General features: G+C 59.0%; 117 protein-coding genes and 1 tRNA gene (1 of these 118 running past the window's edge). 52 read left to right on the top strand and 66 right to left on the bottom strand.

Going from position 1 to position 109,962, the window contains the following annotated elements; all coding sequences use genetic code 11:
• Positions 1-66 precede the first annotated feature (66 nt).
• Positions 67-741 carry a DNA methyltransferase gene (locus ACR1XV_RS04725; protein ID WP_480529196.1) on the top strand — a complete coding sequence of 225 codons (675 nt, stop codon included), beginning with the start codon at positions 67-69 and terminating at the stop codon, positions 739-741.
• A gap of 270 nt (positions 742-1,011) precedes the next feature.
• Positions 1,012-1,959: a toll/interleukin-1 receptor domain-containing protein gene (locus tag ACR1XV_RS04720; protein WP_480529195.1), complete on the top strand. Its 948-nt coding sequence runs from the start codon at positions 1,012-1,014 to the stop codon at positions 1,957-1,959.
• A gap of 201 nt (positions 1,960-2,160) precedes the next feature.
• Here ACR1XV_RS04720 and ACR1XV_RS04715 read toward each other — a convergent pair whose 3' ends face one another.
• On the bottom strand, positions 2,161-2,340 hold the full coding sequence (locus tag ACR1XV_RS04715) for a hypothetical protein (RefSeq protein ID WP_480529193.1): 180 nt from the start codon (positions 2,338-2,340) through the stop codon (positions 2,161-2,163).
• 522 nt (positions 2,341-2,862) lie between these two features.
• Between ACR1XV_RS04715 and ACR1XV_RS04710 the strand changes: the two genes are divergently transcribed.
• Together ACR1XV_RS04710 and ACR1XV_RS04705 are read left to right on the top strand one after the other, a co-directional pair.
• Positions 2,863-3,099: a hypothetical protein gene (locus tag ACR1XV_RS04710; protein ID WP_480529191.1), complete on the top strand. Its 237-nt coding sequence runs from the start codon at positions 2,863-2,865 to the stop codon at positions 3,097-3,099.
• A complete protein-coding gene (locus tag ACR1XV_RS04705; RefSeq protein ID WP_480529190.1) occupies positions 3,096-3,545 on the top strand; it encodes a hypothetical protein in 450 nt (149 codons plus the stop codon). The genes ACR1XV_RS04710 and ACR1XV_RS04705 overlap by 4 nt, the downstream gene beginning before the upstream one ends.
• A gap of 38 nt (positions 3,546-3,583) precedes the next feature.
• Here ACR1XV_RS04705 and ACR1XV_RS04700 read toward each other — a convergent pair whose 3' ends face one another.
• Genes ACR1XV_RS04700 through ACR1XV_RS04690 form a run of 3 tightly spaced genes read right to left on the bottom strand, consistent with a single transcriptional unit; the run spans position 3,584 to position 5,615 of the window.
• Positions 3,584-3,811 (bottom strand): hypothetical protein, encoded by a 228-nt coding sequence (locus ACR1XV_RS04700; RefSeq protein ID WP_480529189.1) that lies wholly within the window; start codon positions 3,809-3,811, stop codon positions 3,584-3,586.
• Positions 3,812-3,834: 23 nt separating this feature from the next.
• Positions 3,835-5,211, bottom strand: a complete 1,377-nt coding sequence (locus ACR1XV_RS04695; protein WP_480529187.1) for a relaxase/mobilization nuclease domain-containing protein — start codon at positions 5,209-5,211, stop codon at positions 3,835-3,837.
• Positions 5,208-5,615, bottom strand: a complete 408-nt coding sequence (locus ACR1XV_RS04690) for a hypothetical protein (RefSeq protein ID WP_480529186.1) — start codon at positions 5,613-5,615, stop codon at positions 5,208-5,210. The genes ACR1XV_RS04695 and ACR1XV_RS04690 overlap by 4 nt, the downstream gene beginning before the upstream one ends.
• Positions 5,616-5,852: 237 nt before the next feature.
• Here ACR1XV_RS04690 and ACR1XV_RS04685 point away from each other — a divergent pair, with 237 nt between their 5' ends.
• The gene (locus ACR1XV_RS04685; protein WP_480529185.1) at positions 5,853-7,253 is read left to right on the top strand and encodes a DUF6538 domain-containing protein; all 1,401 of its coding nucleotides are present in this window, start codon (positions 5,853-5,855) and stop codon (positions 7,251-7,253) included.
• Between the two features lie 32 nt (positions 7,254-7,285).
• Positions 7,286-8,560, top strand: a complete 1,275-nt coding sequence (locus ACR1XV_RS04680) for a hypothetical protein (protein ID WP_480529184.1) — start codon at positions 7,286-7,288, stop codon at positions 8,558-8,560.
• A gap of 219 nt (positions 8,561-8,779) precedes the next feature.
• Here ACR1XV_RS04680 and ACR1XV_RS04675 read toward each other — a convergent pair whose 3' ends face one another.
• The 3 genes from ACR1XV_RS04675 to ACR1XV_RS04665 all read right to left on the bottom strand — a co-directional run bounded on the left by ACR1XV_RS04675 (position 8,780) and on the right by ACR1XV_RS04665 (position 13,161).
• Positions 8,780-11,266 carry an alpha/beta fold hydrolase gene (locus ACR1XV_RS04675; protein ID WP_480529183.1) on the bottom strand — a complete coding sequence of 829 codons (2,487 nt, stop codon included), beginning with the start codon at positions 11,264-11,266 and terminating at the stop codon, positions 8,780-8,782.
• Positions 11,267-11,349: 83 nt separating this feature from the next.
• Positions 11,350-11,718 carry a hypothetical protein gene (locus ACR1XV_RS04670; RefSeq protein ID WP_480529182.1) on the bottom strand — a complete coding sequence of 123 codons (369 nt, stop codon included), beginning with the start codon at positions 11,716-11,718 and terminating at the stop codon, positions 11,350-11,352.
• Between the two features lie 573 nt (positions 11,719-12,291).
• Positions 12,292-13,161 (bottom strand): hypothetical protein, encoded by an 870-nt coding sequence (locus ACR1XV_RS04665; protein WP_480529180.1) that lies wholly within the window; start codon positions 13,159-13,161, stop codon positions 12,292-12,294.
• Positions 13,162-13,409: 248 nt separating this feature from the next.
• Between ACR1XV_RS04665 and ACR1XV_RS04660 the strand changes: the two genes are divergently transcribed.
• The 3 genes from ACR1XV_RS04660 (at position 13,410) to ACR1XV_RS04650 (ending at position 15,541) form a co-directional block, all read left to right on the top strand.
• Positions 13,410-13,985 (top strand): recombinase family protein, encoded by a 576-nt coding sequence (locus tag ACR1XV_RS04660; protein ID WP_480529179.1) that lies wholly within the window; start codon positions 13,410-13,412, stop codon positions 13,983-13,985.
• A complete protein-coding gene (locus tag ACR1XV_RS04655) occupies positions 13,978-14,397 on the top strand; it encodes a hypothetical protein (RefSeq protein WP_480529178.1) in 420 nt (139 codons plus the stop codon). Before ACR1XV_RS04660 ends, ACR1XV_RS04655 begins: the two co-directional genes overlap by 8 nt.
• Before the next feature lie 253 nt (positions 14,398-14,650).
• A complete protein-coding gene (locus tag ACR1XV_RS04650; RefSeq protein ID WP_480529177.1) occupies positions 14,651-15,541 on the top strand; it encodes a TIR domain-containing protein in 891 nt (296 codons plus the stop codon).
• Between the two features lie 427 nt (positions 15,542-15,968).
• Here the strand turns inward: ACR1XV_RS04650 and mepK are convergent, their stop codons facing one another.
• Positions 15,969-16,538, bottom strand: a complete 570-nt coding sequence (gene mepK / locus ACR1XV_RS04645; RefSeq protein ID WP_480529176.1) for a peptidoglycan L,D-endopeptidase MepK — start codon at positions 16,536-16,538, stop codon at positions 15,969-15,971.
• A gap of 347 nt (positions 16,539-16,885) precedes the next feature.
• On the opposite strand from mepK, the gene ACR1XV_RS04640 reads away from it, so the two are divergent.
• From ACR1XV_RS04640 to ACR1XV_RS04625, 4 genes are read left to right on the top strand one after another with little or no spacing between them, the layout of a single operon-like run.
• Positions 16,886-18,481: a L,D-transpeptidase family protein gene (locus tag ACR1XV_RS04640; protein WP_480529175.1), complete on the top strand. Its 1,596-nt coding sequence runs from the start codon at positions 16,886-16,888 to the stop codon at positions 18,479-18,481.
• Between the two features lie 36 nt (positions 18,482-18,517).
• Positions 18,518-19,609 carry a UDP-3-O-(3-hydroxymyristoyl)glucosamine N-acyltransferase gene (gene lpxD, locus ACR1XV_RS04635; RefSeq protein WP_480529174.1) on the top strand — a complete coding sequence of 364 codons (1,092 nt, stop codon included), beginning with the start codon at positions 18,518-18,520 and terminating at the stop codon, positions 19,607-19,609.
• Between the two features lie 32 nt (positions 19,610-19,641).
• Positions 19,642-19,899 carry an acyl carrier protein gene (locus ACR1XV_RS04630; protein WP_480529173.1) on the top strand — a complete coding sequence of 86 codons (258 nt, stop codon included), beginning with the start codon at positions 19,642-19,644 and terminating at the stop codon, positions 19,897-19,899.
• A gap of 9 nt (positions 19,900-19,908) precedes the next feature.
• Entirely contained in the window at positions 19,909-21,117 is a 1,209-nt protein-coding gene (locus ACR1XV_RS04625) for a beta-ketoacyl-[acyl-carrier-protein] synthase family protein (protein WP_480529172.1), read from the top strand.
• A gap of 56 nt (positions 21,118-21,173) precedes the next feature.
• Here ACR1XV_RS04625 and ACR1XV_RS04620 read toward each other — a convergent pair whose 3' ends face one another.
• Positions 21,174-21,755: an invasion associated locus B family protein gene (locus tag ACR1XV_RS04620; protein WP_480529171.1), complete on the bottom strand. Its 582-nt coding sequence runs from the start codon at positions 21,753-21,755 to the stop codon at positions 21,174-21,176.
• Between the two features lie 449 nt (positions 21,756-22,204).
• Here ACR1XV_RS04620 and ACR1XV_RS04615 point away from each other — a divergent pair, with 449 nt between their 5' ends.
• Entirely contained in the window at positions 22,205-23,752 is a 1,548-nt protein-coding gene (locus tag ACR1XV_RS04615; RefSeq protein ID WP_480529170.1) for a helicase HerA-like domain-containing protein, read from the top strand.
• Positions 23,753-23,789: 37 nt separating this feature from the next.
• Here the strand turns inward: ACR1XV_RS04615 and ACR1XV_RS04610 are convergent, their stop codons facing one another.
• The 7 genes from ACR1XV_RS04610 to ACR1XV_RS04580 all read right to left on the bottom strand — a co-directional run bounded on the left by ACR1XV_RS04610 (position 23,790) and on the right by ACR1XV_RS04580 (position 29,953).
• On the bottom strand, positions 23,790-24,002 hold the full coding sequence (locus ACR1XV_RS04610) for a hypothetical protein (RefSeq protein ID WP_480529169.1): 213 nt from the start codon (positions 24,000-24,002) through the stop codon (positions 23,790-23,792).
• A gap of 230 nt (positions 24,003-24,232) precedes the next feature.
• Positions 24,233-25,546 carry a branched-chain amino acid ABC transporter permease gene (locus tag ACR1XV_RS04605; protein ID WP_480529168.1) on the bottom strand — a complete coding sequence of 438 codons (1,314 nt, stop codon included), beginning with the start codon at positions 25,544-25,546 and terminating at the stop codon, positions 24,233-24,235.
• A complete protein-coding gene (locus ACR1XV_RS04600) occupies positions 25,543-26,553 on the bottom strand; it encodes a branched-chain amino acid ABC transporter permease (RefSeq protein ID WP_480529166.1) in 1,011 nt (336 codons plus the stop codon). The genes ACR1XV_RS04605 and ACR1XV_RS04600 overlap by 4 nt, the downstream gene beginning before the upstream one ends.
• Entirely contained in the window at positions 26,553-27,026 is a 474-nt protein-coding gene (locus ACR1XV_RS04595) for a hypothetical protein (RefSeq protein ID WP_480529165.1), read from the bottom strand. The genes ACR1XV_RS04600 and ACR1XV_RS04595 overlap by 1 nt, the downstream gene beginning before the upstream one ends.
• A gap of 2 nt (positions 27,027-27,028) precedes the next feature.
• Positions 27,029-27,859: an ABC transporter ATP-binding protein gene (locus ACR1XV_RS04590; RefSeq protein ID WP_480529163.1), complete on the bottom strand. Its 831-nt coding sequence runs from the start codon at positions 27,857-27,859 to the stop codon at positions 27,029-27,031.
• Positions 27,856-28,644 carry an ABC transporter ATP-binding protein gene (locus ACR1XV_RS04585; RefSeq protein WP_480529162.1) on the bottom strand — a complete coding sequence of 263 codons (789 nt, stop codon included), beginning with the start codon at positions 28,642-28,644 and terminating at the stop codon, positions 27,856-27,858. The genes ACR1XV_RS04590 and ACR1XV_RS04585 overlap by 4 nt, the downstream gene beginning before the upstream one ends.
• A 127-nt stretch (positions 28,645-28,771) precedes the next feature.
• Positions 28,772-29,953 (bottom strand): ABC transporter substrate-binding protein, encoded by a 1,182-nt coding sequence (locus ACR1XV_RS04580; protein WP_480529161.1) that lies wholly within the window; start codon positions 29,951-29,953, stop codon positions 28,772-28,774.
• Between the two features lie 172 nt (positions 29,954-30,125).
• Here ACR1XV_RS04580 and ACR1XV_RS04575 point away from each other — a divergent pair, with 172 nt between their 5' ends.
• Positions 30,126-31,220: a PQQ-dependent sugar dehydrogenase gene (locus tag ACR1XV_RS04575; protein WP_480529160.1), complete on the top strand. Its 1,095-nt coding sequence runs from the start codon at positions 30,126-30,128 to the stop codon at positions 31,218-31,220.
• Here ACR1XV_RS04575 and ACR1XV_RS04570 read toward each other — a convergent pair.
• Positions 31,217-32,221 (bottom strand): GlxA family transcriptional regulator, encoded by a 1,005-nt coding sequence (locus ACR1XV_RS04570; protein WP_480529159.1) that lies wholly within the window; start codon positions 32,219-32,221, stop codon positions 31,217-31,219. The two genes, ACR1XV_RS04575 and ACR1XV_RS04570, sit on opposite strands and share 4 nt — an antisense overlap.
• A 169-nt stretch (positions 32,222-32,390) precedes the next feature.
• Here ACR1XV_RS04570 and ACR1XV_RS04565 point away from each other — a divergent pair, with 169 nt between their 5' ends.
• Positions 32,391-33,761, top strand: coding sequence for a class II 3-deoxy-7-phosphoheptulonate synthase (locus ACR1XV_RS04565; RefSeq protein WP_480529158.1), 1,371 nt, complete (start codon positions 32,391-32,393; stop codon positions 33,759-33,761).
• Between the two features lie 55 nt (positions 33,762-33,816).
• Here ACR1XV_RS04565 and ACR1XV_RS04560 read toward each other — a convergent pair whose 3' ends face one another.
• Positions 33,817-34,437: a PAS domain-containing protein gene (locus ACR1XV_RS04560; RefSeq protein WP_480529157.1), complete on the bottom strand. Its 621-nt coding sequence runs from the start codon at positions 34,435-34,437 to the stop codon at positions 33,817-33,819.
• A gap of 286 nt (positions 34,438-34,723) precedes the next feature.
• Here ACR1XV_RS04560 and ACR1XV_RS04555 point away from each other — a divergent pair, with 286 nt between their 5' ends.
• The 10 genes from ACR1XV_RS04555 (at position 34,724) to phoB (ending at position 44,193) form a co-directional block, all read left to right on the top strand.
• On the top strand, positions 34,724-35,614 hold the full coding sequence (locus ACR1XV_RS04555) for a YicC/YloC family endoribonuclease (protein WP_480529156.1): 891 nt from the start codon (positions 34,724-34,726) through the stop codon (positions 35,612-35,614).
• 16 nt (positions 35,615-35,630) lie between these two features.
• Positions 35,631-36,272 (top strand): guanylate kinase, encoded by a 642-nt coding sequence (gene gmk / locus ACR1XV_RS04550; protein WP_480529155.1) that lies wholly within the window; start codon positions 35,631-35,633, stop codon positions 36,270-36,272.
• Positions 36,269-36,790 (top strand): gamma carbonic anhydrase family protein, encoded by a 522-nt coding sequence (locus ACR1XV_RS04545; RefSeq protein WP_480529154.1) that lies wholly within the window; start codon positions 36,269-36,271, stop codon positions 36,788-36,790. Before gmk ends, ACR1XV_RS04545 begins: the two co-directional genes overlap by 4 nt.
• Positions 36,791-36,796: 6 nt before the next feature.
• Positions 36,797-37,828 carry a sensor histidine kinase gene (locus ACR1XV_RS04540; RefSeq protein WP_480529153.1) on the top strand — a complete coding sequence of 344 codons (1,032 nt, stop codon included), beginning with the start codon at positions 36,797-36,799 and terminating at the stop codon, positions 37,826-37,828.
• A 178-nt stretch (positions 37,829-38,006) separates the two neighbouring features.
• Positions 38,007-39,047, top strand: coding sequence for a substrate-binding domain-containing protein (locus ACR1XV_RS04535; protein WP_480529152.1), 1,041 nt, complete (start codon positions 38,007-38,009; stop codon positions 39,045-39,047).
• Between the two features lie 84 nt (positions 39,048-39,131).
• Complete coding sequence (gene pstC / locus ACR1XV_RS04530; RefSeq protein ID WP_480529151.1) at positions 39,132-40,604, top strand: phosphate ABC transporter permease subunit PstC; 1,473 nt, start codon at positions 39,132-39,134, stop codon at positions 40,602-40,604.
• Complete coding sequence (gene pstA / locus ACR1XV_RS04525; RefSeq protein WP_480529150.1) at positions 40,601-41,962, top strand: phosphate ABC transporter permease PstA; 1,362 nt, start codon at positions 40,601-40,603, stop codon at positions 41,960-41,962. The genes pstC and pstA overlap by 4 nt, the downstream gene beginning before the upstream one ends.
• A 12-nt stretch (positions 41,963-41,974) precedes the next feature.
• Complete coding sequence (gene pstB / locus ACR1XV_RS04520) at positions 41,975-42,772, top strand: phosphate ABC transporter ATP-binding protein PstB (protein ID WP_480529149.1); 798 nt, start codon at positions 41,975-41,977, stop codon at positions 42,770-42,772.
• A 16-nt stretch (positions 42,773-42,788) separates the two neighbouring features.
• On the top strand, positions 42,789-43,490 hold the full coding sequence (phoU, locus tag ACR1XV_RS04515) for a phosphate signaling complex protein PhoU (protein WP_480529148.1): 702 nt from the start codon (positions 42,789-42,791) through the stop codon (positions 43,488-43,490).
• A 13-nt stretch (positions 43,491-43,503) separates the two neighbouring features.
• Entirely contained in the window at positions 43,504-44,193 is a 690-nt protein-coding gene (gene phoB, locus ACR1XV_RS04510) for a phosphate regulon transcriptional regulator PhoB (protein WP_480529147.1), read from the top strand.
• Between the two features lie 5 nt (positions 44,194-44,198).
• Here the strand turns inward: phoB and ACR1XV_RS04505 are convergent, their stop codons facing one another.
• On the bottom strand, positions 44,199-45,110 hold the full coding sequence (locus tag ACR1XV_RS04505) for a LysR family transcriptional regulator (RefSeq protein ID WP_480529145.1): 912 nt from the start codon (positions 45,108-45,110) through the stop codon (positions 44,199-44,201).
• A 97-nt stretch (positions 45,111-45,207) separates the two neighbouring features.
• Here ACR1XV_RS04505 and ACR1XV_RS04500 point away from each other — a divergent pair, with 97 nt between their 5' ends.
• Together ACR1XV_RS04500 and ACR1XV_RS04495 are read left to right on the top strand one after the other, a co-directional pair.
• Positions 45,208-46,437 (top strand): acyl-CoA dehydrogenase, encoded by a 1,230-nt coding sequence (locus ACR1XV_RS04500; RefSeq protein ID WP_480529144.1) that lies wholly within the window; start codon positions 45,208-45,210, stop codon positions 46,435-46,437.
• Positions 46,438-46,560: 123 nt separating this feature from the next.
• Positions 46,561-47,328 carry an SDR family oxidoreductase gene (locus ACR1XV_RS04495; protein WP_480529143.1) on the top strand — a complete coding sequence of 256 codons (768 nt, stop codon included), beginning with the start codon at positions 46,561-46,563 and terminating at the stop codon, positions 47,326-47,328.
• Here the strand turns inward: ACR1XV_RS04495 and ACR1XV_RS04490 are convergent.
• From ACR1XV_RS04490 to ACR1XV_RS04475, 4 genes are read right to left on the bottom strand one after another with little or no spacing between them, the layout of a single operon-like run.
• Positions 47,325-48,191 (bottom strand): acyl-CoA thioesterase, encoded by an 867-nt coding sequence (locus ACR1XV_RS04490; protein WP_480529142.1) that lies wholly within the window; start codon positions 48,189-48,191, stop codon positions 47,325-47,327. The two genes, ACR1XV_RS04495 and ACR1XV_RS04490, sit on opposite strands and share 4 nt — an antisense overlap.
• Before the next feature lie 26 nt (positions 48,192-48,217).
• On the bottom strand, positions 48,218-49,435 hold the full coding sequence (locus tag ACR1XV_RS04485; RefSeq protein WP_480529141.1) for a serine hydrolase domain-containing protein: 1,218 nt from the start codon (positions 49,433-49,435) through the stop codon (positions 48,218-48,220).
• Between the two features lie 37 nt (positions 49,436-49,472).
• Positions 49,473-50,507, bottom strand: coding sequence for a phosphotransferase family protein (locus ACR1XV_RS04480; protein ID WP_480529139.1), 1,035 nt, complete (start codon positions 50,505-50,507; stop codon positions 49,473-49,475).
• A gap of 12 nt (positions 50,508-50,519) precedes the next feature.
• Positions 50,520-51,338 carry an SDR family NAD(P)-dependent oxidoreductase gene (locus ACR1XV_RS04475; RefSeq protein ID WP_480529138.1) on the bottom strand — a complete coding sequence of 273 codons (819 nt, stop codon included), beginning with the start codon at positions 51,336-51,338 and terminating at the stop codon, positions 50,520-50,522.
• Positions 51,339-51,467: 129 nt separating this feature from the next.
• On the opposite strand from ACR1XV_RS04475, the gene ACR1XV_RS04470 reads away from it, so the two are divergent.
• The 3 genes from ACR1XV_RS04470 (at position 51,468) to ACR1XV_RS04460 (ending at position 53,798) form a co-directional block, all read left to right on the top strand.
• Positions 51,468-52,469 (top strand): NADPH:quinone oxidoreductase family protein, encoded by a 1,002-nt coding sequence (locus ACR1XV_RS04470; protein ID WP_480529137.1) that lies wholly within the window; start codon positions 51,468-51,470, stop codon positions 52,467-52,469.
• 130 nt (positions 52,470-52,599) lie between these two features.
• Positions 52,600-53,049 carry a type II 3-dehydroquinate dehydratase gene (gene aroQ / locus ACR1XV_RS04465; protein WP_480529136.1) on the top strand — a complete coding sequence of 150 codons (450 nt, stop codon included), beginning with the start codon at positions 52,600-52,602 and terminating at the stop codon, positions 53,047-53,049.
• On the top strand, positions 53,046-53,798 hold the full coding sequence (locus ACR1XV_RS04460; protein ID WP_480529135.1) for an autoinducer binding domain-containing protein: 753 nt from the start codon (positions 53,046-53,048) through the stop codon (positions 53,796-53,798). The genes aroQ and ACR1XV_RS04460 overlap by 4 nt, the downstream gene beginning before the upstream one ends.
• Positions 53,799-54,169: 371 nt before the next feature.
• Here ACR1XV_RS04460 and tsf read toward each other — a convergent pair whose 3' ends face one another.
• The 5 genes from tsf to ACR1XV_RS04435 all read right to left on the bottom strand — a co-directional run bounded on the left by tsf (position 54,170) and on the right by ACR1XV_RS04435 (position 57,974).
• Positions 54,170-55,045, bottom strand: coding sequence for a translation elongation factor Ts (gene tsf, locus ACR1XV_RS04455; protein ID WP_480529134.1), 876 nt, complete (start codon positions 55,043-55,045; stop codon positions 54,170-54,172).
• 76 nt (positions 55,046-55,121) lie between these two features.
• Positions 55,122-55,922, bottom strand: a complete 801-nt coding sequence (gene rpsB / locus ACR1XV_RS04450) for a 30S ribosomal protein S2 (protein ID WP_480529133.1) — start codon at positions 55,920-55,922, stop codon at positions 55,122-55,124.
• 167 nt (positions 55,923-56,089) lie between these two features.
• Positions 56,090-56,965: a lyso-ornithine lipid O-acyltransferase gene (gene olsA / locus ACR1XV_RS04445; RefSeq protein WP_480529132.1), complete on the bottom strand. Its 876-nt coding sequence runs from the start codon at positions 56,963-56,965 to the stop codon at positions 56,090-56,092.
• Positions 56,931-57,686: an L-ornithine N(alpha)-acyltransferase gene (gene olsB / locus ACR1XV_RS04440; protein WP_480529130.1), complete on the bottom strand. Its 756-nt coding sequence runs from the start codon at positions 57,684-57,686 to the stop codon at positions 56,931-56,933. The genes olsA and olsB overlap by 35 nt, the downstream gene beginning before the upstream one ends.
• 105 nt (positions 57,687-57,791) lie before the next feature.
• Positions 57,792-57,974 carry a DUF3553 domain-containing protein gene (locus ACR1XV_RS04435; RefSeq protein WP_010440107.1) on the bottom strand — a complete coding sequence of 61 codons (183 nt, stop codon included), beginning with the start codon at positions 57,972-57,974 and terminating at the stop codon, positions 57,792-57,794.
• A gap of 42 nt (positions 57,975-58,016) precedes the next feature.
• Between ACR1XV_RS04435 and ACR1XV_RS04430 the strand changes: the two genes are divergently transcribed.
• On the top strand, positions 58,017-58,613 hold the full coding sequence (locus tag ACR1XV_RS04430) for a histidine phosphotransferase family protein (RefSeq protein WP_480529128.1): 597 nt from the start codon (positions 58,017-58,019) through the stop codon (positions 58,611-58,613).
• Here the strand turns inward: ACR1XV_RS04430 and ACR1XV_RS04425 are convergent.
• The 10 genes from ACR1XV_RS04425 to ACR1XV_RS04380 all read right to left on the bottom strand — a co-directional run bounded on the left by ACR1XV_RS04425 (position 58,610) and on the right by ACR1XV_RS04380 (position 66,541).
• Positions 58,610-59,872: a glutamate-5-semialdehyde dehydrogenase gene (locus ACR1XV_RS04425; RefSeq protein WP_480529126.1), complete on the bottom strand. Its 1,263-nt coding sequence runs from the start codon at positions 59,870-59,872 to the stop codon at positions 58,610-58,612. The two genes, ACR1XV_RS04430 and ACR1XV_RS04425, sit on opposite strands and share 4 nt — an antisense overlap.
• 39 nt (positions 59,873-59,911) lie before the next feature.
• Entirely contained in the window at positions 59,912-61,018 is a 1,107-nt protein-coding gene (gene proB, locus ACR1XV_RS04420) for a glutamate 5-kinase (protein ID WP_480529125.1), read from the bottom strand.
• Positions 61,006-62,040 (bottom strand): GTPase ObgE, encoded by a 1,035-nt coding sequence (obgE, locus tag ACR1XV_RS04415; RefSeq protein ID WP_480529123.1) that lies wholly within the window; start codon positions 62,038-62,040, stop codon positions 61,006-61,008. Before obgE ends, proB begins: the two co-directional genes overlap by 13 nt.
• A gap of 38 nt (positions 62,041-62,078) precedes the next feature.
• Positions 62,079-62,615: a GNAT family N-acetyltransferase gene (locus ACR1XV_RS04410; protein ID WP_480529121.1), complete on the bottom strand. Its 537-nt coding sequence runs from the start codon at positions 62,613-62,615 to the stop codon at positions 62,079-62,081.
• Positions 62,612-63,220, bottom strand: a complete 609-nt coding sequence (locus ACR1XV_RS04405) for a LysE family translocator (RefSeq protein WP_480529119.1) — start codon at positions 63,218-63,220, stop codon at positions 62,612-62,614. The genes ACR1XV_RS04410 and ACR1XV_RS04405 overlap by 4 nt, the downstream gene beginning before the upstream one ends.
• Positions 63,217-63,717 carry a GNAT family N-acetyltransferase gene (locus tag ACR1XV_RS04400; RefSeq protein ID WP_480529118.1) on the bottom strand — a complete coding sequence of 167 codons (501 nt, stop codon included), beginning with the start codon at positions 63,715-63,717 and terminating at the stop codon, positions 63,217-63,219. Before ACR1XV_RS04400 ends, ACR1XV_RS04405 begins: the two co-directional genes overlap by 4 nt.
• Before the next feature lie 84 nt (positions 63,718-63,801).
• Positions 63,802-64,071: a 50S ribosomal protein L27 gene (rpmA, locus tag ACR1XV_RS04395; RefSeq protein WP_039535512.1), complete on the bottom strand. Its 270-nt coding sequence runs from the start codon at positions 64,069-64,071 to the stop codon at positions 63,802-63,804.
• A gap of 11 nt (positions 64,072-64,082) precedes the next feature.
• Positions 64,083-64,694, bottom strand: a complete 612-nt coding sequence (locus ACR1XV_RS04390) for a 50S ribosomal protein L21 (protein WP_480529117.1) — start codon at positions 64,692-64,694, stop codon at positions 64,083-64,085.
• Between the two features lie 207 nt (positions 64,695-64,901).
• Entirely contained in the window at positions 64,902-65,708 is an 807-nt protein-coding gene (locus ACR1XV_RS04385; protein WP_480529115.1) for a DUF2059 domain-containing protein, read from the bottom strand.
• Positions 65,708-66,541, bottom strand: a complete 834-nt coding sequence (locus tag ACR1XV_RS04380; protein WP_480529113.1) for a DUF2059 domain-containing protein — start codon at positions 66,539-66,541, stop codon at positions 65,708-65,710. The genes ACR1XV_RS04385 and ACR1XV_RS04380 overlap by 1 nt, the downstream gene beginning before the upstream one ends.
• Positions 66,542-66,665: 124 nt before the next feature.
• Here ACR1XV_RS04380 and ACR1XV_RS04375 point away from each other — a divergent pair.
• The 10 genes from ACR1XV_RS04375 (at position 66,666) to ACR1XV_RS04330 (ending at position 76,309) form a co-directional block, all read left to right on the top strand.
• Positions 66,666-66,755 (top strand) — tRNA-Ser (locus ACR1XV_RS04375).
• 119 nt (positions 66,756-66,874) lie between these two features.
• Positions 66,875-67,717, top strand: coding sequence for a class I SAM-dependent methyltransferase (locus ACR1XV_RS04370; RefSeq protein ID WP_480529111.1), 843 nt, complete (start codon positions 66,875-66,877; stop codon positions 67,715-67,717).
• Positions 67,718-67,954: 237 nt separating this feature from the next.
• Positions 67,955-68,476: a hypothetical protein gene (locus ACR1XV_RS04365; RefSeq protein ID WP_480529109.1), complete on the top strand. Its 522-nt coding sequence runs from the start codon at positions 67,955-67,957 to the stop codon at positions 68,474-68,476.
• A gap of 175 nt (positions 68,477-68,651) precedes the next feature.
• Positions 68,652-69,680 carry a zinc-binding dehydrogenase gene (locus tag ACR1XV_RS04360; protein WP_480529107.1) on the top strand — a complete coding sequence of 343 codons (1,029 nt, stop codon included), beginning with the start codon at positions 68,652-68,654 and terminating at the stop codon, positions 69,678-69,680.
• Between the two features lie 42 nt (positions 69,681-69,722).
• Complete coding sequence (locus ACR1XV_RS04355; RefSeq protein WP_480529105.1) at positions 69,723-70,598, top strand: branched-chain amino acid ABC transporter permease; 876 nt, start codon at positions 69,723-69,725, stop codon at positions 70,596-70,598.
• A gap of 5 nt (positions 70,599-70,603) precedes the next feature.
• Positions 70,604-71,701, top strand: a complete 1,098-nt coding sequence (locus ACR1XV_RS04350) for a branched-chain amino acid ABC transporter permease (protein WP_480529103.1) — start codon at positions 70,604-70,606, stop codon at positions 71,699-71,701.
• Positions 71,698-72,462, top strand: coding sequence for an ABC transporter ATP-binding protein (locus tag ACR1XV_RS04345; protein ID WP_480529102.1), 765 nt, complete (start codon positions 71,698-71,700; stop codon positions 72,460-72,462). Before ACR1XV_RS04350 ends, ACR1XV_RS04345 begins: the two co-directional genes overlap by 4 nt.
• Positions 72,459-73,232, top strand: a complete 774-nt coding sequence (locus tag ACR1XV_RS04340; protein ID WP_480529100.1) for an ABC transporter ATP-binding protein — start codon at positions 72,459-72,461, stop codon at positions 73,230-73,232. Before ACR1XV_RS04345 ends, ACR1XV_RS04340 begins: the two co-directional genes overlap by 4 nt.
• 5 nt (positions 73,233-73,237) lie before the next feature.
• The gene (locus ACR1XV_RS04335) at positions 73,238-75,118 is read left to right on the top strand and encodes an AMP-dependent synthetase/ligase (protein WP_480529098.1); all 1,881 of its coding nucleotides are present in this window, start codon (positions 73,238-73,240) and stop codon (positions 75,116-75,118) included.
• Between the two features lie 30 nt (positions 75,119-75,148).
• Complete coding sequence (locus ACR1XV_RS04330; protein WP_480529097.1) at positions 75,149-76,309, top strand: ABC transporter substrate-binding protein; 1,161 nt, start codon at positions 75,149-75,151, stop codon at positions 76,307-76,309.
• Between the two features lie 61 nt (positions 76,310-76,370).
• On the opposite strand, the gene rpsI is transcribed toward ACR1XV_RS04330, so the two are convergent.
• The 4 genes from rpsI to ACR1XV_RS04310 form a co-directional block, all read right to left on the bottom strand.
• On the bottom strand, positions 76,371-76,856 hold the full coding sequence (gene rpsI, locus ACR1XV_RS04325) for a 30S ribosomal protein S9 (protein ID WP_039535473.1): 486 nt from the start codon (positions 76,854-76,856) through the stop codon (positions 76,371-76,373).
• A gap of 6 nt (positions 76,857-76,862) precedes the next feature.
• A complete protein-coding gene (gene rplM, locus ACR1XV_RS04320) occupies positions 76,863-77,321 on the bottom strand; it encodes a 50S ribosomal protein L13 (protein ID WP_480529095.1) in 459 nt (152 codons plus the stop codon).
• 147 nt (positions 77,322-77,468) lie between these two features.
• Complete coding sequence (locus ACR1XV_RS04315; protein WP_480529093.1) at positions 77,469-77,996, bottom strand: GNAT family N-acetyltransferase; 528 nt, start codon at positions 77,994-77,996, stop codon at positions 77,469-77,471.
• A gap of 12 nt (positions 77,997-78,008) precedes the next feature.
• Positions 78,009-79,412, bottom strand: a complete 1,404-nt coding sequence (locus ACR1XV_RS04310) for an aminotransferase-like domain-containing protein (RefSeq protein ID WP_480529091.1) — start codon at positions 79,410-79,412, stop codon at positions 78,009-78,011.
• 99 nt (positions 79,413-79,511) lie between these two features.
• On the opposite strand from ACR1XV_RS04310, the gene ACR1XV_RS04305 reads away from it, so the two are divergent.
• The gene (locus ACR1XV_RS04305) at positions 79,512-79,739 is read left to right on the top strand and encodes a DUF1127 domain-containing protein (protein WP_480529089.1); all 228 of its coding nucleotides are present in this window, start codon (positions 79,512-79,514) and stop codon (positions 79,737-79,739) included.
• Positions 79,740-79,799: 60 nt separating this feature from the next.
• Here the strand turns inward: ACR1XV_RS04305 and ACR1XV_RS04300 are convergent, their stop codons facing one another.
• Positions 79,800-80,243 carry a PaaI family thioesterase gene (locus ACR1XV_RS04300; RefSeq protein ID WP_480529087.1) on the bottom strand — a complete coding sequence of 148 codons (444 nt, stop codon included), beginning with the start codon at positions 80,241-80,243 and terminating at the stop codon, positions 79,800-79,802.
• Positions 80,244-80,301: 58 nt separating this feature from the next.
• Between ACR1XV_RS04300 and ACR1XV_RS04295 the strand changes: the two genes are divergently transcribed.
• The 4 genes from ACR1XV_RS04295 to gluQRS all read left to right on the top strand — a co-directional run bounded on the left by ACR1XV_RS04295 (position 80,302) and on the right by gluQRS (position 84,173).
• Positions 80,302-81,087, top strand: a complete 786-nt coding sequence (locus ACR1XV_RS04295; RefSeq protein WP_480529086.1) for an enoyl-CoA hydratase — start codon at positions 80,302-80,304, stop codon at positions 81,085-81,087.
• A gap of 251 nt (positions 81,088-81,338) precedes the next feature.
• Complete coding sequence (gene trmFO, locus ACR1XV_RS04290) at positions 81,339-82,679, top strand: methylenetetrahydrofolate--tRNA-(uracil(54)-C(5))-methyltransferase (FADH(2)-oxidizing) TrmFO (protein WP_480529084.1); 1,341 nt, start codon at positions 81,339-81,341, stop codon at positions 82,677-82,679.
• Positions 82,680-82,716: 37 nt separating this feature from the next.
• Positions 82,717-83,331: a class I SAM-dependent DNA methyltransferase gene (locus ACR1XV_RS04285; RefSeq protein ID WP_480529082.1), complete on the top strand. Its 615-nt coding sequence runs from the start codon at positions 82,717-82,719 to the stop codon at positions 83,329-83,331.
• Positions 83,328-84,173: a tRNA glutamyl-Q(34) synthetase GluQRS gene (gene gluQRS / locus ACR1XV_RS04280; RefSeq protein WP_480529080.1), complete on the top strand. Its 846-nt coding sequence runs from the start codon at positions 83,328-83,330 to the stop codon at positions 84,171-84,173. The genes ACR1XV_RS04285 and gluQRS overlap by 4 nt, the downstream gene beginning before the upstream one ends.
• A gap of 62 nt (positions 84,174-84,235) precedes the next feature.
• Here the strand turns inward: gluQRS and hisI are convergent, their stop codons facing one another.
• Complete coding sequence (gene hisI / locus ACR1XV_RS04275) at positions 84,236-84,625, bottom strand: phosphoribosyl-AMP cyclohydrolase (RefSeq protein ID WP_480529078.1); 390 nt, start codon at positions 84,623-84,625, stop codon at positions 84,236-84,238.
• Between the two features lie 48 nt (positions 84,626-84,673).
• On the opposite strand from hisI, the gene ACR1XV_RS04270 reads away from it, so the two are divergent.
• Positions 84,674-85,126: an iron-sulfur cluster assembly scaffold protein gene (locus ACR1XV_RS04270; RefSeq protein ID WP_480529077.1), complete on the top strand. Its 453-nt coding sequence runs from the start codon at positions 84,674-84,676 to the stop codon at positions 85,124-85,126.
• A gap of 59 nt (positions 85,127-85,185) precedes the next feature.
• A complete protein-coding gene (locus ACR1XV_RS04265; protein ID WP_480529075.1) occupies positions 85,186-85,824 on the top strand; it encodes a MarC family protein in 639 nt (212 codons plus the stop codon).
• A gap of 184 nt (positions 85,825-86,008) precedes the next feature.
• On the opposite strand, the gene ACR1XV_RS04260 is transcribed toward ACR1XV_RS04265, so the two are convergent.
• From ACR1XV_RS04260 to sciP, 5 genes are all read right to left on the bottom strand, one after another.
• Positions 86,009-86,131 carry a hypothetical protein gene (locus ACR1XV_RS04260; protein WP_480529074.1) on the bottom strand — a complete coding sequence of 41 codons (123 nt, stop codon included), beginning with the start codon at positions 86,129-86,131 and terminating at the stop codon, positions 86,009-86,011.
• Positions 86,132-86,242: 111 nt separating this feature from the next.
• The gene (gene recG / locus ACR1XV_RS04255) at positions 86,243-88,333 is read right to left on the bottom strand and encodes an ATP-dependent DNA helicase RecG (RefSeq protein ID WP_480529072.1); all 2,091 of its coding nucleotides are present in this window, start codon (positions 88,331-88,333) and stop codon (positions 86,243-86,245) included.
• Entirely contained in the window at positions 88,330-90,582 is a 2,253-nt protein-coding gene (gene ligA / locus ACR1XV_RS04250) for an NAD-dependent DNA ligase LigA (protein WP_480529071.1), read from the bottom strand. The genes recG and ligA overlap by 4 nt, the downstream gene beginning before the upstream one ends.
• Before the next feature lie 125 nt (positions 90,583-90,707).
• The gene (gene ctrA / locus ACR1XV_RS04245; protein WP_480529069.1) at positions 90,708-91,424 is read right to left on the bottom strand and encodes a response regulator transcription factor CtrA; all 717 of its coding nucleotides are present in this window, start codon (positions 91,422-91,424) and stop codon (positions 90,708-90,710) included.
• 84 nt (positions 91,425-91,508) lie between these two features.
• Positions 91,509-91,802: a CtrA inhibitor SciP gene (sciP, locus tag ACR1XV_RS04240; RefSeq protein WP_480529067.1), complete on the bottom strand. Its 294-nt coding sequence runs from the start codon at positions 91,800-91,802 to the stop codon at positions 91,509-91,511.
• A gap of 129 nt (positions 91,803-91,931) precedes the next feature.
• Between sciP and mnmA the strand changes: the two genes are divergently transcribed.
• A complete protein-coding gene (gene mnmA, locus ACR1XV_RS04235) occupies positions 91,932-93,077 on the top strand; it encodes a tRNA 2-thiouridine(34) synthase MnmA (RefSeq protein ID WP_480529065.1) in 1,146 nt (381 codons plus the stop codon).
• Here mnmA and ACR1XV_RS04230 read toward each other — a convergent pair.
• From ACR1XV_RS04230 to ACR1XV_RS04150, 17 genes are all read right to left on the bottom strand, one after another.
• Positions 93,074-93,655, bottom strand: coding sequence for a cadmium resistance transporter (locus ACR1XV_RS04230; RefSeq protein ID WP_480529064.1), 582 nt, complete (start codon positions 93,653-93,655; stop codon positions 93,074-93,076). The genes mnmA and ACR1XV_RS04230 overlap by 4 nt on opposite strands.
• On the bottom strand, positions 93,655-94,812 hold the full coding sequence (gene lpxB, locus ACR1XV_RS04225; protein WP_480529062.1) for a lipid-A-disaccharide synthase: 1,158 nt from the start codon (positions 94,810-94,812) through the stop codon (positions 93,655-93,657). The genes ACR1XV_RS04230 and lpxB overlap by 1 nt, the downstream gene beginning before the upstream one ends.
• A complete protein-coding gene (locus ACR1XV_RS04220) occupies positions 94,812-95,606 on the bottom strand; it encodes an LpxI family protein (RefSeq protein WP_480529060.1) in 795 nt (264 codons plus the stop codon). Before ACR1XV_RS04220 ends, lpxB begins: the two co-directional genes overlap by 1 nt.
• Before the next feature lie 3 nt (positions 95,607-95,609).
• Positions 95,610-96,395 (bottom strand): acyl-ACP--UDP-N-acetylglucosamine O-acyltransferase, encoded by a 786-nt coding sequence (gene lpxA, locus ACR1XV_RS04215; protein WP_480529058.1) that lies wholly within the window; start codon positions 96,393-96,395, stop codon positions 95,610-95,612.
• The gene (fabZ, locus tag ACR1XV_RS04210; RefSeq protein ID WP_480529056.1) at positions 96,392-96,865 is read right to left on the bottom strand and encodes a 3-hydroxyacyl-ACP dehydratase FabZ; all 474 of its coding nucleotides are present in this window, start codon (positions 96,863-96,865) and stop codon (positions 96,392-96,394) included. The genes lpxA and fabZ overlap by 4 nt, the downstream gene beginning before the upstream one ends.
• A 72-nt stretch (positions 96,866-96,937) precedes the next feature.
• Positions 96,938-97,519, bottom strand: coding sequence for an OmpH/Skp family outer membrane protein (locus tag ACR1XV_RS04205; protein ID WP_480529055.1), 582 nt, complete (start codon positions 97,517-97,519; stop codon positions 96,938-96,940).
• 6 nt (positions 97,520-97,525) lie between these two features.
• Positions 97,526-99,886 (bottom strand): outer membrane protein assembly factor BamA, encoded by a 2,361-nt coding sequence (gene bamA, locus ACR1XV_RS04200; protein ID WP_480529053.1) that lies wholly within the window; start codon positions 99,884-99,886, stop codon positions 97,526-97,528.
• Between the two features lie 128 nt (positions 99,887-100,014).
• Positions 100,015-100,143 carry a hypothetical protein gene (locus ACR1XV_RS04195; protein ID WP_480529052.1) on the bottom strand — a complete coding sequence of 43 codons (129 nt, stop codon included), beginning with the start codon at positions 100,141-100,143 and terminating at the stop codon, positions 100,015-100,017.
• A 90-nt stretch (positions 100,144-100,233) separates the two neighbouring features.
• On the bottom strand, positions 100,234-101,586 hold the full coding sequence (rseP, locus tag ACR1XV_RS04190) for an RIP metalloprotease RseP (RefSeq protein WP_480529051.1): 1,353 nt from the start codon (positions 101,584-101,586) through the stop codon (positions 100,234-100,236).
• A gap of 6 nt (positions 101,587-101,592) precedes the next feature.
• Entirely contained in the window at positions 101,593-102,765 is a 1,173-nt protein-coding gene (dxr, locus tag ACR1XV_RS04185) for a 1-deoxy-D-xylulose-5-phosphate reductoisomerase (RefSeq protein ID WP_480529050.1), read from the bottom strand.
• Positions 102,765-103,547 (bottom strand): phosphatidate cytidylyltransferase, encoded by a 783-nt coding sequence (locus ACR1XV_RS04180; RefSeq protein WP_480529049.1) that lies wholly within the window; start codon positions 103,545-103,547, stop codon positions 102,765-102,767. Before ACR1XV_RS04180 ends, dxr begins: the two co-directional genes overlap by 1 nt.
• A complete protein-coding gene (locus tag ACR1XV_RS04175) occupies positions 103,544-104,275 on the bottom strand; it encodes an isoprenyl transferase (protein WP_480529048.1) in 732 nt (243 codons plus the stop codon). Before ACR1XV_RS04175 ends, ACR1XV_RS04180 begins: the two co-directional genes overlap by 4 nt.
• A 9-nt stretch (positions 104,276-104,284) precedes the next feature.
• Positions 104,285-104,848 (bottom strand): ribosome recycling factor, encoded by a 564-nt coding sequence (frr, locus tag ACR1XV_RS04170; protein ID WP_480529047.1) that lies wholly within the window; start codon positions 104,846-104,848, stop codon positions 104,285-104,287.
• Between the two features lie 185 nt (positions 104,849-105,033).
• On the bottom strand, positions 105,034-106,029 hold the full coding sequence (acuI, locus tag ACR1XV_RS04165; RefSeq protein ID WP_480529046.1) for an acryloyl-CoA reductase: 996 nt from the start codon (positions 106,027-106,029) through the stop codon (positions 105,034-105,036).
• A 30-nt stretch (positions 106,030-106,059) separates the two neighbouring features.
• The gene (locus ACR1XV_RS04160) at positions 106,060-107,154 is read right to left on the bottom strand and encodes a dimethylsulfoniopropionate demethylase (protein ID WP_480529045.1); all 1,095 of its coding nucleotides are present in this window, start codon (positions 107,152-107,154) and stop codon (positions 106,060-106,062) included.
• A gap of 93 nt (positions 107,155-107,247) precedes the next feature.
• The gene (locus tag ACR1XV_RS04155) at positions 107,248-107,952 is read right to left on the bottom strand and encodes a DUF1326 domain-containing protein (protein ID WP_480529043.1); all 705 of its coding nucleotides are present in this window, start codon (positions 107,950-107,952) and stop codon (positions 107,248-107,250) included.
• A 4-nt stretch (positions 107,953-107,956) separates the two neighbouring features.
• Positions 107,957-108,766: a DUF2182 domain-containing protein gene (locus ACR1XV_RS04150; RefSeq protein WP_480529042.1), complete on the bottom strand. Its 810-nt coding sequence runs from the start codon at positions 108,764-108,766 to the stop codon at positions 107,957-107,959.
• A gap of 71 nt (positions 108,767-108,837) precedes the next feature.
• On the opposite strand from ACR1XV_RS04150, the gene ACR1XV_RS04145 reads away from it, so the two are divergent.
• Both ACR1XV_RS04145 and ACR1XV_RS04140 read left to right on the top strand, forming a co-directional pair.
• Positions 108,838-109,569 (top strand): FadR/GntR family transcriptional regulator, encoded by a 732-nt coding sequence (locus ACR1XV_RS04145; RefSeq protein WP_480529041.1) that lies wholly within the window; start codon positions 108,838-108,840, stop codon positions 109,567-109,569.
• A gap of 142 nt (positions 109,570-109,711) precedes the next feature.
• Positions 109,712-109,962: the beginning of a TenA family protein gene (locus ACR1XV_RS04140; protein ID WP_480529040.1), read on the top strand. Its footprint extends 400 nt past the window's final position; the window shows 251 of its 651 coding nt (coding positions 1-251); the start codon lies at positions 109,712-109,714; its stop codon lies beyond the right edge, outside the window.

Raw genomic sequence — 109,962 nt, 5'->3', positions numbered from 1 at the left:
CCCCCTCTCTCTTCGCCAGAGCGGCAGATCGTTTGCATGCGCAACCGATAAAAGGAGTAAAAAAGGATGCAGTTTGAAAATGAAATTATTTGCGGCAATGCCACGGAAGTATTGAAAAGCGTCCCGAATGGGTCGATTGATTTGGTGGTTACAGACCCGCCATACGGCGTGAACTACCGCGACCGCACAGGCCGAACGGTAAGAAACGACAATGAATTAGGCCAAGTGTTGCCAGTGTTTGACGAAGCTTTTCGCGCCCTAAAATCTCACAGTTTTTGCATTTCGTTCTATGGCTGGAACAAAGCCGATGTGTTTCTGACAGCTTGGAAAAATCCAGGTTTTTCTGTGGTCGGGCATATCGTTTGGACAAAAAATTATGCCTCGCGCACAGGCGTTTTGAAATATCATCACGAACAGGCTTATGTGCTGGCTAAGGGCAGGCCTCAGCGCCCCGCACAGCCTATCGCCGATGTTCTACCTTGGACAGCCACAGGCAACCGCGTGCACCCCACCGAAAAGGCGGTTCAGTCGCTAAAGCCCCTCATCCAGTGTTTTTCCAAGCCTGGCGATCTGATTTGTGACCCGTTTTCCGGTTCTGGCAGCACATGCGTTGCCGCTGCTCTTGCTGGGCGGAACTATTGCGGGATTGAGCTTGAAGAGAAGTATTGCGCCCATGCGCGTCAGCGTCTCGCTGGTGTGAGCCGATATATTCAAAGCCGTATTGATAAACGCGCCGCCTGACAATCACGCACCGAAATACACTCCGCCGCCTTGGTCTAGGCGGCGGGGTGTAACGCGTGCAAGAGACGAACAATAGCAAAAAATCGCGGCTGACCCTTGGTCAGCCGCGAGAGAACCATGTTCTCTTTGTGTTCCGATGTCACCATGATATATTGCGAGTCTTTAGGGTTCTATGCACAGCATGTAGAGAAGGATGGGCACGCCGCAGCCTTGAGCTAGCACTTGCAGAGCATAGAGAACCAATTGGCAAGAAAGGTGAAAAGAAGACCAGTGAAGGCATTTATCTCATATTCGCATCGTGACAATCACGCCTTAGAACGCCTCCATGTTCACCTTGCCTCGCTCAAGCGTGAGGGGCGTATTCAGGCATGGTATGATCGTGACATTCTGGCCGGGGATGAACTTGACGCCGAGATCACTGAACAACTCGAAAGCTGCGAGCTTTTTCTGCTTTTGGTCAGCCCTGATTTTCTCGCCTCGGACTACTGCGTCGAAACCGAAATGAACCGTGCGCTAGAGCGTCATGACGCGCGCGAGGCCCGCGTCGTGCCGATCATTGTCGAACCTTGCGATTGGACGACATCGCGGCTCCGTTCCCTTAAGGCATTGCCGCGCGACGGCAAGCCGGTCAGTGATTGGACGAATGAAAACACCGCCTATCTGAACGTCATTCAGGAGTTGCGGCGCATTCTAGACCACGAGCCGCCTGCGCCACCACCGGATGCTGTCGCCATTACTGATGATGGACAATCCGATACCACCAAGTCGGAGCGGAGATACCGCATCAAGCGAGAGTTCGATGACATCGACAAGGCCGAATACCGCGAAGAGGCTTTTGGCGCGATTAAGCTTTACTTCCAAAATGCTATCCGAGAGTTGGACGCTGTAGAAGGCCTGAGGGGGCGCTTTACTGACTATTCCGATACGTCATTTGGTTGCGTGATCGTAAATCGTGGCCTCGGACACGGGACCGCCCATCTAACTGTTCATGGCGGGCGCGGCAAACATCACTTTGGCGACATCTATTATTCGTTCTCCGAAGATGCAGCAGATAACACCGCCAATGGCTGGTTCAATGTCGAGGCCGACGAGTATGAGTTGCACCTCAAAGGCTCAATGGGCCTATCTCATAACAACGACCGCAGCATGAAACCGGAGGCAGCCGCCGAAGCGCTGTGGTCAGAAGTGCTTCAACAAGCGGGGATCAGCTATGACTGATACCGTCAGATTTCGCTGCAACAATTGCGGGCATCGTTTCAAAACAGGAGTATTGACCGAGGCTGAAGCCCGCGAGGCACGCCGCCGTGACGAGCCGACCTCTGCCGTTCACTGCCCGGAATGCAATCGAACAGACATTCGGCGCGGTTGGGAATAGAATTTCAACAATTTGCGGCCAGCCTGACAGGCTGACCGCGTGAGTTAGAGCGTCGGCATACGCGCCGCCAGCTCATCTTCGATATTGCGCATACTCTGAAGAGCATCTTGGCGCTGCTGGCTTCCGCGCGGAGCGGCGGCGAAGGCATTGAAGGCTTCGCTCAGAAGTCCGTGCAATTCTGCCGTGCTGCGGGATGCCGCTTCAAATCGTGAGACGAGTTTCATAACCATCCTCCTTTGTTTCAAGGAGGCCCCGAACCGTTCAGGGCCTTTCGGCGCCACGCACACCATCATTGGCCAATGAAGGCGCTGATGGGTCGGGGAACGACTTGGAGCGCTGGAGCGATACGAATGAAGCGCGGATGTTTAGATTTTGATGGGATCACCGCGAAGGCGATATTGTTGCGGCTTGATCGCAGCAGACTTTAGATGAATTTGCCTCACCGCGCATAATGCCAGCGTCGCTTTGCTCCAGATGCGGATTTTAGAAGGTGAGCGTCGAACAGCACGCTTTGGCGAGCGCGGCTAGGTCAGGTCCGGCCGCTTACTTCACGGCTGTCTGCCCCTTTCGCATCGAAGTGACTTGCACCGATTGCCCCTAAATCCCTGGCCGAATGCGGCTCAGCATTCAATGTCCTGCCCGCTCCACCTGGCTTCGCCAGCCGAGTTGAACATGAATCCTGATCCTTTGCCTTCGCCCCATAGGAAGGGCGTTAGCAAGCCAACTTAGAAGCAAAGGAGAAAAACATGGCACGCGAAAACACGATCCAAAACATGAACTTAAACGCGCCCGACTATCTGGCGTGGCACGTCACGCAGAAGGGCGAAAAATCCTACTGGAACAAAGTCGGAGCCGCTTGGCAGCACAAAGACGAACGAGGCTACACGCTCCAGTTAGAGACCTGCCCGATCAATGGCCGCATCGTCCTTCGTCTGCCACTGGAAGATGCCCTCGAGACATCAAACGACGCGGGGCGTTCATGAGCGCCCCCATCGACCCTAAGGAGTACCGCGTCGATCCTTCACGCCTTGCTTCTGGAACATGGTGCCATACGCGAAACCGACAGATCGGAGAAGGCGATATCGCGGCGTCCTACAGTGCCGACAAAATCGCCCAAGGAAAGATCAGGAAACCCTTTTCTTGGAATAATGGCCTCTGGGTCTGCACAGGAACTCACTATCAGAGCAACGGCAAATCTGCCGAAGCCTATCATCTCGTGCAGGAGCGCTTCTTTGACGGCGAGCCTACAACGTATAGCGAAGTCGCAATGCTGCCGTACGAACAACGTATTAAAACCGAGGGCTTTTATCACGGCATGCGTGTTCGTCATGGCAAGCAGGACTGCGTTCTTGTCGGCCCGAAAGCACTCTTTCTGCCGAAGAAGGATAGTGAAATGCTCAAACAAGCCGATCTATTCGACGCGCTCTAGGAGAAAACGCCGCTGAATCATGCGGCGCTTTCTTTGATCTAGACTGGTCCGTTGTCATCATCATCATACCAATCATCGCGGTACGCCGATGGCTTGAATTTCGGCACAAGTACATCGGGTTTTTTCAAGCGTGCATGAGCCAGCCTGATTGTGAGGCGGAGGGTGTCTTCCGCCTTCAACCTGAAATGCTCGCGCAGATCATTGAGAAGATGAGCGTGTTTCTCATCTAAGTTCAGCATGAAGGTTTGTCGTAGTTCTTGTCGCATTGGCGACCTCCTTATCGTTTGGGTTAAATCTCTCGGCCTCGATCATCGCCGCGCCCTCGGGTGCGTTCGCGCTGCCGTTCGCGTTGTCGCTGGCGCTGACGATCTGATCCAAGACGCTGGCGCTCGCGCATCTTCGTCTTGGCTTGCTCTTCGCTCTGGTTGCGTTTTGCGAGGCTCGGGATATCGCCTCGCTTCATGGCGACGTAGGCCGCAATCTCCTTGCGGATTTGCATGATTTCCTGAGCGCGGGTCTCGCGCATCTTTCGAACAGCGTCTTGCAGGCGCTGGCGCTCATCAAGCTGACGCGCCACAAGTGCATCTTTCTCGGCGCGGTCACGCTGCCATGAACGCAGCGCCTCCATTTCGTTCTGATCCTTGATCTTGGAAAACTTGCCCGTGATGCGGCTCCAAATGCCGCTGAATCCTTTCGGCAGACGTGCCGCACGCGTCAGTTGTTCGCGCTTTTCTCGCTCGGAAATACGTGAATACTCAGCGTTGCGTTCTTCACCGTGACGGGCCTTCATTTGCTGGCGCTTATGCTCAATAGCAGGCGAGGCGCGTTTGTAGCCGTCATCGACCTCCCGAATGTAGGTCTTGAGCTTATCGGTCATGCGGCTGGCGATATGCGTCTTTGTCTTTTGCACGGATGGCAGAAAATCGGCATCGGGGATGCGCTCACGAACATCCTTCGCCTTGACGCCAGACCAGCGTGACAGCGAGAATGTTTCGCCGCGCACATCGACTGCGACAACACCGCGCCGATCACCTTTTGCAAGAAAGAAGCCTTTTTCTTCGAGAGCAGCCTTCAGAGCATCGGTGCCGTCAGAGTTCTTCCAGCACTCCTGAATGGCGGCCTTGATCAGCTTCGGGTCTTGCTTGGAGCGCTGCGCCTGCTGCCATTCGCTCCGCGAGTAGTTCAGCGGATCGCGCATGGAACGGTCGATCATGCCTTTCGGCATGTCCCAGCCATGTTCAAGGTATAGATCGCGCGATACGTCCATAAGCTTCTGCTTGTAGAAACTCATGTTCTTCGCTCGCATCTCATCGGTGTCGATGCGGCTCCAGACGGCGTGTGCGTGTCGCCGTCCGTCCTTCTCATGGAAAACCAGGGCACGGGCGTGATCGTCCAGTTCGAGCTTACGCTCGATTTGACCGATAGCCCGCTCGAAATCTTCGCGGCTGACTTGTGCGCCTTCGGGCGGATTCAGACTCATGGAGAATAGGTGTTTTTTGCACTTGGTTTGACCTGCAATGGCATCCAGCTCTTCGAAGGCCTCGTTCAGATCATCGCTAACGAAACCACGCATATCGTGAAGCTCGACATGCTCATTATCGCGCATCGAAAGCAGATAGCTTGCGAGTTGACGTGCATTGCCGCGTTCTTTGGCTTTGAGGATCATGGCACGCCTCCATCCTTGAGGGCATCCATCAACGCATCGCGCATGTCTTTAACAGCGCGGCAGGCATCTTGAATCTCGGCTTCGGTTTCGGGGGTGACGGGCAGAGCGCCCATGTTCACCGCCTTGGCAAGCTGGTTCAGGTTCTGCGAAAGGCGGCTTTTTCCAAGCTCACCCAAGGCACGGCCAACAGCTTGTCCATCGCGGGCAGGTGTTTTGCTGCGGCGCACACCAGTTCGCGCCTCATCGAAGAGCACAGCCTTGATATACGCGCCAAGAGGCTCGCCCGCTGCCATGTTTTTGAGCGCGGTCTTTTCCTCGAAGCTAAGACGCAGCGAGAAGGGGGCATCCCGTTTCTTGGGGGAGGCGGCTGCTACCGCATTGAAATCACGTTCCGAAATGCTCATCACCGCACCCCGGATCGTTGTCCTGAGTTACGGTGTTGGAGTTTTCAATTGCGCGGAGATGGCGCTCCCACTCTTCAAGAACGTCGAACAGAGAGTTCGAACATTCTCCTACAGAGCGCGCCATACAGTCCAAAAAAAAGTACGTGCTAACAATGCCTTACTTGGTTATTGCGCTCCGATTGGTGACACATTAGGTGACACATGTCGAAGAACTGGTTCAGATTTGGCTGTATAAGAATGACGATTCAACATGTGCAATGGCGTAACGGCACCGCCTTCTATCGCCGCAGAATCCCAGCAGACGTGCAGTCGTATTATGGCGGAAAACCCTACTGCATCGAGTCGCTTAAAACCAAAGACCCGGCAGAGGCCGGTAGGAAGGCTCAGCAGACAACCATAAGGCTGAACAGGGAATGGAGCCTTTTAAGGTCCAGTGACCCCGATGAGATAGCGTTACGTGAACAGGGGATGGCTATTCTTCGGAAATACGATCTGAAGCCGGGGCAGGCCGCCGAATACGCAAAGCATGACCTTGAACCAGACGCATTTGTCGATGAACTTCTGCAAGAGTCTCGTGACCAAGACGGACAATCGCGTCACGGGATTATTCCAGAACGGCTTCGGCCTGACTTAAAAAAAGCCGCAGAACTATTCCATGCTGACCCTGCTGAACTTCAAGATTTAACTACACCTTACTTCTCAGAAGTTAAGGATAAACATTTGTATTTTAAGCCAAAAAAGAAAGACGATAAACAATTCGACTTGGCGGTCGCTAAGTTCATGGAGATCAACGGGGATTTGCCAATAAGCCAGTACCGCAAGGAACACGGCAACGCCTTCGTTGAAGAACTGCATGAGACAGTTAAGCCTGCAACAATCAAACGCTATCTCGCTCAGGTCAGGCCCATTTTTTCTACAGCCATTAATGACCTAGAAATTGATATGAAGAACCCGTTGTCAATGATCACAATCCCTGAAACGGATGACGATGATTTTGAACCTAAGAAGCTTCCTTTTTCGCTTGAGGAACTATGGGCTATTCAGCAGCGGTGTATGGAAGTTGATGATGAATTCCGCTGGGTGATTGCCGCCCTCAGCAATACTGGTGCGCGTTTGTCCGAAGTGGCCGGACTTCACCGGGACGAAGTATTTCTTGATGGAGACGTGCCATACATCCACATCAATTTCAGCAGCTTGCGCCGAATTAAGAACCCGAATTCAGTACGCACTGTGCCATTGGTGGGGATTTCGCTGTGGGCAGTGAAACGGGCCTATGAAGCTTCATCAGATAGTGAATATCTGTTCCCGACCGTGGCTAGAGGCGGAAGCTATGACAGCAAGACAACTTCAAATAGCCTGAATAAGTGGCTGACAAACCAGAATCTTAGGGGCCGAAAGCAAAGTCTCCATAGTTTGAGGCATTCCATGCGAGACCGCCTCAGAAATTCTTATTGCCCGCCCGATGTCGCTTACCGTATTGGCGGCTGGAAGATGGGTGGTGTCGGAGAAGACTACGGACTAGGGCATCATCAGTCCGTTCTGCACGAAGCTATGCTTAAGGTGCTGCGAACAGAGGCTGAATCTGGAAAGGAAATGCCGCCCCTAGTCACAGAAATTCCAGCTAACTCGGTCGAATAGCGACCAATAATACAAGTGGGCACTCCGAGGTCATGGAAACTACCAAGCCAGAATTTACCCCCGAAGAATTAAGGGCAGCTAAAATGGCTACTTTGATGACGTTTCCATATACCGCTGAAGCAGATACCGCAGTAGATGCTCTGTTTGACCAAACGGTAGCCTTTCAAAAGGCGCAGAGTACAAGGCGTAGGGGGCTAAGAGCAGAAACCGCCATGACTTTGAAGGCTACAATCGGGGCATTGCTCGGGGATTTGCTGGAAGCAACCCTGAATACCGAGTCGAGTGGCTACTGTTATCGCGGAAGCGACAAAACCAAACTAAAGGAAACGCTGGCTTCTAGCAGGCATTATGAGAAGCTGAAATCTGATTGGCCTCAAATGGGGCTGTTGGATGTCGTGAATGGGTTCCAAGGCACTGACGACTTCGATGGTGAGATTTATCGTCCGACCTCAAAGCACAAGCGCCCTGCGACAAGATTAAGGGCAACGCCTTTACTACTGAAGCAGCTTGAGGGCTACGGCATCACTCCGCAATCTGTCTCACAACACTTCAGAAGTGAGCAGTCTCCAAGCGATCCGGTTGTTCTAAAAGCCGCAAACATTAGAGGTTTAACCCGAGGCAAGGTACTTACCAAATACGAGAAGTCGGCAACCTACGCCGCGATTGAAGCGGACGTGATTGAAATCAACAACTTTCTTAGTGAATGGCGATACAGCTTTGGAATGCCTCCGGTACTGTACCGCGTGTTCAACGAAGGAACCACGGAAGGTTACCAATGGGATTTCGGCGGAAGGTTTTACGGGCCGGGTTCCTCGTACATTAACTGGAAATCAGATGATCGGAAAAGCATTCAGATCGGTGGCGAAGCAACGGTGGAAATTGACATCAAATCTTGCCAACTGACCATACTGCACGGGCTGTTCGGCCTCTACTATGAGGTCGGAGTGGACCTGTATCAGATCGACGGGGAAGACAGGGAAGAAGTAAAACAGCTTATCATTGAAATTGTCGGAAAGGGCAGGGTGGGACGCCTCAAGGGTCCGCTAGTCAAAAAGGTTCTGGATAGATTCCCATTTTTGAATGAATTGGAGGCTAGAGGGCTGAATACACTGCGGCTTCAGGCCATTGACTCTGCAATCATGAATGAGACCCTTCTTACTCTGAAGCGGCAATTCGGTATTCCAGCGCTTCCGGTTCATGACTGCATTATTGTCCGGGTGGGGGATACTGATACTGCAATGAGCATCTTTGGTGACGTGTTCTGTAGCCACATAGGCATAAGGCCAACATTCAAGGTTGAGCGATAAAGGGCTAGCAAGGGAAGCTGTCTAGACTATTGGGGTTATCACCCATGCAATACGAGTTAGTGCCCTAAGTGATACCTAATGACCTAACTTATGCATTACTATGAACGCTAAGGATTTCCTTCTCTTTGAGGCCGACCAGTGAAACATGTTTGACCGTATGACGAGCCTCATTATTGTGGAATATCTAAGCTGAATAGTTCACTTGAGGCGTATCAATAGTCACTCGCCAACCACCTGCTCTATCCACTCAAGGCGGGTTTTAACGTCCCGCATGGCAAGGGCCAGAGTGCCAGGGTTGTGATCAAACAACGCGCGATCATCAAACTCGCCAATGGCAATCTGACCAATGACACCTCTCTCCGTAAATTCTGGGTAGTTCATGACCAGTTGGTCATCAAACGGTGTCAATGATGAGAGCGGATCGCCAGGACTGCTGAAAGACAAGACTTCACCGCCGCGCTCGCCGAAAAGTGCTCCGACTGTCAAATCAGAAACAGATCGAAATGCAGCGTCGAACACAACCGCATCCCGGCCGGTAGCTGAGTGGGCAATATTAGCGAGCCTACCGCCCAATGAATGACCGACAAATGTCACGTCGTCGTATTGATTGGAAACTAGATATGCGAGTTCTCGAACACGCTCCAACATAGGTGTCGGAAATTGAGCAACGCTACTAAGATTGTCCGTAATCCAGTCTTGCCACTGATCCGTTCCTCGAAATGAAAGTACGTGCTCGCCGTTGGGACCGACAAAAAGTTTCGCACCAAGGTCACCGAAGCCAACGAAATCCTCGTCCCACCTTCTCAATTGTCGCCAACCTCTAGGGAGCGAAGCACCTTCCTGTGCAGAACTATCGTAGGCGAGCCACGCGAGCATTGCATAGTCTGCATGTGTCGCAATGTTTCGGATAGCTCCCAGGTTGTGTTGGTAATCGCTTAGAATTTCATTTGCTAATTGCCGCCGAACCTCTGAGAGAGACGAAGTTGGCTCTTCCTGAGAAACCCGTATTGGAAGCGAAGAATTGCTTTGGGGCGGTCTTACTCTTGCTGAATCAGAATTTGTCGTAGTTTCCACAATATGTTGCTGTTGAACCGATATTCTCTGAACGGCGGCTTGCATTTCCAATAGCCTGGACCGTATGGCAGTAAGCTGTGCCATCAAACTCTGAGTATTGTTAGGGCCGACCCCAGCACCGCCTCTCAACCAAGGCATAGCTACGCTTAAGGAAGATCGCTCTCTTCCAATTGGATCACCTTCCCTAACTTTAAATCCCCGTGACACCAGCGAAGAGGCTGCCACAAGCCGCTCAGCGAGTTCGGTGTTGGAAACACATCTCGAAAGGCGTTCGTGGGTTACACCGTGCTCACCCGCTATTTCGGCAGACAGATGTAACAATCCTGAAGCGAAATCAGTCTCCGATGAATGACCGATGAAATGAGATCGGAGCGATGCGCGACTAAAGTACTCAACTGTGATTGAAGCAGTTTTCGATCTGTCGCACATCAAGTTGCTCACAATCTCAAGATCAGCGTCGTTTTGTGCAAAAAACAAAAGTATATGCTCGTTTTCAGCCTTGGTCGAAGCCGGGTTTCTTAGCACATCAAAGAAGTGAGAAAAACAAGAACTGCATGAAGGTGAAATCAGCGATATCGACGATTCTTCGTCGGTCGAAATGCTCAACGCAGGAATATCCAAAAGCGTGTCGATTTTTTGTACCAGATGATAGCTCGTATTGGCATCGGTGTCGCCAACGCCGTTCTGAATGGTGATTGATTTCTCCCTCGCAAACTCCAGTACATCAGGGAAGATGTCCTCCCATGCATCTTTGGAAAACAGATGCGGTTGACCGGGAACCAGCTTCATCTCGACTGAGCCGTTCGTTGCCTTCAACGCTTCGGCCATCTGCAAGCTTTGGGTTACTGGCACCCTGGAGTCCTTCGTACCGTGTACTAACAACACAGGGGCAGAAATGCTTGAAGCGACACCAATTGGCGAACGTGCAGTTATCTCAGGCGAACATACACTTCGAACGTATTCTGGAATGCCGCTGTTTGTGGTCTGCGCGGCCCAGGACTCAAGCTCAATGGGCGGAAAGAAAGATACAACGTACCGAGGTCGTTCTGACTTTGCAGCAGAAAGCAACGCCACTTGGCCACCCTGAGAATATCCGAGCATGCCAATACGATTAGCGTCAATTTCGGGATGTTCGGCCAGCCAATCCAACACAGCCACAATGTCATCTGATTGCTCTAGGCCACAGTCATCAACGCCATCTGACTGCCCCCAACCCCGCAATGAAATGGTTAAGGCTGCGATGCCGCTGGCAGTGAATAGTCGAGCGGTATAGTTCACCTCGCGTGCGCTTCCACCCCAGCCATGAAGAATGATAGCGGCTGGAAACGCGCGGCCATTCCCTAAGGGGCGATGCAAGAAACCTTCGAGTTCGATACCATTATCAACAGCAATGCGGTGTGCGGTAACGCCATTGACCGAGAGATTGATACACTCTGAAAGAGCCGTATCGACGCTCAAAGCCGCATGGTTGCCTTCACCCAGGAAACTGGATTGATACTCCGAAAGAGCCCCGCGTGTCGCGGAGCCAAGAAGTCCATCGACCGGGCCTGGATCAAATCCCAGCTGCGACAGCGAATGCTGGACGCAGGCGACGAATTCGTCTGACTTTGCGTAGGAAGTGTCGGTCGCCATCAAGCTAATCAGCGACGCAACCGATACAAGGCCGAGTCTCCTTGCGACCCGCCAGAAACCTTTAAAAGCAGACTGCACAGTGCTCACTCGATAGAGGCTGGATAACGTTCGCCTTTGTCATTAATTGAAACGATCTGATTACCATTCTTCACGATCAGATCGCAACGCGCTCCGTAATCTGCCGACACAATGCAAATCTCGCTATCGTCAGTGATTTGGTAGGTATACGGATAGACTTTGCCGCCAACATGAAACTCATAGCTATCATCAATTCCAAGGACAGACTTGCCGCCACCTTCATAAGATATTGTCTTACCTGCAACGAGTTCAATCAACTCAGTTTGTGAAAAGCGCGTGTCTCCTGGTTCAGTTTGCCAACCCCCGGCCAGCAACGTAGTTGGAACCGTGGAAATAATTCCTGACACCGAAAAAACGGTTGCTGCAACAATCACTCTCAAACACATCTAAATTCCCCCAAAAGCAAGATCGCCGAACCAGCATAGATTTCTATGTAATCGAAGCAACAATTTAGTTCGTAGCGGAGGTTTGTGAGCCTGCATTACATAGCTGGCGCACTTTGGGTCTTCAAATACAGCCATAGGCTCATGAGTACGCGGCATTTTTGTAAAGCCGGTCAGAGAGTTGGAAAGCTAGTACCATCCCGGCAACTACGACATCACCGAGCGCCGTTTCTTTCTGTTTAGGTGGCGGATGGGCCGTTTTCAGAGAATTGCAAAGTCTGATTTCTGCGCATTCCCGCCTTCTGATATGACCAGTGTTACGAACGCGGCGAACGACAGCTCTGTGGCCGATGCAGCTTCAGGTCATGACCGGCCGGAAAAAAGAACAATAATAATAACAACAGTAAACCCCCAGTTTTTTTGAAGTCAGTTCTAGAAACCCCCGCCCCCTATTCTGCCAGACAAAAGAATCTAAAAAGACTTTAGAATGCAGCCCATGAGGCTGTTTGGGTGTAGTGTAACATACACAACCAACGTTGATGTTAGCAGCGGTGATGCAACAATCTACCAATGCTCAAGTATCGTAATTGACGTGAATAACGAGGGTAGGGCAGTCAATATCATCCCTACAATGTAGAAACTGAAAACAAAAAACCGAGACTTTGGTGCCGAGTATTCGAGCCCTTTGTGTTCAATGTAAAAAACGTCTTTGGCCCGTTTTGCCACTTCAGCATACATAGCAAGTAGTAACGCCCGGTCTACTCTACGACCAGAGTACATTACTTCAATCACCTCTTCGGTTAAAAGGTATCCGCTTCCGGTCCAGAAACGTGAACCAAGGCGTTCAACTCCCGCGTCTGAAGCATCTATGCCAGCCCCGTCTTGCTCAATCTCTAAGAACATTTCTTCTATCAACCTATGCAGATCGCCGCTTACATTTCCGGGAAAGCCTGTGTTGGCTCCTGAAAACATAGAAGACCGTTCTTCGCCTTTTAGGTTATCGAAATACATTCCGATGATATTGTCGAAACTTCCAATGACTAAGTTACGTGTGCCTATACTTTCCATAGACAAGATGTAGTCTTCCACAGATGGGTACTTTCGAATCTGTCTAGGCACGACAACGCTGTAAAGAGCAACTCCCAGACCAAAAATCAGTAGACCAAAATACAGAAAATACAGGTTTCTTGAATACAAGTATGACCAATAGTCCGAGGTGTCTTCTTCTAGGCGCGTCGGTATGCTTGTCTCAAAGAAACTTGATAGCTCTGAATTGAAGATGATTAAGTAGCCAATAACCGGCATCAGAATAGTCAGCCGTGCAACTTTGGAGTTCCCAATGTTCGACAAAGCGGACCAGTTTGTCGCCGTGCCGAGTTTGTAGTGAAAGACTTCGATCGGTCGAACAAGCCAATGTGTCAAAAAATTATTCAAATCTAGACCTTAAGTGCGGAAGAATCTGATCAATCTCAATGATTTTCATAGACACACCAAGCATGACAGCACAAGGCTCTGCTTACGTAAATTCGTGCACCACTCCTCTGGTTTTTGATCAGGTCTCAATAGGGCTTGCCCATGTGGTGCAATCAAGCTGGTTCGAAACAATGTGCCAATAGAATTGATATTGACATTTTGAGACGCTCGTATCACTACGTCCTTAACTCTAGTGAGAAAGGCGAGACATGCTGATTGGCTATGCAAGAACATCGACTTTGGATCAGAAAGCAGGGTTCGAAACCCAACTTGAAGAACTAGCAGCCCAAGGTTGTGAAAAAGTTTTTAAAGAGCAAGTCTCTTCAGTCGATGTAACTGCCCGAGAACAGCTTGGTCAGGCCCTAGAGTTCATACGGGAAGGGGATACACTGGTTGTCACCAAACTTGATCGCTTGGCCCGTTCAGTTACCCATCTGCTGTCCATCCTGAATGAACTTGAAGGAAAAGGTGCGGCACTGAAGATCGTGAACCTCGGTATTGATACCTCAACGCCAACAGGCAGGCTGATGCTGACCGTTCTTGGTGGCATTGCTGAGTTCGAGCGTGGGATCATGTTGGAGCGTCAGAGGGAAGGTATCGCTAAGGCCAAGGCCAAAGGTAAATACAAAGGACGCAAGCCAACGGCACGGGCAAAGACAGATGACGTTTTGAAACTGCGTTCAGAGGGGATCGGTCCCTCGGAAATCGCCCATCGCCTCGGAATAGGAAGGGCGTCGGTCTATCGGATCATAAGTGACCAAGAGGACATTTCAGCAGATGGATAAAGATCACTGGGACAAGGCGGAAGTTATTGGCAAAATCACTGGTGCGGTGCTGATCCCTGTGGTGGTGGGGGTGACAGTAGCTGTTTTGAATGCACAGTCGAATACTCGTGCAACGGCAACACAAATGACACAGATCGCAGTCGGCATTTTGGCGGACAATCCAAGGGATGACCCATCTTCCAATGGCCCTTTGAGAGATTGGGCGATTTCTGTTCTTCAGAGACCCGGAAAAATTGTTCCAATTAGCGCAGCTGCGGCAGATCAGCTAAAGACTGTACCAATCGGGCGTAGTTTCGGTATTGCAACAGTTATCGGGCATGGTGAAATGTTCGTCGATCCTGATCGAACGTATTTTGGCGGAGTACAAACGTCGCCAGTTTCAAATGCACAAAGTCCACTTTCAGACCACTAGTTACACCAATGGAGGGTGGTCATTCGACGCGCCGCATATAGGAGACATTAGTAACAAGTGGAGACTGGAGGGTTTTCCGGGTTCAGTGATGATGTAAGTCACTCTTGGTTTAAGCGCGGGTTCATCGCTGTGGCGCGGTTTATGAAATTGCACCAGAATTGCAGGTCTCTTCGAAGTCGACTTGATGCATTGACTATTCGGTGTGGGATCAACAATGTCGCGCCGAAGTCAGTACAATAGAAAGGAAATTCACTTGGCGAGGAGAACCCGAACTCAGCCCCTGCGTCAAAATGCTGATCTATCCATTGAACAAATGGAGTTGGCAATTCCTCGGTTGATGAAACGCGTCGAAATGTTGAGGAGTTTTCAGCCTGAAACTCTTGAATCGACTGCCGATGCTACGAATGAAAAAAATCGCTTGAGCGCTTCCATAGATGACGCGTTGGTAAGGACCTTCGGAGCCGACACAGTTGAGTATAAACGTTATCAGAGAGCGGCAATCTTCAGTTGGCCTGTACGAATTGGCCACCCAACACCGCTGCGTGAAATTGTCGAAAAACTGGCTTCCCAAAGAACGCAGTCTATTACGCTTTTGGAGTCTGCCATCGCTTCATTGGAGGAACAGGTAGACGAAGTAGGTCTTGAAGTAGGTTTTCCAGATTCGTCATCTGAGGCTCCAAATCAGCATAATCTCGGCGATTCCCGAAAGATATTCATCGTACACGGACACGACGTTGCAGCACGAGAAACGGTCGCCCGCTTCCTAGAGAAATGCGGCTTTGAGCCAATCGTATTGCATGAACAACCCAATCTTGGGCGAACAATAATCGAGAAATTTGAAGTCAATGCCGACGTAGGTTTCGCTGTAGTCTTGATGAGTCCAGATGATCAGCTACCCGACCAAAATGGTGGAACTATCTTTCGAACAAGACAAAATGTCATTCTGGAATTGGGCTACTTTATTGGCCGTCTTGGGCGTGACCGGGTCGCCGCGCTAAAGTGTGGTGACCTTGAGTTGCCTTCGGACATACTGGGTGTGGTTTGGACAGAGCTCGATGCGAATGGCGCATGGAAGCAGGCATTGGCTAAAGAACTTGAGGCCGCAGACTACGAGATTGACTGGAACCAAGTTATGAGGAGTTAGCTTGTTCATTAACTCAATCATGTTTCCTGAGCCCTAGCTTTAGACCGCCGTACGGCAGGGTCAAAGGTTCAAAACTCACTTGAAGACCTTGTGGACAAGCAACACTGACCCATGCCGTCTATTTGAATACATTCCAGTGTTAAAAGGCGGATGATTGGCTTTGAAGCCCTTCATTTGCATAATTTAGACATAGACTGGTGTTTCACCGGTTTGAAAGCTCATGATGGGGACACAAAGAGTGACACATGTGATTTTTGCGTTGACGTAAGTATCTGTAAAATAATAGAAATACGAAATGAAAATTGGTAGAAAATCCTCTCAGGTGCGCCATTTCCCCACACCCGAACACGTTCAATCGAGACAAAACAAAACCCCCGTCAGAGGCCTGAGGGGGTTAATAAACTCAACAGAACGAAAAGGGTATTACTTAGCCGCGCCAGGTGCGGATGTCTCCGCAGTCCATGTGAACGAAGTTCGACCGGTAATACTGCCCGACACCCCCAGCGCGGCAGGACATCGCGGCCTTGGCCATCTGCGAGACCGAGCGGGATGACAGACGCAGGTCGGCAGCCTGACCCTTCATATGCAGGGAATTCTTGGCGACCCCACGCGATCTGGACCGCAGCATCGCGTTTGTCTTGGGCGAGCGATAGCCCGAAAGCAGCATATAAGGTTCACTGACATCCAGCATGTTGTGCGAGGCGGCCATGATGTCGATGGTGCGCAGGTCCATGGTTTTGACCTGATCATTGCGCCAATCGCGCATGAAGTAGTTCACTTCCTTGACAGCATCTTTGATGTATTTGCCATCGACCCAGTACACCATGTCGATACGCTCGCCCGTGCGGCCTGAATACATGCGAATGCGGCGAATATCACCGCCACCGCGAAGAAACCCTGCTGCGTTGGAATAAGTCGGTGCTGCAACGACGGTCGTTGCTGCGAATGCGCCCAATAGGGCACGCCGGGTCATGCCCGATGCACTGCTCTTGGTCATTTTCTGTCTCGTCCCGTACTGTTCCTGCCTGCACACGATGTTACGCGCGCCGTATTAATTTTTTCCCATCCCAGATGCCGGTTTTATGGCACAGTCGGAATCAACAGCCAAGAATTCTTTGGTCGCAGCCAAAACAAGGGGGAAATTTCGGCAGTTTTTTGCGCAACTGATGCAAGTATGCTTGCATTTGGTGCAGTTAGGCCGCCGCCGATGCAAACACGCACCACGGACAGAAAGATGCGCTTTGGTGATGTATTTGTGAATGGACAACCGACTGGTAGCCAAACATTATCGACAGACGCGTTCGAGCGGTGCGCGTCAAGTTATTGAATAACCAAGGTCATATCATGTCGTTTGTTTCCCGGTCCCGCGCTCTGCTGATTGCCCTTCTGGCGACGTCCTCCACTTTTGCTCAGGCGGGCACGACCGGCACCGCTTTTCAGATGGCGGTTGCCGAGACGACGGCCTCGACCCCTGCGCTGGCGGAGTTCTACCGTGACAGCGGCTTCGATCCGGTCTGGGTGGGTGAGACTCCGGAACATGAGGCTCGACGCGCCGCGTTGATCAGGGCGTTGTCGACCACCGACCTGCACGGCTTGCCCGCCGCGCGGTACGATGTGCAGGCCCTGCTGACGCAGATGCAAGAGGCCCGCACAACCCGCGATCTGGGTATGGTCGAGGCTCAGATGAGCCGCATCTTCGTCAAATACGCCCGCGATGTGCAATCGGGCACCGTCACGCCGTCGCAGATTGATGACGGGTTGGTGCGGAAGGTCGAGCGGCGCTCGGCCAGCGAGCATCTGGAGCGTCTCACGGCGTCAGAGGGGGCAGGCTATTTCCATGTCCTGATGCCACAAACACGGCAGTACCGAGCATTGATGAAGCAAAAACGTGTGCTCGAAGACCTGATCGCTCAGGGTGGCTGGGGCGCAACCGTTCCCGTGGCCAAGCTGGAACGGGGAGATACAGGCCAGAATGTCATCAAGCTGCGGAACCGGTTGGTCGCTATGGGGTATCTCAAGCCCACAGCAAGCCCGGCCTACGACGATGCGCTGATCGCGGCGGTTCAAGCGTTCCAGACAGCGCATGGGCTGGAGCCCGACGGCGTTGCAGGCAAGGGCACGATTACCGAGGTCAATCGCCCCGCGTCAGACCGACTGAAGGCTGTTCTTGTAGCGCTTGAGCGCGAACGCTGGCTGCCCGAAGAACGGGGTGAGCGTCACATTCTGGTGAATCAGGCCGATTTCTCGGCCAAGATTGTCGATGACGGGTTGGTGACGTTTGAGACCCGCGCCGTGATTGGCAAGAACACCCATGATCGCCGTAGCCCCGAATTCTCGGACGAGATGGAGCATATGGTGATCAATCCCAGCTGGTATGTGCCACGCTCGATCATCACCAAGGAATATCTGCCGCAGTTACAGTCCAACCCTAATGCAGTTGGTCATATCCAGATCACCGACCGCAGCGGACGTCAGGTGAATCGCGGGGCCGTGGATTTCACTCAGTTCACCGCGCGGAACTTCCCGTTTTCGATGCGCCAGCCGCCGAGTCAGAGCAACGCTCTGGGGTTGGTGAAGTTCATGTTCCCCAACAAGTACAACATCTATCTGCATGATACACCTCAGAAATCCCTGTTCGCGCGTGAGGTGCGGGCGTTCTCGCATGGTTGTATCCGTCTGGCACAACCGTTCGAGTTTGCCTATGCGCTGCTGGCCAAGCAGGAGGAAGACCCCAAGGCGTTTTTCCATCGCGTGCTGAACACCGGGAAAGAGACTACCGTGAAGCTGGACAAGAAAGTGCCGGTGCATTTGATCTATCGCACCGCCTATATCGGCCCCAAGGGTGAGGTTCAGTACCGCCGCGACGTCTATAACCGTGACGCCAAGATTTGGGAGGCGTTGCAAAAGGCAGGGGTGGTCCTGCCGGACGTTCAGGGGTAATCACGGGGGCAAGTCCTGCCACCAAGGAAGCCCGACATGCAATTCACCGTTGAGCAAATCGCCGAAGCCATCGGGGCCGAGGCCGCCGGTCAAACCGGCCTGACCATCCTGCGCGCCGCCGAGCCCGGAGATGCCGGGCCGACCGATCTGGCGATGGCGATGTCTCCGAAATATGCCGAAGCACTGGCCAGCGGGGCTGCGCGGGCAGCGGTTCTGTGGGACGGGGCCGATTGGCAAGCGCTGGGGCTTGAGGCCGCCATTTTCGTGCAACGTCCACGGATGGCGATGGCGGGGATCACTGCGATGCTGGACCGGGGGCAGGGGATTGAGCCCGGTGTTCACCCCTCGGCTGTCGTTGACCCGACCGCCGAGATCGGTGCGGACGTTTCCATCGGCCCGCTGGCAGTCATCGGTGCCCGGGCCCGGATCGGGGCGCGTTCGGTGATTGGAGCGCATTGCGTGGTCGGCATGGACGTGGTGCTGGGCGAAAACGCCCTTCTGCGGGAAATGGTCAGCATCGGTGCGCGGGCACAGATCGGAGATCGCTTTACCGCCCAGCCCGGCGCTCGTATCGGCGGCGACGGGTTCAGCTATGTAACACCCGAGGTTTCCGGCGCAGAAAACGCCCGCAAGACGCTGGGTGATCAGGGCGATGCCAAGGCGCAAAGCTGGCTGCGCATCCACTCTCTGGGTGCGGTTGAGATCGGTGATGACGTTGAGGTCGGATCGAACTGTACCGTCGACAATGGCACGATCCGCAATACGGTGATCGGCAGCGGATCCAAGCTGGATAACCTTGTGCATGTGGGCCACAATACCCGTGTCGGGCACGACTGCCTGCTGTGCGGGCTGACCGGCGTGTCCGGGTCGGTCGAGATTGGCAATAACGTGGTTCTGGGTGGGCAGACCGGTGTGGTCGATAACATCTTCATCGGTGACGGGGTGATTTCCGGCGGCGGCACCAAGATTCTGTCAAATGTGCCCGCGGGTCGCGTGATCATGGGCTATCCCGGCGTCAAGATGGAAAGCCATACCGAGATATATAAATCGCAACGCCGTCTGCCCCGCATGGCCCGTGACGTCGAGGCGCTGAAAAAGGCTGTTTTCAAACAGTCCCCGAACGATTAAATCATCCCCAACGCGAAAATCAGGGGATCGACATGAGCATCAGCGACCGCGTCATTGCAATCATTGCCGAGCAGGCCGTGCTGGAGCCTTCGGATGTGACGCCCGACAGCACGCTCGAAGATCTGGGCATCGACAGTCTGGGTCTGGTCGAGAGCATCTTTGCCATCGAAGAAGAGTTCGACATCACGGTGCCCTTCAACGCCAACGAACCGACGGCCAGCGATTTCGACATCACCAATGTCGCCGCGATCATCGCGGGTATCGAAAAGCTTGTGGCGGAAAAGGTCTGACACCGGGCCATGAAACGCGTTGTCATCACGGGTGCGGGCACCATCAACTCGCTGGGTCATTCGGTGCCCGACACGCTGGAGGCGATGCGCGAGGGCCGTTGCGGGATTTCCGATCTGGAGTTTCGGGATGTCGACCGCCTGTCGATCAAGATCGGCGGTCAGGTGCGCGGATTCGAGGCCGAGGGCCGGTTCAACCGTCAGCAGATGACGCTGTACGACCGGTTCACCCAATTCACTCTGACCGCAGCGAAAGAAGCCGTCGAACAGTCGGGTATCGTGCTTTCGGGCGATACGGCCGCCCGCTCGGGCGTCGTTCTGGGCACAGCGGGTGGAGGCGTGTCGACCTGGGACGACAACTATCGCTCAGTCTATGAGGACGGCAAAAACCGCGTGCATCCGTTTGTCGTGCCAAAGCTGATGAACAACGCGGCGGCCAGCCATGTCTCGATGGAGCACAATCTCAAGGGCCCCAGCTTTACGGTATCGACCGCATGTGCCTCATCCAACCATGCAATGGCGCAGGCGTTCCAACTGGTGCGTAGCGGGGCCGCGCCTGCGATGGTCACCGGTGGTTCGGAATCCATGCTGTGCTTCGGCGGTGTCAAGGCGTGGGAAGGGCTGCGGGTCATGTCGAAGGACGCCTGCCGCCCGTTCAGCGCCAACCGCAATGGCATGGTGCAAGGCGAAGGTGCCGGTATCTTCGTCTTCGAAGAATACGAACACGCCCGCGCGCGCGGTGCCGATATCCTGTGCGAGGTTGTGGGCTTTGCCATGTCATCGGATGCCGCAGATATCGTGATGCCCAGCAAGCAGGGGGCATCCCGCGCGATGGCCGGCGCTTTGAAGGACGCCCGACTGAATGCCAGCGATGTGGGCTATATCAACGCGCACGGGACCGGCACGGCGGCCAATGACAAGACAGAGTGCGCCGCCGTTGCGGATGTCTTTGGCCCTCATGCGGATGAGCTGATGATCTCGTCCACCAAGTCGATGCACGGTCATCTGATCGGCGGCACCGGCGCGGTCGAACTGCTGGCCTGCATCATGGCCCTGCGTGACGGGGTGATCGCGCCCACCATCGGCTATGAAGAACCCGACCCCGAATGCGCGCTGGACGTTGTGCCCAACACGGCGCGCGAGGCCAAGGTGGACGTGGTGCTGAGCAACGCGTTTGCCTTTGGCGGCCTCAACGCGGTGCTGGCGTTGAAGCGGGTCTGAAAACAACAAAGCCGTCGGGCGAACGCGGCGGCTTTGGTCTTCTAGCGTCTGCTATCTTAGTTCACGGAAACCTTGAGCCCGTCAAACGCCGAGGTGAAACCGCTCAGCGACATTTCCATGTTCAGAATCTGATCGGGCACACGTGCCGGCACAATCGACATAACCGCCTTCGAGCCCGATTTCATCGCATCGATATCCCCTTGCGTCAGCCCCAGTTGCGCGACGCAACCAACGGGAACACAGTGGTGATAGTTATAAAGCTTGCGCGGCGCACCATCGACCGAAACGGCAAGCTGCGCCTGCAGCAGCGTTTCCAGCGGAACCACCACATTGGCCCAGGCCACGGCTGCGCCACCTTCCGGCAACTTGCCAATGGATATCTCGGCAATCGGATCGCCCTGCTGGTTGTTCAGAATCTGAACCATCGCGCAGGGGTCTTCATCTCCGTTGGACTTGATGCACGAGATGTTCCAGTCACCGGTTTCTTCCTTGATGTACTGCTCGCCAACGCGCGGGCCTGCCTGGCCCAAATCCAGACCGTTTTCGGCCTCGGTTGTCTGTTCGGCCTCTTGCGCATAAACGGCGCCGCACAGGGCTGCGGCTGCCACCATGGTGAGGGGGACAAGTTTCCTGATCATGAATGCCTCATCTTGCTGATCCAGCTTTTTGTTCCCTCTATCATCGCAAATCGACGGTGTCAGGGTCAAACAGGTTATCAGGTGGGAAATTGAACGAAATTCCGCCCAATCAGGCGGTAGAGGCTACCGCCATCCCCAATAAGCAAAGGGAGCCGGTGGAGCGGCTCCCTTCGTGAATTTTTTCTCCCCGTCGGACTGGCCGACTTAGTTATGCGCAGACGTTACGAAAGGGGAACCCGGGGGTCAACTCCTAACCGGCAGAAAGTGATCCACAGAGTCCGGTTTTTCGCCATAATCCTAAAAAGAGCCGTGCCCGAAGGCACGGCCAGTCAACAGGGAGGAAGTTTGCCCCTTCCGGCTGTACCGAAAAGAGACGAGATTTAGTCTCGCAGGCAAAGGTTAACTTTGTATGCTGGCAGCAGATCGGTAGAATTTGGGACAGGTTTTCAATGGACAACAAGATATTCATCGGCGGCGGTGGGCAAGATTATGGCGAGCCGCAGGGGCTGTCGCTGAAATACGCGAACCGCCATGGTCTGATCGCCGGCGCGACCGGCACCGGCAAAACCGTGACCCTGCAGATACTGGCCGAGGGGTTTTCGCAGGCCGGTGTTCCGGTCTTTCTGTCCGATGTCAAAGGTGATCTGTCCGGGCTTGCGGCGTCAGGCAGCGTCGATCACAAGCTGCATCAGGCGTTTCAGGACCGGGCGAGCCGGATCGGGTTCGATACATTCTCTTACGCGGCGTGCCCGGTGACTTTCTGGGACCTCTTCGGCGAACAGGGCCATCCCGTGCGCACCACAGTGACCGAGATGGGGCCGCTGCTGCTGTCGCGTCTTCTGGAACTCAGCGAGGCGCAGGAAGGTATCCTGAACATCGCCTTCCGCGTGGCCGATGAAGAGGGGATGCCGCTGCTGGACCTCAAGGACCTGCAAGCGCTGCTGGTCTGGATCGGCGAGAACCGGGCGCAGCTGTCGCTGCGCTATGGTAATGTCTCGACCGCCTCGATCGGCGCGATTCAGCGGCGCTTGCTGGTGTTGGAGAATCAGGGCGGCACGAACCTGTTCGGCGAACCGGCGTTGGAACTATCGGACCTGATGCGGACCGATGAGGCCGGGCAGGGGATGGTAAACATCCTTGCCTCGGACAAACTGATGGGTGCGCCACGCCTTTACGCAACCTTCCTGCTGTGGCTGCTAAGCGAGTTGTTCGAGGAACTGCCCGAAGTCGGCGATCCCGAAAAACCCAAGCTGGTTTTCTTCTTCGACGAGGCGCATCTGCTGTTCGAGGACGCCCCCAAGGTGCTGGTGGACAAGGTCGAACAGGTGGCGCGGCTGATCCGGTCGAAAGGGGTTGGCGTTTACTTCATTACCCAGAATCCGGCCGATATTCCCGAAGATATCCTCGGGCAGTTGGGCAATCGCGTGCAACACGCCCTGCGCGCCTTCACCGCGCGCGACCGCAAGAACCTGCGCATGGCCGCCGAGACCTATCGTGAAAACCCCAGCTTTGACACCGAAACCGTCATCCGTGAGGTCGGCGTGGGTGAGGCGGTTACGTCGATGCTGCAGAAAAAGGGGGTGCCGGGCATGGTCGAGCGGACGTTGATCCGACCGCCTGGCTCTCAGCTGGGGCCGATCACGGACGCGCAGCGGCAATCGGTGATGGATGCATCGGCGATGCAGACCAAATACGGCACTCGGGTGGATCGGAAGTCGGCCTTCGAGATCCTGCAGGCGCGAGCCGACGTAGCTGCGCAGGCCGCAGCCGAGGCTGAATCGGACGACATGCTGGAACAGCAAAGCCCGATGGAACGCGAATACGCCTCGGCTCGTAGATATTCAGGCCGCCGCGTCGGACGTTCATCGTCCCGTGTGACACGCAAGAAGGATACCTTTGCCACCGCGATGAGCGAGGCGGTGATCAAAGAGCTCAAAGGTACAACCGGCCGCCGCATCGTGCGCGGCATTCTGGGTGGCCTGTTCCGCAACCGCTAAGCTGGTTGTTGGCACCCTTCAAAGGGTGCCATAGCAATCAGCGTTTCAGGCGGCGCTGGCCTTCCTGGCGGCAGTAATTGTCAGCCTCAGGCACAGACATCTTGGTCGCCGGGAAGTCGATTGCACGATCCCAGGTCACCCGGTCCTGCCGGTAAAGCTGGCAGGTCACGACGCCCTTGGGTGTCTGGACCTTGACCGGAGTGGTCTCAAGGTCCTCGGGCGACGGGATACACGCGGTCAGCGTGGCCACAAGCGGGACTGCGACTGCAAAAAATCTGAGTGGTTTCTTCATTGCGATTACGATGCTCTCATCCTGATAAACTGGCAGATCGTTAAAACGCCGTGCCAGGATTCGATCGTATCGAGGCACGGTTGCGATGTGGTGAATCGCGGTACCCGGGGTTTAGACCGTTCCGAGTTGCCCGACAATAAACCGCGCCGATTTCCGGCGCGGCAGGGGAATTTTTCCGGGATTTCGACCTATTTTTCGGGGATCAGCCCCCTTGGGCTGAATCTGAGAACAATCAGCAGAATCAGGCCCATCGTGAACAGCCGCATATGGGCCGCACTGTCGATCAGATGCGTCTTGAGTGCGCTCCCATCGGGCATTCCGGCGGTGATCAGGTTCATCAGCCACAGGCCGATGGGTTCGACCTGAACCCACAGGAACCAGATCAGGAACGCGCCCAGAACGGCTCCGAAATTATTGCCCGATCCGCCAACGATCACCATCACCCAGACGAGGAAGGTAAAGCGTAGCGGGTTATAAGTGCCCGGCGTCAGCTGACCGTCCAGTGTGGTCATCATCGCACCCGCGATGCCACAGATGGCGGATCCCAGAACGAAGATTTGCAGGTGGCGTCGGGTGACGTCCTTGCCCATCGCCTCGGCCGCGACCTCATTGTCTCGAATGGCGCGCATCATGCGGCCCCATGGGCTTTTCAGCGCCATCTGCGCCATCCACAGCAGCAGAAGCAGCACAATCACGAATAGCAGCGAATAGCCCAGCTTGACCGACAGCGTCGAGGCCGTGACTGGATCAAGCCCGAACCAATCGGCCCGCGCGATGAACGAGGGGTCCTGTTGCAGCTCGACTTCATAGCCGACCACAGGCGACGGGCGGGGAATGCCGTAGACATTCTTGACCCCTCGGGCCAGCCAGTCCTCGTTCTTCATGATGGCGATGATAATCTCGGCGATGCCCAGCGTCGCAATCGCCAGATAGTCTGAACGCAGGCCCAAGGCGGTCTTGCCGATCAGCCACGCAGCCCCTGCAGCCAGCAGCCCTCCGGCGGGCCAGGCCAACAAAACCGGCAGGTTCAGGCCTCCGATATTGCCCGCCACGGCGGGATCGATTTCCTCGATCGCGGCGATGCTGGGGTCAAAGATCGTGCGGTAGACAAAGAACCCGACGACAAGGATACCGATGATCGCCAGCGTCTGCACACGCCCTTTGGGCATCTTCTGCGCTACCATCACCGCAGCCACAACCGTGGCCGCCCCCAGCAGCAGGGCAAGCGCGACGCCAAAGCCACCCGCCGACCACGCTCCGGGCGTTGGCGGGGTTGAAACCAGCACAACCGCCAGTCCGCCCAGCGCGACAAAGCCCATGACACCGACGTTGAACAGCCCCGCAAAGCCCCATTGCAGGTTCACCCCAATCGACATGATGGCCGAGATCAGCCCCATGTTCAGGATCAGGATCGCGGCGTTCCAGCTTTGGGTGAAACCGGTCAGCAGGATCAGACCACCAACGACGACAAATAGCAGCGTATTCTTGAGGGGCTCAGTCATGTCGCTCTCCCGTTGAACAGACCGGTGGGTTTGAACAGAAGAACAATCAGCAGGATCACGAAGCTGACGGCGAATTTATAGTCGGTCGACAGGAACTGCACCAATCCGGAAGGTTCAAGGCTTTCGGGTGCCAGATAGGTCAGCACTTTTTTCCAGGCATAGGTGATAGTGACCTCTGAGAAAGCGATGATGAACCCTCCTGCAATCGCCCCCAGCGGGCTACCGATGCCGCCCACGATTGCCGAGGCAAAGATCGGCAGCAGCAGCTGGAAATAGACGAAAGGTTTGAAGCTTTTGTCGAGGCCGTACAGCACGCCCGCCGTGGTCGCCAGCGCAGCAACGATGATCCATGTGATCATCACCACACGCTCGGGGTTAATGCCGGACAACAGCGCCAGATCCTCGTTATCCGAATAGGCGCGCATCGATTTGCCGGTGCGCGTTTTGTTCAGAAACCAGAACAGCAGCGCCACCGCGACGACGGCCACGATCACGGTAATGCCCTGAGAGGTCTTGATCGCCAGCCCCTCGCGCAGCCCGGTCATCGCCTTGAAATCCCGTGCCGAGACGATGAACCGCGCACCGTCCGAAAAGCGCTGGTCATCCGGTCCGATGATGAACCTAACAATGCCGTTCATGATGAACATCACGCCCATTGACACGATCACCAGAATGACCGGTTTTGCCTTCTGTTCACGGTAGAACCTGTAAACCAGCCGGTCGGTGATCAGCACCAGAACGATACAGCCCAGAATGGCAAAGGGCAGGGCCAGCAGGGCGGTCGGCAGCGGCCCGAAGCTGACGCCTGCCGCCTGCAGGCCCCACGTGACCAGTACGGCAATCATCGCGCCAAAGGCCATCGTATCGCCATGGGCAAAGTTCGAGAACCGCAGGATGCCATAGATCAGCGTCACCCCCAGAGCGCCCAGCGCCAACTGGCTGCCATAGGCGATTGCGGGAACAAGGACGAAGTTGGAGAGCGCCACAAGGGCGTTGAGGAAGTCCATTAGTTTACCGCCTCGCAGGAACCGTAGTGGGTAGATACACCAAATGTCGCTGACAAATGCTCGGAATAAGCAATTTCATTTGAAATTAAATCAATTGACGCCATCGCAACAGAGTCGCCAAACCCCGGCAAGACGATCGTCACTTGATCGCCAATTTTGGTACCTGTTGCATCACTATGCCTTTTCGCTTCGATCCAGCTACCTTTTTGCAACGAGTAAGCTGGCCCGTCGTTGGCATCAACATTTCCGCCTACTTTGCCGAGCGCTATTTCGACCTGTTTCTCAGTCTCCGCACATCTGCCTCTGCCACAAACCTCAGACATCGAACACTTGAGTACTTTCCCGCCTTGGGCGAGGATTCTGGTCGCTGTTTCAGATAGCTTTTGGTCCGCAGCCAGTGTTGGAGTTCCGAAAACCAGAAGTGCGGAAAGGAAGGTCGGCACCGAGTGCCGAGGAGAAATTACTCTTTTCATTCTCACCCCCCCAAGAAACTCTTACGCACTTCGGGATCAGCCAGCAGTTCCTTGCCCGTGCCGGTATAGGCATTCCGCCCCTGAACCAGCACATATCCCTTATCCGCGATCTCCAGCGCCTGACGGGCGTTTTGTTCGACCATCAGGATCGGCAGCCCGGTACGCGAAACCTCGATGATCCGGTCGAACAGCTCATCCATCACAATGGGCGAGACCCCGGCGGTCGGTTCGTCCAGCATCAGCACCTTCGGCTGAGTCATCAGCGCGCGGCCCACGGCGACCTGTTGGCGTTGGCCGCCAGACAACTCTCCGGCGGCTTGGTTGCGCTTGTCGCGCAGGATGGGGAACAGGTCATAGACCTGCTCCATCGTCTGGCTGATATCATCACGGCGGATGAAAGCGCCCATCTCAAGGTTCTCTTCCACCGTCATTGAGGTGAAGATGTTCGAGGTTTGCGGCACAAACCCCATCCCCCGCACCACGCGATCCTGCGGGGTGAGCGCGGTGATGTCTTCGCCATCCAGCCGCACCGCGCCCGCGCGCACGTCGAGCATCCCGAACACGGCCTTCATCGCGGTCGATTTGCCCGCGCCGTTGGGGCCAACGATTACGGCGATCTCACCCTTATCAACGGCGATAGTGCAATCGTGCAGAATGTCGGGACCCTTGCCGTAGCCACCGGTCATCGTATCGCCGATCAGGAAAGGGCCGCCGCCAACATAGTGGGTTTCGCCACTGGTGCGATGGGCCGGGGTCATGGTGCCCATGCCCTTTGGATTGGTGATCGAGGCGTCCTTGTTGCCCTTGTCGTCCTGGTAGGGGTTATCGCTCATGCGTCCGCCTCCAGCTTGTCTTTGTTCTTCAGGCCGGTGCCTAGATAAGCCTCAATCACGTGCTCGTTCGCCTTGATCTCATCCAGAGTGCCCTCGGCCAGAACCTTGCCCTCGGCCATACAGATGACCGGATCACAGATCTTGCCGATGAAATCCATGTCATGCTCGATGACGACGAAGGTATAGCCGCGTTCCTTGTTCAGGCGCAGGATCGTGTCGGCGATGGTCATCAAAAGGGTCCGGTTCACGCCCGCGCCGACCTCGTCCAGAAATACGATCTTGGCATCGACCATCATGGTGCGACCAAGCTCCAGCAGTTTCTTCTGCCCGCCCGAGACCTGACCGGCCTTGTGATCGGCCAGATGTTCGATGGTCAGGAATTCCAGCACCTCGTCGGCCTTGGCCTTCAGCGCGCGTTCTTCATCGGCGATGCGCTTACGCCCGAACCATGTGTTCCACAGCGTTTCACCCGATTGCGCACCGGGTACCATCATCAGGTTTTCGCGGCAGGACATCGAGGAAAATTCATGCGCGATCTGGAAAGTGCGCAGCAGGCCCTTGTGAAACAGCTCATGCGGGGGCAGGCCGGTGATATCCTCACCATCCATGAAGACGCGGCCGGACGTCGGTGGCAAAACGCCTGCGATCACATTGAACAGAGTGGTTTTTCCGGCCCCGTTCGGTCCGATCAGACCGGTGATCGAGCCCTTTTGGATTTCCAGCGATGCCCCGTCCACCGCATGAAACCCGCCGAAATGCTTGTGCACGTCTTCGACGACGATCATCTTTTCCCCTAGCCGCCGTTTTCCGGCGTTCTTGTCCCATCCCTGTATGAAGGGTGCGGCCTTCTCTCATTGAAACAGCCCGGACACAAGGCCCGGGCTGTTTGGACTTATGACGTCTTACCCCAGATCAACGGAAGTTGACGGTCTTGTTCTCGCCATCGGTGACTTCGATCTCGCGATACGAGCCAGCGCTTTCACCGGGGCCGATCAGCTCAACACCGGACGCGCCGACATAGTCGATGTCCTGACCTGCAGCGAGCAGTTCCAGACCTTTAGCCAGTTCACCGGGATAGATTTTTTCGCCCGGAGCGTTGGCAACGTCCATGATCTTGGCGCCATACTCTGCCGGGCTGGTCGAACCTGCAGCCTGCATGGCCAGCATGAACAGAGCAGCGGCGTCATACGACTCGGGCGAGTAGGGCGACGAACCGTCGAAACCCGCAGCTTCGGCCATCGCAAAGTACTTTTCAGCACCTTCACCACCCGATCCGGCGATCTGACCGAAAGAGCCGTTCAGGTCGGGGCCCACATTGTTGGGCAGCGAGTCACCGATCATGCCGCCGGGCAGACCGAACGTGTCAAACGCACCGCTGTCCAGCGCTGACTGGATGATGCCCAGACCACCCTGATCCAGATAGCCCGCAACAACCAGAATGTCGCCACCGGCCGAGGCCAGCGCACCAACTTCAGCCGAATAGTCGGCCTTGCCGTCTTCGTGCGCAGCAACGATGGTCACTTCACCGCCCGCAGCTTCAAACGAGGACTGGATCGCGTCCGCCAGACCCTTGCCATAGTCGTTGTTGGTATAGGTCAGCGCGATCGAGCTGATGCCACGATCATTCAGGATGTCTGCCATCACCTGACCTTCACGCGCATCCGACGGGGCGGTGCGGAAGAACAGGCCGTTATCTTCCATGGTCGACAGACCGGGCGAGGTGGCCGACGGAGAAATCATCACCATGCCATTCGGGATCGCGACGTTCTGCAGAATCGCGCCAGTCACGCCCGAGCAGTCACCGCCGATGATACCGGCAACGCCGTCAGCGATCATGCGCTCACCGTTCGAGGTGGCCAGACCGTTGTCGATGCAGCCCGTGTCGGCGCGCGTTCCGGTGACGGTTGCGCCATCCAGCAGCTTGCCGGATTCGGTGACCTCGGCCATCGCCATCTCGGCACCCGAACCCATCGCTGGCGCCAGCGATTCAATCGGGCCGGTGAAGCCGAACAGCACGCCCAGTTTCACATCTTCGGCCATTGCGGTGCCCGCCAGCAAGGCAGTGGCTGCAGTAGCAGTCAGCAGCTTTTTCATATGGTTACTCCCTGTTTATTGTATGAACGTCTTCGTTCTGAGCATGACCCTAGGCAAGCTGTTCGGAAAAGAAAAGTCCTAACGCAAACGTGTCTTTGTGCGATGCAATTCTATTTGTTCTGATAGGGTTGGCCCGTTGTGGGCGACCATGAGCCCAGGCGGGAGGTCCGACATGCTCAGAACACTGGCGATTCTCATTGTGTCATTCTGGTCCGCGGCGGCCATGGCGAATGTGTTGCAGACATCTGCCGGACCGGTGCGTGTGACGCAGATGGTCAGCGGATTGGACACTCCATGGGCGGTCGGCGTATTGCCGGATGGCAGCTTTGTCGTAACTGAACGTGACGGCACGCTTTTGCTTGTCGACGACAGCGGGGCCAAGAGGATCAAGGGCACGCCCAAAGTTCAGGCCAACGGGCAGGGCGGATTGCTGGATGTCACCATTGCGCGGGATTTTCGGCAAAGCCGAGAGATTTTCCTGACCTTCGCAAAACCGCAAAGCGGCGGTGCGGGAACAGCCGTCGCCGTGGCGCGCCTGGCCCAAGGCGCGGACCGCCTGAGCGATCTGCGTGTGATATTCGAGGCGGTTCCAGGTGGTTCAACCGGGCGGCACTTTGGCTCGCGCGTGGTGGAGGCCGATGATGGAACGCTGTTTGTCACGATCGGCGACCGGGGTGATCGGCCCTCGGCTCAGGATCGGTCGAATCACATGGGAACAGTCATCCGGATCAACCGGGACGGCTCGGTTCCGGGGGATAACCCGTTTGTCGGCGACGCGGCCATCCGGCCGGAAATCTGGTCCTATGGCCACCGCAACCCGCAGGGCGCGGGGCTTGACCTGCAGGGGCGGCTCTGGGTGTCGGAACACGGGGCCCGTGGCGGCGATGAGGTCAATCTGATCAAGCCCGGCGCGAATTATGGCTGGCCGGTGATTTCCTATGGCACGCATTATTCAGGCCAGAAGATCGGCGAGGGCACCTCGAAACCCGGCATGGAGCAGCCGGCGCATTATTGGGACCCATCCATCGCACCTTCGGGGCTGATGGTCTATTCAGGCAGGCTTTGGCCCCAGTGGAAGGGTGATGTCTTCGTCGGCTCTCTGAAATTCGACTACATCGCCCGGCTGGCCGGATCGCCGCTGCGTGAAGCCGAACAGATCAAGGCCCCCGAGACCGAACGCGTCCGTGACATCGTGGAAGCCCGGGACGGGTCGATCTGGTTCATCTCGGTCGGGCAGGGAGCGGTTTACAGGATGACGCCCGGCTAAACCGACAGCCGCCCGCCTTGCGCCCCACGCTCGCGATAGGGCGTGGTGTTGTAATGCGCCCGGTAGCATTTCGAGAAATGGCTGGGCGACGCAAAACCGCAGGCCAGTGCTACGTTGATGACACTCATGTCGGTCTGCATTAGCAGGTTGCGCGCCTTGTGGAGGCGCAGCTCCATGTAGTAGCGCTTGGGCGAGCGGCTCAGGTAGCGGCGGAACAGGCGTTCCAACTGCCGGGTCGACATGCCCACATCCTTCGCCAGAACCGATGGCGAGATCGGTTCCTCGATGTTTTTCTCCATCATCAGAATGACCTGGCTCAGCTTGGGGTGCCGGACTCCGATACGGGTGGGTGTCGACAGGCGCTGCGTGTCTTGATCGGTGCGGATTGAGGAATAGATCATCTGATCTGCGACCGCATTGGCCAGGTCCTCGCCATAGTCATCGGCGATCAGCTTGAGCATCAAGTCGATGGACGAGGTGCCGCCGGCCGTCGTCATCCGGTTCCCGTCCACCTGGAACACGGACTTCGTCAGTTCGACCGTATCGAACTCTTCGGCGAAACTGTCTGAATTCTCCCAGTGAATCGTAGCGCGCTTGCCCTCAAGCAATCCGGCCTTGGCGAGAGTATAGGCGGCGGTGCACAGGCCACCGATCTTAAGACCCTTGCGGGCCTCGCGCCGCAGCCAGTTCAGCACCCGTTTCGTGGTCGCGGCCTGAACGTCGACACCGCCACAGATCATGATGACCTCGTCGCGCTGCAACTCGGACAGATCCGCATCCAGCTTGAACGTGGTTCCCGCCGAGCAATGCACCACCTCGCCACCTTCACCCGCCAACGTCCACGTATATAGATCGCGGTTGGCCATGCGGTTGGCGATACGCAGGCTGTCCAGCGCCGAGGCGAAAGACAGCAGCGAGAACTTATCCAGCAAGACAAATACGAAGTTATTCGGCTTGGCTGTGTCGTTTTCCACTGTGACAACTTGGCGTTGCTCTTGCATTGTGAATTGTCCTTGATTCGGTGCTTGCCGGGTGTTCTGCGGCAGCAGACTTGCCCGTCAACATGCTCAAAGCTTGTTTGCGGCGTCAAGAGGCGCAAATGGGATATGGTCTCTCATCATTGCTTTTTGTATAGAGACCCCCTGAAATACCTCAGCGGAGATTCAAGCTATGACCGAGTGGCAAAAAACGAACTGGCGCAACAAGCCCCGGGTTCAGATGCCAGACTATACCGACGCGGCCGCATTGGCCAAAGTCGAGGCGCAGCTTTCACAGTATCCCCCGCTGGTTTTTGCGGGCGAAGCGCGCCGGCTCAAGCAGCATCTAGGGGCCGCTGGTCGTGGCGAGGCGTTCCTGCTGCAAGGCGGCGATTGCGCCGAGAGCTTTGAGCAATTCAGCGCCGATGCGATCCGCGACACGTTCAAGGTGATGCTGCAGATGGCGATGGTTCTGACCTTTGGTGCCAAGGTGCCCGTGGTCAAAGTTGGCCGCATGGCAGGCCAATTCGCCAAACCGCGCAGCGCCCCGACCGAGGTGATTGATGGCGTGGAACTGCCCAGCTATCGCGGTGACATCATCAATGAGTTGGCCTTCACGCCCGAGGCGCGCATTCCCAACCCGGGCAAGATGCTGCAGGCCTATACTCAGGCCGCCGCGACGCTGAACCTGCTGCGCGCATTCTCGACCGGTGGTTTTGCGGATATGAGCCAGGTGCATTCCTGGACGCTGGGCTTTGCGGGCGGCCAGGATGTCCGGAAATACTCGGAAATCGCTGACCGCATTCAGGACACGATCGATTTCATGCGGGCCGCCGGGATCACGGCGGATACTACGCATGAGTTCTCGACCGTCGAGTTCTACACCAGTCACGAAAGCCTTTTGCTGGAATACGAAGAGGCGCTGACCCGACTGGATTCGACCTCGGGCAACTGGCTGGCCGGTTCCGGGCACATGATCTGGATCGGCGACCGGACCCGTCAACCCGACGGTGCGCATGTGGAATTCGCGCGCGGCGTTCTGAACCCGATCGGCATGAAATGTGGCCCGACCACCAGCGCCGAGGACCTCAAGGTTCTGATGTCCAAACTGAACCCCGACAACGAAGAGGGTCGCATGACCCTGATCGCGCGGTTCGGTGCAGGCAAAGCGGCAGAGCATCTGCCGCGTCTGATCAAAGCGGTCAAGGAAGAGGGTGCCAAAGTGACATGGGTCTGCGACCCGATGCATGGCAACACGATCAAATCGGCCACCGGCTATAAGACCCGGCCCTTTGATTCCGTGCTGCGCGAGGTGCGCGACTTCTTTGGCGTGCATCAGGCCGAAGGTACCATTCCCGGCGGCGTACATTTCGAGATGACCGGTCTTGACGTGACCGAATGCACCGGCGGCGTGCGGGCGGTGACGGAAGAGGACCTGTCAGACCGCTACCATACCGCGTGCGACCCGCGCCTGAACGCCTCGCAGGCGTTGGAACTGGCGTTCCTTGTTGCAGAAGAACTCACCAATCTGCGCAACGACCGGAGCAAACGCGCCGCAAGCTGATCTTCGGCGTTTGTAAAGTTAAGGAAACGGCGGGTCTATGGCCCGCCGTTTTTCTTTAATCGTCGCGTGATGACACTAACCTTAGATGGGGCGAGGGGCCCGTGAACTCGCTCGGGCTTTCGGCGAACCCCGCAACCTCTTGCCGGGCGGGTTTCGGCGGTTGCTGCAGGTCTGACACCTCGCGCACCCGCTGGTCGGTTATGGCGAACCGGCGCGGCGTGGCACCGATCGTGCCATCGCTGACCATCACACCCAGAACCCGGCTGACATCCCCAAGATCGCTTTTCAGCGGCAGCAGGATCATGCGGGCCTGCAGATTGGCACGCCCCAGCTTACCTTTCGAGGTCAGCCCAAGCTCGGCCACGGCGGGGGCGGTCAGGACCCGGTCCAGCAGCGATTTGATCTCGTCCCGTGCATTCGGGTTGAAAAAGGCGGTGACGGGCATCCCGCGCACTTCCATCCCGGCCAGCTTGTTCAGATGGCTTCCCGCCAGCCGAAACCGCGCCAGCCCGGGCGCGATGCGTTCAAGGATGAAGGTATATTCCAGCACATTTTCCAAACCGCGCGGATCAACCTGCGACCGCAGGGGCACGCCTTCGCCGGTCAGAAGCGCGGTCCAATAGGCTTCGGCCTGACGGATTGGGGACAGGCTGCGCCCGCTGTCAAATCGGTCCATTGCGACGATCTTTCCAAATTCTGAGCCAGAGCCAGTCCCGAAAAAACTTTTCATATCATCACCCTACCGTCAATCGGCCGCGATTTTCCTAAAATGCCGTCTAATGGGCAAATCCGAAATCCGCCAGCGTTTCCGACTGTTAAATTGGCATGGGTTAATACAATTTTGGAGCAATTCTTTAACGAATGGTTAACTTCCGAGAATTCTCCGGACAATGAGCAAGGTCTTGCCCCCCGCCGCCCAATGGCATTAGGTGCGGCGAGCGGTTTTGACGGAAAGGGCAGGCATGATCAGATCCATGACCGGTTTCGCCTCAGGCAAGGGGGCGTTTGGCCCTCATAGCTGGAGCTGGGAACTGCGCAGCGTGAACGGCAAGGGGCTGGATATGCGCCTGCGCGTGCCGGACTGGCTGACCGGGCTTGAGGCCGGTCTGCGGGGCGATCTGTCGAAACAGGTCAGCCGGGGCAACGTCACCCTGTCGCTGCGACTGAGCCGGGAAGAGAGCACCGCAGACATCAAGCTGAATGCATCCGCGATGGAGGCCGCTCTGGATGCGCTGGCCCAGACCGAGGCGATGGCGGGCAAACGCGGCATCGAACTGAAGGGATCAAGCGCCAGCGATCTACTGACGCTGAAGGGTATGCTTGAGGCGGGCAGCGAAGACGACGATCCCGCGCCATTGGTCGCGCAGCTGAAGTCCGAATTCGGCGGTCTGCTGGCCGCGTTCCTCGACATGCGAAAGACCGAAGGTCAGGCGCTGGCCGGGATTCTGGCTGGCCAACTGGATCAGATTGCACAACTGACCAAGACCGCGGCCGATCTGGCCGAGCAGCGGCGGGATGAGATGGCGCAGACGCTCAGGGACAATCTGGCGCGCGTGGTGGACAATGCGCAGGGTGTGGATGCCGATCGCGTCGCGCAGGAACTGGCCATGATCGCGGTCAAGGCCGACATCACCGAAGAAATTGACCGGCTGGCCGCGCATGTCACCGCCGCGCGGGCGCTGCTGGATCAGGACGGGCCGGTCGGGCGCAAGCTGGATTTCCTGATGCAGGAGTTCAACCGCGAGGCCAATACGCTGTGTTCGAAATCGCAGAATGCCGAGCTGACGGCTGTCGGGCTGGAACTGAAGGCGGTGATCGATCAGATGCGTGAACAAGTTCAGAACGTCGAATAGGAACGGGGGCAAACACATGGCAGATCGCCGGGGTCTATTAATCATCCTGTCCTCGCCCTCGGGTGCGGGTAAGTCCACGCTGGCGCGCCGGTTGATGCAGTGGGACAACGATCTGGAGTTCTCGATCTCGGCCACCACCCGTGCACCGCGCCCGGGCGAGGAACATGGGCGCGAGTATTACTTTCTGTCCGAGGACGCGTTCAAACAGAAGGTCGCCGACGGTCAGATGCTGGAACACGCCCACGTTTTCGGCAACTTCTACGGCTCACCCGCCGAGCCGGTGCGCGAGTCGATCGACAAGGGCCGTGACGTGCTGTTCGACGTGGACTGGCAGGGGGAAGTGCAGATCCGAAACTCGGATTTGGGCAAGCACGCACTGTCGATCTTCATCCTGCCGCCTTCAATCCCCGAACTGCGGCGCAGGCTGGAAAACCGGGGGCAGGACAGCGAAGATGTGATTGCCAAGCGGATGCTGAAAAGCTGGGACGAGATCAGCCACTGGGGCTATTACGATTATGTTTTGATCAACGACGATCTGGATGCCACCGAGGAAAAGCTGAAAACCATCGTCGCCGCCGAACGGATGCGCCGCATCCAGCAGCCGCGTCTGCAAAACCACATCCGCGCGCTGCAAACGGAATTTGAGGGGCAGTCATGACCATCTACGCTTTGGGAGAGTACGAACCGCAGATACATGCCGAAGCCTGGGTCGCGCCCGATGCCAATCTGATCGGAAAGGTCGTGCTGGAACAGAGCGCCTCGGTTTGGTTCGGCACGACGATCCGCGCGGATCATGAAGAGGTACGTATCGGAACGGGCAGCAATGTGCAGGAACATTGCGTGATGCATGTCGACCCGGGATATCCGCTGAACATCGGGGTGAATTGCTCGGTCGGTCACAAGGCTATGCTGCATGGGTGCACCATCGGTGACAACTCGCTGATCGGGATGGGAGCCATCGTTTTAAACGGGGCCCGGATCGGTCGGAACTGTCTAATCGGGGCAGGGGCGTTGATTACGGAAGGGAAAGAAATTCCCGATAATTCGCTGGTCATGGGTCAGCCCGGCAAGGTGGTGCGGCAACTGGACGAGGCGGCGGCCAAGCGGCTGACGCAGACCGCGCTGCACTATCAGAACCATATTCACACATTCCGTGAAAAGCTGCGGTCGGTCTGAGACCCGATGTCTGATCTGCCCCTATCAGAGTTGGTCGCGGCGGTGCCGATGCCCGCCTTGCTGATCGACCGGTCCGAACGAATCGTGGCCGCAAATCCCGAGGCCCACACGCTGCTGGGGGCGGCTATCGAAGGCCGGCACTTCGCTACGATCCTGCGGCAGCCTCAGGTCATCGACGCCATCGAAAAAAGCCTGCGCGCTGAAAGCCCCGGCTCGGCCCGGCATCTGTCGAACGACGGCGCACAGGATACCTGGTTCGAGGTTCAGTGCCGATACATGAGCAGCACCCACACCGTTCTTGCGGTGTTCCAGGATGTCACGCATCTGGAGCAGGCCGGGCAGATGCGCCGCGACTTTGTCGCCAATGTCAGCCATGAGCTGCGCACGCCGCTGACCGCGCTGATGGGTTTCATCGAAACTCTGCGCGGCCCGGCCCGCGACGACACCGCCGCGCGCGAGCGGTTCCTGCAGATCATGGCGGACGAGGCCAACCGGATGAACCGACTGGTCGGCGATCTTCTGTCGCTGAACCGGGTCGAAAGCGAAGAGCGGGTCAGGCCAAAAGAACCCATTGAACTGACGGGCCTGCTGCAGTCGACGCTGAACTCTCTTAGGCCGCTGGCCGATGACGCTGGGGTGGAACTTGCGCTCGACGTCCCGGACGAGCCGGTGCAGATGGTCGGCGACAGCGATCAGCTACGCCAGGTCTTTACCAACCTTATCGAGAACGCGATCAAATATGGAGGCAGCGGTGGGCGGGTCGACGCCATCGTGGCCTTGTCCGAAAGGGACGCAGCCATGCGGGGCCCCGCCGTTCGGATCAGGATCGTCGATCAGGGCCCCGGCATCGACGCCAAGCATCTGCCCAGACTGACGGAGCGGTTCTATCGCGCCGACAGCCACCGCTCGCGCGAGTTGGGCGGAACTGGATTGGGGTTGGCCATCGTCAAGCATATCGTGAACCGCCATCGGGGCCGCTTGCGGGTCGAAAGCGAGCAGGGGCAGGGCGCGACCTTCACCGTGATCCTGCCGCGCTGAACCCGATGTCGAGCCGCCCCATAGTGTGACGCACGGTCAAGTTAAGAGTTTCTGAGAAATTCGTGAGTTGTCATGAAACTGTTACACAGTTGTCACAAAAGACTTACGCGCGACTCATAGGGGTGCGCCCAGGATCACCATGGGGGTGATCAACGCAAATTCTCTCAAGGAGACTGAGATGTCCTTTGTAAAACTGTCGGCCTCTGCGCTTGCAATCGCTGCCGTATCCGCAACCGCAGCCGCCGCGCGCGATCAGGTGCAGGTCGCTGGTTCTTCGACCGTTCTGCCGTATGCTTCGATTGTGGCCGAAGCCTTCGGTGAAAACTTTGACTTCCCGACTCCGGTCGTGGAATCGGGCGGCTCGTCGGCTGGCCTCAAGCGTTTCTGTGAAGGTGTTGGCGAAAACACCATCGACGTGGCCAACGCGTCGCGCAAGATTCGTGAAAAAGAGATCAAAGCCTGTGCCGATGCCGGTGTGACCGACATCATCGAAGTCCAGATCGGCTATGACGGCATCGTCTTTGCATCGGACATCAACGGCAACTCGTTCGCATTCACACCGGAAGACTGGTACAAGGCCCTTTCCGCGCAGATCGTCGTGGACGGTGAACTGGTCGACAACCCGAACAAAACCTGGGCCGACGTGAACCCCGCGTTCCCGGCGCAGCCCATTGCCGCCTTCATCCCGGGCACCAAACACGGCACCCGCGAAGTGTTCGAAGACAGGGTGATCCTTGCCGGGTGTGAACACCTGGGCGATTTCGACGTCTACAAAGCCGCCAACGGCGACGACAAGAAAGCGGCCGAGAAGGCCTGTATCGCCCTGCGTACCGACGGCGTTTCGGTCGACATCGACGGCGACTACACCGAAACTCTGGCCCGCATCGACAGCAACAAGGACGGCATCGGCGTCTTTGGTCTGGCCTTCTACGAGAACAACACCGACAAGCTGCAGGTCGCGACCATGTCGGACGTCGTTCCGTCGACCGAGTCGATTGCAACCGGCGAATACCCGGTTTCGCGCCCGCTGTTCTTCTACGTCAAGAAAGCGCATATCGGCGTGATCCCCGGCCTGAAAGAATATGCCGAGTTCTTCGTCGCAGATGAGATCGCAGGCCCCGATGGCCCGCTGGCCGAATACGGTCTGGTCTCGGATCCTGAGCTGGTCAAGGTTCAGGAAGCTGTTGCGAACGAAACCGTTCTGGGCGGCGGCTCCTAAACACCCTTGCTTGCGGAACCGGGGCGGTCTATGCGCGCCCCGGTTCTTTTTGACTCTGTCATCGCCATCCCAAATGGGGCCCTCATGTCATTATCCTGGCTTCTGCTCATCCTGCTTGCCTTGGCAGGGATTGGTTATTTCACCGGACGGTCGCGGGCGCTGGCCAGTGCCGGAGGGGATGCGCGCGATCTGCACTCGCTGCCGTCATACTATGGCTACAATGTCGCGCTGACCGCGCTGGTTCCCGCGCTTGCCGTGCTGATCATCTGGCTGCTGGCGCAACCGATGATCGTGAACAGCACCGTGTCGGGGATGATCCCGGATCAGGCCATTGCCGAAGGATCGGATCGCGGGCTGGTGCTGAGCGAGGTGCGCCGCGTGGCCGATGGGCTTGACGGTGCTGTCGCTGCAGGTGCCCTGACCGAGGCTCAGGCACGTAATGCCGAGGCCGACATCGAGGTGCTGACCCAACAGTTGAAAGATGCCGGTCAGGTTCTGACGCAAGATATCACCACGCCCATCCTGCTGGCGGCGCAAAAATACCGCAGCATGTCGGCAACAGGCACAGTCGCCATGCAAGTGCTGGTGCTGCTGGTGGCGCTGATCGGGGCTGCGTTCGCCTATGTGCGGACGCACAAGGAATTCCGCGCCCGCAATGTGGTCGAGCAGGGCGTTCTGGCGCTGCTGCTACTGGCGGCGTCAATTGCCATTCTGACCACCATCGGCATCGTCCTGTCGATGTTCTTTGAAACACTGAACTTTTTCCAGCTGCATTCGTGGAAAGATTTCTTCTTCGGCAGCACCTGGGCCCCGAACTTTCGCGGTGGGTCGGAGCTGTCGATCCTGCCGTTGCTGTGGGGCACGCTTTACATCTCGCTGATCGCGCTGCTGGTGGCGGTGCCGATTGGCCTGTTCGCCGCGATCTACCTGTCGGAATATGCCTCGGGCGCGACCCGCTCGCTTGCCAAACCGCTGCTGGAGATTCTGGCCGGCATTCCGACCATCGTTTACGGTCTGTTTGCCCTGCTAACGGTCGGCCCCGCGCTGGTGTCGCTGTTTGGTGACGGCGGAGCGCTGGGACTGGGCTGGATGGCCAGCTCGAACGCAGTACTGACCGCCGGTCTGGTGATGGGGATCATGCTGATCCCGTTTGTCTCGTCCCTGTCGGATGACATCATCAACGCGGTGCCGCAGTCGATGCGTGATGGTTCGCTTGGGTTGGGGGCGACGCATTCGGAAACCGTGCGTCAGGTGGTGCTGCCGGCGGCGCTGCCCGGCATCGTGGGGGCGATCCTGCTGGCCGCCAGCCGCGCCATCGGCGAGACGATGATCGTCGTCATGGCCGCCGGAGCGATTGCCAAATTCTCGGGCAACCCGTTCGAGGCGATGACCACCATCACCACGCGGATCGTCAGCCAGTTGACCGGCGATACCGACTTTGCCAGCCCCGAGACTCTGGTCGCCTTTGCGCTGGGTCTGACCCTGTTCGTCATCACGCTGGGGCTGAACATCTTCGCCCTTTATATCGTACGCAAATACCGGGAGCAGTACGAATGACCGATACGTCTCAAACCCCCGGCGCTGCTCCGGTCGCGAAACCCAAAAGCGGGTCGCTGTTCGAAAAGGACGCACGCACCAAACGGCGCAACGCGGCGGAAAGCCGGTTCAAAATGTACGGCATCGCCGCCATCGGCGTCGGGCTCGTGATGCTGCTGGTGCTTGTGACCAATATCGTCAGCTCGGGTCTGGGCGCGTTCCAGCAAACCTATCTTGAACTCAATGTCGAGCTGAAGGCCGACAAGCTGGACAAGAAGGGAAACCGGAACATCGAGGACATCAAGAAGGTGTCGACCTTCGGATATTCCCCTCTGGTTGCCGCCGCGCTTGAAGCCGAGGTGGCCGAGCTTGGTATCCAGACCGATCTGACACCCAAGGAAATGGGCGGCATCCTGTCCAAGGCCGCGATGGCCAAGCTGCGGAACTATGTCATCGCCAACCCCGACCAGATCGGCCAGACCGTCAGCTTCCGGTTCCTGACGAACAGCCGCGTCGACGGCTACATCAAGGGCCGCGTCACGCGCGAGTCGATCGCCAATGACAAGAGCATCTCGGTCGCGCAACTGGATTTCGTGGATCAACTGCGCGAAGCCGGCGTTCTGTACAAAGCCTTCAATCCCGATTTCATATTCGGCGCCGACGCCTCGGATCAACGCCCCGAGGCAGCGGGGATCGGAGTATCCATGCTGGGCTCGCTGTTCATGATGCTGGTGGTTCTGGCGCTGGCGCTTCCGATTGGCGTGGCCGCATCGATCTATCTCGAGGAATTCGCGCCGCAGAACCGGCTGACCGACATCATCGAGGTGAATATCTCGAACCTGGCCGCCGTGCCGTCCATCGTGTTCGGTATTCTGGGCCTTGCCGTCTTCATCAACTACATGCACCTGCCGACCTCGGCCCCGCTGGTGGGCGGTCTGGTGCTGACGCTGATGACGCTGCCGACGATCATCATCTCGACCCGCGCCTCGCTGAAAGCGGTTCCGCCGTCGATCCGGGATGCCGCACTTGGGGTAGGGGCCTCGAAAATGCAGGCGGTGTTTCACCATGTTCTGCCGCTGGCCGCGCCCGGCATCCTGACCGGCACCATCATCGGACTGGCGCAGGCGCTTGGCGAAACTGCGCCGCTGCTGCTGATCGGGATGGTGGGCTTTATCGCCTCGAACCCGCCGGAGGGGATCGTGGCGGGGTTCCTGTCGCCGAACTCGGCCATGCCCGCGCAGATCTACGAATGGTCCAAGCGCGCCGACCCAGCCTTTTACGAACGCGCATGGGGAGGGATCATCATCCTGTTGATCTTCCTCGTGACAATGAACACCATCGCGGTCATCCTGCGCCGCCGCTTTGAACGCCGCTGGTAAATGGGGGCACCTATGAACGATATGACACGATTGGGGAAAGCCGTGGACTCCAAAGACATCAAGATCGCCGCGAAGAACGTACAGGTCCACTACGGCGACACGCACGCCATCAAGGACGTGGATGTCGAGATCGAAGACAAGACCGTCACCGCCTTCATCGGCCCGTCGGGCTGCGGCAAGTCCACCTTTCTGCGCTGCCTGAACCGGATGAACGACACGATCGATATCTGCCGGGTGACCGGAGATATCCTGCTGGATGGCGAAGATATCTATGACAAGCGCGTCGACCCCGTTCAGTTGCGCGCCAAGGTCGGCATGGTGTTCCAGAAGCCGAACCCGTTCCCCAAGTCGATCTATGATAACGTGGCTTACGGCCCGCGCATCCACGGCCTTGCCAAGAACAAGGCCGAGCTGGACGAGATCGTCGAGAAATCCCTGCGTCGCGGCGCGATCTGGGATGAGGTCAAGGACCGGCTCGATGCCCCCGGCACCGGCCTGTCGGGCGGCCAGCAGCAGCGTCTGTGTATCGCCCGTGCCGTGGCGACACAGCCCGAGGTCCTGCTGATGGACGAGCCATGCTCGGCGCTGGACCCGATTGCAACCGCGCAGGTCGAAGAACTGATCGACGAACTGCGCCGGCGCTATTCGGTGGTGATCGTGACGCACTCGATGCAGCAGGCGGCGCGGGTCAGCCAGAAGACCGCCTTCTTCCATCTGGGCAATCTGGTCGAGTTCGGAGAAACCGGCCAGATCTTCACCAACCCCGAAGACCCCCGGACCGAAAGTTACATTACCGGTCGTATCGGCTGAGCACAGGACTACTGCCATGAGCGAACAACATATTGCATCCGCCTTCGACCGCGATCTCGAAGCCATTCAGGCTCATATCATGAAGATGGGCGGGCTGGTCGAAGCCGCCATCATGGGCGCAGCCCGGTCACTGGAAACCCGCGACGAGGAACTGGCCAAGGAGGTCCGGCAGGGCGACAAGGCCATCGACGCGCTGGAAGAGCTGATCGACGAAGAAACCGCGCGCCTGATAGCGCTGCGGGCGCCCACCGCAGGTGACCTGCGTCTGGTGCTGTCGGTGCTGAAAGTGGCGACCAACCTGGAACGGATCGGCGATTATTCCAAGAACATCGCCAAGCGAACCACTGTTCTGGTCAACGCGGGCGAAATCAACGGCAGCGCCGCCGCCCTGCGCCGGATGGCGCGCGAGGTTGAACTGATGCTGCGCGACGCGCTGGACGCCTATATTCAACGCGACGCCGAACTGGCCAGCGACGTGATCGAGCGCGACCTTGAGGTCGACCAGATGTATAACGGGCTGTTCCGCGAGTTCCTGACCTTCATGGCCGAAGATCCGCGCAACATCTCATCCTGTATGCACCTGCATTTCATCGCGAAGAACATCGAACGCATGGGCGACCATGTCACGGCGATTGCCGAACAGGTGGTCTATCTGGTCACGGGCGAGCGCCCCGCTGAGGCCCGGCCCAAGGCCGACAACACCTCGCAAACGATTTAGGAGCTTGCGCGCCATGTCCGCCGATCAGCCGACCGTTCTGGTGGTCGAAGATGAACTGGCCCAACGCGAGGTGCTGTCCTACAACCTCGAGGCCGAGGGCTTTCGCGTCATCAAGGCCGCTAATGGCGACGAAGGGTTGCTGCTGGTGGAAGAAGACCGGCCCGACATCATCGTTCTGGACTGGATGATGCCCAATCTCAGCGGGATCGAGGTCTGCCGCCGCCTGAAAACCCGCCCCGACACGCGCGCGATTCCGATCATCATGCTGTCTGCGCGATCAGAAGAGGTCGACAAGGTGCGCGGGCTCGAGACCGGTGCGGATGACTATGTGATCAAGCCCTATTCGGTCGTCGAACTGATGGCGCGTGTGCGTACTCAGCTGCGGCGGGTCCGTCCGGCGACGGTGGGTATTCGGCTGGAATTCGACGACATCATCCTCGATTCCGAAACCCACAAGGTCAGCCGCGATAATAAACCCCTGAAACTGGGCCCGACCGAGTTCCGGCTGCTCAGCACGTTCATGGAAAAGCCCGGCCGGGTCTGGAGCCGCGAGCAACTGCTGGACCGCGTCTGGGGCCGCGACATCTATGTCGACACACGCACCGTCGATGTTCATATCGGCCGGTTGCGCAAGGCGTTGACCCAACATGGCGGCGCTGACCCGGTGCGGACCGTGCGCGGGGCCGGATACGCGTTGGGCTGATCTCATCAGCGGGGCAGGGTCTCTTCTACCTGCGCTTGCGAGGCCAGCCAGTGCCGGAACTGCCGCAGCGACGCATCCTGCGACTTGTCGCGCGGCCAGACCAGATAATAGGCCCCTAGGGTTTCGACCGCATCCGGAAAGGCCGCGACCAGCTTGCCGGTGGCCAGGTCCTGTTCGACCAGATAATTCGGCAGCAGCGCCACGCCCAACCCATGCAGCGCGGCTTGGTTGATGGTGGTGAACTGATCATGAATCGTGCCGGGCAGGGGGTGCGGGTGATCCACGCCCATCTGCCGGAACCAGTCCTGCCAGGCGCGTGGGCGCGTCTGAATGTGCAGCAGCGGCAGCCTGAGCAGATCCCGCGGCGACGCCGGTGCGCCCTGCGGCAGAAGATCAGGCGCGCAGACCGGCAGCATCCGCTCGACCCGCAGCAGCAGGCGATCGGTACCCGGCCAGTCCGGTTCGCCGAAATGCAGCGCCGCATCAAAGGGTTCCGTCGCAAAGTTGAAATGCCTCAGGCGTGTCGTCATATTGATCGTGATATCGGGATGTCCGCGCGCAAAGTCGGGCAGCCGCGGCACCAGCCAGCGCATCCCGAACGTCGGCAAGATGGCTAGGTTCAGCGTACCACCAACGGGCGAGACATGCAGCTTCAGCGCCGCCTGTGCGATCTGCGACAGTGCCGGCCGGATTTCCCGCACATAATCCTGCCCGGCTTTGGTCAAGGACAGCCGCTTGCGATCCCGGCTGACAAGTTCGGCGTCCAGATGAGCTTCGAGCGTTTGCAACTGCCGGCTCACCGCGCTTTGCGTCAGGGCCATCTCATCCGCTACTGCCGAGGCCGATCCCAACCGATCCAGCGCCTCGAGTGCTCTGAGCGCTGAGATGGGGGGCAGGACGGGGTTACGGCTGTTCATGTATGCGTTTTAGTCATGCAAATGTGCAAATGTCTCGCTGTTTTTTGCGGATATCTCAGGCTATGATGCGAAAAACCCACTCTGACGGAGACACATGATGAACGCCCCCGATACAAAACCCGTCCTCCGAGCCAAAGATGCCCCCGAGCTTGGCGCATTTGCATGGGATGACCCGTTTCGTCTGAACGATCAGTTGGAAGAAGATGAACGCCTGATCGCCGACAGCGCCCGAGCCTATGCGCAGGAAAAGCTGCAGCCGCGCGTGACGCAGTCCTTTCAGAACGAAGAAACCGACCCCGAAATCTTCCGCGAAATGGGCGAGATGGGCTTGCTGGGCACGACGATCCCGGAAGAATACGGCGGGATCGGCGCGGGATACGTGTCATACGGTCTTGTCGCGCGCGAGGTTGAGCGGGTGGATTCGGGATACCGGTCGATGATGTCGGTGCAAAGCTCGCTGGTGATGTACCCGATCTATGCCTATGGCAGCGAAGACCAGCGCCGCAAATACCTGCCGAAACTTGCCAGTGGCGAGTGGATCGGCTGCTTTGGCCTGACCGAGGCGGATGCCGGATCGGACCCGGCGGCGATGAAAACCCGGGCCGAAAAGATCGACGGCGGCTATCGTCTGACGGGTAGCAAGATGTGGATATCGAACGCGCCGATCGCGGATGTTTTCGTCGTCTGGGCCAAGTCGGATGCGCATGACGGCAAGATCCGCGGGTTCGTCCTCGACAAAAACACCAAGGGCCTGAGCGCGCCAAAGATCGAGAACAAGCTGAGCCTGCGGACCTCGATCACCGGTGAAATCGTGATGGACGGGGTCGAGATCGGCGAGGACGCCTTGCTGCCGCATGTGCAGGGTCTGAAGGGGCCATTCGGCTGTCTGAACCGCGCGCGTTATGGCATCAGCTGGGGTGTGATGGGCGCGGCCGAGTGCTGCTGGCACGCCGCGCGTCAATATGGGCTGGACCGCAAACAGTTCAATCGGCCGCTGGCCCAGACGCAGTTGTTTCAGCGCAAGCTGGCCGAGATGCAGACCGAGATCGCTCTGGGCCTGCAAGCCAGCCTGAGGGTCGGCCGTCTGATGGATCAGGCCGAAGCCGCGCCCGAGATGATCTCGATCATCAAACGCAACAACTGCGGCAAGGCGCTGGATCTTTCGCGGATGGCGCGCGACATGCACGGTGGCAACGGCATCTCGCTGGAATTCCAGGTTGTGCGCCACATGATCAATCTGGAGACGGTCAACACTTATGAGGGCACTCATGACGTTCACGCGCTGATCCTGGGGCGGGCGCAGACCGGGTTGCAGGCATTCTTTTGAGAGCGCTAGCCGATGGCATAATGAGGATTATGTTAAATCAATAATACAGAAGACCGGCGCGGAGCCAACACGCGCTGGTTTTTCAACATCTTACGACATGACCCGCATCCAAAGGACAAAGATATGCACCTGCGCGATAAGATCGTTGTCATCACCGGTGCGGCGCAAGGCATCGGCAAAGGTCTTGCAGAACGGTTTGCGCACGAATGCGCGCTGGTCATCTGTGCGGACATTGATTTCGACGGTGCCCAAGAGGTCGCTCAGGAAATCGGCGGCCATACTGTAGAATGTGATGTTTCGCGTGAAGAGGACACCCGCCAACTGATCGAGACGGTTGAGGAACGGTTCGGCCCCATCGACCTGTTCTGTGCCAATGCAGGCATCTTGACGTTGGGCGGATTTGAGGTCGTTGACGAGGAATGGGAGCGCATCTGGCGGATCAATGTCATGTCCCATGTCTGGACCGCCCGGCATCTGATGCCGCGCATGGTGTCACGCGGTGGCGGGTACTTTCTGATAACGGCCTCTGCGGCCGGGTTGCTCAATCAACCGGGCGCGGCCCCGTATGGCGTGACCAAACACGCTGCTGTCGGGTTTGCTGAATGGTTGGCGCTGACATATGGCAGTCATGGCATCAAAATCTCGGTTCTGTGCCCACAGGCCGTGCGGTCCGAGATGATGCGCGGGCACGAGGACTCGGTGGCCGCCATCGACGGGATGCTTGAACCCGAGGATGTCGCACAGGCCTGTGTCGAGGCGCTGGCCAAGGAACATTTTCTGATCCTGCCACACCCTCAGGTCCTGGACTACATGCGGTTGAAATCAACGGATTATGACCGCTGGATCGACGGAATGCAGAAACTAAATCAGAGATTTATCCAAGACACCTAACGCGGCTTTCGTCGCCGCAACAAGCCTTCCTGCGCCACAGACGCAACCAGTGCGCCGTCCTGCGCGTAGATCGAGCCGCGATTGAAACTGCGCCCCTGCCCTGTCCACGGCGCCTCCATCGAATAGAGGTGCCAGTTCTGGAACTGCACCGGTCCGTGAAACCAGATCGCGTGATCCAGACTGGCACCATCGATCTCGCCGGTAAACCAGCTTAGCCCATGCGGGCGCATCCCGGATCCCAGAAGGCTCATATCCGAGGCATAGGCCAACAGCAGATGCTGAGTTATCGCATCAGCCTGCGCAGCGGCCCCCATTCGGAACCAGATATGGTTCCTGTCATCCGCTCTGGCTGGCTCAAACAGGTCCAGAGGCGCAACGTCGCGCACCTCAATGGGGCGTTCGCGCAGCAGTTCCGTTCTCAGCTTGTCGGGCACCCGGGTCAGATATCGCTGCCGCAGTTCGTCGCGTGAGGGGTGCTGTTCCGGCGGCTCAACTTCGGGCATCGGATGCTGATGATCCCAGCCGTCATCCTGCGTGTGAAACGAGGCCGACAGATTCAGGATTTGCTTCCCGTGTTGGATCGCAACCACACGGCGGGTCGTGAAGGACCCTCCATCCCGGGCGCGATCCACTTGATAAATAACGGGAATCGAGGGGTCCCCGGGGCGGATGAAATAGGCGTGTAGCGAGTGGCACAAGCGATCTGCGACGGTTCGGTACGCCGCCGCAAGGGCCTGCGCGATCACGTGACCGCCGAAAATCCGGGTCGGCGTCTCGCCGCCCGTGCCGGTTCCGCGAAACAGATCGACCTCAAGCGGTTCGATATCCAACAGGTCAAGTAGTACCCGTTCAGCGTCGGTCATAGCTGGCACTCCGGCTTTTGGGTCATTCATTTCGACAGCGCCCCCATCACCAGCGCTTTGAGCTCGGGGCGCGCGGGGTAAGAGCTGGACGGCGACAATTGGGTGAAGAACACCGCCGAGAAGTCATTGACCTGATCCACCCAGAAATAGGTCGAGGCCATGCCGCCCCAGCCGAAATCACCCACCGAGCCCGGGCTGCGCACCCGCGCCGGGTTCAGAACCACCGCGCCGCCGATGCCAAAGCCGGTGCCCTCCATCGGTTGCTCGGCAAAACTTTGCGGTCCCATCGATGCAATGTCGCCCGGTAAGTGATTGGACATCATGAATTCTATGGTTTTCGGCCCCAGCAGCCGGACACCATTGCCGGCCCCTTTGTTTCGCAGCATTTCGGCAAAACGGCTGTAATCGTCGATAGTGCTGATCAGACCGCCGCCGCCAGAGAAGGTTGTGGCGGCCTCAAAAGGAGAATTGCCAGCGCTGTCGACAAGGCGCAGGGTCTCACCGCCGGATTTGGCGGCATTCAATGCCATGGCGTCGCCCTCAAGCGGGGTATAGAGCGAGGCGAACCGGTCCCCTGCCCCTTTGGGTACTGAAAACCCGGTCTCATCCATGCCCAAGGGCTGCAGGATGTTCTGGGTCAGGAACCGGTCCAGCGGCTGCCCCGAGGCAACCTCGATCACGCGGCCGATGACGTCGATCCCGACCGAATATTCCCATCGGCTGCCCGGCTGGAACGCCAGCGGCAGGTCTGCCAGAGCCCGAACCCGGTCTGCCAAAGGCCCCTGATCGGGTGCGAAGATCAGGTCCAGTTCGTCCATCGCCTGCGGCAGCAGACCGGGATTGAACGGATAGCTGAGTCCGCTGGTGTGCGTCAGCAGTTGGTGCAGGCTTGGGGTTGGTGCCGGTTCAGTCTGGTCCAGACGTGTCGCGCCGGGGATCAGGGCCTGCATCGACTGAAACTCGGGCAGAAACTCCGAGACCGGCGCGTCCAAGTGAAACTGCCCGCGCTCGACCAGCATCATCAGGGCCACCGACGCAATCGGCTTGGTCATCGAATAGATGCAGACAAGGGTATCGCGCTGAAACGGCAGATCCATTTCGATGTTTCGATGACCGCAGGCATGAAAAAACGCCTCTTGCCCGCGATGCTGGATCAGCAGAGCGCTGCCCGGATATTTCCGCTGGTCCACATAGCGCTGCATCCAGGTGCGGATGTGGTTCAGAGACGATGGCTCGAACGTCATGTGACGGCTCCGTTCTGGTCATGTCGGTCCTGCCGTTTTACGGGCCAGCGTCGAGCGCCTGCAACCCGTGCTGTGCGAAAACCGGGACATAGGCCCCAAAGACGCGCGCCCGCGCTGGATCAGAGGCATTGCCGTCCAGCGCCCGTTTGTAGACGCCCTGAAGGATGCCGGCCATCCGGAAGAAGTTAAACGCCAGATAAAAGCCGAAATGATCAATCCCGGTCAGGCCACGTCGGGCGCAATAGTCGGCGACAAAGGCCCGATCCGACGGCAGCCCCAGCGCCGTGCGATCAACCCCGGCCAAGCCGCGCCCTTCCCTTCCCGGCGGCAGTTGCCACTGCATGATCACCGCGGCCAGATCGGCATAGGGGTGGCCGATGGTCGACAATTCCCAATCCAGCACCCCGATACAGGCGGTGCCACCCCGTTGAAACATCAGGTTGTCGATGCGGTAATCGCCATGCACCAGCGTACGCTGGCCGTCATCCTCAGGAACCCGCTGCTGCAGTTCCAAGATCAGCCGGTCCATGTCAGCAATCCGGTCGGTCTCGGACGCGCGGTATTGCTTGGTCCAACGGGAGATCTGACGCTCGAAGTAGTTCCCGGGCGACCCGTAATCCGCCAGTCCTGCGGCCTCGATATCGACCATATGCAGTTCGGCCAGAACCCGGTTCATCTCATCCAGAATGCCGTTCCGGGTCGCGTTATCCTCGCCCTCCATCATCGGATCAACGAAAGATCGGCCCTGCAGATGCTCCATGATATAGAAGGCCGAGCCGATCACGCTGTCATCCTCGCACAGCAGGTACATTTGCGGCACCGGCACCTTGCTGCCAGCCAGCGCGCGCTGGACCCGGAATTCGCGATCCACCGCATGGGCGGATTTCAACAGAACGCCCGGCGGCTTGCGGCGCAGGACATAGCTTTGCGAAGGGGTTTTAAGCAGATAGGTCGGGTTGGACTGACCCATGGCAAACTTGGTTGCCTCGATCGGGCCTTCATAGCCGTCAAGATTCGGACGAAGATAGGCGTCTATCGCGTTGACGTTCAGTATGTTTTCGCCGTCCGTCACATCGACCTCCGCTCACAAAGCGTCACCAAAGATATTGCCACCACTTTGCACATTGATCCCGCCCGAGACAGGCAGGACCGCGCCGGTCACATACCCTCCGCCCTGACCGCAGAGGAACAGAAGGCAGCCTGCGATATCCTCGGGTCGCCCGACCCGGCCCAGCGGGACGGCTTTGCCCACCCGCGCGCGCTTATCTGTATCTTCGGTGGCAAAGGCCGTCATGCGCGACACGAACGGACCGGGGGCCAGCGCATTCACCGTGACCCGATGCGGGGCCAGTTCCTTGGCCATGATCTTGGTCAGATGCAGCACCGCCGCCTTCGACGCGGCGTAGCTATACGCCCCGTCACCCATCGGCACCTCACCCATCACCGAGCCCACATTGACCACCCGCGCAGGATCGTCATCGGTGGCGGATTTCATCAGCAGCGGCAACAGCTTTTGCGTCAGGTCGAAAATCCCCGCCACGTTGACGCCCATCACCTTCTCCCATGCCGCATGGGGAAACTGCCCCAGCGGCGCGCCCCATGTGACGCCGGCGTTGTTCATCAGGATCTCAAGCGATTGCGTCCGTTGACCGACCTGCTCGACCAACGCGTCGATGCCTTCCTCGCTGCTCAGATCGCCAGCAAAGCCCTCAGCCGAGCCCGGCACGTCCAGCGCGTTCAATTCGGCCGCCGCGGCCTCGCACGCGTCGCCCTTACGTGATGCGATCAGAACATGCGCCCCCGCACGAACCAAGGCCTCGGCGGCCATGCGGCCAATGCCGGTCGCTCCGCCCGTCACGAGGGCTGTTTTTCCGTCAAGTGAGAACAGGGCTTCGGGCGTCATGCGGTCTCCTTTGCTGCTTTCATGAGCACCAGCGCTGCCGTGGCGGCAGCGGTCCGGTCATCATCTTGACAACACCTGTCTGTGATCCAACGATTTCACCGCAACCGAAGCAAGGGGCAAGGCAGGTATATGCAAGCATTACTCAGCGTCAGACCGGGTGGCTCCGAGACACTGGAACTGACAACCCTGCCCGATCCGGCCCCGAAACGCGCCGAGATTGTCGTGCGCGTCCACGCCGCAGGGGTGAATTTTCCCGATACGCTGATGATCCGGGACCTGTATCAGATGAAACCGCCCCGCCCCTTCGCGCCCGGTGGCGAGGTCGCGGGAGAGGTTGTCGCCGTGGGCGATGGTGTCACCGATTTCGCCGTCAAAGACCGCGTTCTGGTCCTGACCGGTCATGGGGGCTTTGCCACGCACGTGGCGCTGAGGGCAGAAACGGCAGTCAAGATTCCCGAAACAATGCCCTTTGATGACGCTGCTTGTTTCGTTTTTACCTACGGTACGTCTTATCACGCGCTGAAAGATCGCGCGCATCTGAGACCCGGCGAAAGCCTGTTGGTGCTGGGCGCTGCCGGAGGAGTGGGGTCTGCCGCGATCGAACTGGCCAAGGCGATGGGAAGCCGGGTCATCGCGGCTGTGTCATCTGAGGAAAAGGCAGCCTTCTGCAAGGACCTCGGAGCTGATGCAACGCTGATCTATCCCCGCGACCCGGACCGCGACGCACAAAAGGCGCTGTCGGCTGAGATCAAGTCGCTGGCCGGTGGTGACGGTGTCGATGTGGTTTATGACGCGGTTGGAGGGGGTTACGCCGAACCGGCCCTGCGCGGAACGGCTTGGGGTGGGCGGTATCTGGTCGTCGGATTCCCTGCAGGGATCCCCCGCATTCCGCTGAACCTGACGCTGCTCAAGGGCTGTCAGATCGTCGGGGTTTTCTGGGGCGCGTCCGTGCTGCGGGATCCCAAGGGACACGCGGAAAACATGGCCGAGCTGTTCGAGATGTATGCCAGCGGCCAAATCGCCCCCCGTATTAGCAAAAAGCTGCCTCTGGCCCGCGCTGCAGAGGCGCTCAACCTGCTGGAACAACGTGCAGTTCTCGGGAAAGTTGTGATCATGATGGAGGATATGTGACCCGGGTTACATCGGGACAGGCAAAGATACGCCAATATGGCAGCCAACGGCCCAACCCAAGCGGGTGAAGGCTGCTGGACGCCCCTGAAATTCAGGTCTATGAAAATAAGGAATTGGGGACAGTTTGAAGATGCACAATATTCTGGTTCTGAATGGCCCGAACCTTAACCTGCTGGGCACCCGGCAGCCCGAGGTCTATGGCCATACGACATTGCAGATGATCGAGGACCTGTGCGTCTCACACGGGCGGACGCTGGGGCTGGCCGTCTCGCATGTTCAGTCCAACCACGAAGGCGCGCTGATCGACGCCATTCACGCCGCGCGGGGCGTGCAGGATGGCATCGTCCTGAACGCCGGGGCCTATACCCACAGTTCGGTGGCACTGATGGACGCGATCTCATCGGCCCAGGTGCCCGTGGTCGAGGTCCATCTGTCCAATATCCACGCGCGCGAGCCGTTCCGGCATACCTCGTATATCACGCCGGTGGCTCTGGGTCAGATTTGCGGCTTTGGCGCGCAGGGGTATGTTCTGGCGCTGGATGCCCTCGCCGCGCATCTCGCAGAGAGGGGTGCGGGATGAACCTGAAGGATTACCTCAACTTCCTGAGCTATACCAAGACGCTTGAAGAGCTTTGGGACGCCCATTGCCGTCAGATGGCGCAGTACGGTTTTGACCGGTTGCTGTACGGATATACCCAATACCGGACGGCGACCTCGCTGGGCGACCCCGAAGATTTCGTCATCCTGACGAACCACTGCACCGATTATCTGGACGGGTTCCTTCGGTCTGGCCTTTATTTCCACGCACCGATGCTGAAATGGGCGCTGAATAACGAAGGGGCGGCCAGTTGGAGCATGATCCGCGATATGATGTCCAGCGGCGTGATGACGGCGGAAGAACTCAAGGTCTTCGAGTTCAACAAGTCCCGCGGCATAACCGTCGGCTATACGGTCAGCTTCAATTCGGTTTCGATGCGCTCGAAAGGCGCGATTTCTCTGGCTGCGCGAGACCGCAGCCAGCAAGAGATGGACGAGATATGGCAGGAACACGGCGATGACATCCTGCTGATGAATAACATCGCACACCTGAAAATCCTGACCCTGCCCTACAATGCCCCGAACCGAGCGCTGACCAAGCGCCAGCGCGAGGCGCTGCAATGGGTCGGTGATGGCAAGACCACGCAGGACATTGCGGTGCTGATGGGGTTGACCTCGGCGACGGTCGAAAAGCATCTGCGCCTGGCGCGCGAGGCGCTTTCGGTCGAGACCACGGCACAGGCCGTCCTGAAAGCTGCGCTGCAAAACCAGATGTTTGTCATGGAAGCCTGAGACCCATCTGACGCCGGTTTGCGTCAGATTGACCTAAGGTAAGGAAATCATGACTTCCGAATCTGTTCACGAAATTGCAAAGTGATATCGTTCCGTGAGTGGTGGCTTTAGCCAGGGAACATTTTGATCGGACCTTTGCAATAACAAAGCTCTCTGATCGCTCTGACTGAATGGCGCCTATTCGTCCGCGTCGATCTGTTGGAATTTTTGAGGGGCCCTGTCCATCCCCATCATGCGGGGCCCCTCAATCCCAACCCCATCAAATAGAAGTCCCGAATGCACTTCGGCGCATCGCTAAATGTTTGTTCGACAAGAAAAAACCCGGCTGCGCGCGGCAACCGGGCTCTTTGTTTTTCAGCGGCGGTTTTGCCTTAGCCTTGTGCGGCCTTGGCAACCTCGGCAGCGAAGTCTTCTTTTTCGACCACGATGCCTTCGCCAACTTCCAGACGGATAAAGCCTGTGATGGTAGCACCTGCTTCTTTGGCCGCTGCTTCAACGGTCAGGTCGGGATTCACAACGAAGGACTGATTCAGAAGCGTCGCTTCCGCCACGAATTTCTTCATGCGGCCTTCGATCATCTTTTCGATCACCTGCTCCGGCTTGCCGGATTCGCGGGCGATGTCCATCTGAACCTGCTTTTCTTTTTCGACAACCGCCGGGTCCATGTCCGCCTCGGACAAGGCCGCCGGGTTCACAGCTGCAATGTGCATCGCAACCTGCTTGCCGATCGCTTCGTCGCCGCCAGACAGAGCAACCAGAACGCCGATCTTGCCCATGCCGTTGGTGGCCGCGTTGTGGACGTAGGACACAACGGTGTCGCCCGACAGTTTAGCCATGCGGCGCACCGACATGTTTTCACCGATGGTGGCGATCTTGTCGGTCAGGGTGTCGGCAACGCTCTTGCCACCGAGATCAGCCGCCAGCAGGGCCTCGACATCATCGACACCCTCCGCTGCATAGGCGATCTTGCCTACCATTTCCTGGAACTCAGCGTTCTTCGCAACAAAGTCGGTTTCCGAGTTCACTTCGACAGCAACACCGTTGCCGCCATTGACGTGAACGGCTACCAGGCCTTCGGCTGCGGTACGGCCCGATTTCTTGGCTGCTTTGGCCAGACCTTTGGTGCGCAGCCAGTCAACGGCCTCGTCCATGTTGCCACCGGTTTCGGTCAGCGCTTTTTTCGCGTCCATCATGCCTGCGCCGGTCGAGTCGCGCAGTTCTTTCACCATTGCTGCTGTGATTGCCATCTTTAGGCTCTCCTCAATTCAAACGGATTTGGGGCAGGTCTACCCTGCCCCATATGTCAATTACGTGACGGGCAGCTTACGCTTCGGCTTTGGCTTCCGGCGCGGCTTCTTCTGCAGGTGCGTCTTCAGCAACCACTTCCTCAACCGGCGCTTCTTCGAAAGCACCCAGGTCAACGCCAGCAGCACCCATCTGAGCGGTCATGCCGTCCAGAGCGGCACGTGCGGCCAGATCGCAATACAGGGCGATGGCGCGGGCTGCGTCGTCATTGCCGGGGATGATGTAGTCTACGCCGTCGGGCGAGCAGTTGGTGTCGACAACAGCCACAACCGGGATACCCAGTTTGTTGGCTTCGGCAATTGCCAGTGCTTCTTTCTTGACGTCGATGACGAACAGCAGGTCAGGAACGCCGCCCATCTCGCGGATACCGCCCAGCGAGGCCTGCAGCTTCTGCTGGTCACGCTCCATGCCCAGACGCTCTTTCTTGGTCAGGCCCTCGGCGCCCGATTCCATTGCTTCGTCGATCTGGTTCAGACGGTTGATCGACTGGGAAACGGTTTTCCAGTTGGTCAGGGTGCCGCCCAGCCAGCGGTGGTTCATGAAGTACTGAGCTGACTTTTCAGCCGCTTCTGCGATCGGCTGCGCCGCCTGACGCTTGGTACCGACGAACAGAACGCGGCCACCTTTTGCAACGGTGTCACGAACGGCCTGCAGCGCCTGATCCAGCATCGGAACGGTCTGGGTCAGGTCCATGATGTGGATACCATTGCGCGAGCCGTAGATGAACGGGCCCATGCGGGGATTCCAACGCTGTGTCTGGTGACCAAAGTGAACGCCAGCTTCCAACAGCTGACGCATGGTGAACTCGGGAAGAGCCATGCTTTACTTTCCTTTTCCGGTTTACGCCTCGGCGGGGGTGAAAGAAGCGGATGCTCCAACCGGCGGGCCAGATAAGGATGTCTCCCCTATACAGCCCAAACCCCGCCTGCGGGTTTGAATGGCGCGCGTATACGGCAGGTTTGACGACGGTGCAAGGGCCAATGCCCTTATTTTTCAAGCCGCGCCAAGGAATGTGCGTGGCGCACAGCCTGTTCGCAATGGGCCGCCAGCGCCTTGCGGTTTTCAAAGTCACTGACCTTGGCCGGGGCGTGATAGATCAACTCGACCCGCCCCTGCCTGCGCGCGCCCAGCGTCTTTAGCAAATGTGGCCCGAACTCCATATCGCCCCACCAGCCGTAAAAGCGATCCGGCTGTCCCCTCGGCGCATGAAAAACCGCCGAGACGGGCTGGACATACATGAGATCACGCAGCTCATCTGTGAAGAATGCGGCAAAAAGCGTTGTTTTAAATGGCAAAACGCGCAAGCCGTCGGTCGATGTGCCTTCGGGGAAAAACAGCAGCTTGTGTCCCGCTTTCAAGCGGGTCTCGAAAATCCGCGTCTGCTCGCGCGCCTTCTTGGGATTACGTTCGATAAACACAGTCCCCGTCGCCCGAGCCAGCCATCCGATCCCCGGCCATTTCGCCACTTCGGCTTTCGAGACGAAATACACCCGCTTGCGCGCATTCAGCGCAAATATGTCCAACCACGAGGTATGGTTGGCCACGACAGCCCCACGTTGCTGCATCAACTCTCCCGACGTGCGAAAGCCGATCCCAAGGATTCTGAACGCATTGCGGCAGACAAACTGAGTGATGAACGGCGTAACCGGGCGCTGCACCCCGAACACAGGGCGCTCGATCAGGCGGATGGTCAGCAGAATTATCAGCCCGCCAGAGACCAGAATGGCCAGCGGCACACCGCGCAGAACCACAAGCAACCAGCCGATCGGGCCAAGCGTGATCGGATCGGGCGCATCATCGCTTTGCCACGAAGGGTCGGCCACGGGATTACGTCCCACTATAGATACGCCGCTGGCGTTCATTCATGCGGGCGGTATCGAGGATGAGGCACACATCGGTGGTATTGAAGGCATGATCGATAAAGGCCCCCTCGCCCACGAAACCGCCCAGCCGCAAGTAGGCCTTGATCAGCGATGGCACCTCCACCATGGCCGCGCGCCGGTCCAGCGCATCCGGTTCCAACAGGTCCATGGGTTCAAAAACATCCGGCTGCGCCCGTACTCTCAGATCAGGCGGGGCCAGATGGTTGTGATGCAGCATCGACAGCGGCTGCGCCAGAGCCTGCACGTCCGTGCCGTGAAAGCTGGCGACGCCAAACAGAACCTCGATCCCGCGCTCGGCCACATAGGCCGCGAGCCCGTTCCACAGGTGGTACATCGCGGTGCCGCCACGGTAATTCGGGTGCACGCAAGAACGTCCAAGTTCCAGCAACTTACGACCGCTTTGCTTCAGAACGGTCAGATCGTATTCGTCTTCGGAATAGAACTGCCCCACTTCGGCCGCCCGATCGCCGGGCAGCAACCGATAGACGCCGATTACGTCGCCCGTTGCGTCGTCGCACGCGATCATATGGTCGAAATAGGGATCGAACCGATCTTTTTCGAGCCCGGCTTCGTGGTCCACCATCTCTCCACCACCGCCCAGTTCGCGCACGAAGACATCGTACCGCAGCCGCTGAGCGGCGTGCAATTCCGCCTCGGTCTCGGCGAGTTTTACGGTGAATGAGCGGCCTGCGTCCGGCATCAGAACTGTGTCCGTTGTTCCTGTTGCGCGCTGATAGCGCGTTTGCGCGGCGAAAGGCAACAAGCGCGCATTTCGCCCCGGTTGTTAACCATTCCTAAACCAGTTTCACGGATCAAAGACCGGCATCAGGGCTATGCGTGTCCCGTCGATCACCACTTTCCCCTGCTCGCGAAAGTTAACGGTGATCTTGCCGCCGATATTGGACTGCACCTGTCCAACGCCCCAATCGGGGAAATCGGGGTGGCGGACATACATGCCCGGTGCAAGAATGGCATTCAGATCTGTCATATTGGGCTCCGGGTCCTGCGGCAGATGCAGCAGGAGGTACGCATGGGTGCAACAGACGTCAACCTGGCCGAGCTGATCGGGTCGCGAATCTGTCACGATCTGATCAGCCCGATCGGGGCCATCACCAACGGGCTTGAGCTGCTGGAAATGGTGGGCGCTGCGCAGGGTCCCGAGATGGAGTTGATCTCGGGCAGCGTCGGCAGCGCCGGTGCGCGTATCCGGTTCTTTCGCGTGGCCTTTGGATCGGCCAGCGATCAGCCGTTGGGACGGGCCGAGATAACCGAGCTTTTGCGCGACGTTGAACGTGCGGGCCGGGTCCGGGTCAACTGGAACCTGACCGATGCGGTGCCGCGCAATCAGGTCAAGCTGGCCTTTCTGGCGATGATGTGTTGCGAAAGCGCGATGCCTTTGGGCGGTGAGGTCGAGATCAGCGCACAAGGCGGCGGCTGGACCGTGACGGGCGTGGCCGACAGGCTGAACGTCGACAGCAACCTGTGGAAAGGCGTCGCGACCGGGCGTTTCAGTGAAAAACTCAGCCCGGCGCAGGTGCAGTTTGCGCTGCTGGCCGAAACAGCTGTAGCGATGGGCCGCAAGGTCGCGGCAGAAACCACCGCAACCCGCGTTACCCTGCGGTTTTAGGCGCGGGTCGTACCGTTGCCGCGCACCAGATATTTGAAACTGGTCAGCTGAGCGGCCCCGACCGGACCACGCGCATGCATCTTGCCGGTGGCGATGCCGATCTCGGCACCCATGCCGAACTCTCGACCATCGGCGAACTGGGTCGAGGCGTTGTGCATCAGGATCGCACTGTCCAGCCGTTCAAAGAACCGCGCGGCGGCGGCAGTATCTTCGGTCATGATGCAATCGGTGTGGTTCGAACCATACTTGCGGATATGCGCAATCGCGGCATCGATATCCGCGACGGGTCGCGCCGCGATGACGCTGTCGAGATACTCCTTGCCCCAATCCTCAGCCGTGGCGGGGATGGTATTTTCGCCCGCCAACACACCCTCGGCATGTACTTCAACACCGGCGGTCTGAAGCGCGGCGACCAGATCACGGCCTAAGGTTTCGGCCACATCCTGATGGATCAGCAGGCATTCCGCCGCACCACAGATACCTGTGCGCCGGGTCTTGGCGTTCAGCACCACGTCCAGCGTTTTCTGAGGGTCAGCGGCCTTGTCGACATAGATATGCACGATGCCTTCCAGATGCGCGAAGACCGGCACACGGGCCTCGCGCTGCACCAGCCCCACCAGACCTTTGCCGCCACGGGGGACGATGACGTCGACATAGTCGGTCATCGTCAGCAATTCCTGCACCGCCGCGCGATCACGGGTCGGCACCAGCTGGATGGAGTCCTCGGGCAGGTTGGCGGCCTTCAACCCCTCAACTAGACAGGCATGGATCGCTGTTGAGGAATGAAAGCTCTCGGACCCGCCGCGCAGGATGACCGCATTGCCGGATTTCAGGCACAGCGCCCCCGCATCCGCGGTCACGTTGGGACGGCTTTCATAGATCACGCCGATCACACCCAGCGGGGTGCGGACACGTTGGATATTCAGGCCCGAGGGCATGTCCCATTCCGCGATGACCTCGCCCACAGGATCGGCCTGATCGGCGACGGCGCGCAGCCCGTCGACCATGCTCTGAACACGCGCTTCATCCAGCATGAGGCGATCCATCATCGCAGGGCTCAGGCCCTTCTCGCGCCCGAACTCGAGGTCTTTTTGGTTGGCCTCAATGATGTCCGCACGGTTGTTCCAGACCGCGTCGGCAGTAGCGATCAGCGCGGCATGTTTGCGTTCGGCACTGGCAAAGGCAAGCTCGGCCGAGGCCGCTTTGGCGCGCGCACCAAGGTCGGCCATCATTGCGGGAATGTTGTCGAAATCCTTCATCTCATGCGCCTTTCGGTCTCAGTGTATCAGGTCGCGCCCTCACAGCGCCAGATCGTCCCGGTGGATCAAAGCCGCACGGCCCGGATAGCCCAACGTCGCCTCGATCTCAGACGATTTCCGCCCTTTGATCGCGTCCGCTTCCTGCGCGGTGTAGCGGCTGAGCCCTTGCGCCAGCCAGCGCGCCTGCGGGTCCAGAATGGCCACCGGATCGCCGCGGCCAAAATCACCCGTGACCTCGACTATGCCAGCAGGCAGCAGGCTTTTGCCATTGGAAAGCGCTTTCGCGGCACCATCATCGATCACAATCTCTCCACGCGGTTTCATGGCCGAGATCCAGCGTTTGCGGGCCGCATGTGGATCAAGTGTCGCCGTGAACCAAGTACAATTCGCGCCGTTTTCAAGCAGTTTCAGCGGGTTCAAAGGCGACCCTTCGGTGATCGCCATGTCGCATCCCGCAGCCGTGGCCATCTTTGCCGCCAGCAGTTTAGTCTTCATCCCGCCCTTGGACAGCCCCGAACCCGCATCGCCCGCCATCGCCTCGATCTCGGGCGTGATCTGTTCGATCACCTCGTACCGGGTGGCGGTTGCGTCCTCGTTGGGGTTGCCGGAATAGAACCCATCCACGTCAGACAACAGGATCAATTGATCCGCCCCAATGGTCACGGCAATCTGCGCCGCCAGCCGGTCATTGTCGCCATACCGGATCTCATCCGTGGCGACTGTATCGTTTTCGTTGACAATCGGAACGACACCAAGCCCCAGCAGGGTTTCCAGCGTCGCGCGTGAATTCAGATATCTCCGTCGGTCCGCGCTGTCCTCCAGCGTGACCAGCACCTGCGCAGTTTTGATCTCATGCGGCGTCAGAGCCTCCTCATAGGCTCTGGCCAGCCTGATTTGACCGACCGCCGCGGCGGCCTGAGACTGTTCCAAAGGCAGGTTCTGCATCGGTAGATCCAACACGCCGCGCCCCAAGGCGATTGACCCGGACGAGACCAGCACGACATCCGTGCCCTGCCCTTTCAGCCAGGCCACGTCCTGCGCCAGCGATTTCAGCCAGTCCGACCTGAGCAATCCCGTATTCCGGTCGACCAGAAGGGCCGACCCGATCTTGACCACCAGACGGCGGGCCTGGGTCAGGGTTGCCAAGGCGCGGCCTCCTCGGTGGGTTTTTGGCGCAGGCGGTTTTCGTCGATCTGTGCCCGTAAGGCGCGCAGCACCTCGGTCACACCCAGATGAGCAACGCCGGACATGGTCATGACGGGGCCGCCGACGGCTTCCTCCAGTTCGGCCTTGGCCAGATCACGTTCCTCATCATCCAGCGCGTCGACCTTGTTCAGAACGGTGATGCGCGGCTTTTCCGCCAGCTCTCCGCCGTAGGCTTCGAGTTCATGGATGATGGTGCGATAGTCCTCGGCCACCGTGTCCGACGTACCATCGACCAGATGCAGCAGAACCGCGCAGCGTTCGACATGACCCAGAAACCGGTCACCGATGCCGCGCCCTTCGTGCGCGCCTTCGATCAGGCCGGGAATGTCGGCCACAACGAATTCCACGTTGTCGACACCGACGACGCCCAGATTTGGGTGCAGCGTGGTGAACGGGTAGTCGGCGATCTTGGGTCTTGCATTCGACGTGGCCGCCAGAAAGGTCGACTTGCCCGCGTTGGGCATACCCAACAGGCCCACATCGGCGATTAGTTTCAGCCGCAGCCAGATGGTCCGATCAATACCCGCCTGCCCCGGATTGGCGCGGCGCGGGGCCTGATTGGTGGCGGATTTGAAATGCAGGTTGCCGAAGCCACCGTTGCCGCCCTTGGCCAGCAATACCCGCTGACCAACCTCGGTCAGGTCGCAGATGACGGTCTCTTCGTCTTCGTCCAGAATCTCGGTGCCCACCGGTACGCGCAGGATGATGTCGTCACCATCCTTACCGGTGCGCTGCTGACCGCGACCAGGCTGGCCGTTCTTGGCGAAGAAGTGCTGCTGATAGCGGAAGTCGATCAGGGTGTTCAGCCCGTCCACGACCTCGGCCCAGACAGACCCGCCTTTGCCGCCGTCCCCGCCATCGGGTCCGCCGTATTCGATGTATTTTTCGCGTCGGAAGCTGACGCAGCCGCCACCTCCGGCCCCGGACCGGATGTAGACCTTTGCAAGATCGAGAAATTTCATGGTCTGTCCCCTACTGCAAAGGCCCCATCGGCCACAAGTCAGAGTTTCTTTGTATAGGTCCAGGTGGGCACATTCGCATCGCGCGCCACCGAATATGTCTCGGCATCGCCAAGATACTGAAACCCGCAATGGGTCAGCACCCGGGCCGAGGCCGGGTTGTCCTGAAAGACACTTGCGAACATGGTCGCATTCTCAAGCGGGTTTGCGTTTACCAGCGTCTCAGCCGCAAGCGACGCGATACCGGTATTCCAATAGACCGGAGCCACCCAATAGCCGACCTCAGACTGATTGCGATCCAGCCGGGTCAGCGAGATCAGACCAATCAATTCGGGCCCGCCTTCCTTTGTGGCATCCATAGCCCAGACATCCTCGTCCCGGTCTTCGGCCATCGAGCGGGTTACGAACGCGTCGATCGAGCCGGGTGGCAACGGGTGTGGAATCCGAGTGGTCATACGCGCCACGCGCTCATCGCCTGCATAATGTTCGATGAGACCCATATCCGACCGGCGCAGGGGGCGCAGATCGAACCGCTCGGTTTCGATGACCGGCTGATTGATTATCGTCTCAAGTTTCATGAGTGCGTTCCTCCTACGAACAACACGAAAAATACGGACGCGACGGTAAGGCCCGCCAAAGTCCACATCAGATATTTTTCTATGGGGCGACCTTCAACCGCATGGGCGATCCGGTCCCCGGCAAGCGTCCAGATCGGGTGCAACACCATCTGGCAAAACAACAAACAGAGAGCGATCGTGAGCGTCGCCTCAAAACTCGACGTCCCCGCCGCGACAAAACCGGTGAATCCGGCGATGATCATGGCCCAGGCCTTTGGGTTCAGCGGGTGAACGATCAGACCGGCCCAGAACCCGGGCGCATCGCCCTCAACCGTGCCGCGCGACAAGCGCAGATTGGCGATCTTCCACGCCAACCAGCATATATACACGACCGAGGCGTATTTCAGCACTTCAAACGCCAGCGGAGCCTGCTCGGCCACCTGCATCAGGCCGAAACCTACGGGCCAGATGATCAGCTGCTTGCCCAGCACCACACCCGCCACAAAAGGTAGCGCCGCCCGAAAGCCATAGCGCGCACCGGTGCCCAGCAGGACCATATTGGCCGGTCCCGGCGTGCCGACCTGGCTGGCGGCAAAGATCAGGAAACTGGTGGTTGCGACGGTCATTGCAGCGCCTCCCACCTGTCGCGTGTCAGCAGCATGTCCTGAACGATCACGTCTTCGTTGGTCGAGCACACCGTTGCCCGATGTTGCCCGTCTGGCGTGAACCCCAGCCGGGTCAGAACCGCCGCGGACCGCACGTTGCCAGCATGATAACCCGACGTCAGCGCCTGCGCGTCCGATTGGAAATACCGCGAGACCATCGCCCGGGCGGCCTCGGACACATATCCCTGCCCCCACGAGGATTTTTCAACCCAATAACCCAACTGACTGCCCGTCGATATACAGCCGATCAATGCACCGTCTTTGGTGATCGCAAATGCATCATGCTCATCCGCCATCGTGTCGATAAACGCGGCAGAATGTTCAGGGGCATAGGGATGCGGAACAACCGTCAGCCAGCGCACCACGTCCATGTCATTCAGCAGCGTGACCAGACGCGATGAATCTGCACCCCGGAACCTGCGCAACACAAGACGTTCTGTATGAATGATTTCGGTCATGGGACCGCTCCTGAAAACGAAAAAGGGACCGGCATTTTCTGCCGGTCCCCCATGAATTTTTTATTAAACCTTCTGGGTCTCGGCTTACTCTGCGGCCTCCGCCACTGGCAGGACCGAAATGAAGGTGCGGTTTTTGAGTCCCTTGTGGAACTTCACGGCGCCATCGGTGGTTGCAAAGATGGTGTGATCTTTGCCCATGCCTACGCCTTCGCCCGGCCAGAACTTGGTGCCGCGCTGACGTACGATGATGTTGCCTGCGATGGCCGCCTGGCCACCATACAGTTTCACGCCAAGGCGGCGACCCGCTGAGTCGCGACCGTTACGGGAGGAACCGCCAGCTTTTTTATGTGCCATTCTCTCTCTCCTTAGCCTTGAGCCAGCTCTTTGGCTTGCTCAACCCATTCGGGCTTCACTTTGATGGTGTCGATAGCAGCAATCTGCTCGTCCGACAAGGCGGCCAGAGCGGCAAAGCTCTCGATACCGGCCTCAGCCAGCTTTTTGGCAGCGGCAGGGCCGACACCGTTCAGCTTGGTCAGATCGTCAGCGGCAGCAGCGGCGGGTGCCTCTGCTTTGGCTTCTGCTTTCTTGGCAGGCTTTGCAGCAGGTGCCGCTTCGCCAGCCGGAGCAGATCCGGTTGCAGCTTTGATGCCCGACTTGTCAGCGCCCGACGACAGGATGTCGGTGATTTTGACCAGAGTCAGCTTCTGACGGTGGCCAACGGTACGCTTCGAGCTGTGCTTACGACGGCGCTTGACGAATTTGATGACCTTGTCACCTTTGATCTGTTCGATCACTTCGGCCTGTACGCCTGCGCCTTCAACGAAAGGTGCGCCAACAACCGGAGCGTCACCGCCCAGCATCAGAACATCGTTGAATTGAACTTTTTCACCTGCGTCGGCAGCCAGTTTTTCAACGCGGAGCACGTCGCCCGCCTGAACCTTGTACTGCTTGCCGCCAGTCTTGAGGACCGCAAACATGCGTCTTTCCTTTTCCAGCCGCGTTCTGTGGTCCCCGTATGGGTGTTGCTGGCTTTCGCCACCTCGAACAGCGCGCCCTTTTTGGGCTGTGTGATAACCCAACGGATCAGCCCGACGGGTCAATAATAACGAGACCCGGCGCGGAGATTCCGGCCGGGATGCGCGCTTATCCAAACATTCGGGGGTAAAGTCAACCCAATTCGCGGGTCACAAATCCGAGGCCCGCATTGCCTGCGCAACGGCCGCGCCCAGTTGGAACGAGATGTCGTCGATCACCTCGTCAAACCCTTCGAAAAGGGCATTATTCAGCGCCCGCCCCGCATCCGTGCGCGAAAACGCGATATTCTCGCGCATCTGCGCGTCGGTCAGCGGCTGATACGCCATCAACAGAAAGGAATACATCCATTCCGTCGTCTCGGCCCGAGTTTCATCGCGCTGCGACAACAGTTCTTCAAGCAGCACTTGTTCGTCTGCGAATTCCCCCTGCCCCGACGCAAGCCCGCGATAGAAGTTGAAATCGGCGCTCAGCGAGCCCTGCACGTTCTTTTCGATCAGATCATTGACCTGAACGTATTCGTCCACCAGCCGAAAGAACGGTGTACCCCGGTCGGCCTGCGCGTAGGATGCGCGCGCGATTTCCTCGATCGCCTCGTCCGACAACGCCTGGCGGGCCGAGTTTTCCAGCGACACAATCGTCTGCCCCAATGTGCTTTCGAAAAAGATCGCCGCCTGCTCTAGCTGAGCCTCGGTCATGTTGCTTTCAACCGATCGGGACAACTGCGTCTGCATCGTATCGGGATCATACAAGGCCTCGACCTGGGCCTGAAAATACGAACCACCTGCCCCACCAAGCAGCGTGTCATTCATTCCGCGCGCCTGTGTCAACCCTTCCTCGCTGAGGATACCCATGAAGTCCGACACCTGCATGGCCCGCATCAGGCGCTCGACCTGCTCGCCCGCCGCCAGCGGGCCGACCCATAGCAGCAGCGCCGCCGCAGCGGCCAGCATACGCATCAGATATCCTGCGCCGGGCGCAGTTCGGCCATCCGCGCGGCCAGAACCTCAAACCGCATGGCCATGATCTCGTACTGAATGGCGTTCAGCAATTCATAGACCTCTTGCATCAGGGGTTGTTCCAGAGCCTCGACATAGGCCATGACCTCTTCGTCAGAGAAAGCCTGATAGGTAAACGCCGATCCGGCCAGCGCCGAGAGTTGCAGGGACCGGCGCATGTCGCCTTCATTCCGCCGCATCACCTCGCGCAGCTCATCGCCGTTCATTTGCAACTCGATAACCCCCGACGCGCTGGCAGCCAGCAGAAATCGCACCTGAATCTCCTGCAAGGCCCGCAGCGAGGTGTCGCTTGCATCGACCGCGCGGTTCATCCGCTTGAGGCTTTCAACACGGCCCGAGCCGTCCTTGATCAGCTCGGACACGATCGCCTGCCCCTGCTGCTGCTTGGCCGCATCATCCTCGTCCATATGCGCCGCGTTTTCGGCAACGACCAGCCGTTGGCCAAGGTCCGAGGCATAGAACTCGACCGCGTGGGTCAGCGCCTCATCGCTGAGGGTCTGTTCCAGGATCGAGACCGCTGTTTCGTGCATCTCTTCGGTATCGAACACCTCTTCGGTCAGACGCACCCAGTCCGATCCGAACCCGTCCGCGTCGATCCCCAGCATGTCTGGCGCCGAAGCCGAGGCCAGCGCAATGCTCTCCAACGCGACGTCAAAGCCGGTCGTGGTCAGAAAGGCCTCGATCCGATCTCGACTTGCGGCCTCGGACGGCGGGGCAAGAGCCATTAGCGGCAGAACAAGACAAAGGGCGAAGCGGCGCAGATGATAGGTCATACCCATCAGCCTAGGTGTTTTCCGCGCACTGGCAATGGAAAATCTCGGCAACGTCGAATTCAGGAATTTTCTGCTTGCACCCCTGCGCGTTCCCCACTAAATCCCCCCCTCACCAGACCCCCGCGGAGAGGTGCCGGAGTGGTCGAACGGGGCGGTCTCGAAAACCGTTGTGGGTGCAAGCCCACCCAGGGTTCGAATCCCTGTCTCTCCGCCACTTTGCCGCTGTATCGATCCTCAGGCGGTCTGCTAGACTTGATCCATTCTATCCAGCACATGAAGGCGTCGAAGCGGCTTGTCCTGTTCCGCGTGGATACCTTGACGGAGGTTAGACTTATGTTTCAGCAGCTTGAGGCGATAAACGAAAGGCCGGCGGTTTTTGGCCATAACACTGTTGATGCGCTTTGGGCTGATGCCTATCGCGCCCGGCAGATGTTAGCGTTTCATCTGAACGAAACTCTGGATCTTGCATCGCGCAACCATGAGTTCATTGACCGATCCGCCAATTGGTTCGCCGAACGCTTTCAGTTGGACGCGGGCAAGGCCGTCTGTGATTTCGGTTGCGGGCCGGGGCTTTATACCTCTCGCTTCGCCGCGACGGGCGCGCAGGTGACCAGTTTAGATATTTCGCAAAGCTCTTTGCGGCATGCACGCGATCAGGCCGAACGCGACGGGCTGAACATCAATTATGTGCAAGCGAATTACCTTGAGTTCGCGCCTGCGGAACGCTTCGATCTTGTCACGTTGATCATGTGTGATTTCTGCGCCCTCAGTCGACCTCAGCGGAGAACGCTCTTGGCCAGAGTGCACGACTGTCTTCGTGACGACGGCGCGCTGGTGCTGGACGTGTATTCGATGGCGGCCTTCGAAACCCGCGAAGAAATCAGTTCTTACGAACGCAACCAACTCGACCACTTCTGGTGCGAGGAAGACTACTACTGCTTTGTGAACACATTCAAATACGATGCCGAGGCCGTCGTGCTGGACAAATACTCGATCTTCACCGAAAGCGGCAGGCAGGAAACCGTGTATAACTGGCTGCAGTATTTCAGCCCGGACAGCCTGACCAGCGAACTGGCCGAGAGCGGCTTTGCGGTAACGAATAGCTATCAGGATGTCTGTGGGCAGCCGTTTTCGGCGCAGCATCCCGAATTTGCGGTTGCTGCAAAAAAACGCTGACCTGATTGCGCGGGCTGAGGCACACAATCAGCCGTGCTGAGCAATGGCGTTTTCAAGTCCCCCCGGTCTGAAAACCGACACCAAAGCCCAGTGACGGCATGAACCCGCCACCTGAATCACCCGTCATCAGCGTACAGCGGCTCAAACCCGGATTGTGCTGAAATTTCACGGGTTTTCCCCTTTGCGGCGGTCTATTTTCAGCCCATCTCGGCGACAGATCATTTGAAGGAGACAGTCATGTCACGTCTATTGCTTATCGTTGCCATCGCCGCCATCGGCGGAGGCGCTTATTATTACGCAACCAAACCCGAACCCACCCCGGCAGAAAAGCTGCAAGCCGCAGCCGAAGACGCAAGTGACGCGCTGGGTGAGGCCGCCTCTGCCGCGCAGGAAGCCGCAACTGAAGCCGTAAATGCGGCGACCGAGCAGGCCTCGGAAGCGGCATCTTCGCTTAGCGACCAGGCCAGCGAGGCCGCATCTTCGGTTGCCGATCAGGCCGCAAATACCGCCACGGAGGCGGGAGATCAGGTTGCAGCCCTTGCCGCGCAAGGGCAGGAGTTACTGAATGGCTGGGTGCAGGACGGAATGCTGACCGCCCAGAACTTTGACTATGACGCCATGATGCAGTCGGTGCAGGACAGCGCGCTGGCGCAGGATGTCAAAACACAGGTCATTCAGATCCTCGATGACATCAAGGCCGCGCCCGAGACCATCGCGGTCAAGATACAGGAACTGCGGACGTTGCTATCGCAGCAATGAACGGTCGCTGGGGGCTGGCCTGCGTTGGTTGGCCCCCTTCAGTTCCGCCACGTTACGGGCCTGTCCGATTGACGCTATCGCCGTTTTTTGGTTGCTTCAGGCCATGTGCGCCTTGGAATTCCAGCGCCTTGTCAGCGACTTCCGCAGCACAGTTCACATAACAAAGGATGGCCCGATGACCGCTCTGCCCGATACCATGTTTGCCGTAGTACAGACCCACGACGGATATTCGGGAACCGCGACGGGGCCAACTCTGACAGATGCCTCGGATTGGTTGGCCGAGGCCGAACTGCCGGTGCCCGCTCCGGGACCGGGGCAGGTTCTGATCCGGTTGCGCGCAGCATCGGTCAACCCGTCGGATATTCACTTTATCAAGGGCGAATACGGCCAGCCCCGGGTCAAGGACGCGGCGGCGGGGTTTGAAGGCTGCGGCGACGTGGTCGCAACGGGCGCTGGTGCCGAAGCCTTGCGGGATCAGCGCGTTGCCTTTGTCGCGGCGGGTTCAGGCGCATGGGCCGAATATGTGGTGACGCAGGCGCAAATGTGTATCCCGCTGCGCTCCGACATCTCGGACGAAGATGGCGCGGCGCAGATCGTGAACCCCCTGACCGCAATGGCAATGGTCGATATCGCGCGCAATGCCGGAGAGGCTTTTGTCGTCTCAGCCGCGACCAGCCAGTTGGGTAAGCTGATGTGCAGTCTGGGGCGGGATCTGGGGCTGAAGCCGATCGCACTGGTGCGTCGGGCGGAGACGGTGGAAACTCTGAAAGAGCTCGGGGCTGCTGAGGTGCTGGTCACCGGCGATCCGGACATTTCGGACAGGTTCAGCAATCTCAGCGCGACCCTGAAACCGCGCGTCTTTCTAGATGCCGTGGCGGACCAACTCTCCGAGCAACTGTTCTGCGCCATGCCAAACGGCGCGCGTTGGGTGTGTTATGGCAAGCTCAGCACCGAATTGCCCCGGCTGACGCAAATGGGTCAGCTGATTTTCATGAGCAAGCGGATCGAAGGCTTTTGGCTGACCCGTTGGATGATGGACACCCCCCCTGCCGACCAGATGCGCCTTGTCGGCGAAGTTCAGGCCCGGTTTGCCGATGGCCGCTGGAAAACCGACGTCTCGGCCCGGCTTTCCCTACGGGATGTGCTGCCAAATCTCGCGGATGCGCTGAAAAAGAGTGACGGAAAGGTGATCATCACGCCATAGTAGAACCACGTGCCGGACTTAACCGGCTGAGGGAGGGTGAGATTGGATAACGCACAGCTGCTGATCAGCGGGCTGGCGAATGGCTGCGTCTACGGCCTGATCGCCCTTGGCTTTGTGTTGATTTACAAGGCGACCGAGGCGGTGAATTTCGCGCAGGGCGATTTCATGATGCTGGGCGCGTTCGTGACGATCGGTCTGACCAATACCGAGTATATGGGGCTGCCCTTCTGGCTGGCGCTGCCGATCTCGCTGGGGATCATGGGGGCGCTTGGCTATCTGGTCGATCGGCTGATCATCCGCCGCCTGTTTGGTGAAAGCCAGACCGCTGTGGTGATCCTGACCATCGCCTTGGGCTTTGTCATCCGCTTTGTTGCCGGTCTGATCTGGGGGCATGAGCCACATACGCTGCAGAACCCTCTGGCCGGGAAAGAGGTGCGGTTTGGAGGGCTGGTGCTGGGGATGGAGGATGTCGCCGTCATCGTCGTGACCATCCTGTTGACCTGGGGGCTGTATGTGTTCTTCAGCAAGACCAAGCTGGGGCTTGCGATGCAGGGCGCGTCGCAGAACCAGTTGGCGGCCTATTACATGGGTATTCCGGTCAAGCGTGTGCAGGGTTTCATCTGGGCCTTGGCCGGCGTTGTCGCGGGGATTGCCGGGATCTTATTCGCCGCCAAAGGATCCGTTGATCCGACGACCGGCTTGCTGGGCATCAAGGCCTTCGCGGCTGCGGTGATCGGAGGGTTCGGCAGCCTGCCCGGCGCACTGGCCGGAGGGCTGATCGTCGGCGTCATCGAACCCTTCGCCAGCCGCTATATCGCCGCCGGATACAGCCAGATCGCGCCTTATGCTCTGTTGCTGGCGGTTCTGATCTTTCGACCGCACGGGCTGTTCAGTCAGGTGCGGGTCAAGAAGGTCTGACGCCCATGCGGATTGTGTTCAAAACCAACTACATGCAGGACATCCGCCCTTGGAAGGACGGCTATCAGCTTGGCCTCTATCTGATCCTTCTCGCGGTGGTCGCCGCTGCGCCGTGGTGGTTGGATGATTTCTACCTGGGCGAGCTGACCAATGTCCTGATCTGGGCCATTGCGGGGCTCGGCCTGATGATCCTGACCGGCCATACCGGACAGGCCAGTCTGGGCCACGCGGCTTTTCTGGCTGTCGGCTGCTATGCCAATGTCATCCTGATTGAGGCGGGGGTGCCCTTTCTGCTGGCCTTCCCGCTGGCAGGGCTGTTGACCGGCATCGTGGGCGCAACGGTCGCCATCCCTGCCCTGCGCCTACACGGCATTTATCTGGCGATCTTCACTCTGGCGCTGTCGGTGCTGATGGACGACATCATTGTGCTGGCTGAACCCATAACAGGCGGTGTCGGGGGCAAATTTCTGGGCGGGGTCGAAATCTTCGGCCATTTGGTCGACCGCTGGGCCACCCCCAATCTGTTCTTCTGGCTGGTGCTGGCCGTCGCCGTGATCGTGACGCTGGGCTATATCAACCTGCTGCGCGCGCCTTTGGGTCGCAGCTTTATCGCCGTGCGGGATTCCGAGGTTTCGGCGCAAGCGATGGGCGTGGACATAGCCCGCACCAAGACAATCTCTTTCGCTTTGTCTTGTGCAGTCACCGGACTAGCAGGCGCGCTGATGGGGATGTTCTCCGGGGCGTTCAACAACGAGACATTCAGCGTCGTGATCTCGATCCAGTTGCTGATGATGATCGTGATCGGCGGGCTGGGCTCGATCCATGGCGCGTTTCTGGGTGCAATCGTGATCGGGTTCCTGCCGCAGTTCCTGTCGATCTCAAAGGAATACGCAGGTGCGCTTTTCGGTGGCAATACAGTGGCGATTCCGGGCTTGGAGTTCGGCATCTTCGGCATGATCCTCATCGCCTTCATACTGTTCGAGCCAATGGGTCTCTATGGCCGATGGCTGAAAATCCGAACCTGGTTCGAGCTGTTTCCGTTCTACCGCAAGGATATGTTCAAACGGCAGAAATCCTATCTCAAGACGGAGCGTCTGAGATGAGCCTGCTGGAGTTCGAAAACGTCACCCTGAAATTCGGTGGCCTGACAGCGGTGGATGATCTGTCTTTCGATGTGCGACAGGGCGAAGTGTTCGCCATTGTCGGCCCGAACGGCGCGGGCAAGTCGACGGTCTTTAACCTGATCTCGCGCTTCTACGATCCTTTCGCCGGGGCGATCCGGTTCGATGGGCACGACCTGCTGCGGGTCAAACCCTCGGGCGTGGCGGCTTTTGGTGTCGCGCGAACCTTCCAGAACATCGAATTGTTCGAACACGCGACCGTTCTGCAGAACCTGCTAGTCGGGCGACACCGGCATCGGAAAACCAACCTGATCTCGGAGATCCTGTTCGCACCCGCCGCCCGCAGGCAGGAAATCGAAAACCGGGAAAAGGTTGAAGAGATCATCGGTTTCCTCGACCTGCAGGCGTTCCGCGACAAGATGATCTCGGGCCTGCCTTACGGTGTGCGCAAGGTGGTCGAAGTTGCGCGCGCGCTGGCCACCGATCCGAAACTGCTGTTGCTGGACGAACCCGCCTCGGGCCTCTCGGTGGAAGAGACCACCGATATGCGCTGGTGGATCGACGATATCCGGCGGCAGATGGGGATCACCGTGTTGATGGTGGAACACGATATGGGTCTGGTCTCGGGCGTCTCCGACCGGGTTCTGGCGATGGCCGACGGCGCAAAGCTGGCGCTGGGAACCCCGGCTGAGGTGCAATCCCACCCGGCGGTGGTCGAGGCCTATCTGGGCAAAGCCTCATGAACCAGCCGATCCTCAGCATCCGCAATGTCGAAAGCTTCTATGGCCCAATCATGGCCATTCGCGGCGTGTCTCTGGACGTGCACCCAGGTCAGATTGTCTCGATCCTGGGGGCAAATGGCGCGGGCAAGACGACGCTTATGAAGACCGTCTCGGGCGTTATGGACCCCGAAAAAGGGACCATTACATTCGACGGCCAGCAGATTCAGGGGTCCGAGCCACACAAAGTCGTACAGCAAGGCATTGTCCATGTCCCGGAAGGGCGCGAGGTGTTTCCGCTGCTGACCGTGGATGAGAACCTGAGCCTCGGGGCCTATACGCTATCCGACAAAGGCCAGATCGACCACGACCGCGATCTGGTGTTTTCCTACTTCCCGGTGCTGAAAGAACGCCGCGGCCAAGAGGCCGGAACCTTATCCGGTGGGCAGCAACAGATGCTGGCGATCGGGCGGGGCCTGATGGCCAACCCGCGCATCATGCTGCTGGATGAGCCTTCGCTGGGCCTGTCTCCGCTGCTTGTACAGGAGATTTTTGGCATCCTCAAACGTCTGAACGATGAACAGAACATGACGATGATGCTGGTGGAACAGAACGCCAACGCCGCACTGGAACTGGCCCATCATGGTTATGTGATGGAGATCGGGCGGATCGTCATGGACGGCGCGGCTGAAACCCTGCTGCAATCCGAAGACATCCAGAATTTCTATCTGGGCGTTCAGGAAGAAGGCGCGCGGGAGAACCGCCGCTGGAAGCGCAAGAAGACGTGGAGGTGAGCCGGATGGACGCAACACCCCTGCCCCCGCAAACCACGATCAACGGCGTGCAGTTCAACGCAACGCCCGGACAGCGCCCCCTGCGCGTCGATGGCTGCACGACGATTTGCGAGCTGTTCCAGAAACGCTGTGCCGACCTTGGGCCGCGCACCGCGCATCGCGAAAAGGATTTCGGCATCTGGAAATCCTACTCGTGGGCCGACTATTGGCAGCACGCCAAATGGATCGGGCTGGCCTTGCGCAAGCTGGGCCTGCAACGTGGCGAAGTCGTCTCGATCCTGTCCGAGGACCGCAAGGAATGGGCGTGGTTCGACATGGGCATCCAATGTGTCGGGGGGATCGCCTCGGGCGTTTACACCACGGATTCCGCCAGCCAGCTGAAATACCTGATCAATGACAGCGACAGCCGCTTTCTGATTGTTGAAGACGAAGAGCAACTGGACAAGTTCCTTGAGGTCGAGGCGGACCTGCCCGATTTGCTCAAGGTCATCATCCTTGAGGACGAAGGGCTTCACGACCTCGACCATCCCCGCTGCATGATGATCGGGGACCTCTATGCCTTGGGCCAGAAAGCCGACGAACCGGGCGCGCTCGAGGCCGAAATTGCCCTTGCAACCCCGCAGGATACCGCGCTACTGGTCTATACTTCCGGAACCACCGGAAACCCCAAGGGTGCGATGCTGAGCCATGAAAACATCATGGCCGCCATCGAGGGTGGCGCACATTCCTTGCCCTCCCTCGCGACCGACGAACAACTGTGTTTCCTGCCGCTCTGTCATATCCTCGAACGCGATGTGTCGATCTATTACCCGCTGGCGACGAAAAGCACCGTGAATTTCGCCGAAAGCCCCGAGACTGTGTTTGCCAACCTGCAAGAGGTCTCACCCGCCACCTTCACCGCCGTCCCGCGCGTGTGGGAGAAGATCTATTCCCACGTCATGTATATGGCGAAAGAGGCCACACCGACCGGACGTTTCGCCTTTGCGCAGGCGCTGAAGGCGGGCATGGCACGGGCCGACTGCATCCTTGCGGGCAAGCCTGTGCCTGCGATGATCGGGCTGCGGTTCTGGCTGTGGGACCGGCTGGTCCTGCGCAACCTGCGCCGCATGTTGGGGTTGGACCGGATGCGGCGCGGCGGCTCGGGCGCGGCCCCGATCTCGCCGGATTTGCTCCGGTGGTATTGGGCAATCGGTGTGCCCATCGTCGAAGGGTTCGGCATGACCGAAACCGCCGGTATCGCGGCGCTGAACACGCTTGAGGCCAACAAGGTCGGGACGATCGGGAAGCAGGTGCCGGGCAATGACATCCGCATCTCGGAAGACGGCGAGATTCAGGTCAAAGGCCTGAACGTTTTTCAGGGCTACTGGCGCAACAACGCTAAAACGGCGGAAACTTTCACCTGCGACGGCTGGCTGCGCACCGGGGATATGGGGCATATTGACGAGGATGGTTTCGTCACCATCACTGGTCGCCTGAAAGACATCATCATCACCGCAGGCGGCAAGAACATCACGCCGGCCGAGATCGAAAGCGGGCTGAAATTCAGCCAGTATATCTCGGACGCGGTGATCATAGGAGATCGACGCAAATACCTGACCGCGCTGGTGATGATCGATCAGGAAAACGTCGAGAAATTCGCGCAGGAGCGCAAGATTCCCTTCTCGAATTTCGCCTCGCTCTGCGCCGCGCCCGAAGTGACCGACCTGATCGGCGCAGAAATTGACAGCGTGAACAAAGAGTTCGCGCGGGTCGAGCAGATCAAGGACTTCCGCCTGATCGATGTGCTGCTGACCGCCGAAGATGAAGAGTTGACAGCGACAATGAAGCTCAAGCGGGGTCTGGTGGAACAAAAACACGCACATCTGATCGAGGATATGTACACTTAGTTAAGGGACGACCCAAAAGGGAGGAGAATTATGAAACAATTGATTAGAGGTGTCGCTGCAGCGGCGGCCGTGGCGTCATCCGCCACGATCGGCTGGGCACAAACACAAGGTGTGAGCGATGATGAAATCGTCATCGGCTCGGTCAACGACCTCAGCGGTATTTTCGCCGCCGTAGGTGTTCCGGCCACCAAGGGCGCGAATGTGGTTTTCGATCGCGTCAACGCCGAGGGCGGCGTGCACGGTCGGAAAATACGTTTTGTGGTCGAGGACAATGGCTATCAGATGCCGCGCGCGATGCAGGGCTATAACAAGCTGCTGAACCGCGACAAGGTGTTTGCCATGATGCAATCCCTGGGCACGCCGATGAACCTTGCCGGGTTCAAGCTGCTGGACCCAAAGGGCATTCCGAACGTCGCCCCTCTGACCGCCGCGCGGCAAATGCTGCAAGAGCCAATGCGGAACAAGTTCACTTCGTTTTCAACCTACTACGATCAGGCGCGGATCGGGGTGAAATATCTGAATGAAGAGTTCGGATCGCAAACCGTCTGCACCATGTATCTGCCCACCGATTTCGGCGAAGAAATTCTGGAAGGCAGCAAAGCCGGGGCCGAAGAAGCTGGCATCACCTTTGGCGCCGAGACCACGCATAAACCGGACGAGACTGATTTTGTCGGCTCTCTGAGTAAGCTGAAAGAGGAAGGCTGTGATATCGTCACCATGGCCTTGGGCGTGCGGCAGGCGATCACTGTGGTTGGCACGGCCAAGAAAATGGGGCTGGAGGATATGAAATTCCTCGGCACTTCCGCCAGCTTCCTGACCGTGGTGGCGCAGGTGCCGGGTGGCGTCACCGATGGCTTTTATGCGGCCGCCTCGTGGCTGGACCTGTGGGCCCGCGCCGAGGAACCTGCGCCAGCGGCCTTCATCGCGGAATACAAAGAGGCCACAGGTGAAGACCCGGTTGGGTTTTCCATGCTTGGTTACTCAGCAGCCGAGATGATGGTCAAAGCGCTGGAAGCCGCTGGCCCTGATCTGACCCATGACAGTTTTATCGCGGGGATGGAGTCGCTGGATTATATGGATGAGTTGGTCGGCAACCAGATCACCTATGGCCCGGATGACCATCAGGGCGCTGATACCGTCTTTGTCAGTGTTGTCGAAAACGGTGCCTGGAAACTGGTTTACGAGGAGTAAACCCAGCAAAGAAAAAGGGCTCGCATTTGCGAGCCCTTTGTTTTTCGTATTCCGCAGCGAATTAACGCTTCGAGAACTGGAACGAACGACGCGCTTTGCGCTTGCCGTATTTCTTACGTTCCACAACGCGGCTGTCGCGGGTCAGGAAGCCAGCGGCTTTCAGGGCACCACGCAAGCTGGGATCGTACAGCTGCAGTGCTTTCGAGATGCCGTGCTTGACCGCGCCGGCCTGACCGGTCAGGCCACCGCCTTTGACGGTTGCAACAACGTCGAACTCACCTTCCACACCGGCAACCTGGAACGGCTGGCGCAGGATCAGCTGCAGAACGGGACGCGCGAAATACTTGTCCTGGTCTTTGCCGTTCACGGTGACCTTGCCGGAACCCGGCTTGATCCAAACGCGGGCAACCGCGTCTTTACGCTTGCCGGTGGCATAGGAGCGGCCCAGCTCATCACGTACGGGTTCGCGCACGATGACTTCTTCGGCCACGGTTTCAACGCCTGCGACGGCGCTCAGCTCTTCGAGAGTATTGATCTGATCAGCCATCGGTCATTAGCTCCGGGTGTTTTTCTTGTTCATGGACTTCACGTCCAGAACTTCGGGTGCTTGCGCCTCGTGAGGATGCTCGGCACCAGCGTAAACGCGCAGGTTGGTCATCTGCTTGCGCGCCAGACGGTTGCCCGGCAGCATGCGCTTGACGGCCTGAACGACCACGCGCTCGGGGTGTGCACCTTCCAGGATCTGCTGTTTGGTGCGCGACTTGATGCCGCCCGGGTGGCCAGTGTGCCAGTAGAAGTTCTCTTCGCGCTTCTTGCCGGTCATCTGGATTTTGTCAGCGTTGATCACGATGACATTGTCGCCCATGTCCATGTTCGGGGTGAACGACGCTTTGTGCTTGCCACGCAGACGCATGGCAACGATCGAGGCAAGACGGCCCAGAACAACGCCCTCGGCGTCGATCAGGATCCATTTCTTGTCGATGTCTGCAGGTGTTGCAGAAAAGGTTTTCATGGCAGGATAGTCCTGTTTGATGTGAAAGACCGCCCCCTTACGGAGCGGCCCGAATTCGATGGACGGGTTTTATGAGGTGCGCAGGCGCAGGTCAAGCGCGCAAACATAAATTTAAACAAGCAATAACATGAGGTTATAAAATAGGTATTATTTTACCCCACGCTTTTCCCACTCTGTTTTCGGCAAAACCCACCGCATCCACATCGCATCGCCATTCCCCAGATCGCGCGGTCGGGTGTCAACATGGTGGGCGCCCAGCTTCGCGGTGGCCTTCTGCGAGCGGATATTCGACGGGTCGATGTGAAACCAGACCTCATCCCGGTCCTGAAACGCATGGTTCAGCATCAAGGTCTTCACGGCCTTGTTGCTGACCCCGCCCCAGTGGTCCCGAACAAGGAAACTGTAGCCGATCGCGATCCCGCCGGGCGTCTCGGGCGGTTCATAAAACCTTGAACATCCAACCACCCGACCGCCTGTTTCGCGGATGGTGACGGCACCCCCGGCCCCTAACAGGAACTCAAAATACGGACCAAAGACCGCCCTTTCATGTCGCGTCTTCGCTGGGTGCCCGGCCCAGATCAAAGGATCGCTGGCGGCTGCATAAAGCGGCTCAAAATCGGTTTCGATTATGGGGGCGATCGTAAACCCAGCACCGCGCAATTTAGGGATATGCATCGGGAACTCCTCTCAGACCGAAATCTGTTCCGGCGGGTTGTCCAGCAACCCGCGCAGCCGCAACATCGCATCCTCGAACTGCGACAGCGAGATATGCCCGTTTACAGCAATGCGCACCGCGTTTGGCGCGCGGCCATCGCGCAAGGCGAACTCGTCGGCGGATCGCAGTTGAATCCCTTCCCGCTCAGCCGCCCGGCTGAAGGCGGCGGCACGCCAGCCCGACGGCAGGCTGAGCCAGACAAAAGGTATCTCTGCGTCCCAGTTCAGTTCGAACCCGCCCAGAGCATTTACCGCCACACGGACATATTCGCTCATCTTCGCGCGCACATCCGAGGCCAACTGGCGCGCAGACGGATGACCTAGCAGCAGGCGTGTCAATTCCGCCAGCGGCTGCGCAAGCCCGAAATAGCCATATTCGGCTGATCGGCGCAGATCGACGCTACGCTCTTTCGGAGCGATGGCAAAGCCCACGCGCAGCGCAGGGGTCAGAGTCTTCGAGATCGAGGACACGTGCCAGCCCCTCTCGGGCGCCAGCGCGCGATAGCTGGGGGCGCGGGCGTCGCCCATGCGATAACAATCATCCTCGATAATCTGCAGATCGTATCTTCGCGCGACCTCGACCACTTCCTTGCGGCGCTCCAGCGGCGTATGCCCTCCGGTGGGGTTCTGCACCTCGGGCGAGACGCAGATGGCCTGCGCCTGCGTCTGCCGCAAGATGTGATCCAGCGCCTCGGCACTGATCCCCCACTTGTCCATCTTCACGCCCACGACGTCGGCTCGCATCAGCTCTCCGGCCCGGCGGAAGCCTGCATAGGACAGGTCCTCGACCAGAACCACAGGTTTGACGCCACTGAGGATGGTCTGAAACACGACACACAGCCCGCTCTGCCCGCCATGGGTCAGCACGACGTCGTCTGCCGTGACCGCGCCCAGAGGCAGGTCGGACAGCCAGTCCACCACAACCTGCCTGACAGGTTGATAGGCGTCGCGGGTCGGATAGTTCAGGAACATCCGAGGATCGCCCTGCGCAATTTGCGTCAGACATTCGCGGATCAGCGCCACCTGCCCCACATCCGGCAGGCGGGGGCTGAACAGGCTGACATTGGCATCGTATTTATCATCCCGCAGGTGCAATTGCCGCGACCAGACGTCATCAAGAATCGGCGACCGGGGCGGCGCGACGAATGTACCACGCCCCACCTCAGCTTGTAGCAATCCCTCATCCGTCAGAATCGTATAGGCCCGGGCAACGGTTCCGGGCGTAATCTGCAGCCGATACGCAAGCTCCCGCACCGGAGGCAGTTTTACTCCAACCTCCAGCGTTTTGTTTTCTATTGCTTTTCGGATCGTGTCAGCAACCAGAGTGTATTTCGGCCCCTTCGCTTTGGGCAGGGAGTCCGGCCAAATTGTATCCATTACAATTCTTCCTTTGATTCCGACACAATGATGAATGTATCAATTCAATATACCGAGCATTATTACTTTGTGTCAATACAATTTGAAAGGATACCCACCATGACACGCGCAATGCACAACCCCGCCCTTATGCTGCTGAACGACAGCCCCCGGCTGCCGCTGATCGCCGCGCTGGCCGTGCGGTTTGCGGCCGTGATCACACAGTGGGAGCGTCGCCGCCGCAGCCGGGTCAATCTGGGCAAGCTGGATGACCGGCTGCTGCGGGATGTCGGCCTGACGCGCCATCAGGCGGACAGCGAAACCAGCCGCTATTTCTGGATGAACTAGGTTATCCCCAGTCCCGATTCACGGGACCTCTTCCTGGCCGGGGCTTGTCCCCGGCCTTTTTTATCCAAATGATGCCGCGGCGGACCCTTCGGGTGGTATTGAATAGGTCAGGCTGGCCCGTGCGACCGGCTTGTCCGAGCCTTCCGAATACATCAGCACATCGCCAACCGCCAAGCTGCGCCCCTGCTTGAGTAACCTGCACTTGGCGATCATGTCCCTGTCGCCCTCGGGCTTGCGCAGGAAATCCATCGAGCTGCTTGTGGTAACCGCCAACGATTGCCGCCCCTTGCGGGCCAGAACCATCGCATAGACGCACACGTCGGCCAGCCCGAACATGGACGGCCCCGATACCGTTCCGCCGGGCCGCAGGTGTCGATCCGCGACCCGCAGTCGCATTGTGATGCCCGTCTCGGACAGTTCCTCGACCTCGAAATCCTGATGAACCTGCGGAAACACCTGCGCCAGATAGTCGGCCAGTTCCTCTTTGTTCAATGCTAATGACATGCTTCCCCTCTTCGCCCTGCGCCCCTAGAGTTGGCCCAACAGCCAGCGGGAGGGCAAGATGGCAATTCTGGAACGTAACGACACAGGTGCCATCGCGCGGCTTACCATGAACGCCCCCGAGCGCCTGAATGCGCTCAGCGACGAGATGCTGGCCGCTTTGCAGACCGAACTGGATGCGCTGCGCGAGGATCGGTCGATTCGGGTCGTCATCCTGTCCGGCGCGGGCAAGGCGTTTTGCGCCGGTCACGATCTGAAGCAGATGACTCAAGGACGGCAAGCCGAGGATGGTGGGCTGAGTTATTTTCAGAACCTGTTCGACCGCTGCGCCAGAATGATGATGTCCATTCAATCCCTGCCCCAACCGGTCATCGCGCAGACGCACGGTATTGCCACAGCCGCCGGCTGCCAGTTGGTTGCCACCTGCGACTTGGCCGTGGCCGCCGAGGGCACCCGTTTTGGCGTCAACGGCGTGAATATCGGCCTGTTCTGTTCAACCCCTATGGTGGCGCTCAGCCGGAACATCCCGCGCAAACAAGCGTTTGAGATGCTCACAACGGGTGAATTCATAAGCGCCGACCGCGCGGCCGAGCTGAGCCTGATCAACCATGTTGTGCCGGCGGATCAGCTGGATCAGGAAACAGACGCCCTTGCCGAAAAGCTGGCAGCCAAGCTTGGGGCCGCCGTCAAGATTGGGAAAGAGGCGTTTTATCAACAGCTTCCGATGTCCACCGAACAGGCTTATGCCTATGCTGCCGAGGCAATGGCACAGAATATGATGCATCGTGATACCGAAGAAGGCATAACCGCATTTATCGAGAAACGGCCGCCAAATTGGCAGCAGTAACGCGATTATTTTATGCATTTTTGCCTACTGTTCGCATTTTTGCACTTTTCAAAAGGGCAACACTATGGCAATGGTGGGACAAGGCTGAGGCCTGGATACACTTTTGGGTCGCCGTGGGCGGAAGGTCCCTCCAAGCTGGTTTCTCTCACCGGCGTTGACATTCCCGCAGCGGCGACCCCAAGACTCCCCTGAATAATCGTATCTGATGCTATGCATTGCGCAGGGCGTCACTGTGCCCTATGTCGCAGCCCATGACAAAGACATTGCATATCGTGGGCGGCGGCATGGCCGGGTCCGAGGCCGCATGGCAGGCGGCAGAGATGGGTGTGGACGTGGTGATCCACGAAATGCGCCCACAGGTCGGGACGTTTGCGCATCAAACCGGCAATCTGGCCGAGATGGTGTGCTCGAACTCGTTCCGCTCGGACGATGATGAGCAGAACGCGGTGGGCCTGCTGCATTGGGAAATGCGCGCGGCGGGCGGGCTGATCATGACCACCGCCGATGCGCATCGTCTGCCCGCAGGCGGCGCGCTGGCGGTGGACCGTGATCCGTTTGCGGAAACGGTGACGGCCAAGCTGCGCGCCCATCCGCGCGTATCGGTCACCGGTGACGAGGTTACGTCGCTGCCTTCAGACGGTCAGTGGATTTTTGCGACCGGCCCCCTGACGTCGCCCACTTTGGGGGATGCCATCCGTTCGGAAACCGGGGCCGAGGCGCTGGCCTTCTTCGACGCCATCGCGCCCATTGTTTATGCTGACAGCATCGACATGAGCCAGGCCTGGATGCAGTCCCGCTATGACAAGGGCGAGACTGAGGAAGAACGCACCGCCTACCTGAACTGCCCCATGGACCGCGATCAGTATGAGGCTTTCATCGACGCCCTGTTGGCCGCCGATAAGACCGAATTTCACGAGGGCGAGACCGCCGGGTATTTCGATGGCTGCCTGCCGATCGAGGTTATGGCCGAGCGTGGCCGCGAAACCTTGCGCCATGGCCCGATGAAACCCGTGGGCCTGACCAACCCGCATCAGCCGGATGTAAAACCTCATGCGGTGGTCCAGTTGCGCCGCGACAATGCTCTGGGCACGTTGTTCAACATCGTGGGGTTTCAGACCAAGATGAAATACGGCGCGCAAGCCAATGTTTTCCGTATGATTCCAGGGTTAGAGAACGCCAGCTTTGCACGGCTTGGCGGCATTCACCGCAACACGTTTATCAATTCTCCGACCCTGTTGGATGCGCAGATGCGGCTGAAATCGCAGCCCAATATCCGCTTTGCTGGTCAGATCACCGGCGTTGAGGGCTATGTGGAAAGCGCGGCGATGGGCCTGCTGGCGGGCCGCCTGGCTGCTGCTGAGATCCTGGGCCGCACCCTGCCCGATGTGCCGCAAGACAGCGCCATGGGCGCCCTGATCCACCACATCACGGGTGGGGCCGAGGCGAAAACCTTCCAGCCGATGAACGTGAACTTCGGTCTGTTCCGGCCGGTGGATGGTCTAAAAGGTGGCCGCCGGGGCCGCAAGGATCGCTATAAGGCTTATACTGATCGCGCCAAGGCGGCATGGTCAGACTGGCTGGCGCATTGCTGACTGGACGCCGCCCCGCACCTCTGCCTAACATGGCCCCATGAGCGACAAGTTTCTCAAAAACACCTACGATCTGGATACCCCGCAGGAAACCCGCGAGCACTATCAGAAATGGGCCGCCTCATATGAGGCAGAGGTCGCCGAGCACGGGTACGTGACCCCGGGGCGTGTTGCGACCGCGCTCAGGTCGTTTGTCTCTGACGTGCAGGAGCCCGTCCTGGACTATGGCTGCGGTACCGGATTGTCGGGTCTGGCCCTGCATCAGGCCGGGTTTCAAGTGATTGACGGCATGGACCCGACGCCCAAGATGCTCGACGAAGCCCGTGCCAAGGGGGTCTATCGCGCGCTCATCAGCTTTGAGATCACCGACCCCAATCCCATCGAATCTGAAAGCTACCGCGCGATGACAGCGATTGGCGTCATCGGGGCCGGAGCCGCACCCCCGGAAACCTTCGACTTGCTGATGAAAGCCCTGCCGCGAGGCGGGTACCTCGCATTTTCCTTCAACGATCACACCCTTGCCGATCCCAACTATACCGGGCGGCTCAACGATTGGCTCGACATGGGTCACGCCCGGCTTCTGTTCCGCGAATACGGGCCGCATTTGCCCGGTATGGACATGAACTCCGACGTTTATGTTGTTGAAAAAGCGTGACCTTCAGAACTCGCTTTGCACCTTCCCCGACGGGTCCGCTGCATCTGGGACATGCCTACTCGGCCCTTCTTGCTGATGATATGGCCCGCGCTGCGGACGGCACGTGCCTTCTGCGCATCGAAGATATCGACCAATCCCGATCGCGCCCGAAATGGGAGAACCAGATCTACGACGATCTCCGCTGGCTTGGCCTGATCTGGCCGCAGCCTGTGTTACGGCAATCCGACAGGCTGCCCCGCTACCGCGAAGCGCTGGACAAGCTGGCCCGGATGGGGCTGGTCTATCCCTGTAAATGCAACCGGGCCGATATCGAGGCCGCCGCCGGAGCCCCGCAGGAAGGCGTGCCGCAGTTCGGCCCCGACGGGCGTATCTACCCCGGGACCTGCCGCCATCGGCCGCTCTCCGATGCCGGGCCACAAGACGTGCTGCGCTTGAATATGCGCAAAGCCATCGACGCCAGCGCTCTGAAGGCGTTTCACGAGACCGGCCCCCGCTTTTCCGGCCCCCATCCGCTCTGCCCTCAAACCCTGCGCGACGCCGTCGGGGACATCATCCTAGCGCGCCGAAACATGGGTAGTTCTTATCACCTGTCAGTGGTCGTCGACGATGCCGACCAGAAAATCACCCACGTCGTCCGAGGCGAAGACCTGTTCGAAGCCACCCAGATCCACGTTCTGCTTCAGGGGCTGCTGGACCTGCCCACCCCAACCTATCACCACCATGCGCTCATCCGCGACGAGGCCGGCAAACGGCTGGCCAAACGTGACGACGCGCGCGCAATCGCGCTCTACCGTCAACAGGGGGCCTCGGCAAAGGACATCAGAACGCTGGTTGGTCTGTGACCGCTCGAGACTTCATCTTTTCATAAATACTCTCGCCGAAGGCATGACGCCGCAGGCGGCATTTACGCCATGGGCGACATTAGCTCGACCTCTGCCCCGTCACGCACCGCCGTATAGAAACAGCTGCGCCGGTTGGTGTGACAGGCCGGCCCGGTCTGCCGCACCAGCACCAACAGACAATCCCGGTCACAATCGACGCGGAAATCCACCAGCTCCTGCACATGACCCGAACTTTCGCCCTTGATCCAGAAAGCCTGGCGCGACCGGGACCAATAGGTCACGCGACCCGTTTCCAGCGTACGCGCAACGGCCTCGACGTTCATCCACGCCATCATCAGAACCTCACCCGAGCCCTCATCCTGTGCAACCGCCGGCACCAGCCCCGCATCGTTGAATTTCAGCGTCGACGGATCGAACGAGACTGTCTGTGTCATGGCAAAAACCTTTTGCATCCCGGAACATGGCCACTATGTATGGGGAACAGTCCAAGAGGGAAAGCCATGAGCGGCGAAACCGACCTGATCAAGCTTTATTCCGGGCGCATTCTGGCGCTGGCCGCCGATATTCCCCATCTCGACCGGCTGGAGAAGCCGGACGCTACCGTCAAGAAACGCGCGCCGCTCTGCGGATCGACCGTCACCGTCGATGTCAGGCTGGAGAACGGGCGGGTCGCTGCGTTCGGGCAGGATGTGAAGGCCTGCGCATTGGGCCAGGCCTCGGCCTCGGTCGTGGGCAGCGCCATCATTGGTGCGACCCGGGCGCAGGTCGAAACCGCCCGCGATCAGCTGTCGGCGATGCTGAAGAAAGACGGCCCCGCCCCGGACGCACCGTTTGACGGGCTTGAAGTGCTGATGCCCGCGCGCGATTACAAGAACCGCCATGCCTCGATCCTGCTGGCGCTAGAGGCCACGGCCGAGGCGATGGAGCAGGCCGAACAGGCCAACTGCGCCTGAGCGTGGTGTTTTCCCACAAAGCCGTGTAATCTCTACCGAAATCAGGGGGAGAGACCTGCGTGGACAAGTTGCTCGAACATTTCGTGACGCTTTGGGTTGTGATTGACCCGATCGGCACGATCCCCGTTTTCATTGCCGTCACCGCCGGTGTCGCCGCCTCGGCCCGCCGACGTACCGCCTTGCTGGCAGCGCTGGTCAGTGCGGGCATTCTGCTGTTCTTTCTCGTCTGCGGACAGTTGGTGATCGAGGCACTGGATATCGGCCTCAATTCCTTTCAGGTCGCAGGTGGGATTATTCTATTCCTTTTCGCGCTGACCATGATCTTTGGCGAAAGCAAACAAGATATTGAGCAGCGCGAGGCGCAGGAAGATCTTGACGACCGGATGCATAAAACCAACCCGGCGATCTTTCCGCTGGCGGTGCCATCGCTGGCCTCGCCCGGGGCGATGCTGGCGATTGTCGTCCTGACGGATAACAACCGTTACAGTGTCATTGATCAAGGCATTACTGCTCTGGTCATGCTGGTCGTTGTTGCCATCGCCTTTGTCTTGATGCTGCTGGCCGAGCCCGTCATTCGTCTGATTGGCCATTCGGGTGCCGCGATCATCAGCCGGATCATGGGGATGATCCTGGCCTCGGTTGCGGTGAACTCGGTGCTGTCCGCGATGCTTGAGATTATCAAAACCGGGCAACTATAAAAAAGCCGCCGCACCTTCCGGGCGGAAAGGGCGGCGGCAGGTTGTGCGTGTCTCACGTAGGGTCCGGATTTCCGCGCGGGGCCAAGGCTGGCCCCTTCAAGGGGTTTGGGACAGGCAGGTCACCCTTGACTGAGATGGGGAAACAAGCGCGGCACTAACGGCATGAGATCGCAGGCAGAAAAGCTTAAAACCCTGTCGGCAGGTGAAGGGCAACCACCAGCATGACCACCAACGAGACGGCACCAACAGCATCCTGCAAAATCGTTGCTTGCGAACGGCTGAAAGCGGTCTTGATCTGGGTCAGCATGGTCTCACCTCCGGTCAGGGTTTAATCTTTTGTTGACCTTTTGTTCTCATATTTGGGCGAGTCGGTAAAGAACTTTTTGAGAACATTTGCGAACTTTTGCGGATTCATAACCTAACCCACTGAAATCAAACGGATCGCCTGATCCTGCTTCATCAGCCACAGAAGAACACGTGCCGCCCTGCCGCGATCCGAGGTCAGCGCGGGGTCTGCGTTCAGCAATGTCCGCGCGTCCGATTGGGCCACGGCCATCAACCCGGCCTGTCGTTCCAGATCGGCGATGCGGAATTGGGGCAATCCAGATTGCGCCGTGCCGATCATATCTCCGGCCCCGCGCATCTGCAGGTCGGTCTCGGCGATGCGAAACCCGTCTTCGGTCTCGCGCAGAACCTCAAGCCGTTTGCGCCCGCCCTCGCTGAGCGGCGGCTGATACATCAGCAAACAGGTCGAGGCATCCTCGCCCCGCCCCACCCGGCCCCGCAGTTGGTGCAACTGGGCTAACCCAAAAAACTCTGCCCGTTCGATCACCATGATCGTCGCGTTAGGCACGTTCACGCCCACCTCGATCACGGTGGTTGCGACCAGAACCTTGGTCTGCCCGGCCTGAAACGCCGCCATCGCAGCATCCTTTTCGGCGGGTGGCATCTGGCCATGCACCAGCCCCACCACATCATCACCCAGCAAGGCTCGCAGGCGTTTGAATCGTTCCTCAGCCGCAGTCAGGTCCGACACTTCGGACTCGTCGACCAACGGGCACACCCAATAGCACTGCTTGCCCGCCTCGATCGCGCCGCGCAGATGGGCCACGACCTCATCCATGCGCTGGGTGCTGACGATGGCCGTCTTGATCGGCTTCCGACCGGGCGGCTTTTCGTCCAGCACCGATACATCCATGTCACCATATTGCGCCAGCGCAAGACTGCGCGGGATCGGTGTTGCGGTCATCACCAGCACATCCGCCCGCTGGCCTTTCTCGGACAGTTCCATACGCTGGCGGACGCCAAAACGATGCTGCTCATCCACGATGGCCAGCCGTAGGGCGTTGAATTCGACATCGCTCTGGAAAACGGCATGGGTACCGACAAGGATCTGAATATCGCCCTGCTTCAGCGCTGCCAGCTTAGCGCTCCCTTCGGCCCCTTTGTCGCGTCCCGTCAGAATTTCGAGGACAACACCTGCCTCCTCGGCCAGCGGCCGCAAACCTTCCAGATGCTGCCGCGCCAATATCTCGGTCGGGGCCATCATCACACCCTGTCCACCCGCCTCGACCGCGATCAAAAGGGCCATGAATGCCACCAGCGTTTTTCCTGCGCCCACATCGCCCTGAAGCAGTCGGTTCATGCGAATATCCGACGCCATATCCGCCGAGACTTCTTCAATCGCCCGCGTCTGCGCCCCGGTCGGACGATATGGAAGGCTGCCCAGTACCTTCGACTGCAGCCTGCCCGTCCCGACACTGGCAATCCCGCGCGTCTTGCGCTCTCGTTGCCGCGCAATCGCTAGGGTGAGTTGGTGGGCCAGCAGTTCATCATAAGCCAGCCGCTCGCGCGCTGGCGCAAACGGGGCGACATCGTCCGCGCCCCTAGGGTGATGCACCGCCTGAATCGCGGCTTGCCAGTCTGGCCAAGCCTGCTGCGCAACCTGTGCCGGATCGGACCACTCGGCCAAAGCGGGTGCGCGGGTCAGTGCGCTTTGCGCAGCTTTATAGGCCGTCTTCTGCGTGACGCCTTGTGTCAGGTGATAGACCGGCTCGAACTCGGGTAACTCACCAGTGTTTTCCGGAGCCACGATATGGTCGGGATGCACCATCTGCGCCATTCCATCGAACAGTTCCAACTTGCCCGACACCACGCGGCGCGCGCCCTGCGGCAGGATTTTCTTCAGGTAGTCCCCGCGCGCATGGAAGAACACAAGCTGGAAGTCGGCCTGAGCATCCTCGACATGAATGCGATAGGCCCCGCCCTTGTTGCGCGGACGGCGATGCACACCGACCGTCACCTCGACCGTCAACGTGCTGGGCAGATCCGCGCCCTGAATCGTATCGCGCCGCCGCCGGTCAATCACCGCGTAAGGCAGCGCGAACAGCACATCGCGGGGCGACTCGATCCCGAGCTGCCCCATCAACTGCGCCGTCTTGGGGCCAACGCCATCCAGCGTCTCAAGCCCTGCGAACAGCGGAAACAGCTTTTCTGGCCTGCCGCTCATGCATCCCCGATCAGCTGCAGCCAGCCGTCTTCATCCAGCGTCTCAATGCCCAGATCAGCAGCCTTTTTCGCCTTCGACCCCGCCCCCGGCCCGGCAACCAACAGGTCGGTCTTCTGACTGACCGAACCGGAAACTTTCGCACCCAACGCCTCGGCGCGGGCCTTGGCCTCGGCCCGGGTCATCTTTTCCAGCGTGCCGGTGAACACAACCGTCTTGCCCGCCACCGGGCTGTCCGAGGCCGGGGCGTCTGGCGGCACAATCGTCAGATGCCGGCGCAGATCGTCAAAGGCCTGACGTTCGTCAGCATTGGCGAAAGCGTCGGACAGTGACAGGCCCAGAGTCGCGCCAATGCCATCGATACCGATCAGATCAGCCCAGGCCGTCGCTGCCGCAGCGGGCACATCCAAACGGCGCACCGCAGCATCACGTGCCTCCTTGAGCCGGGCACGTCGCCCTTCGGCACTGGCGGCGATCCGTTCAGCCTCTTCCGCCTCATCCGCTGCCCGCTGTGCAAGGGCCGCGGGGCGCGCGGTGTCAATTGCGGCAGTCATCACATCCCAGTCGCGGTAGAACAGCGCCAGATCGCGCGCGCCAACCTCGCCGACATGGCGGATACCAAGCCCAAACAAAAGCCGCGCAAAGGCGATGGTGCGTTTATCCTCGATCGCGGCAAACAGATTGCTGGCCGAGGTCTCGCCCCACCCGTCCCGGTTTTTCAGTCGCGCCAGATTTCCCGCGTCGCGATCCTGCAGCGTGAAGATATCGGCAGGCGTTTTGATCGGCAGAACCGGATCGCCATAGAACATCTCGATCTGCTTCGCACCCAGGCCTTCGATGTCGAACGCCTTGCGCGAGACAAAGTGCTTGAGCTTCTCGACCGCCTGCGCCGGACAGATCAGCCCACCGGTGCACCGGCGTACCGCATCGCCCTCTTCCCGGATCGCGTCGCTGCCGCATTCGGGGCATTTCGTCGGAAAATCATAGGGTTTCGTATCATCTGGCCGCTTCGTCAGATCAACATCGGAAAGCTTTGGGATCACGTCGCCCGCACGATAGACCTGCACCCAATCGCCGACGCGGATATCTTTGCCATCCCGGATGATACCGCCCTTGGCGTCCCGTCCTGCAATGTAATCCTCGTTATGCAGGGTCGCATTTGACACCACGACCCCCCCGACCGTCACCGGATGCAGCCGCGCCACCGGGCTGAGCGCGCCAGTCCGGCCGACCTGAATGTCGATCGCCTCAAGCCGCGTCCAGGCGAGTTCGGCCGGGAACTTATGCGCAATAGCCCAGCGAGGTGTCGTTGAGCGAAAGCCCAAACGGGACTGCAGGCCGAGGTCATCGACCTTATAAACAACTCCGTCGATGTCATAGCCCAAGGTTGCGCGCTGCGCCTCGATCTGGCGATAATGGTTCAGCATTTCCGCAGTCGTCGCGCACAGGCTAGTTAGATCGTTGACCTGAAACCCCAACTCTTTCAGCCGCCCGATGGCCGCCATTTGCGTCTCAGCCAATGGCGCGGAAAGCTCACCCCAGGCATAGGCAAAGAACCGGAGAGGTCGGGCGCGGGTAGTCTCAGAATCAAGCTGCCTCAGCGAGCCCGCAGCCGCATTGCGCGGGTTTGCGAAGGTTTTGCCTCCCGTCCCGGCCTGCCGCTCGTTCAGAGCGTCGAAGTCCTGATGAGACATATAGACCTCACCCCGCACCTCAAGAATATCCGGTGCGTCGTCGATCCGGTGCGGAATGCCCGCAACCGTCCGGGCATTCGCGGTGACATTTTCGCCAACCTCACCGTCGCCTCGGGTAGCGGCCTGAACCAATTGCCCATTCTCATACCGCAGGGACAGAGACAGACCGTCAATTTTGGGTTCAGCCGTATAGGCCAAAGGCGCGTCTAAGCTCAGGCCCAGATATTTGCGAATCGAGCGGTCGAAATCCGCTACATCCTCATCGTCAAACGCATTACCCAAGGACATCATCCGTACGACATGCGTTACCTTGGCGAACCCGTCCGCAGGCCGCGCACCAACCAGATCCGAGGGGCTGTCTGCACGTTTCAGGCTCGGGAAGCGCGCCTCAATCTCGGCATTCCGACGCTTGAGCGCATCGTACTCGGCATCCGAAATCTCGGGCGCGTCCTTGGTGTGATAAAGCTCATTAGCGCGCAGCAAAGCTGTGGCGAGGCGGGCAAGTTCCGCCCGCGCTTCATCTTCGGTCAAATCAGCCACCGCAATCGTCTTGCTCATGTCCCCGCCCTGTCACGTCATCTTGGACCCCAGTGATAGGGCGAGGCCATGGTCAGGTCCAGTCTTGTGCTGAGCCGCGAGTGGGAATGCCGCCCCGGACCAGCGACGGCATGAATGTGGTGAAATCAGGCACTGACTGCCATACGGGTTTCGTCCGCACGGCCTGATTGCGGATCGCGCAGAACATATCCGCGGCCCCAGACCGTCTCGATATAGTTCTCGCCGCCCGTTGCATTGCTAAGCTTCTTGCGCAGCTTACAGATGAACACGTCAATGATCTTCAGTTCCGGCTCATCCATGCCGCCATAGAGATGGTTCAAAAACATCTCTTTGGTCAGCGTAGTGCCCTTGCGCAGGCTAAGCAGTTCCAGCATCTGGTACTCCTTGCCGGTCAGGTGGACGGTCTTGCCGTCAACCTCGACCGTTTTGGCATCCAGATTTACCGCCACGCGACCTGTATGGATCACCGATTGCGAATGCCCCTTCGAGCGCCGGATGATCGCGTGAATACGAGCGACCAGTTCCTCGCGGTGGAAAGGTTTGGTCAGGTAATCATCCGCGCCGAAGCCAAAGCCCTTGATCTTGCTTTCCGTATCATCCGCGCCCGAAAGGATCAGGATCGGCGTCTCGATCCGCGCGATGCGCAGCTGTCTCAGCACTTCATGTCCGTTCATGTCCGGCAGGTTCAGGTCCAGGAGGATCAGATCATAGCCATAAAGCTTGGCCAGATCGATCCCTTCTTCGCCCAGATCCGTCGCGTAAACATTCAGATTGGCATGTGTCAGCATCAGCTCGATGCTTTTGGACGTGGTGGGATCATCCTCGACAAGAAGTATACGCATTCAACTGCTCCAATTCGGTTAAATATCTTCGGTTCGAAATGAGACTGGCCAAAAATGGTTAACCGCGCGTTACCGTTGATTCAGTTATTCACCTTCACCCTTAGGTTGTCGATATTTTTTTAGTGCCGTGACCTTCAGAGCGTCCGTCCCGTGCTCCGCTACTGCAGAGACCCAGCCGTTGAACTCTTCATCGCTAAGCCCGTAGCGTTTCTTGGCATCCGATAGCGAAATCAGCCCGTAAAGCACCCCGCGCACGACAATGACCTTGCGCGAGGCGACCCAGCGTCGGGTGTCCGCCGGGGGCAGGTCCGCGCGGGTCAGAACGCTTCCATCCGGCAAGGTGACCGACCTTGGCCCTTCCACTTTGTGCAAATACATCCGTCCTACCTTTTTCTGCTGCGACAAAGCTGCACCCAACCTACTTAAAAGGGCGTGAAACCGCCCCTTGAGAGTGTGTAGAATTTTCCTATATTCTGCCGGTCTTTCTTAACCCGGACTGGAATCGCCATGGCCCTCGCCGCCGAGACCCAACTCAATTCGCTTGGCTTTGCCAAACCGCCCTCGGAAACGCGGGTGGTGGTGGCCATGTCGGGCGGTGTCGACAGCTCGGTCGTGGCCGCTTATCTGGCGGATCAGGGCTATGACGTGGTTGGGGTGACGCTGCAGCTTTATGATCACGGCGCGGCGCTGGCCAAGAAAGGCGCGTGCTGTGCCGGGATCGACATTCACGATGCGCGGCGCGTGGCTGAGGAGCGTGGGTTTCCGCATTACGTGCTGGATTATGAGAACATCTTCAAGGACGCAGTAATCGACGAGTTCGCCGACAGCTATCTGGCGGGCGCAACCCCGGTGCCCTGCATCCGTTGCAATGAACGCGTGAAGTTCAAGGACCTGCTGGAAACCGCCAAGGATCTTGAGGCCGATTGCATGGCCACCGGCCACTACATACAGCGCAAGATGGGCGCGCACGGCCCGGAACTGCACAGTGCCGAGGATGCCAACCGCGATCAGTCTTACTTCCTGTTCTCGACCACGCCCGAGCAGTTGGATTTTCTGCGTTTCCCGCTGGGTCACCTGCCCTCGAAGGATGCCACACGTGAGATGGCAGCGCAGTATGGGCTGGCTGTGGCGGACAAGCCGGACAGTCAGGACATCTGTTTCGTGCCTGATGGTAACTATGCCAGCGTGATCGAAAAGCTGCGCCCTGGTGCAGCTGAACCCGGCGAGATCGTCCATGCCGATGGTCGCGTGCTGGCGCAGCATAACGGGGTCATTCACTACACCATCGGTCAGCGCCGTGGTCTTGGCATCGGCGGCCTCAGCGAGCCGCTTTATGTGGTCAAGCTGGACGTGGACAAGAAACAGGTCGTCGTCGGCCCGAAAGAGCTGCTGGCCACCCGCACCATTCCGGTGCGTGAGATCAACTGGCTGGGGGATGAACCATTCACATCTCGCGACGAATGGCATCTGTCGGTCAAGGTCCGCTCAACCCGCCCCCCGCGCGAGGCGATCGTCCGGCCTCTGTCCGACACCACAGCCGAGGTTGAATTGCTGACGCCCGAGGAAGGGATATCGCCGGGTCAGGCTTGTGTGTTCTATGCCAATGAAGGCAGCCGCATCTTTGGCGGAGGCTGGATCTGGCGCGGCTACTAGATCGCGTCGGTCCACGAGTTGCTGAGGATATAGAGCCCCGCGCAAATCATCACGTAGGGCACGAGAGTTTCCAGCCGACGCGCGAACCCTCCGGTCATGATTGGCGCGCGCCCGCCGAACAGGCCCAGAATGGTCAACGTGAGGGCGGCCATAATGGCCCCGGTCACGCCTGCGATCCGATAGCTTGGGGCCGAATCCGCCAACAGCGGCGCGAGCACGGCAAAGGTGTCCATCGACAGGCTGATGAATAACATCATAGTGACGAGCGTCGATGCGCCGGATGACAGCCGTGGGGCCTCGTCGCTTTGTGATCCTTTGAACTGGCGGAAGACGCCAAACAGGCCGAGGCCCAGCGGAATCACTCCCAGATACCCGGCCCAATGTGGAATGACATCATCCACGCCGATTGCCAGCAACAGCGCGGCGGTGATCACCAATAGCTGCGCCAGCAGGAACCCGGCCACGGTCCGGCGCGGGCCCGACACCATCATCAGCGCCACAAGCGCGGCGAGATTGTCGAGATTGGTCAGCACCTGCGCCATGAAGGCCGAGGCAGCAAAGACCAGGTGATCCAGCATCAGTCCGTCATCCGATGCAGAACCGCCTTGGCGGCGCGCAGGCCCGGTGCCTCGCCCCCGCGACCCAACCGGTCCATGGTCAGGCGCATGGCCTCTTGCTGTGCCCCCGGCGTCGCGGCGACCTGTTGTAACGCGGCGGCGATCGTGCCCGGCGCGCAATCGTCCAGAAGACATTCGGGGACTGCGCGAGTTTCCGAGACGAGATTGACCAGAGTCACCGTGTCCAGTTTCACCATCCGCTTTGCGATCAGCGTCGTCAGCCAGTTCAGGTTGTAAGCGATCACCATCGGCGTCGCCTGCGCGGCCAGTTCCAGAGACACAGTGCCCGACGCCGCCAGCGCGATCTCGGCGGCTGCAAAGGCGGCCCGTTTCTGCGCCTGTGCCTGATCCGAGGGCGAGCTTCGCGGGTCAACCACCACCGGCTGGCCCGGCCAGTCGCTGACCTGCTGGGTCACGGCATCGACCATATGTGCAACCGCCGGAACCACTACACGCGCGTCGGGACGATCTTGCAGAAACTGCTGTAGTGCCGCGCCGAATATCGGAGCCAGCCGTTCGACCTCGCCTCTTCGAGAGCCGGGTAAGGCAAGCACAAGCGGCACATCGCCCAGATCATGATCTGCCCGAAACTGTGCGATGTCCTGCTCGGTGGCCACGGGTTCGTTCACAACCGGGTGGCCAACGAAATCGCATTCCATCCCGGCGCGTTCCATGTAGGGCGGTTCGAACGGCAACAGGGCGAGGACGTGGTCGATCACCTTTGCCATCTTGTCCGCCCGGCCCGGTCGCCACGCCCAGACACTGGGGGCGACGTAATGTACCGTGCGGATATCGCTGTCGGCCTTGACTAGCTTGGCGACGCGCAGCGAGAAATCGGGGCTATCGATGGTGATCAGCACATCGGGCTGCGTCTCAAGCACCGCCTGTGCGGTTTCGGCAATACGGCGTTTGAGATGAAAGAACTTGGGCAGAACTTCGACCAACCCCATGACGCTGAGTTCCGACATGGGAAAACGACTGGTCATCCCTTGCGCCTGCATCAAGGGCCCGCCGACGCCATCGAATTCGATATCCGGGACCAGCGTGCGCAGCCCCTCCATCAACGCCGCCCCCAGACGGTCGCCCGAAGGTTCCCCGGCGACCAGAAAGACGCGCATCAGACCGCGCGCTCGCGGACCTGCAGGAACAGGCCCAGACGGTTGCAGTCCTCGATCACGCGGTCGCGTTGCAGCACGATGACGCCGCCCTTTTCGATCACGATGCCCGACAGCCCAGCGGCCACAGCGCCGGATACCGTGTCCGGCCCGATGGCAGGCATATCCGCGCGCCGGTCCTGATCGGGTTTAGGACCTTTGAACAGAACGCCACCGCCCGCATCGGGGCGTTGCGTAAGCGATTGCAGCATCCAAGCGGTGCCAAAGATGCTCTCGACCGCCAGTGCCTGACCTTTCAAAACCGCGCAGGCCTGACCGATATCCGCAGCACCCATGGCGCGTAAGACACCCGCCGCGCGGTCCGCATCCGCAAGATCGGCCTCAGACGGCTCCGCCTCGGTCAAACAGCCGAGCGGAGGCAGCAGGTCCGGTGCAATCTCGTGGGCCGCCCGCACGGTCAACCCTCCCTCTTCAAAGATGCCAATGACCGCCCGCAAAGCGCCGTCATCGCCAGAGGCGATCGCCTGCTGCAGGATCGGAACCAGCGGTATCGTCGCGGCATCAATCCGCGCGGGGTTCACGACCGGACGACGCACGGCTCCGGCCATGCAAATCTCGGTCACGCCGCGCGTCTTAAGGTCGGCGATGAAGCTGCCCAGATGTTCCAACGGAAAGATCACATCCGCGCTCAGCGTATCCGGTTCGAACCCTTCCATCGCGCAGATCAGCGGACGTTCAGGCAGGCAGTCCACCACCGCGTCCGGCAACACTCCTGTCCCCGCGATCAGTGCCAGCATGGGTTACTTCCTCGGCGTCAGGAAAGAGCGGTCTGTCTCACCCGTCACGAAATCGACGATCTGGCGCACATATTCGCTTTCGGCATCATCGCCCAGACGCTTGGCGCGGTCCATGAAGGTGCCCTCACCTTCGGACAACTCGCGAAAGGCCGCACGCAAGGCCGAGATATCCGCCCGCGTCACACCCCGGCGCTTGAGGCCAACAAGGTTGAGCCCATCCAGTTCACCCCGAGGGGCCTGCACGAGGCCATAGGGAATGACGTCATTGGCCACCATAGTCAGCGCGCCGATGATCGCGCCACGACCCACGCGGACCCATTGATGCAGGCCCGAGATGCCGCCGACGATGACGTCATCCTCGATAATGCAATGACCCGCCGCACCGGCATGGTTCACCATGATGACGCGATTGCCGATCTGCACATCATGAGCCACATGGACACCCGCCATCAGTAGGCAATCGTCGCCAATGCGTGTCACACCGCCGCCGCCTTCGGTGCCGGTGTTGACCGTCACATGCTCGCGGATGCGGTTGCGCTTGCCGATCTCCAGCCGCGTATCCTCGCCGCCGAACTTCAGGTCTTGCGGGATTTCCCCGATCACCGAGAAATTGAAGATAACCGTCTCTTCGCCAACGCTGGTATCGCCGGTGACCACCACATGAGATTTCAGCTCGACCCGATCACCCAGCCGCACCTGCGACCCGACATAACAAAACGGGCCGATGATACAGCCCTGCCCGATCTGGGCCCCGTCTTCGATTATGGCGCTGGGATGGATGCCGCTCATGTTGTCTTTTCCATGTCCCAATCGACATAGGCCGAGAACTCGGCCTCGGCTGCCACCTCGCCCTCGACCGTCGCGCGGCCGCTGAACTTGAAGATCTTGCCGCCCTTCTTGCCGCGCACGGTTTCGACGTGCATTTCCAGTACGTCACCGGGCACGACCTTGCGGCGGAATTTGCACTTGTCGATATTCATGAAATAGATCAGCAACTCACTGTCGATCACGTCCATGCCCACACCCAGCATGACACCGGCTGTCTGAGCCATCGCCTCGACAATCGTGACTCCGGGCATGATCGGTGTGCCCGGGAAATGGCCCTGAAAATGCGGCTCGTTCATGGTGACGTTCTTGATACCGACCGCCGATTGATAGCCCTGAATGTTCACCACCTTGTCGACCAGCAAGAACGGATAGCGGTGCGGCAATATCCGCTGAATCAGCTGAATGTCGGCGCTCTTGGTTTCCGTGGTCATGGTTTGGATGTCCCGTTCTGGATGTCTCTTTCAAGCGTGGTTAGCAATACCGGTACCCGAGGGCAAGCCAGCCTAGTCGCCGCTTTGCTTTTCAAGCGCTGCCCCGTCGCCAATCGCGGCATCAATCCGGGCAATCGCCGCATCGGTAATGTCCGAGGCATCCGAGCTGAGTACAACCGTCGCCCGTTCGATCACCACCGAGGCGCGAGACTCGCGCAGAAGATCGATGAGGACGGGTTGCGCGAGTTCAAAAAACTGCCCGCGCGCCTCTTCGCCGCGGCGTGCCAGCGCGTCCAGCTTGGCGCGTTGCCCGTCACGATGCGATTGTACCTTTTCGTCAAACGCCTCGGCCAGCGGGCGAAATTCCTCTGCCGACAGGGTCGCGCGCTTTTCAGTCAGGTCCTTCTCTTCGCGGCTCAGTTCGGCGACGATGCGTTCGTTTTCCTGCGCCAGCAGCGCGCCTTCGGCCTCAATCTCTCGGAAAATCCGTTGGCCGAATGCGGAATCCGCAAACAACCGCTCGCTGGAAATCGTCAGAACGCTGGATTGCGGCACACCAAGCTGTTGCGCGCTGACCGAAGCCCCCGTCAGCAGCCCCAAAACACACAGGGCCCGGATGGGGCCCTGCAGTATTTTCGCGAAACGAAAGGTCATTCGCGATCAGAACCGGGCCTGAATGGTCAGGTCAAAGTTCCGCTCGTTGTCGAATTCCTCTTTCTTCAACGCCTTTGAGAAGTTGAACCGCAGCGGGCCGAACGGCGTGGTCCACAGGACCGAGACACCCAGCACGTGACGGATCGACCCACCAGCCCCGACAATATCGGCACCAGCGGTGTCAACGTTATCGATGTTATAGAGGTTGCCGACGTCATAGAACACACCGCCGCGCAGGCCCAGCTCTTCGGGCAGGCCCAGCGGGAAGTCCGACTCGAACCGGGCAACCCAGTAGTAGTTGCCGCCAATGGCGTCGTCCTGCCCGTTCGACAAGTCGCGCGGGCCGATACCGGCAGGCTCAAACCCGCGGAACTGGCTGGGGCCCAAGACAAAGCGGTCGACGGTCCGGCTGAAGTCGTCGCCGGTCCAGTTGAAGGCCCCCAGTTCCAGGGTCGCCCGCAGCACCACTTCTTCGTTCAGCACCCGTTTCTGGGCAATGGCGCGCGCGGTCGAGCTGATGAACTCGTTATCGCCGCCCAATCCGGCGGCATCCACGCCCACCTCGAACAGAACGCCCGCGTTGGGGTTCAGACCGCCCAGACGGCTGTCATAGACATATGACAGGCCGATTGAACTGGATGTCCGTTTGCCCTGCGCGATTTCCGACGCGACCACCGCGCCGTTGGTCTCGCTCCCCTGCTGGGTCATCTCGCTGCGGTCCCAGCCATAGCGCAGGCGCAGCGACGACAGCTCGCCGATGGCATAGCTGATCTGCGGGTTGAAGAACACGGTTTCGGTATCGAAGCTGGCAAAGCTGGAATTGGTGGTTGCCAGCCCCAGACCCAGGTCAAAGCGCAGCTTGCGGCCCAGCAGATAGGGTTCGGTGAAGTTGATCGAGTACTGCTCGGAGTCCTGAGCAGTCGACAGGTTCACACCCAGGTTTTGTCCCCGGCCCAGGAAGTTCGATTCGTTCAGGCCGATTGCAATCCCGAAGCCATCCGACGCCGAGAAGCTCCCGCCCAGGCTCAGCGAGCCGGTGGGCTGTTCTTCCACGTCGACATCCACGATCACCTGACTGGGCGATGAGCCCTCACGCGTCTCGACATCCGCCACCGAGAAGAAGCCAAGTGCGCGGATACGCTCGGCGCTTTGGCGAATTTCACGCGGGTTGAACGGGTCGCCTTCGACCGTGTCGAACTGGCGCCGGATCACACGGTCCAGCGTGGTGGTGTTGCCCTCGATGTCGATCCGTTCGACAAAGATGCGCGGGCCGCGGGTCAGAACGAACTGCACATCCAGCGTCAGATCGCGGGGATTACGCGTCACGCGCGGCTCGACCCGCAGGAAGTCGACGCCGTTCTTCAGCCCCAGTCGTTCCATCCGGGCAATCGAGTTTTCAACGAGGCTGGGCGAGTAGATCACCCCCGGCTTGATCTTCAGCGCCGCCTGATAGGCCGCGGGGTCCACACCCGGGATCTCGCTGACCGTCGAAATCTGGCCGAACGCGAACCGCTGGCCTTCGGTGATGTTCATCACCAGAAAGAACGCGTCCCGTTCGCGGGTGAATTCCACATTTGTGCTGTTGACCCGGAAATCGACATAGCCCCGCGACAGGTAGAAATCGCGGATCACCTGTTTATCGAACTCGATCCGGTCGGCAATGAATGTGTCACCGCGCAGGAAGGTACGCAGGACGTTCGCCTGTTTGGTTTCAAGTACCCGACGCAGGCGGCGGTCAGAGTAAGCGCGGTTCCCGACAAAGCTGACACGCTCGACCTCGATTGTGGTGCCTTCGGCTACTTCGAATACCAGATCGACGCGATTATCGCTGCGGCGAATGATGCGCGGGATTACAGTCGCAGACACCCGGCCCTGCGCGGAATAGATCTGAGCGATCAGATCGGCATCGGCTTCGGCCATCTGCGGCGTGAACACCCGGCGCGTTTCCGAGGAGATGGCATCCAGCAACACGTCGTCTTTGACACGGCGGTTCCCCTCGATGCTGATCTGGTTGATGGTCGGATATTCCGCAACCTCGATGACCAGAGTGCTGCCGCGCGGCGTTAGCTCGACTGTCTCAAAAACACCACTGTCAAGCAAACGCTGAAAGGCATCGTTCAATTGTCCGGCACTCACCGTCTGCCCCGGTTCGATTCCCGTCCGCGCGATGATGGTCGACGTCTCGATGCGCCGATTGCCCTCAACTTCGAAGCTATTGATGGTGTAAGATTGCGCTTGTGCGGGCTGCGGCAAAACCAGCAACCCCGGCATAGCAAAGAAGAAAAAGAATGTTAGTGCCTGCCACAAAATATTGCTTTGCCGCCCGAGAGAGCCGCAGAATGTGCCCGTGCCTCTGCTGTTAGTCATTTTTTTCACTACCCAGAATTTTCAGACTTTAGCTGCTGAGTAGCCCGATTGAGGAACCATGTCAAAAGCGCAAAATGCAAAAAACGGCCCGTGGGCCGTTGCAGATCGTCACGCCATCGCGCCGAGAATCACAGACCGACGAAATAGCCCCCCAAAGCCAGTGCCAACGCGGTCACACCAAAGCTTAGCAAAACGTCCCAGTTCAGAAGAAATAGGAAGCTGAAGCTCTGGTAAGATTTCTGCAACGCCTTGGTCATCGCCCTCGGGTCCATTCATAAGAAAGCACCCAAGAGCATAGGTTCGAATTGCGGCAATTTTGCGTCCAAACGGTGCCGCGGCTGCCTTAATCAGCAGAACAGATCATTGCTGACCGAGAACAGCATCAGCGACAGGATCAGCGCGACACCAATCCCCATCAGCACCCGCAGAGCCTTGTCGCTGGGCGGTTTGCCTGACACCGCCTCATAGGCGTAAAACACCAGATGCCCGCCATCCAGCGCTGGGATCGGGAACAGGTTCAAAAGTCCGACTGCGGTGGACAGGACAGCAATGAAGAAGATGAAGCTTTGCGGCCCCTGACTTGCCATCGCGCCAGAGACCTCGGCGATTCCGATCGGCCCCGAGATGTTGCAGGTGCTGATCGCCCCCGTGACCATATGCCAAAGCCCCGACAGCGAGCCCTCGGCGATCCGCCACGTCTGCGCCATGCCGCCTTGCAACGAGTCCCACAGCCCGGCAGGAACCGTTTCGGGCTCAAGCATCATGCCTCCCACGATGCCGATGCGCCAATGGGTGACAAAGCCCCCATCGGGCTGCGGTTCATCCGTGCGGCGCGGCGCCAGCGCGAATTCCAGATCGGCTCCATTGCGCCAGACATTCAGCAGCAAGGCGCGCCCGTCCGATCCTTCGACATGCTCTTTGAGCTGCTCGAAGGCAAAAATCGGCTCTCCGTCAACGGCGGTGATCACGTCACCGCTTTCGAGTTGGATGTCCATCGCCGCACTCCGCGGCGCAACCTGCTGGATCAGCGGCGGGAACAACCACGGCCCCGTTACATCAACCGTCTCGTCGTTGCGGATCACGGTGTAATCCAACTCGGGCTGGACCGGCAGCGTGTCGATGAAATCCGACCATGTATTCTGGTCGTCGAAATCCGGGGTCGGAAGCCCGGCGATGGCGATGATCTCATCCCCCTCTTGCAGGCCTTGCACCGTACCGGGCAGCGGCTGCAATGCCCCAACCGTCAGCGGCTCACGCGAGACGCCTTGCGACCAGAAGACCAGGCCAAACACCAGAATGGACATAATGAAGTTAAAGACCGGTCCCGCCGCCACAGTCGCTGCGCGCGCCCAAAGGGGCGCGCCGTGCATCGTGCGGCGCAGTTCTTCGGGGCTTTGCTGGGCAATCTCGCCCATCGCCTCTTCGTCCTTGCCGGACGCCGCATTGGCATCACCCAGAAACTTAACGTAGCCGCCGAAGGGCAGCAGCGCGATCTGCCAGCGAGTACCGCGCTTGTCGACGCGGCTCCAGAGGACGGGGCCGAACCCGATGGAAAAGACCTCTGCGTGAATGCCGGACCAGCGGCCGACGATATAGTGCCCGTATTCATGCACCGCGACGATCGCGGAAAGTGCTATAACAAAGGCCACTATCGTATAGAGAAGATTGCCGAATTGCGGAATCAAAGAGAGTACGTCCAAAGGTATTTATCCTGCTCGTTGCAATACGGTTTCATCGACCCATTGCCGAGTCAGATGGTCCGTTTGCTGCACATTATCAAGGGTCAAAGGGGCATCAATAAGGCCGTCCGAAGCCTCAAACCGGTCAAGTACCGCAGCCACCGCATCGGCCATGTCCAGAAACCCGATCCGGCGTGCGATGAAGTGATCCAGGGCGCGCTCTTTGGCGGCATTGAAGATTGCCCCCGACAGGCCGCCGCGTTCCATGACCTCGCGCGCCAGCCGCAGCGCGGGATAGCGCGCCTCGTCCGGGGTTTGGAACCGCAGTTGACCGAGTTTCGCGAGGTCCAACCGCTCGATCGGCAGACCGCGCCGTTCGGGCCAGTGCAGAGCGTATCCGATCGCGTGGCGCATATCCGGTGCGCCCAGATGCGCCATCAAAGCCCCGTCCCGAAACCCGACCGCTGCGTGAACGATGGATTCGGGATGAACCAGCACTTCGATCTGCGCCGGAGAGATGCCGAAATATTCTTTTGTTTCTATGACTTCCAGCGCCTTGTTGAACATGGATGCGCTGTCGATCGTAATCCGCTGGCCCATGTTCCAGTTCGGGTGGCTCGAGGCCTGCTCGACCGTTGCACAGGCCAGATCGGCCAGTGGCCAATCGCGGAACGCACCACCGCTGGCGGTGATGATAATCCGCTCGACGGTGGCCATATCCTCGCCCACCAGCGCCTGAAACACCGCCGAATGCTCACTGTCGACCGGCAGAAGGCGCGCGCCATGAGTCTGTGCCGTTTCCAACACAAGCGCTCCTGCGCAGACCAACGTCTCTTTGTTGGCCAGCGCCAGCGTGGCCCCCTGTTTCAACGCCTCCAGCCCCGGCGCCAGTCCGGCCGCGCCGACAATCGCTGACATCACCCAGTCCGCCGGGCGCGCGCCCGCTTCGATCAGAGCCGCCTGCCCCGCTGCTGCCTGAACGCCGCTGCCTGCAAGTGCTGCGCGCAGATCGTCCAACCGGTCATCAAACGCCGTGACGGCGATATCCGCGCCCAGACACTTTGCATCCTTGGCCAGTTGGTCGATATTACCCCCACCGGTCAGCGCAACGACGTCATAGGCCTCAGGATGCCGCGCAATCAGGTCGATGGTGTTCTGCCCGATCGAGCCCGTCGCCCCAAAAATTGAAACCTTACGCATCACATGCCTCCGGGCGCGTAGATCAGCCCTGCGATCAGAACAAAAACCGCTGCCCCCATCATGCCGTCAAAGCGGTCCAGAAACCCGCCGTGCCCGGGGATCAGGTTCGAACTGTCTTTGACGCCAAACTTCCGTTTTGTGGCGCTTTCGACGATGTCGCCGGCCTGACTGGCCATGGACGCCAGCACCGAGATCAGAACAAACGCAAGCCCGAACCCCGCATGGATCGCAAAGATGCCACCGACCACAGCGGCAGCAACCCAGCCACCCACGGTACCGGACCACGTTTTCTTGGGGCTGACCTTGGGCCAGAATTTCGGACCGCCCAGCGTTTTGCCGACAAAATAGCCCGCGATATCGGTGGCGACGACGACGAGGATCAGCCAGACCATCCAGCCAAATCCCATGTTTTCGCGGATAGAGATGAACCCCAGCCCCGACGCGGCGATCCAGAAGGCAAACAGCGCATAAAGACCACGCGCACGGCTGATCTGCCCCGCCCCGACCAGCGCCGGGGCCAGCAGGAAGGGCAACTTGTAAAGCGGGGGCAAGTGAAAGCTCAGAACGACTGCAAAGCCTGTCAGGACTGCCAATTGGATGGCGACGCCCTGACGCGCAGGCTCGACCATGCGCACAAGCTCCCAGGTCATCAGACCACAGGCCGCTGCAATGAAAGCTTCGAACCAGAGCCCGCCCAGCCAGACTTCAATCGCGCCGACGATCACCAAAACCACGGCAGACAGGACCCGGGCTGTCAGATCGGACCATCGGCCATCGCTCATGCCGGAACCGCTCCGAACCGCCGCTCGCGCGCGCCGTAGCTGCGGCACAGACGTTCCAGTTCGGCGGCGGTGAAATCCGGCCAAAGGGTATCGATGAATTCGTATTCCGAATAAGCCGACTGCCACAGCAGGAAATTCGAGATCCGGGCCTCGCCGCTGGTGCGGATGACCAGATCCGGATCCGGAAGAACCCGCGTATCCAGATACTTAGGAAGCGTCTCTTCATCCACATCTTCGGGCCGCAAACGCCCTTCGGCCACATCACGCGCCAGGCGTTTGGTGGCGCGGGCCACCTCATCCCGACCGCCATAGTTCAGCGCCACGGTTAGGTGAACCAGATCATTGTCCTGTGTTTCCCGCTCGAGCGTGTCCATCAGCTCGGTCAGTTTTGCATCCAGGCGGACGCGATCGCCAATGAACCGCACGCGGATGCCGTTGTCCTTCAACGTCCTGGTCTCTTTGATGATGTAGCGCCGGAACAGGTTCATCAGCCCGGCCACCTCGACCTGGGTCCGTTTCCAGTTCTCGGTCGAAAAGGCAAAGACGGTCAGATACTTGACCCCAAGCCCCGGACAGGCCTCGACCACCTCGCGCACACGACGGGCTCCGGCGTGATGGCCGAACAGCCGGGGTCGCCCGCGCGCCTGCGCCCAGCGGCCATTGCCGTCCATGATTATGGCAACATGGCGCGGCCCCGAGAGCGGCGGGTTATGAGGGTCCTTTGGCATCAGCGGCGCTCAGACCTGCATGATCTCGGCTTGTTTGGTCTCAAGCGCCTCGTCAACGGCCTTGATCATCGTATCGGTCAGATCCTGAACCTCGGCTTCCCACAGCTTCTGATCATCCTCGGACAGGCCATCGGCCTTGCCCTTCTTGATCTGGTCCATACCATCGCGCCGCACATTGCGGATCGAAACCCGGGCGCTTTCGGCGTATTGCCCGGCGACCTTGCCCAACTCGCGGCGACGTTCTTCGTTCAACTCCGGGATCGGAAGCATGATGATGGTCCCGTTCAGCTGAGGGTTGATCCCCAGCCCGCTTTCGCGGATCGCCTTTTCGACCTTGCCGACCAGGCCCTTGTCCCAGACATTGACGGTGACCATGCGCGGTTCGGGCACGTTCACGGTGCCGACCTGATTGATCGGGGTCATCGACCCGTAGGCGTCAACCATCACAGGCTCGAGCATCGAGGCCGAGGCGCGCCCGGTCCGAAGCGAGGCAAATTCGGTCTTGAGGTTGGCCATCGCGCCATCCATGCGGCGTTTCAGGTCGTCGGTGTCCAGGTCAAAATCATCAGACATGCTGCTCACTCCCCGTCTTCAGGTGCTGTCGGGATGGGTCTTAAGCCATCGCAAATGGGATGTATAGCAATCATGGTGAGGAATTGTGGCAATGACCAGAACTGTTTCCGGCAATCTGGCCCCATTTCCAACAAAGAATGTGGCCGGACAGGTCGTCCGGCCGAAATCCGGCTTCAACCGTTCGTTCAGGCGTTCACGTCGACAACGACCCGCCCCTTGACCTGCCCCTGCAGAATATCGGCCCCAAGCTGAGGTAAATCCGACAAGGTTGCCGGATGGACCATCGCGTCAAGCTTGTCCATCGGCAGATCGGTCGCGATGCGCTGCCAGGCGCGAACACGGTTGTCATAGGGCTGCATCACACTGTCGATGCCCAGCAGATTCACACCTCGCAACAGGAAGGGAATCACCGTCGCCGGCAGCGCCGCGCCCCCGGCCAACCCGACCGCGGCGACCGATGCACCATATTTCATCTGCCCCAGAACCCGGGCCAGCATCGCTCCGCCAACCGCATCCACACAGCCGGACCAAGTTTCACTTTCCAGCGGGCGCTTGGTCGTCTCGTTCAACTCGTCCCGCGGGACAATCGTGGTGGCCCCCAGCGATTTGAGATAGTCCGCCGTTTCGGGACGTCCGGTGACTGCCGCCACCTCATACCCCAGATGCGCCAAAATGGCGGTTGCAACCGACCCAACGCCGCCTGCCGCGCCCGTCACCAGGACCGGACCATGACCCGGCTGCAGCCCATGATCTTCCAGCGCCATAACCGCCAGCATTGCCGTAAAGCCGGCGGTACCCACCGCCATCGCCTGCCTGCTCGTCAGCCCTTCGGGCAGCGGCACAAGCCAATCCGCGCGCGCGTTCGCCTTTTGCGAATAGCCGCCCCAATGCGCTTCGCCCACACGCCAACCGGTCAGTACGACCTTGTCGCCCGGGCTGTACCTGTCATCCGACGACCGCTCAATCGTCCCCGCATAGTCGATCCCCGGGATGTGAGGATAGCTGCGCACCAGCCCGCCCCCCTTTGGCGACATGCACAGGCCATCCTTGTAGTTCACGGTCGAATACTCAACGGCAACCGTTACCTCACCATCCGGCAGAGCGTCTTGTGAAATCTGTCGAACGGCGGCACTCGCCAAACCGCTTTCTTCATCTTTTTCAACAATAAGTGCGTTAAACATCATCTTACTCCCTTATCTGCAATCAGGCGCTCAGCGCCAGAATTTCTCCTGCACTTCTGCCCACCGCATCCCATGTTCGGTGATCACCTCGGCCCGCGTTCCGGCGGTCCAGTGGGATCGGTCGACCATGCCAATGGCCACATTCACCCCGAACTCAGGGGAAAATACCGCCGAAGTGATTTGGCCAATCTGCTGACCCTGCGCAATCAACGGCCAGGCTTCGGTGCACGGACCGATCTCACCCTCGATCACCAGCGGGCGAATCTGCCGCGGAGGTCCGTTTCGGGCCTGATCCGCCAAGGCGGCCTTGCCGATATGATCCAGCGGTGAGTTGCAGAACCGCGCCAACCCACATTCATAAGGCGTATTCTCGCGCCGCATGTCCGACCCGAAGCTCAGCAACCCACTTTCGATCCGCTCGATACCGTTGGGACAACCGGCCCGTACCTGCAGATCATGCCCATTGGCAAAAAGCGCATCCCACAGCGGCATTCCATAGTCCCCGCCTTCAACGTAAATCTCGAAACCGCCCTGTTTTGACCAGCCCGAGCGCGCCACCAGAAATGCTTTATCTTCGAAAGGTAACCATTTGTACCGGAAGAACTTAATGTCGCGGACTTCTTCGCCAAACACCCGTGCCATCAACTCTTCTGCCTTTGGCCCCTGAACGGCAAGCGGCGAGATATCGGGTTCCGTCACCTCGACATCCAGCCCCAGCGCAATCACGATGCCCAAAGCAAATTGCCACAGATCACCATCCGCCACCGACAGCCAATAGTGATCGTCGGCCAGCTTAATCGCCACCGGGTCGTTCAGCATGCCGCCCCGATGATCCACGATCGGAACATAATAGCATTGATCCGCCTGCATCCGGTCCATGTCGCGAGGGCTAAGCATCTTCATCAATCGCAGCGCATCGGGCCCCTTGATCTGAACCTGCCGCTCGCATGAGACATCCCAGACCTGCACATGCTGTTTCAGGTGCGCTGCATCCGCCTGCACGCTTTCAAAAACCGCCGGAAGCAACATGTGATTATAGACGGTATAGGCTTTGACCCCTTCAGCCTCGACACCTGCGGTAAAAGGGGTTTTGCGGACACGTCGGTTGGGGCTGATAACTGCCATCTCAGAGGTCCTTGGACAGAAGCGCCGGACCGCTGGCGGATGCCCCGCAACGGCACGTCACATGATCGACTGAGGGGTTCCGAAGACTGACCATCACTTTGGCCCGTGCCAGTCGATCGGGCAGATCTCGGCTGATTTGCCACCGAAATCCCAAACCCGGCCATAGTCACGCACCTTCGACTTGGTCCCGCGCGCCACGATGATGTCGGGCCCCATCCAGTATTTCGAGTTCGACACCATCACCGGATGCTCGGGATCCTTACCCGCCAGCATCTCGATCTCGCCCTGTATCTTGCGACCGATCATGATGCGGCGCTTGTTGCCGTCTCGCTCAATCTGCACCGGAGCACGCTCGGCCCCGATGATCTCGCTCACCAGCATGGTGAACAGACCGGTGGTTCCGCCCGCCTGCCCGCTGAAAATCTGCAGCAGACCGTTATAGGCCTTGCCGCTGGCGCGTTCATCAACATAAGCGGCGACCTTCCACTGCCCCTCGCCCATCCGTCCCGGGATATCGACCAGCAGACCGACATTCAGGCCCGACAGGTCCTCACCCTCGTAATGCCCCTCGTCGATGATCACCCCCATCCACGCGTGGCAATGACCCTCGGTCGGAGGATGCGCACCCAGCGAGACGACACAGGGGCAGAACACATCGCACGAGCAGTTCAGGATCAGTTCGCCCTTGATGGTCCAGTCCGTCGGGCTCATCTCACGACGCTTGGGATTGGGCATCCGGCTGTCGATCCGTTGACTGATCGGCAGCTTGTCCGAATCCGGTTTTCTGTTTTTTGCCATCAGCTTATCCTCCGTATGCAATGTGATAGGTCAGCAGTCCAACACCACCAGTAATCAGCGCGAACCCCATCGGGCGCGTGACTGCGTGCCCGATCTGCGGCAGCTTCTCCAACACCATGAACAAGGTCGCGAGACCCATCCACAACAGGTTCATGACCCCGCCAACAAACCCAAGCGCCATGAAGCCCCAGCAACAGCCGACGCAGAACGCGCCCAGCCCCAGTCCCATACGCAGACCGCCTGAGAAACCGGTCTTCCAATGGCCCAGGAAATAGCTCATCGGGGCGTGACAGACACCATGACAAACTTCTTTGGTGCGACTGAACTGGAATGCGCCGACAGCGATCAACAACGTGCCGGTCAGGTATGGCGACTTGGCGATTCCCAGCATGTCGACCGCGCCTCCGAACAGCAGGCCCAACTGGACGCCCGTTATTACGGCAGCGAATCCAACCCAGACCAGAAAGTAGCCCGCCAGTACACCCAGCCACCCCGCGCGGGTGCCATTGGCGCTGTGGATCAGGTCATCATAGCCGCGCAGGGTCGGGATCAGGGTCGGCAGCATCATCGCCGCCATCATGATCGCCCACATCCAGAAAAGCGGCCCGAATTCGGCCATGGGCATATACATATCCATCCGGGGGTCCATCGCGGCCATGGCCTGCCCCGTCGGGCCCGGTCTGCCGATCCAGTCCAGATCCATGTCGCGGCTCATGCGGAACATCACCCACCACGCCGACAGGATCGCGGCGTAGAAGCCCAACCAGAACGCGTTGCGAAAAAGTGAACGACTCACTTGCCCCTCCCCAAGCATCTCCCTTGCGTTTCAAATGTCAGACTTTTAAATGTCAGACAAATAAAAAGTCACCAACGGCACGCACAAAGATGAAAATCGACCCTCAGAAACCCGCTGATCTGTCTGCCCAAATCGCTCAGGCCATTCGGGACGCGATTGTATCGGGGCGCCTGATCGTCGATGAACGCCTGCCGTCCGAGGCCGAATTGGCCGATCAATTCGAGGTTTCGCGGCCCACCGTGCGCGAGGCACTGAAACGGCTAGCCGCGCAATCGCTGATCCGCACGCAGCGCGGCGCGACCGGTGGAGCCTTCGTGAATCGGTTGAATTTTGAAGACGCCTATTCCCAGCAGATCACGACCTCGACCCTGCTGCTGTCGATGAACGCCGTCAGCTTCGATACCGCGTGCGAGGCGCGCTATGCGCTTGAACGGGCCTGTGCGGCGCTTTCGGCGCAGCGTCGCACCGCAGATCAGCTGGCAACCATGCGGGCCGAAATTTTCCGGCAAGCGCAGCCCGGTCTGACGGACGAGGCGTTTTGCGCCTCGGACGTGGCGTTTCATCGGGCGCTGGTCGACGGGGCGGGCAATCCGGTGCTGTCCTATCAACTGGCTGGCGCGGTCGAGGCGATGCAGCCGCTGATGAACATGATCACCTTCACGGCCCGCTCACGCGAGGAGATCATCGGCCTTCACAGCAACATCGCCGACGCCCTCGAGGCGCGCGACGCCCCCACTGTGGATGCCGCGCTGGTCAAGCTGGAAAGCTACACGCGCAAGCTGGCGCAGGACGTGGCCGAGCAGCGACGCAGACCCGGTTGAGCGACATCGCAAGGCCCGGGGGTCTGGTACAGACGCTCTGACACCCTCATGACATGACGAACGGTCCCTTGGACCTCAGGTCGATGCTTGCGCTTTGATCCGAAACAGTTTTCTGTGCATCCCGGAAATCAAGGAGACCCCGATGCCGAACAGCCCCCGACCGACCGAGTTGCTGCGAGATGGCAAGACCGAGGACTGGAGGGCTGCGACCAGCCATGCCTTCACCCGCGAACTGGCCGATGGCACCCTGCCCGCCCACAAGATGCGTTGGTATCTGCAGCAGGATTATCAGTTCGTCGACGGCTTTGTCCGCCTGCTGGCCAGCGCCATCGCCCATGCGCCCTCGCTGGCCGATAGCGTTCCGGCCGCGCAGTTCCTTGCTGTCATAACGGG

The organism is Ruegeria sp. AD2(2025), assembly GCF_056542385.1.
This window is presented reverse-complemented; position numbering and strand designations above follow the sequence as displayed.

What these genes read in the sequence shown, in the direction of transcription:
- ACR1XV_RS04345 (WP_480529102.1), top strand. Translation starts at nt 71,698, where the DNA reads ATGAGCCTGCTGGAGTTCGAAAACGTCACCCTGAAATTCGGTGGCCTG.
- rplM (WP_480529095.1), bottom strand. Translation starts at nt 77,321, where the DNA reads ATGAAAACCTTTTCTGCAACACCTGCAGACATCGACAAGAAATGGATC.
- ACR1XV_RS04595 (WP_480529165.1), bottom strand. Translation starts at nt 27,026, where the DNA reads ATGAAAAGAGTAATTTCTCCTCGGCACTCGGTGCCGACCTTCCTTTCC.
- ACR1XV_RS04460 (WP_480529135.1), top strand. Translation starts at nt 53,046, where the DNA reads ATGAACCTGAAGGATTACCTCAACTTCCTGAGCTATACCAAGACGCTT.
- ACR1XV_RS04655 (WP_480529178.1), top strand. Translation starts at nt 13,978, where the DNA reads ATGGATAAAGATCACTGGGACAAGGCGGAAGTTATTGGCAAAATCACT.
- ACR1XV_RS04230 (WP_480529064.1), bottom strand. Translation starts at nt 93,655, where the DNA reads ATGCTGGATCACCTGGTCTTTGCTGCCTCGGCCTTCATGGCGCAGGTG.
- aroQ (WP_480529136.1), top strand. Translation starts at nt 52,600, where the DNA reads ATGCACAATATTCTGGTTCTGAATGGCCCGAACCTTAACCTGCTGGGC.
- ACR1XV_RS04340 (WP_480529100.1), top strand. Translation starts at nt 72,459, where the DNA reads ATGAACCAGCCGATCCTCAGCATCCGCAATGTCGAAAGCTTCTATGGC.
- ACR1XV_RS04495 (WP_480529143.1), top strand. Translation starts at nt 46,561, where the DNA reads ATGCACCTGCGCGATAAGATCGTTGTCATCACCGGTGCGGCGCAAGGC.
- phoU (WP_480529148.1), top strand. Translation starts at nt 42,789, where the DNA reads ATGAGCGAACAACATATTGCATCCGCCTTCGACCGCGATCTCGAAGCC.
- ACR1XV_RS04335 (WP_480529098.1), top strand. Translation starts at nt 73,238, where the DNA reads ATGGACGCAACACCCCTGCCCCCGCAAACCACGATCAACGGCGTGCAG.
- ACR1XV_RS04625 (WP_480529172.1), top strand. Translation starts at nt 19,909, where the DNA reads ATGAAACGCGTTGTCATCACGGGTGCGGGCACCATCAACTCGCTGGGT.
- ACR1XV_RS04180 (WP_480529049.1), bottom strand. Translation starts at nt 103,547, where the DNA reads ATGAGCGATGGCCGATGGTCCGATCTGACAGCCCGGGTCCTGTCTGCC.
- mnmA (WP_480529065.1), top strand. Translation starts at nt 91,932, where the DNA reads ATGGCCCTCGCCGCCGAGACCCAACTCAATTCGCTTGGCTTTGCCAAA.
- ACR1XV_RS04660 (WP_480529179.1), top strand. Translation starts at nt 13,410, where the DNA reads ATGCTGATTGGCTATGCAAGAACATCGACTTTGGATCAGAAAGCAGGG.
- olsB (WP_480529130.1), bottom strand. Translation starts at nt 57,686, where the DNA reads ATGCCGGACGCAGGCCGCTCATTCACCGTAAAACTCGCCGAGACCGAG.
- tsf (WP_480529134.1), bottom strand. Translation starts at nt 55,045, where the DNA reads ATGGCAATCACAGCAGCAATGGTGAAAGAACTGCGCGACTCGACCGGC.
- ACR1XV_RS04470 (WP_480529137.1), top strand. Translation starts at nt 51,468, where the DNA reads ATGCAAGCATTACTCAGCGTCAGACCGGGTGGCTCCGAGACACTGGAA.
- ACR1XV_RS04600 (WP_480529166.1), bottom strand. Translation starts at nt 26,553, where the DNA reads ATGGACTTCCTCAACGCCCTTGTGGCGCTCTCCAACTTCGTCCTTGTT.
- ACR1XV_RS04725 (WP_480529196.1), top strand. Translation starts at nt 67, where the DNA reads ATGCAGTTTGAAAATGAAATTATTTGCGGCAATGCCACGGAAGTATTG.
- ACR1XV_RS04385 (WP_480529115.1), bottom strand. Translation starts at nt 65,708, where the DNA reads ATGCGTATGCTGGCCGCTGCGGCGGCGCTGCTGCTATGGGTCGGCCCG.
- ACR1XV_RS04360 (WP_480529107.1), top strand. Translation starts at nt 68,652, where the DNA reads ATGACCGCTCTGCCCGATACCATGTTTGCCGTAGTACAGACCCACGAC.
- ACR1XV_RS04620 (WP_480529171.1), bottom strand. Translation starts at nt 21,755, where the DNA reads ATGATCAGGAAACTTGTCCCCCTCACCATGGTGGCAGCCGCAGCCCTG.
- ACR1XV_RS04675 (WP_480529183.1), bottom strand. Translation starts at nt 11,266, where the DNA reads ATGGCGACCGACACTTCCTACGCAAAGTCAGACGAATTCGTCGCCTGC.
- ACR1XV_RS04270 (WP_480529077.1), top strand. Translation starts at nt 84,674, where the DNA reads ATGAGCGGCGAAACCGACCTGATCAAGCTTTATTCCGGGCGCATTCTG.
- ACR1XV_RS04330 (WP_480529097.1), top strand. Translation starts at nt 75,149, where the DNA reads ATGAAACAATTGATTAGAGGTGTCGCTGCAGCGGCGGCCGTGGCGTCA.
- lpxD (WP_480529174.1), top strand. Translation starts at nt 18,518, where the DNA reads ATGCAATTCACCGTTGAGCAAATCGCCGAAGCCATCGGGGCCGAGGCC.
- ACR1XV_RS04490 (WP_480529142.1), bottom strand. Translation starts at nt 48,191, where the DNA reads ATGACCGACGCTGAACGGGTACTACTTGACCTGTTGGATATCGAACCG.
- ACR1XV_RS04220 (WP_480529060.1), bottom strand. Translation starts at nt 95,606, where the DNA reads ATGCTGGCACTGATCGCGGGGACAGGAGTGTTGCCGGACGCGGTGGTG.
- ACR1XV_RS04500 (WP_480529144.1), top strand. Translation starts at nt 45,208, where the DNA reads ATGAACGCCCCCGATACAAAACCCGTCCTCCGAGCCAAAGATGCCCCC.
- ACR1XV_RS04560 (WP_480529157.1), bottom strand. Translation starts at nt 34,437, where the DNA reads ATGGACCGATTTGACAGCGGGCGCAGCCTGTCCCCAATCCGTCAGGCC.
- ACR1XV_RS04555 (WP_480529156.1), top strand. Translation starts at nt 34,724, where the DNA reads ATGATCAGATCCATGACCGGTTTCGCCTCAGGCAAGGGGGCGTTTGGC.
- ACR1XV_RS04365 (WP_480529109.1), top strand. Translation starts at nt 67,955, where the DNA reads ATGTCACGTCTATTGCTTATCGTTGCCATCGCCGCCATCGGCGGAGGC.
- frr (WP_480529047.1), bottom strand. Translation starts at nt 104,848, where the DNA reads ATGTCTGATGATTTTGACCTGGACACCGACGACCTGAAACGCCGCATG.
- ACR1XV_RS04410 (WP_480529121.1), bottom strand. Translation starts at nt 62,615, where the DNA reads ATGAAACTTGAGACGATAATCAATCAGCCGGTCATCGAAACCGAGCGG.
- ACR1XV_RS04145 (WP_480529041.1), top strand. Translation starts at nt 108,838, where the DNA reads ATGAAAATCGACCCTCAGAAACCCGCTGATCTGTCTGCCCAAATCGCT.
- ACR1XV_RS04590 (WP_480529163.1), bottom strand. Translation starts at nt 27,859, where the DNA reads ATGAGCGATAACCCCTACCAGGACGACAAGGGCAACAAGGACGCCTCG.
- hisI (WP_480529078.1), bottom strand. Translation starts at nt 84,625, where the DNA reads ATGCAAAAGGTTTTTGCCATGACACAGACAGTCTCGTTCGATCCGTCG.
- recG (WP_480529072.1), bottom strand. Translation starts at nt 88,333, where the DNA reads ATGAGCGGCAGGCCAGAAAAGCTGTTTCCGCTGTTCGCAGGGCTTGAG.
- lpxA (WP_480529058.1), bottom strand. Translation starts at nt 96,395, where the DNA reads ATGAGCGGCATCCATCCCAGCGCCATAATCGAAGACGGGGCCCAGATC.
- ACR1XV_RS04485 (WP_480529141.1), bottom strand. Translation starts at nt 49,435, where the DNA reads ATGACGTTCGAGCCATCGTCTCTGAACCACATCCGCACCTGGATGCAG.
- ACR1XV_RS04370 (WP_480529111.1), top strand. Translation starts at nt 66,875, where the DNA reads ATGTTTCAGCAGCTTGAGGCGATAAACGAAAGGCCGGCGGTTTTTGGC.
- ACR1XV_RS04150 (WP_480529042.1), bottom strand. Translation starts at nt 108,766, where the DNA reads ATGCTTGGGGAGGGGCAAGTGAGTCGTTCACTTTTTCGCAACGCGTTC.
- ACR1XV_RS04315 (WP_480529093.1), bottom strand. Translation starts at nt 77,996, where the DNA reads ATGCATATCCCTAAATTGCGCGGTGCTGGGTTTACGATCGCCCCCATA.
- ACR1XV_RS04310 (WP_480529091.1), bottom strand. Translation starts at nt 79,412, where the DNA reads ATGGATACAATTTGGCCGGACTCCCTGCCCAAAGCGAAGGGGCCGAAA.
- ACR1XV_RS04695 (WP_480529187.1), bottom strand. Translation starts at nt 5,211, where the DNA reads ATGATCCTCAAAGCCAAAGAACGCGGCAATGCACGTCAACTCGCAAGC.
- ACR1XV_RS04390 (WP_480529117.1), bottom strand. Translation starts at nt 64,694, where the DNA reads ATGTTTGCGGTCCTCAAGACTGGCGGCAAGCAGTACAAGGTTCAGGCG.
- trmFO (WP_480529084.1), top strand. Translation starts at nt 81,339, where the DNA reads ATGACAAAGACATTGCATATCGTGGGCGGCGGCATGGCCGGGTCCGAG.
- rpsI (WP_039535473.1), bottom strand. Translation starts at nt 76,856, where the DNA reads ATGGCTGATCAGATCAATACTCTCGAAGAGCTGAGCGCCGTCGCAGGC.
- ACR1XV_RS04155 (WP_480529043.1), bottom strand. Translation starts at nt 107,952, where the DNA reads ATGGCAAAAAACAGAAAACCGGATTCGGACAAGCTGCCGATCAGTCAA.
- ACR1XV_RS04205 (WP_480529055.1), bottom strand. Translation starts at nt 97,519, where the DNA reads ATGACCTTTCGTTTCGCGAAAATACTGCAGGGCCCCATCCGGGCCCTG.
- ACR1XV_RS04605 (WP_480529168.1), bottom strand. Translation starts at nt 25,546, where the DNA reads ATGACTGAGCCCCTCAAGAATACGCTGCTATTTGTCGTCGTTGGTGGT.
- phoB (WP_480529147.1), top strand. Translation starts at nt 43,504, where the DNA reads ATGTCCGCCGATCAGCCGACCGTTCTGGTGGTCGAAGATGAACTGGCC.
- ACR1XV_RS04430 (WP_480529128.1), top strand. Translation starts at nt 58,017, where the DNA reads ATGGGTGCAACAGACGTCAACCTGGCCGAGCTGATCGGGTCGCGAATC.
- ACR1XV_RS04380 (WP_480529113.1), bottom strand. Translation starts at nt 66,541, where the DNA reads ATGACCTATCATCTGCGCCGCTTCGCCCTTTGTCTTGTTCTGCCGCTA.
- ACR1XV_RS04705 (WP_480529190.1), top strand. Translation starts at nt 3,096, where the DNA reads ATGAGCGCCCCCATCGACCCTAAGGAGTACCGCGTCGATCCTTCACGC.
- bamA (WP_480529053.1), bottom strand. Translation starts at nt 99,886, where the DNA reads ATGACTAACAGCAGAGGCACGGGCACATTCTGCGGCTCTCTCGGGCGG.
- ACR1XV_RS04715 (WP_480529193.1), bottom strand. Translation starts at nt 2,340, where the DNA reads ATGAAACTCGTCTCACGATTTGAAGCGGCATCCCGCAGCACGGCAGAA.
- ACR1XV_RS04435 (WP_010440107.1), bottom strand. Translation starts at nt 57,974, where the DNA reads ATGACAGATCTGAATGCCATTCTTGCACCGGGCATGTATGTCCGCCAC.
- ctrA (WP_480529069.1), bottom strand. Translation starts at nt 91,424, where the DNA reads ATGCGTATACTTCTTGTCGAGGATGATCCCACCACGTCCAAAAGCATC.
- ACR1XV_RS04575 (WP_480529160.1), top strand. Translation starts at nt 30,126, where the DNA reads ATGCTCAGAACACTGGCGATTCTCATTGTGTCATTCTGGTCCGCGGCG.
- ACR1XV_RS04545 (WP_480529154.1), top strand. Translation starts at nt 36,269, where the DNA reads ATGACCATCTACGCTTTGGGAGAGTACGAACCGCAGATACATGCCGAA.
- ACR1XV_RS04630 (WP_480529173.1), top strand. Translation starts at nt 19,642, where the DNA reads ATGAGCATCAGCGACCGCGTCATTGCAATCATTGCCGAGCAGGCCGTG.
- pstB (WP_480529149.1), top strand. Translation starts at nt 41,975, where the DNA reads ATGAACGATATGACACGATTGGGGAAAGCCGTGGACTCCAAAGACATC.
- rpsB (WP_480529133.1), bottom strand. Translation starts at nt 55,922, where the DNA reads ATGGCTCTTCCCGAGTTCACCATGCGTCAGCTGTTGGAAGCTGGCGTT.
- ACR1XV_RS04405 (WP_480529119.1), bottom strand. Translation starts at nt 63,220, where the DNA reads ATGACCGTCGCAACCACCAGTTTCCTGATCTTTGCCGCCAGCCAGGTC.
- ACR1XV_RS04685 (WP_480529185.1), top strand. Translation starts at nt 5,853, where the DNA reads ATGACGATTCAACATGTGCAATGGCGTAACGGCACCGCCTTCTATCGC.
- ACR1XV_RS04305 (WP_480529089.1), top strand. Translation starts at nt 79,512, where the DNA reads ATGACACGCGCAATGCACAACCCCGCCCTTATGCTGCTGAACGACAGC.
- ACR1XV_RS04160 (WP_480529045.1), bottom strand. Translation starts at nt 107,154, where the DNA reads ATGGCAGTTATCAGCCCCAACCGACGTGTCCGCAAAACCCCTTTTACC.
- ACR1XV_RS04475 (WP_480529138.1), bottom strand. Translation starts at nt 51,338, where the DNA reads ATGACGCCCGAAGCCCTGTTCTCACTTGACGGAAAAACAGCCCTCGTG.
- olsA (WP_480529132.1), bottom strand. Translation starts at nt 56,965, where the DNA reads ATGAACGCCAGCGGCGTATCTATAGTGGGACGTAATCCCGTGGCCGAC.
- ACR1XV_RS04540 (WP_480529153.1), top strand. Translation starts at nt 36,797, where the DNA reads ATGTCTGATCTGCCCCTATCAGAGTTGGTCGCGGCGGTGCCGATGCCC.
- ACR1XV_RS04195 (WP_480529052.1), bottom strand. Translation starts at nt 100,143, where the DNA reads ATGACCAAGGCGTTGCAGAAATCTTACCAGAGCTTCAGCTTCCTATTT.
- ACR1XV_RS04680 (WP_480529184.1), top strand. Translation starts at nt 7,286, where the DNA reads ATGGAAACTACCAAGCCAGAATTTACCCCCGAAGAATTAAGGGCAGCT.
- ACR1XV_RS04640 (WP_480529175.1), top strand. Translation starts at nt 16,886, where the DNA reads ATGTCGTTTGTTTCCCGGTCCCGCGCTCTGCTGATTGCCCTTCTGGCG.
- mepK (WP_480529176.1), bottom strand. Translation starts at nt 16,538, where the DNA reads ATGACCAAGAGCAGTGCATCGGGCATGACCCGGCGTGCCCTATTGGGC.
- obgE (WP_480529123.1), bottom strand. Translation starts at nt 62,040, where the DNA reads ATGAAATTTCTCGATCTTGCAAAGGTCTACATCCGGTCCGGGGCCGGA.
- ACR1XV_RS04580 (WP_480529161.1), bottom strand. Translation starts at nt 29,953, where the DNA reads ATGAAAAAGCTGCTGACTGCTACTGCAGCCACTGCCTTGCTGGCGGGC.
- acuI (WP_480529046.1), bottom strand. Translation starts at nt 106,029, where the DNA reads ATGTTTAACGCACTTATTGTTGAAAAAGATGAAGAAAGCGGTTTGGCG.
- ACR1XV_RS04400 (WP_480529118.1), bottom strand. Translation starts at nt 63,717, where the DNA reads ATGACCGAAATCATTCATACAGAACGTCTTGTGTTGCGCAGGTTCCGG.
- lpxB (WP_480529062.1), bottom strand. Translation starts at nt 94,812, where the DNA reads ATGCGCGTCTTTCTGGTCGCCGGGGAACCTTCGGGCGACCGTCTGGGG.
- ligA (WP_480529071.1), bottom strand. Translation starts at nt 90,582, where the DNA reads ATGAGCAAGACGATTGCGGTGGCTGATTTGACCGAAGATGAAGCGCGG.
- ACR1XV_RS04565 (WP_480529158.1), top strand. Translation starts at nt 32,391, where the DNA reads ATGACCGAGTGGCAAAAAACGAACTGGCGCAACAAGCCCCGGGTTCAG.
- ACR1XV_RS04425 (WP_480529126.1), bottom strand. Translation starts at nt 59,872, where the DNA reads ATGAAGGATTTCGACAACATTCCCGCAATGATGGCCGACCTTGGTGCG.
- ACR1XV_RS04260 (WP_480529074.1), bottom strand. Translation starts at nt 86,131, where the DNA reads ATGCTGACCCAGATCAAGACCGCTTTCAGCCGTTCGCAAGCAACGATT.
- ACR1XV_RS04615 (WP_480529170.1), top strand. Translation starts at nt 22,205, where the DNA reads ATGGACAACAAGATATTCATCGGCGGCGGTGGGCAAGATTATGGCGAG.
- rpmA (WP_039535512.1), bottom strand. Translation starts at nt 64,071, where the DNA reads ATGGCACATAAAAAAGCTGGCGGTTCCTCCCGTAACGGTCGCGACTCA.
- ACR1XV_RS04690 (WP_480529186.1), bottom strand. Translation starts at nt 5,615, where the DNA reads ATGAGCATTTCGGAACGTGATTTCAATGCGGTAGCAGCCGCCTCCCCC.
- ACR1XV_RS04350 (WP_480529103.1), top strand. Translation starts at nt 70,604, where the DNA reads ATGCGGATTGTGTTCAAAACCAACTACATGCAGGACATCCGCCCTTGG.
- ACR1XV_RS04175 (WP_480529048.1), bottom strand. Translation starts at nt 104,275, where the DNA reads ATGCCAAAGGACCCTCATAACCCGCCGCTCTCGGGGCCGCGCCATGTT.
- sciP (WP_480529067.1), bottom strand. Translation starts at nt 91,802, where the DNA reads ATGTATTTGCACAAAGTGGAAGGGCCAAGGTCGGTCACCTTGCCGGAT.
- dxr (WP_480529050.1), bottom strand. Translation starts at nt 102,765, where the DNA reads ATGCGTAAGGTTTCAATTTTTGGGGCGACGGGCTCGATCGGGCAGAAC.
- gmk (WP_480529155.1), top strand. Translation starts at nt 35,631, where the DNA reads ATGGCAGATCGCCGGGGTCTATTAATCATCCTGTCCTCGCCCTCGGGT.
- ACR1XV_RS04700 (WP_480529189.1), bottom strand. Translation starts at nt 3,811, where the DNA reads ATGCGACAAGAACTACGACAAACCTTCATGCTGAACTTAGATGAGAAA.
- ACR1XV_RS04285 (WP_480529082.1), top strand. Translation starts at nt 82,717, where the DNA reads ATGAGCGACAAGTTTCTCAAAAACACCTACGATCTGGATACCCCGCAG.
- ACR1XV_RS04585 (WP_480529162.1), bottom strand. Translation starts at nt 28,644, where the DNA reads ATGATCGTCGTCGAAGACGTGCACAAGCATTTCGGCGGGTTTCATGCG.
- ACR1XV_RS04710 (WP_480529191.1), top strand. Translation starts at nt 2,863, where the DNA reads ATGGCACGCGAAAACACGATCCAAAACATGAACTTAAACGCGCCCGAC.
- ACR1XV_RS04570 (WP_480529159.1), bottom strand. Translation starts at nt 32,221, where the DNA reads ATGCAAGAGCAACGCCAAGTTGTCACAGTGGAAAACGACACAGCCAAG.
- pstA (WP_480529150.1), top strand. Translation starts at nt 40,601, where the DNA reads ATGACCGATACGTCTCAAACCCCCGGCGCTGCTCCGGTCGCGAAACCC.
- pstC (WP_480529151.1), top strand. Translation starts at nt 39,132, where the DNA reads ATGTCATTATCCTGGCTTCTGCTCATCCTGCTTGCCTTGGCAGGGATT.
- ACR1XV_RS04295 (WP_480529086.1), top strand. Translation starts at nt 80,302, where the DNA reads ATGGCAATTCTGGAACGTAACGACACAGGTGCCATCGCGCGGCTTACC.
- ACR1XV_RS04300 (WP_480529087.1), bottom strand. Translation starts at nt 80,243, where the DNA reads ATGTCATTAGCATTGAACAAAGAGGAACTGGCCGACTATCTGGCGCAG.
- fabZ (WP_480529056.1), bottom strand. Translation starts at nt 96,865, where the DNA reads ATGACCACGGAAACCAAGAGCGCCGACATTCAGCTGATTCAGCGGATA.
- ACR1XV_RS04505 (WP_480529145.1), bottom strand. Translation starts at nt 45,110, where the DNA reads ATGAACAGCCGTAACCCCGTCCTGCCCCCCATCTCAGCGCTCAGAGCA.
- ACR1XV_RS04535 (WP_480529152.1), top strand. Translation starts at nt 38,007, where the DNA reads ATGTCCTTTGTAAAACTGTCGGCCTCTGCGCTTGCAATCGCTGCCGTA.